This window comes from Pseudomonas sp. GD04058, assembly GCF_029836855.1.
GTDB lineage: Bacteria > Pseudomonadota > Gammaproteobacteria > Pseudomonadales > Pseudomonadaceae > Aquipseudomonas > Aquipseudomonas bharatica.
On sequence record NZ_JAOECN010000005.1, the window covers coordinates 115,344 to 229,648 of the forward strand.

The following is a 114,305-nucleotide window of genomic DNA, read 5'->3' on the forward strand; positions in this document are numbered from 1 at the left end:
AGATTGGTCTGGCGTGCGCGGATGCCATTGATATTGAAGGTGGCGATCTTCAGCGCTTTCATGCGTCGGGGTCCGCCAGCCGGCTGTCCAGCGCATCTTCAAGCGCCCGGGCATGCCCGCTGTTGGCCAAGGCCTTGAGCGCCATGTATTCGTCCCAGTCCACCACCCCGCTGCTGAGCAGTTCCTCGGCGCCTTGCAACAGGCTGGTGTGCCAGGCGTCGGGGGAGTCAAGGCGGTAGCCGTCGTCCATCAGCATGTCGTGCCAGGCCTGGAGTTCCGGGCGATGGGGTTTGTCATTCATGGCGATGTCCTGGTTCGGTATCTGTTGGTTTGAGCCCGGGCGGGCGGCGGGCGTTCAGAAAAAACAAACTTTTCCCGCTGCCGGTGCCTCAACACCCAGGAGGCGGCAAGTCGCCGCCATGACCTGAACAGGAGGAGCTCACTCATGGCTCAGCAACTGCAAGGCAAGAACATCCTGGTAATCACCTCCAACGCCGGGGTCGAACGGGACGAACTGCTCAAGCCGCTCGAAGAGCTGCGTAGCCAGGGCGCGACCCTGGTCCACGGCTCGATCGAGGGCGGTACGGTGCAGACCTTTCTGCACGACACCGAGAAGGACCGCACCGTCGAGTCCGATGCCCGGCTCAAGGACCTGCACGAAGCGGACTTCCACGCCCTGGTGATCCCGGGCGGAACGGTCAATGCCGATACCCTGCGTACCGACGAGGATGCCCGGCGCCTGATCAAGGAATTCAGCCTGGCCGGCAAGGTGGTCGCAGCGATCTGCCATGGCCCCTGGGCCTTGATCGATGCCGGCGTCGCCGAAGGCAAGACGCTGACTTCCTACCCCAGCCTGAAGATCGACCTGGCCAATGCCGGGGCCGAATGGGTCGACAAGGAAGTACAGAAATGCGGGGCCAAGGACTGGACCCTGATCACCTCGCGCAAGCCGGATGACATTCCGGCGTTCAACCGGGCGATCGGTGAGGCGCTGGTGGCCTGAAAACGGTCGGGGCTGCCGCGCAGCCCCGACATTGGATCAATGATCCATCTCGTCCTTGACGATCTTGCCGCTATGCGGGTCGACCTTGAATTCGTACTTCATGCCATCGGCCTTGACCCCCTCGCCTTCCCAATAACCGTCATCGGCTTCGATCTTGGTGATCTGGGTGTAGCCGGCCGCCTTGAGGGTGGTTTGCGCCTGGTCCTGGGTAACTTTCCAGTCCGCGCCGGGCTGGTCGGCGAAGGCCGGCGCGGCCAGGGCGCCGACCAGGGCCAGGCCGGCGAACATCGAGGTCAGTGGTTTCATGGGGCATCTCCTTGTTTTGCATGAAAGGTCTGTGGTGGACCTGCGTGCCGGCGCCGAGGTTCAGCCGGATTCGCCGCAAGCGACGGCACGGCTTACACTGTGCGGCCGTTTTACTCGTCAAACCCAGGGGTTATCCATGGCCAACCACGACATCACCTACATTCCCGACCCGGACCCGGAGTCGATTTCCTCCGATGTGACCGGTTTCAACGGCATCCTGATGTCCACGCAAATCCCCACCCGCGCCGACGGCAGCCTGGAACTGGGCGATATCACCGCGCAAAGCGAATGCACGCTGCAGGCGCTGAAAGTGGCACTGGAAAAGGCCGGCAGTTCGATGGACCGCGTGCTGCACCTGACCATCTACCTCACCGACATGGCCGAACGCGCGGCGTTCAACGAGGTATACCAGCGTTTCTTCAAGCAGCCCTGGCCGGTACGTGCCGCGGTTGGCGTGGCGCAACTGGCGGTTGAAGGAATGAAGGTGGAAGTCACGGCAATGGCGGCGAAGGCCTGATTTTCCCTGCCCTTCACAAACCCTGTGGGAGCTGGCTTGCCAGCGATGAGGCCAGACCAGACAACATCTTTGTCATTGATGCCGCTATCGCTGGCAAGCCAGCTTCCACAGGGGACCCACATTGTCCGTCCCGCCTGGCAGCATTCGGATGCCCCCCGGCCAATTCGCCGCTACAATGCGCGCCTTGACCGTGAAGCAGCCCGAAAAAAACATCATGTCCTTGCCCAAGCATCACCTGGAATTGCTCAGCCCCGCCCGCGATGTCGCCATCGCCCGCGAGGCCATCCTGCATGGCGCCGACGCCGTGTACATCGGCGGCCCGAGCTTCGGCGCGCGGCATAACGCCTGCAACGAAGTCAGCGATATCGCCGAGCTGGTGAAGTTCGCCCGTCGCTATCACGCGCGCATCTTCACCACCATCAACACCATCCTCCACGACAACGAACTGGAGCCGGCGCGCAAGCTGATCCACCAGCTCTACGATGCCGGCGTGGATGCGCTGATCGTCCAGGACCTGGGGGTGATGGAGCTGGATATCCCGCCGATCGAACTGCATGCCAGTACCCAGACCGATATCCGCACCCTGGCCCGGGCAAAGTTCCTCGACCAGGCCGGTTTTTCCCAGCTGGTACTGGCCCGCGAGCTGAACCTCAAGGAAATCCGTGCGATCGCCGACGAAACCGACGCGGCGATCGAGTTCTTCATCCACGGCGCGCTGTGCGTGGCCTTCTCCGGCCAGTGCAATATCTCCCACGCCCAGACCGGGCGCAGCGCCAACCGTGGCGACTGCTCCCAGGCCTGCCGCCTGCCCTACACCCTCAAGGATGAAAAAGGCGGCGTGATCGCCTATGAAAAGCACCTGCTGTCGATGAAGGACAACAACCAGAGCGCCAACCTGCGCGCGCTGGTCGATGCCGGGGTGCGTTCGTTCAAGATCGAAGGCCGCTACAAGGACATGGGCTATGTGAAGAACATCACCGCCTACTACCGCCAGCGCCTCGACGAGATCCTCGAGGAGCGCCCGGACCTGGCCCGCGCCTCCAGCGGCCGTACCGCGCATTTCTTCGTGCCGGATCCGGACAAGACCTTCCACCGCGGCAGCACTGACTATTTCGTCAGCGAACGCAAGATCGATATCGGTGCCTTCGACTCGCCGACCTTCACCGGCCTGCTGGTGGGCAATGTCGAGAAGGTCGGCAAGCGCGACATGAGCGTGGTCACCCATGAGCCACTGTCCAACGGCGACGGGCTGAACGTGCTGGTCAAGCGCGAGGTGGTGGGCTTCCGCGCCAACATCGCCGAGCTCAAGGGCGAGTTCGAGGAAGACGGCGAGAAGCGCTACCGCTATCGCGTCGAGCCCAACGAGATGCCCGAGGGCCTGCACAAGCTGCGCCCGAACCATCCGCTGAGCCGCAACCTCGACCACAACTGGCAGCAGGCCCTGCTCAAGACCTCGGCCGAACGCCGGGTCGGCCTGTCCTGGGTTGCCCGCCTGCGCGAGGACGCCCTGGAGCTGACCGCCACCAGCGAGGAAGGCGTCAGTGCCAGTGCCCGCCTGGCCGGTCCGTTCGGCGCCGCCAACAAGCCGGAACAAGCCCTGGAACAACTGCACGATCTGCTGGGGCAACTGGGTACCACCCAGTACCACGCCGACGCAGTGGAACTGGATGCGCCGCACGCCTTCTTCATCCCCAACTCGCAGCTCAAGGCCCTGCGCCGCGAAGTGATCGAGGCCCTGACCGAAGCGCGCATCGCCGCCCATCCTCGCGGTGGGCGCAAGGCGGAAACCACGCCGCCACCGGTCTACCCCGAGTCGCACCTGTCGTTCCTGGCCAACGTCTACAACGAAAAGGCCCGGGCGTTCTATCACCGCCATGGTGTCGAACTGATCGATGCCGCGTACGAAGCCCACGAAGAGCCGGGCGAAGTGCCGGTGATGATCACCAAGCACTGCCTGCGCTTCTCGTTCAACCTGTGCCCCAAACAGGCCAAGGGCGTGACCGGCGTGCGCACCAAGGTGGCGCCGATGCAACTGATCCATGGCGATGAAGTGCTGACCCTGAAGTTCGACTGCAAGCCGTGCGAGATGCACGTGATCGGCAAGATGAAGGGCCACATTCTCGACCTGCCGCAGCCGGGCAGTGCCATCGTCGGGCACATCAGCGCCGAAGACCTGATGAAGACCATTCCTCGCGGGCCGCACTGAGGCCCCATGGCATTCGTTTTGCCTTATCACCTCCCATGGTGGGCAGTACTGGCCCCTGTGGGAGCTGGCTTGCCAGCGATAGCAATAGTGAATTCACTACTGCAATCGCTGGCAAGCCAGCTCCCACAGTGATGGGGTTCAGTCACCCATTCCTCCTTGTCTCCCGACCACCAGCCGGTAGCTCTTTGCGCAACCTGTAGGAAATATTGCTATCATCCGTAAGCTTTTTCCTACGCGACTCAGGGCCCGCCTGAGCCCCATGTCAGGGAAAAACCCAGAAAACGGCATTCAACTTTTACCGACACAGGCCGATGCAGGAACGCAGGCCGTGCCAGAGCGGCTCAGGATCAAGTCAAAATTTCGGCGCTTTATTTTCGTTGCTCCAGCAATCGGAAACACCGGCGTAGAAAAAACAAATTATTGACACCGTCATTTTGATATCACACCCTTGCCTCCTTGGAAGACTTTTGATCTGCCCCTTCTGTAGTCCAGATAGCCGTTGGCTGGAAGTACATATATGAGTCAAGCAGACGATATTGGAAATCTGTTCCTACGCTTTGGGGCCAGCGCCGACAGCTACCGGGAAATCAACACCGAGTTCGAGTACCTCGAACCGCTACCCGCCAGGACCGAGCCGGCGCCGCTTGCGCCCGCGGTGGTGAAACCCGCCCTGGTCGAGGTCAAGCGCCTGGCCCTGGCGCCTGCCGCTCCCGTGTCATCCACCCCTGCTCCGGCGCATTCGCCGTCGAGCCTGGAGGCACCGGCCGGGTCTTTGCGCGAGCGTCTGCTGGACATCGCCCGCGAACGCCGCCAAGCCGCCGAAGAGAGCAACCGCCGCGCCCTGGACAAGGCCATGCGGGTGCAACCTGCGTCGCGCCCGAAAGCTCGCGTGCTGGCAGTGGTGTCAGCCAAGGGCGGCGTCGGCAAGACGACATTGACGACTGCACTGGCCAGGCTGCTCAAGCGCCCGGCCGGTCGTACCCTGGTGCTTGACCTCGATCCACAGAATGCCGTGCTCAGCCACTTCGGCCTGCCGCGCAGCACGCCGGGGCTGAACCAGGCACGCCTGCAGGCCCTGGACTGGAGCCAGGTCCGCGTCCCTTGCGACGCCGGGATCGAATGCCTGCCGTTCGGCCCCAGCAATGCCTCGGACCTGCGCGTCTTCGAAAACCTCCTGGCCAGCAACCCCGAGTGGCTGGTCCAGGAGCTGTCCACCCTCGACCTGGGCAAGGACGACCTGCTGCTGATCGACACCGCCACCGGTGCTTCGCCGTGGCTGCACCAGGTGCTGGCCATCGCCGACCAGGTGGTCGCAGTAAGCCTCGCCGACGCAGCCTCGTACCTGGTGCTGGACAAATTGCAGTCGTGGCTCTCGCCACTGCGCCCCGAGCAATGCGCGTTTTTGGTCAATCAGGTCGATACCCGCAGCGCCCTGAGCCTGGACATGAGCGAAGTGCTGCGCCAGCAACTGGGCAGCCAATGCCTGGCCGCCATCCCTTTCGACCCTCAGGTTGGCGAGGCCCTGGCCTTCGAATACGACCTTTTCCAGCAACCGGCCGATAGCCCCGCCTGCCAGGCACTGCGCAACGTTGCCGGCCAGTTGTCCCACCGCCTCGAGCAGATTCGCGAAGAAAACAGCGCCTCATGACCGTCCAACTCACATCGACGCCGGAGTTGCCGACGTCCAGGAGAGCGCGGGCGCTTGCCTGGGTCGCCCGGATGGAACAGCTGCCGTCCCCGCTGAAGCTCGGCCTGAAGATCGCTGCAGCAGTGCTCGGCCTGCTCCTGCTTGCCGCCGTGGTCACCGCGCCCCTGGACCTGGAGCGCCAGTTCGCCTTCGCCGGCCTGTGCCTGGTTTGCCTGCTGGTGCTGCGCAAGGTACCCGGACGCCTGCCAGTGATGGCGATGATCGCCCTGTCGCTGCTGGCGACCCTGCGCTACGTCTATTGGCGCCTGACCGATACCCTCGGCTTCGACAACTGGCTGGACATGTTCTTCGGCTATGGCCTGGTGGCCGCCGAAACCTACGCCCTGATCATCCTCGCCTTCGGCTACATGCAGACCGCCTGGCCACTCAAGCGCAAGCCGAAGCTGCTCGACGTGCCGCCCCAGGAATGGCCGGTGGTGGACGTCTTCGTGCCGACCTACAACGAAGAGCTGAGCATCGTGAAGCTCACCGTACTGGCCGCCCAGGCCATGGACTGGCCGCGGGACAAGCTGCGCATCCATGTGCTCGACGACGGTCGCCGCGAGGAGTTCCGCGAGTTCTCCCGGCAGATCGGGGTCAACTACATCGTTCGCGACAACAACCGCCACGCCAAGGCCGGCAACCTCAACGAAGCGCTGAAGGTCACCGACGGCGAGTTCGTGGCGATCTTCGACGCCGACCACGTGCCGACCCGCTCCTTCCTCCAGGTCACCATGGGCTGGTTCCTCAAGGACCCGAAGCTGTCGCTGCTGCAGACCCCGCACTTCTTCTTTTCTCCCGACCCGTTCGAGAAGAACCTCGACACCTTCCGTTCGGTGCCCAACGAAGGCGAGCTGTTCTACGGCCTGATCCAGGACGGCAACGACCTGTGGAACGCCACCTTCTTCTGCGGCTCGTGCGCCGTGATCCGCCGTACCCACCTGATGGAAGTCGGCGGAGTGGCGGTCGAGACCGTGACCGAGGACGCCCATACCGCCCTCAAGCTCAACCGCAAGGGCTACAACACGGCCTACCTGGCGATCCCCCAGGCGGCGGGCCTGGCCACCGAAAGCCTGTCGCGGCACATCAACCAGCGTATCCGCTGGGCCCGGGGCATGGCGCAGATCTTCCGCACCGACAACCCGTTCATGGGCAAGGGCCTCAATTTCGGCCAGCGGGTCTGCTACGCCAACGCCATGGCGCACTTCTTCTACGGCCTGCCGCGCCTGGTGTTCCTCACCGCGCCGCTGGCCTATCTGATCTTCGGGGCGAAGATCTTCCACGCCTCGGCGCTGATGATCACCGCCTACGTGCTGCCCCATATCATCCACGCCAGCCTGACCAACTCGCGGATCCAGGGCCGCTTCCGCCACTCGTTCTGGAACGAGGTGTACGAGTCGGTGCTGGCCTGGTACATCATGCGCCCGGTGCTGGTGGCCCTGATCAACCCGAAGATCGGCGGCTTCAACGTTACCGACAAGGGCGGGATCATCGAGAAGGACTACTTCGACTGGAAGCTGGCCCGGCCCTATATCGTGCTGCTGACGCTGAACCTGATCGGCATGGTCTGCGGCATCGTCCAGTTGATCGTCGGCGACCCGGACGCGGCGGTGACCATCGTCATCAACCTGGGCTGGACCCTGTACAACGTGATCATGACCAGCGCCGCCGTGGCGGTGGCCAGTGAAAGTCGCCAGGTGCGCACCGAGCCACGGGTGCATGCCGAGCTGCCGGTACGCCTGGCCCTGCCGGACGGCCGCCAGATCGACACCAGCACCCTGGACTTCTCGCAGAGCGGCGTCGGCGTGAAGCTGCCGCGCGACCTTGCCCTGGAGAAGGACATGGAGGTCCAGGTCACCCTGCACCGCGGCGGCCAGGCCTGTGTGCTGCCGGCACGGGTGATGTTCTCGCGCAACGGCATGGCCGGCATGCGCTTCAAGGAACTGAGCCTGCGCCAGCAAAGCGACATGGTCCGCCTGACGTTCTCCCGCGCCGACACCTGGGCCTCGACCTGGGGCGGGGCCAAGGCCGACACCCCGCTGCACGCCCTGCGCGACGTCGGCAAGGTCGGCCTGCGCGGCATGTACGACCTGGGGCAGGCCACCCTGGCGGCGCTGCACCACCGCCGCTATTTCCGCAAGAACCCGACTTCTACCTCCGAACCTGCAGTGGAAACCCAATGACCTTCCAGGCTCCCGACGCCCGCCCCGTGAACCCGTTGCGCCGCCCCGCCCTGCTCGCCTGCGCCCTGCTGCTGGCCGGCGCGGCCCAGGCCGAGGACCTTGCGGCCAGCGCATCGACGCCGGCAGCGCCGGAGGCGGCACTCAGCCCGGCAGGCACCTCGCCCGGCTACCGCATGACGTTCAAGGACCTGGGCAAGGACTACACCATGAGCCTGCGGGGCATCGAGTCCGCCGACACGGTGAACTTCGACATGCGCGCCGACGAGGTGGTCACCGGCGCCCAGCTGACCCTGCAGTACACCTATTCGCCGGCGCTGCTCAGCGACCTGTCGCAGATCAACATCATGGTCAACGACGAAGTCGCCGCCAGCCTGGCGCTGCCCAAGGAAAGCGCCGGCACCCTGCAAAAGCAGACCGTGGACATCCCGCCCTACCTGATCACCGAGTTCAACCGCCTCAGCGTGCAGTTGATCGGCCACTACACCATGCAATGCGAGGATCCTCAGCACTCCAGCCTGTGGGCGAAGGTTGGCCCCGACAGCCAGTTGAGCATCCAGGTGTCCCAGGTCGAATTGCCCAACGACCTGGCCAACCTGCCGCTGCCGCTGTTCGACCGTCGCGATCGCCGCGCCCTGGCCCTGCCGTTCGTGTTCGCCGCGGCGCCCGACAACACCACCCTGGAGGCCGCCGGCGCCGTATCGTCCTGGCTTGGGGCGCTGGCGAGCTACCGTGGCGCGCGCTTCTCGACCCAGGTCCAGGGCCTGCCCGCCAGCGGCAACGGCATCGTCCTGGTCAACAGCAGCGACGCCTCGCACCTGGCCGGCCTCGACCTGCCGGCCGTGGACGGCCCGACCCTGTCCATCGTCGCCAACCCCAACGACCGCTTCGGCAAGCTGCTGGTGATCGCCGGTCGCGACAGTGCCGAGATCAAGCAGGCGGCCACCGCACTGGTGCTCGGCAGTCGCAGCTTCTCCGGGCCGCGCGTGAAGATCGAGGCCGTCGACCTGTTGCCACGCCAGCCGTACGATGCGCCCAACTGGCTGCCCAGCGACCGCCCGGTGCGCCTTGGCGAACTGCTGGAGCCGCGCCTGCTCAACGTCTCCGGCTACGCCCCGGGCATGATCACCGTGCCCCTGCGCCTGCCGCCGGACCTGTTCAACTGGCGTGAAGACGGCGCCCGCCTGGACCTGAAATACCGCTACACGCCACAGCAGACCTCGAACAATTCGTCGCTGATGGTGAGCTTCAACGACCGCTTCATCCGCTCCATGTCCCTGCCGTCGATCCAGAGCATGGGCGCCGGCGAAAGCCTCCTGGCAATGCTGAAGAAGGACGACAGCCTGGTACGCGAGGCGAGCATGCTGCTGCCGCTGGATTCGGTGGCCCTGCAATCGCGCCTGCAGTTCCGCTACCAGTTCGACTACGTCAAGCAAGGCGAATGCGGCGACATCATCATCGACAACATGCGCGGCGCTATCGACCCCGACTCGACCCTTGACCTGAGCGGCTACGACCACTTCATCGCCATGCCCAACCTCGGCGTGTTCAAGGACAGCGGCTTCCCCTTCACACGCATGGCCGACCTGTCGCAAACCGCCGTGATCCTCCCGGACAACGCCGGCCCGGCCGACTGGGACGCCTACCTGACCGTACTCGGGCGCTTCGGCGACTCCACCGGCTACCCCGCGACCGCCGTGCGTGTTGCCCAGGCCGATGACATCGCGCAGTTCGCCGACAAGGACCTGCTGGTGCTGTCTTCGGCGCACAACCAGCCGCTGCTCACGCAATGGGCCGAGCATCTGCCAAGCCGTGCCGAAGACGCCAAGCGCTACGTGGAGTTCTCCGACCTGCCGCTGCGCCTGCGCCAATGGCTCAGCCCCGACCCGGCCGCCAACCTGCGCAAGGCCCGCGGCGCCCTGACCTTCAGCGGCGAAGACAGCGCATCCTACGTCAGCGGTTTCGAATCGCCGCTGCAGAAGGGTCGCAGCGTGGTCCTGCTGTCCAGCCCGCGTCCGGACAAGCTCGGCGAAATCACCGACGCACTGATTGGCGGCGAGCACTACACCCAGGCCCTGCAAGGCAGCCTGGCGGTGATCAAGGGCAAGAACATCCAGTCGCTGGTGGCCGAGGAGGACTACTACGTCGGCCACCTGGGCCCGTTCAGGTACATCCAGTGGGTACTGTCTCGGCATGTTCTGCTGCTGTTGGTGCTGACCGTGGCCGGCGTGTCGCTGGTCAGTTGCGCCGCCTACTTCTCGCTGCGGGCCATTGCCCGGCGCCGGCTCAAGGACCAGTAAGCCATGGGCAGCCCTTTGAAAACCCTGCTCGCAACGGCGCTCGCGGCCTGCCTGCTGCCGGCCGGCGCACAGGCCGCGGAGCAGTGCGGCGTCAGCGAATGGCCGTTGTGGCATAGCTTCGTCGAGCATTTCATCCAGCCCGACGGCCGGGTGCTGGACGCCAGTACCCCGCAGTTGCACAGCTCGTCCGAAGGCCAGTCCTACGGCATGTTCTTCGCCCTGGTGGCGAATGACCGCGATGCCTTCGACAAGCTGTGGGCATGGGCGAAAAACAACCTGGCCGGCAGCGACATCGGCGCCAACCTGCCTGGCTGGTGGTGGGGCAAGGACGACAAGGGCCAGTGGCGCCTGCTCGACAGCAACTCGGCCTCCGACGCCGACCTGTGGTTCGCCTACGCCTTGAGCGAAGCGGCGCGCCTGTGGAAGGACGAACGCTATAGCGAAGACGCCAGGCTGTTGCTGGCCAATATCAAGGCCAGGGAAGTCGCCGACCTGCCCGGCCTGGGCAAGATGCTCCTGCCCGGCCCGTTCGGCTTCGCCCAACCCGATCATCTCTGGCACCTCAACCCGAGCTACCTGCCGGTACCGGTGCTGCGCCGCCTGGCCGGGGTCGATCCACAAGGGCCGTGGAACGAAATCGCCCGCAGCACCGGCAGCCTGATGCAGCGCGCCGCCCGGCACGGCTTCGTCGCCGACTGGGTCGGCTATCGCGGTACCGGGCCCACCTCCGGGCTGTTCATCATCGACCCGCTCAAGGGCGACCTGGGCAGCTATGACGCAATCCGCACCTACCTCTGGGCGGGGCTGACGCCCAACAGCGATCCCCTGGCCAAACCGATCCTCGACAGCCTCGACGGCATGTCGCGGATCGTCGCCACCCAGGGCACGCCGCCGGAGAAGGTCGAGGTGCACGCCAACAGCACTAGCAATGCCGGAAATTTCGGTTTCTCCGCCGCCCTGCTGCCCTACCTCAAGGCCCGCCAGCAACCCTGGCTGGAGCAAGGGCAACGGGCCCGTGTCGATGCCGAACTGGCCCAAAGCCTTACCCCGCAGGCCGTGCAGGCCAGCCAACCACCCTATTACTCAGTGGTCCTCAGCCTGTTCGCCCTCGGCTACATGGATGAGCACTACCGCTTCCTCGCCGACGGGAAGCTGCAACCTCTTTGGGAGACTTCATGCGCTCGCGCCGCCAAACCCTAGCCGTCGGCCTGCTTGCCGCACTGTCCTGCTCCGCCGCCCACGCCGAACTCAGCGCCAACGGCAAGGCCCTGCTCGAACAGGGCCAGTACTGGCAGGCGCGCAAGGACAAGGCACGGGCCTCCGAGGCCTGGCGCAAGCTGCTGCTGATCGACCCGCAGCAATCCGATGCCATCTACAACCTCGGCCTGATCGAGCTGGACAGCGATCGCCCGGCCAACGCCAAGCGTTATCTTGAGCAATTGCAGGCGGCCCATCCCGGCTCGCAACAGGCCCTGCTGCTGGACCAGGAAATCCGCCTGCACGGTGCCGCCACCGGCGAGCACCTGAACCAGGCGCGTATCGCGGTGGAGTCCGGCGAAGCGGAAAAAGCCGTGGAAACCTACCGTGGACTGTTCGGCGGCCAACCGCCCCAGGGGGACCTGGCCCTCGAATACTACGGCACCCTCGGCTACACCAAGGGCGGTTTGCAGGAGGCCCGGCAAGGGCTGGAGCGCCTGATCGCGCAGGGCGGCGACAATCGCCGGGCCAGGCTGATCCTGGCCAAGCTGTTGCTCGGCAACGAGAGCACCCGCGCCGACGGCCTGCGCCGCCTGGCCTCGTTCCGCGATGATCCGGTGATCGGCAGCCAGGCCGTGGAAGCCTGGCGCCAGGGGCTGTCGTGGCTGGGCGGGAGCAAGGCCGATATGGCCTTGTTCGAGGAATACCTGAAGGCGTATCCGGACGACGAGGAAATCCGCGAGCAGATGCGTACCGGCCAGCGTCGGGCGCAGTCTGGCTATCAGCAGAATCCCCATCTGGCCCGGGGCTTCAAGGCCCTCGAAAGCGAAGACCTGACAGCCGCCGAGCAGTCGTTCCAGGCGCGCCTGCGCGAAGCGCCACAGGACGCCGATGCCCTCGGCGGCCTCGGTCTGGTGCGCCAGCGCCAGGGTCGCCTGGCAGACGCCGATGCCCTGCTGCGCCAGGCGATCAAGCAAGGCAATGCCAGCCGCTGGCAGAGCGCACTGCTCGCCAACCAGTACTGGGTGCTGCTGGACCAGGCCGCACAGGCGCGTGACGCCGGCAGTCCGGACAAGGCCCGGGAATTGCTGCAACGGGCCATCGCCAGCAATCCGCGGGAAATCCAGGGCCATCTCAACCTGGCCGACCTGCAGGCGTCACAGGGCCAGTTCCAACTGGCCGAGACCACCTACCGCCATGCCCTGAGCCTGGATGCCGGCCAGGCCGACGCCCTCGCCGGCCTGATCGCCATCCTGGCGCAGAACGGCAAGCTGGCCGAAGCACAGCGCCTGATCGACAACCTCGGCGATGCCCAGCGCCAACGCGTGGACATGAGCAGGCTACGCGCCGCCATCGCCGTCGGCCAGGCCAAGGACGCCGAGGCCCGTGGCGATCTGGCCGCTGCGCGCCAGGCCCTGGAGGACGCGGTACGCAACGACCCGCAGAACCCCTGGACGCGCTCGGATCTGGCCGAGATCTACCTAAAGACCGACGCCGCGAACAAGGCCCGGCAGACCATGGACGAACTGGTCCAGGCCAACCCGGGCAAGCCCGAGGCACTGTATGCCGGTGCGCTGTTCGCCAGCCGCCAGGAACAGTGGGCCAAGGCCCGTCAGTTGCTCGAACGCATCCCCGCCAGCCAGCGCAGCAAGGCGATGAACAACCTCGCCGAGGAAGTCGAACTGCGCCAGTTGGCCGCCCAGGCGCAAACCCTGGCCAAACAGGGCAAGCGCAGCCAGGCCCTGAACCTGCTGCAACGGGCCGAGAATGGCGTCAGCGCCAGCCCCGACCTGTATGCCGCCCTCGCCGCGGCCTATATCGAGATCGGCTATAGCGACCGCGCCGTGTCCATGCTGCGCAATGCCATCGCCCAGAGCAGCAAGCCGACGCCGGCCCTGCGCATCGCCTATGCCGGCGCCCTGCTCAAGAGCGGCGACGACATGCAGGTCAGCCAGATGCTGCGCGAACTGCGCAGCCTGCCGCTGACCCGCGCCGAGCAGCGCAGCTACGACGACCTGCTGTTCCAGTACACCGTGCGCCAGGCCGACCTGCTGCGCGAGAAAGGCGACCTGGTCGCCGCCTACGACACCCTGGCCCCGGCCCTGGCCCAGCGTCCGGACGATGCCCAGGCGGTGTCCTCGCTGGCGCGCATGTACCTGGATAACCGCAATCCGCAGAAAGCGGTGGACCTCTACCAGCCCTTGCTTGCCGCGCAGCCGGACAACGCCGACGTGCAAATGGGCGCAGCCCTGGCCTACCAGCAGAACGGCCAGACCGCCCAGGCGGAGCGGGCCATCGAACGTGGCCTGGAACTGGCCCCGGAAAACCCGCAGGTGCTGAGCACGGCAGCGGCCTGGTACCGCAGCCGCGGCAAGCTGGCCAAGGCCCAGGCGCTTTATGCCCAGGCCCTGGCCTTGCAGGGCCCGAAGGAGGAGCTGATCGACAACCCGTTCGGCCAGGCCATCGCTGCCAATCCCTTCGTCGGGCAACCGGGCCAGCGCAAGGCCTCGCGCCTGGGCGATATCGCCCTCAACGAGATTCCCGAGCCGGCCAAGGTGCAAACCAGGAACCGCGCCAGCGAACCGGTGCCCTTCGACGAGCCCGTGCTGCTGGCCAGCCGTGATGCCGAGCCGCTGCAACGCCGCGCTACCCGGCCGGTGGACGAGCCGGAGCACGACGAGGTCGAAGCGGATCCGCGCGCGGCCATCGAGACCGAACTGGCCAGCCTGCGCGAGCAGCGCAGCCCGCAGCTCAGGCAAGGCGTGACCTTCCGTAACAACAACGGCGAGTCGGGCCTGAGCAAGATCACCGACATCCAGGCGCCGCTGGAAATCAGCTTCCCGGTCAGCGATGACCGCATGGCCGTGCGGGTGACCCCGGTGTCGCTGAACGCCGGCGGCTTCCACTCCGCAAGCAACAGCGCCCTGCGCTTCGGTGGTTTCGAGGCGGGCCAGGCGCTGGACATGGACACCTTGCTGCAAGGTTCGCCCGGTTCGCAGAAGGACGCCGGCGTCGGGCTGGCCCTGGCCTATGAAATGCCGGCGCTGGGTATCAAGACCGATCTCGGCAGCACCCCCATAGGTTTCCGCGAGACCAACCTGGTCGGCGGCATCAGCCTCGACCGGCCGTTCGCCGAAAACAGCAACTTCCGCTACAACCTCAACCTGTCGCGACGGGCCATGGTCGACAGCCTGGTGTCATTCGCCGGGGCCAAGGACGAGCGCAGCGGCGTGGAATGGGGCGGCGTCACCGCCACCGGCCTGCGCGGCCAGCTCAGCTACGACAACCAGCGCTGGGGCAGCTATGCCTATGCCGGCTGGGCCAACCTCGACGGCAAGAACGTCGAGGACAACCAGCGTATCGAACTGGGCAGCGGCATCTACTGGTACCTGGTCAACAACGAAGACGCCCGCCTCACCGGCGGCCTGGGCCTGTCGGCGAGCAGCTACGAGAACAACCAGAGCTTCTTCACCTATGGCCACGGCGGCTATTTCAGCCCGCAGAACTTCTTCTCCATTGGCCTGCCGGTGAGCTGGGCCCAGCGCGGCCCGGACTGGTCCTACCAGATCCAGGGATCGGTCGGCCTGCAGCATATCGAGCAGGACGGCGCGCCCTACTACACCGACAAGAACGCCCAGGCGACCCTGGAAAGCCTCGCTGCGGTGTACCAGGCCAACAACCCCGGCAGCCTGGTCACCACCCGCTACGAATCGCAGAGCAAGACCGGCATCGGCTATTCCCTCGGCGCCAGCGGCGAATACCGCCTCGGCGACGGTTTCTTCTTCGGCGGTGCGCTGGGCGTGGACAACGCCCGCGATTATCGCCAGTTCACCGGTGGCCTGTACCTGCGCTACCTGTTCGAGGACGGCGGCGGGGCCATGCCCCTGCCGGTCAGTCCTTACCGTTCCCCCTATTCGAATTGAGCCAAAGGAGATCCATACATGGCTGCTTCCCTGCTTGCCGGCCTGACCATCCTGATGATCGGCGACAGCCACCTGGCCACGCCCAACTACCTGATGCAGGACCTGCACGACAACCTGGTCAACCAGGGCGCGCAGGTGCATACCCTGGGCGTGTGCGGTTCCAAGGCCGGTGACTGGACCGGCACCGTGGTCGGCGAATGCGGCGGTGCCGAACGGCGCAACAAGGACAAGGCGGTGGTTCTGGGCAACAAGGCCACCACCCAACCGGTGGGCCAATTGGTCGCTGCCGACAAGGCCAACCTGATCGTGGTCGTGATGGGCGATACCATGGCCGACTACACCAAGCCGGCCTTCCCCAAGGTCTGGGCCTGGCAGCAGACCAAGCAACTGACCAAGGCCATCGCCGAGACCGGCGCCAAATGCGTCTGGGTCGGCCCGGGCTGGGGAACCGAAGGCGGCAAGTACAAGAAGACCTTCGCCCGCGTCGAGATGACCTCGAAGTTCCTCGCGGCCAACGTTGCCCCTTGCGACTACATCGACTCCCTGACCTTCGCCAAGCAGGGTCAATGGGCGACCACCGACGGCCAGCACTACACGCCGATGGGCTACACCAGCTGGAGCAAGGCGATCACCGACGCGATGCTGAAAACCCCGGCGGTACAAGGGGCGAAGAAATGAGCCTGCGCACCCTGCTCGCCCTGGCCCTGGCCCTGCCCCTGGCGCTGGCGGCCGCTGCGGCCAACGCCGAAGTCGCGCTGTACCCCACCGGCCCTGGCGAAGACTCGGCCTTCCTGCGCTTCGTCAACGTCGCGCCCGGCGCGCTGAAGATGCAGGCCGGCGGCTCCAGCGCCAGCCTCGACCTGGATGACGCGAACAAGGTCTCCAGCTACCTGCCGGTGCCGGCCAACAAGGCCATCAAGGGCACCCTCAGCCGCGGCGGCCAGAGCGCGCCGCTGGACCTGCAGGTGGCGCCGGGCGAGTTCGCCACGGTGTTCGCCTTCGATAACGGCGGCAAGATCAGCCAGCGCGTGGTCCGCGAACAACCGGACGACTTCAACGGCCTCAAGGCCTCGCTGGCCTTCATCAGCCTCGACGCCACCTGCCAGGGCGCCAGCCTGCGTCCGGCCGGGCGCAACGCCGACCTGTTCAAGGATGCCGCCGATGGCAGCGTGCAGCGTCGCTCGATCAACCCGGTGAAGCTTTCGGTGCAACTGGTCTGCGCCAATGCCAACGTCGGCGAGCCGCTGGACCTGGGCGAGCTCAAGGCCGGCGAGCGCTACAGCGTGATGCTGCTGCCGGGCGCCAATGGCCCGCAGTTGCTCAACGCCACCGATACCCTGGCCAACTGACAGGACGTCCGCCGCACCATGGTTTTCGCCTCGCTCGAGTTCCTGACCCTTTTCCTGCCGCTGTTCATGCTGGTCTACGCCCTGAGCCCGGCGCGGGGACGCAACCTGGTGCTGCTGCTCGGTAGCTGGTTCTTCTATGGCTGGTTGAGCCCGCTGTTCCTGCTGCTGCACGTGGTGCTGACAGTGATCGCCTGGGCCGGCGGCCTGGCGGTGGACCGCAGCCGCGAGGATGGCCGCGGTCGGGTGCGCCTGCTGGCGGCGCTGATCGTGCTCAACACCCTGGTGCTGTGCTGGTACAAGTACGCCAATATCGTCGCCGCCACCTTCAACGAGCTGATCAGCCATTACGGCTACCTGCCCATGGAGTGGCAGCGCGTGGCCCTGCCGGCGGGGCTGTCGTTCATCGTCCTGCAGGCGATCTCCTACCTGGTCGATGTGCACCGTCACACCGTGCCGGTGGAACGCAGCCTGGTGAATTTCGCCACCTATATCTCGATGTTCGGCCACTCCATCGCAGGCCCCATCATTCGCTATGACTGGGTGCGCCGCGAGCTGGAGCAGCGTTACTTCAACTGGCAGAACTTCTCCCTCGGCGCACGGCGCTTCATGATTGGCATGTGCATGAAGGTGCTGGTGGCCGATACCCTGTCGCCGCTGGTGGACGTGGCCTTCCATCTGGACAACCCGTCGTTCCTCGACGCCTGGCTGGGCTGCCTGGCCTACTCGCTGCAACTGTTCTTCGACTTCGCCGGCTACAGCGCCATGGCCATCGGCCTGGGCCTGATGCTCGGCTTTCACTTCCCGGAAAACTTCAACCGGCCTTATCTGGCCAGCAGCATCCAGGACTTCTGGCGGCGCTGGCACCTGTCGCTGTCCAGTTGGCTGCGCGACTACCTGTACATCGCCCTGGGCGGCAACCGCTTCGGCACCTGGAACACCTACCGCAACCTGTTCCTGACGATGGCCATCGCCGGCCTCTGGCACGGCGGCGACAGCTGGAACTACCTGCTCTGGGGTGCGGCCCACGGCGTGGCCTTGTGCATCGACCGGGCCTGGAGCCGCTCCAGCCTGCCAGCGATTCCCAGGGTGCTGTCCCATACCCTGACCCTGCTGTTCGTCTGCCTGGCCTGGACCCTGTTCCGCGCTCCGGACTTCGCCACCGCCATGGACATGTACGCCGGGCAGTTCGGCCTGCACGCCTTCGCCCTCGGTGAAGCGCTGTCGGCCACGGTGCGGCCGGTGGATGGCCTGGCGGCGGCGCTCGGGGTATTTTGCGTGATCGCGCCGCTGTACCAGGCACGGCTCGAACGTTCCTTCGGCCATAGCGCGCTGTATGCGGTGCTGGCTGCCCTCTGGCCCGTGGCCGGTTTCCTGCTGGCGTTCTCCCTGATCGCCAGTCGCGATGCCGTGCCCTTCCTGTACTTCCAGTTCTGATGACGACCAAGACCCCGCCGCCAAGCACCGCACCGACGCCCCCGAGCGCCATCGCCCTGCGCACCAGCCCGCTGGCCGGTGCCGTCCTCGCCGCTTTCCTCGCCGCCGGGCTGTTGTCCTGTGGCTGGCTGCTGGCGAGCGGCAAGCTGCAATTGCTGCCGGGCAAGGCACTGTCCAACGACGCGGTACTGGAGGGCGAAATCACCCACCGCATTGCCAAGGAGCTGGCCAAGGCACCACTGCCGGAGCATGCCGCGCAGCTCGAACGCGCTGCCAGCTGGCTGACCCTGGGCGATACCGGGCCGCGGGTGCGCGAGGGTTGTCCGCAGTGGCTGTTCATCAGTGACGAGTTGAAGATCAACCGGCATGCAGCGGACAACGCCAAGGCCAAGGCGGCGGCCGTGATTGCCCTGCGTGACCGGTTAAAGAAACAGGGCATCCAGCTACTGGTCAGCGTGGTCCCGGACAAGAGCCGGATTGCCGCCAGCCAACTGTGCGAACTGCGGCGTCCGGCCAGCCTCGAGCCACGGGTGCGTGACTGGACCGCCAGCCTTCAGGCAGCGGGCGTCGATGTGCTGGACCTCACCCCTGCCCTGCAACCGCTGGGCGCCGAGGCGTTCCTGCGCCTCGATACCCATTGGAGCGAAGCCGGCGCCCATGCGGCGGCGGTGGCGATTGCCGGGAAACTCGCCGGCATGGGTTTCACGGCCACACCGACGCGCAGTTTCGAAATAGTCCAGCAGCCTGCATCGCCACGTCCGGGGGACCTGGTGCGGCTGGCCGGGCTCGACTGGTTGCCGGTGCACCTGCAACCGGCTGAAGAAGTGGTGATGGCCTCGACCATCAACGAGCAGGTGCCGGAGGCGGCAGGTGACGGCGACAGCCTCGACGACCTGTTCGGCGACGCCAACCTGCCCAACCTGGCACTGATCGGCACGTCCTTCTCGCGCAACTCGAACTTCGCCGGGTTCCTGCAACAGGCGCTCAAGGCGCCGATCGGCAATTTCGCCAAGGATGGTGGGGAATTCTCCGGGGCGGCCAAGGCCTATTTCGCCAGCCCGGCGTTCTCCCAGACCCCGCCGCAACTGATGGTCTGGGAGATTCCGGAGCGGGATGTGCAGACCTCAGATGATGGTGACCTCGGCCTGAAGTGATCGCCCCCGCCTGGATGTCGCTAGTGGCTCACGCAGAGGGGTTTTCCGCCAGAAGTGCAGGCGTTGCATGCAGCCGTTTCGGCAGCGATAGCCTCGGCGCTATAGGGGGGGAAACTTGGGGTAAAGCCTATGATTGCGTATCCTTTCGAGTCGGTGCCAAGTAGCTCATTCATCTTGGGACAGCGACTTCCGTCGTAACAGTAGCCCCCATTGATGAAGATGTTATTGAGAGCTACCCCATTATCCCTGAGGCTTTTCATGCAGATTTCAGAGCGAGTTGCAGCGTGGATCGGATAGCTAGAGACCATTGCGGTAGCAATCATGCCGCATATGGCAACGCTAATGAGCGCTTTCATCGTCGAGTTCCTCTCATCTATCGTCCCGGATGAACAGGCTGGGCCACGGCAACAGGCAAAGCCCGAGCTGGACGACTTGATTGAAGAGCGCAGCGAATGCAGGCGCAACTGACAGAAATATCAGTTCCGCCGAGTGGTTGAGAGCAATCCTGAAGGGCAATCATCGAGCAGATGCTGGTGTTGTCAGTTCCGGCCTCATCGCTGGCAAGCCAGCTCCCACAGGGTCCGCGGTGCATGCAATCCCTGTGGGAGCTGGCTTGCCAGCGATGAGGCCAGTGGTACCAACATCACTCGCGTAGACCACACCCCGGATCCGCAGCCGGCCCATCCAGGTACTCCCGGCTCCATTGCTCCAGCGGCAACGGCGGTTGCTGCTGGAAGATCCGCGTCATGATCCGCTTCAGCGCGTCGGGGTTGCGCATCGAATCCCCCCCCGCCCCCGGCCACGATACTGGCGTCTGCACCTGCCATTGCCCCTCCCCATCGCAAGTCGCCATGCGGAAGCGGAAGGTGTAGTTGCCCGGAATGCCCATGCGCAGGTCGCTGACCACCAATGCATCACCGACCACGTCATAGCGCAGCCAGTCGCCGGTGAACCAGCGCAGGCGCTCGTACAAGGGCGAGCCTTCCAGCACCCTGGCCGCTTCCAGATTGAGTGGCTGGCGCTGCCATTCCGGCGGGTCGTCGTCGAACAGGCTGCTGACGCCCTCGTAGTAGTCGCCCTCCGGCGTCTTCGCCACAACCCGCCATAGCAGCGTGTTGAACGGCATCGGCAGCGCACGCAGTTGGGTGACATCGATGTCCCGGGCGCGCAGGGCGGCATGGAAACGCTGTTCGGCAATGTTCTTCGAGAGCAGGCCGAAGCCCAGGTAAACCGTGCTCAGCAACAGCAGTACGCCGAGCACCTGGGCGGCGCGTCCGCTGAAGCCCTTGAACGCGGCATAGATCACCCCGAACAACAGCGGCAACGTATACAGCGGATCGATGATGAACACCGCCGCCCAGCTTTGCGGCGTGGGCTGCAACGGCCAGAACAGTTGCGTGCCGTAGACGGTGAAGGCATCCAGCAACGGATGGGTGACCAGCACCAGCCACAGGCCGAGGAACAGCCGCGGCCCGCTGTAGCCGGTATCGGGACGGCGGCGTACCAGCAGCAGGACCAGCCAGGTCAGCAGCAGGGCCAGGCCGGTGAGAACGAACAGGGAATGGGAAAAACCGCGGTGGAAGGTCATGCTCGACACGGGGTCGGCGTAGCGGATGGCGACATCGAGGTCCGGCAGGGTTGCCAGCAGCGCACCGTAGAGCAACGATCGCCGCCCTTGTACCTTACCCAGCACCGCGCCCTGGATGGCGCCACCCAGAACTGCTTGGGTCAATGAATCCAATGGCTTTTTCCTTGAGCAAGGGACAAAGGACAGATGCTAGCTCAGTGACAGGCAGGAAAGCATCCTGTCCGGAGACTTGGGTGTACTTCAGGGCCTCATCGCTGGCAAGCCAGCTCCCACAGGTTCAGTGGTGCACGCGGTCCCTGTGGGAGCTGGCTTGCCAGCGATAGGGCCAGTTCAGGCCAAACATGTCCATCAGGTGTCATATAAAGCTACGAAAAGCGCGTAATTTCCGACTTTCTTGTAGGCAATTTCCCAAGCATACTCCCGCGCGCTTTCAGCCGTTGCGCACTTCGGAATCTGCGCCTAGTCTCCGCCGGTCGTTGCATATACAGCGACCAGCTTTGACAGGCTGCGACACATTCAGAAGACGCACGTGGTCCGTTATGGCGGCTGTACGTGTGGGCACCTTCGGGTGCGCCAGGTTTGCGTCTTCAGTGTCCTGGTCTGTCAACCCGCGTACAGCTGCCACCTCATTCGTTTGACAGCGAGGAGGTGGTGGTAACGGATGAACACACTGGAGACAGAAATGAAAAAACTGGTACCTGATCCACCCTCCGCGGCATACCCTCGCCTCACCACCGTCCACACCCACTTCGCCACCTGCCAGAACCACCACCCGCCCCTCTTTGCCGTCTGCGATGGCGTCGATATCGGCGATGCCCTCGAACATCTGGCGATTGCCTTGAAGTCGGCGGCGGAAACCAATGCCCAGATGTGCGACCTGGCGGACCGCAAATATGGTGATCTGCTGTGGGGTACGCAGCAGTCGCTGGAGATCTCGCAGGCGTTGGTGGCTTCGTTGTTGAAGGCGGTCAAGCGGCAGGGCCTGGAACAGTTCTAATACCTGGCGCGGACCCTGTGGGAGCGGGTTTACCCGCTCCCACAGGGTCCGCGTCGTGCTTTGGAACTGTTCTATTTACCTTTCAGCTTCAGCCAGGATTGATGCAGGTCGATCGCCCAGCCATCGATGACCTGGCGGACATCGTCCGGGCGCAGTACGGTCTTGTCGTTTTCCAGTTCCTTGCCAGTGCCCTTGCGCACCACCTGGGCCACGACCTTCTGGTTGCCGCCGTCGAGGAATGCTGCCTCGGTGGCGATTTCGGCCTGCCGGTCGCGGCTGCCGGCAGCCGTGCTCGCGGCCGCCACCACCAGGGCGATGGGAATCACTTCATAGGGCTTGAGCCCTTCCACATCACTGCTCACCGCTGTGATCGCCGGACGCACCACGATCACACCCGGCCCGGGCTTGCTCGCCAACGGCAAGGATTTACCCAGCTCGCGCTTGAGCGCCTGGTCGTAGTAGTCGGTGATGCCCTTGAGGGTAGTTGCCGGAATCTGCGCGGTCGGCGCCGGCTTCGGATAGAACTGGCTCGGCTCGATATACACGCTGGTGTAGGCCTTGCTGTCCAGTTGCGGGTCGATCCAGCGCATCACCGGCGCGCCGGACGGTGATTTCGCTTCCTTCAGGCGGCTGTAGTCTTTGAGAAAGCCCGAGTAATCCTCCGGCTTGCTGAGGTTGCTGGCGCAACCGGCAAGCAGCAACGAGCTCAGGCCAATCGCTAGTGCGACTTTCATAAGTGCTCCCCACTACGGAAATCCATGGAAAAAACCCGCTGGCACCACGCCAGCGGGTTTAGGTATAGCCCAGCTTCTGCGGCTTGCCCCGGGAAAACCGGGGCAGATCCGCAAAACATGCGCAGCGTCAGCTTTTCGGGCTGACCATGGCCTCCACGGTGCTGTCCAGGCTATCGGCCGCCTTGCTCGCCCGCCCTGCCCCGGCCACCTGCCGCGCCTGCGGACGGGCCGCATCGGCGAGGATCACCTGGGCGGCCTTTTCCGCCGCGACGTAGATCGAGGTGACGATGAAGAAGCCTGGGATCTTCGGGAAGATCGAGGCGTCCACCACCCGCAGGTTGCTGGTTCCGCGCACCCGGAAGGCGCTGTCGAGTACCGCCATCGGGTCATTGGCGGCACCGATCGGGCAGGTGCAGGAGGCGTGGTGGCCCCAGGCCTGGTTCATCACGTACTCCTTCAATTGCTCGTCGGTCTGCACCGCATCGCCTGGCAGCTCTTCCTCGGCTATGAGCCTGGCCTCCTTCAATGGCTTGGCCAGGTTGCGCACGAACTTGATGCCCTCGACCACCGACTGCAAATCTTCGCCCTTGGTGTCGTTACCCTCCTCGAAATAGCGAAAGTTGATCATCGGCGTCTGCGCCGGGTCCTTCGAGCGCAGGGTGACGTAGCCGGCGGTGTTGTTGGTGTGCGCCTTGAGCACCGCCCAGGTCAGGTAGTTGAGCTTTTCCACGATCAGCTTCGAATAACCCGGGAAGTACCCGCGGAACAGCGCCAGCAGCGAAAAGCAGAACAGGTCCGGCAGCGGCCGTTGCTTGAGCGACTTCTTGATCACCGCCAGCACCGCGCCGTTGGTGGAGTACACCCCGATCTTGCCCTTGGCCCACTCCTCGTACTGCGGGTCGCCTTTCTCGTAGCGCGCGCCTTCGAGGACTTCCCAGTTCTCGAAGTTCATGCGATTGACCACCCCCACTTCGTAGCGGTCCTGCAGGTTGCGCCCGACCCCGGGCAGCTCGACCCGCACCGGCACGCCCACCGATTCCAGCACCTCGCGCGGGCCGATGCCGGACAGCATGAGCAGCTGCGGGGTGTTGAAGGCACCACCGGCGAGAATCACCTCGCGGCTGGCCCGGACCTGGCGCAACTCGCCGCTCGAGGTCGGGTTGCGCGGCAAGGTGCAAGCCTGGTACATCCGCGAGCCCTTGATGTACTCCACGCCATAGGCGCGTTGCTCATCGTCCAGCAGCACCCTGGTGACCAGCGCATCCAGCTCGATGTGCAGGTTATCGGGGAAGCGCTGCTGCACGTCGAGCAGGCGCTCGCGGGTGCCCATGCGGTGGTGCTTGTGGGTAGCGAGCGGCGGGTAGCGCAGGCCGATCGCCTCGTCCTTGACCAGGCGCCAGTCGTTGGGGTCGCCAACACCCTGCAACTGCCAACCGATGCGCTTGAGCGGCTCGGCCAGGGTCTCGAAGGCCTGCTTGGCCGACTTGACGATGGAGCGCACCAGCGAGAAATCGTCGATCACCGCTTCGGGCACCGCCTTCTCCGTGTGCAGCCAGCCCTTGAAGCCATGCCGCGACGGATTGAAGCCGAACCACGAGAGAAACCGCTGGAACGGCCGGTGGTGACAGTTCTCCAGGCGCTGGAAATGCTCGCGCATGGCGCTGGCCTTCCAGGACGCATCGCCGGTGATCCGGGCGATATGGTCCCAGTCCTGGTTATGCGGGTAGACGGTGATCATCGCGTTGTGCGCAGTGCAGCCGCCGAGGCAGCTGGCACGCGGGTACAGCACACCATCGACGGTTTCGCCTTCGTAGCTGCGGGTGAACTTGGGGTCCTGCAACTGGCGTGCGTCGCTGCTGTAGTGGCGCACGAAAAAGTCCCAGCGCATGGCGTTGTTCTCGGTGGAGCGCGGATGGAACGCCGGCACCTGGTACTGCTCCGGCAGGCCCGTGTCGTCGCCCTTGGCCACCGGATCGCTGCCCGACTCCAGAACCAGCACGCGCCGGCCCTCCTCGGCCAGGCGCGCGGCCAGGGTGCCGCCGCCGGCGCCGGAGCCGACCACTATGTATTCGTATTCAGTCTGGTCAGTCATGACAGCGGCCTCAGAAGGTTTTCAGCAGGGAGATCAACGCGCGCTTGTCGTCGTCGCTAAGCGGCTGCTCGTCCTTGTCCTGGAGGAATTTCGTGCCGAAGTAATGGCCCTTGTCGACCACGTAGTCCGGGCACTTGCTCACTTCCAGCAGCGGCTTGACCAGGCGCTTGAAGACCTTGCGCGCTTCCTCGTCGCTGGCGCCCGGCGGCAGTTGCTTGAGGTCGTGCTTGATCTTCACCAGCAGGTCGAGCACCTGGTCACGTTTCTCCAGGTCGATGTTGGACAGCAGGCTCACTGGCGTACCCTGCGGGATAGGTCCGATCTGGATGCCGTCGTCGCCGAACAGCCACGGCAGCCAGCGGGTCAGCACGCCTTGCAGGTCCTGCAGGAACTTCGGCAGGTAGCCGCTGCTCACGCGCAGGTAGCTGGTTTCAGTGGTGGTATCGATGGTGCCCGGGTGAGTCAGGCCGGAACGGGTGACCACCTGGAAGTTGCCCTGGCGTTTTTCCGGCCACAGCAGCATCTCGATGGAGCTGTCGAACGAGGCGATGCGATCATCCACGGTGCCGGTCCACTTGAACGGGCCGAGGGCGTTGTTGAGGAACAACGGCGCCGTCGACCAGACGCTGACCAGCGACGCCGGACGGGTGTAGCCCCGACCGCCACCCGGCATCTCGTATTCCCGCGCCTCGCCGGTGTAGGGGTTCTGCACCAGCATCTTGCCCACCGCCGGCAACTGCTTGTACGACTCGGAAGAGAAGTTGTCCCAGATGTTGTCGGCCAGGGCGTTGGTTGCCAGCGGGCTGCAGGCGTTGGTTTCGAGCAGGGTTACCGGCACGCGCAGTTCGGTGGAGAGGAAGTTGTCGGTGAGGAAGTCATCCTTTTTCACGATGTCGCGCATCGCGCTCTTGAACTCCGGCGTCTTGCTGTAGCTCCAGTAGTCGTTCCAGCACTTGAGGTAGTTGCCGTTGACGCAGCCGTTGTCCGGGAACTTCGCCCAGGCTTTTTCCGGCAGCTTGCTGGAGTGGCAGCGCGCGCAGGTTTCGGCGAAGACTTCCTTGCCCCGCTCCAGTTGCGCCGGCGAGGCTTGCAGATGCTGCTCGCCGCCGGGTGCGCTCTTGAGGTAGTCCGGGGTCGCCGAAGCGAGGAAGAACAGCGCCAGGTCAGGCGTCTGTGCTTCGTTGGCACGCCAGAAGGCCGAGTTCTTGCGGGCGGTCTCGATGGTGAACGGGGTGATCGGCTTGCCACCGATCAACGGCCGGAAGTGCTGCGTCCATTCCTCGCTGAACAGGCCGATATTGACGAACACCCGGTTCAAGGCACCCAGGGCACCCACCGAGTCGGCACCGTCCTTGAGCACCCGCGGGGTGAACACGGTGTCCGGTTTCTTGTAGAACTGCATCAGCGGGCTGTCGGCAGGAATGCCCGGCACCTCGTTGAACTGCTTATTGTTCAGGTCGCCACCCTTGAGGGTCTCCTTGCCCAGGTGCGCGGCCAGCTCGATGCGCGCCTTGAGGTTGTAGACGGCGTTCATGGTCCGCGGGTTGTTGATGTAGTCGGTGGACACCAGCGAGGTATCCAGGGCCCCCGGCCGCGAGGTGTGGAACAACTGGTGCGGGAAGCTGCTGTCGTCCTTCTGCCACATGAAAATGCGATCCACCCAGAAATACTGCGCCCCCGGGTTGGAGTTGAGGTTGGCCCAGGCCGGGCTTTCCGGGTTGGCCGGCGGATTGGTCGGGTTCGGCCCGACGTGGCAGAACCCGCAGGACATGCCGACGCGATACGGCTTCACCAGCTTGCTGTCGTTGTAGTAGCTGGGGTCTTCGTAGTAGCGCTTGGGATCCCAGTGCTTCTGCGCTTTCTCGTCGAAGTCCGGGTTGGGGAACAGGCGCAGGCCGACGATGCCGGTGCCGTAGCCGTAGTAGGAGCCGGTCTCGATGTTCTTACCACGGGCACCGATCTTCACGCCCGGGTACTTGGCTTCGTTCTCGAACGGGTCGGGGGCGCAGGACGGGTCACGGGTATCCAGCCACAGGCCATGGCGGTCTTCGCGCGGGCCTTCGCCCTTGACGTAGCACGGCTCGTTGACCACGCCCAGGTACTGCCAGCGGTTGCTGCGGTTGGCGGCCAGCGACGGATGGTTGGAGATGGTCTTGAGGAAGTCCAGGTTGCCGACGCTGTCACGCGAGAGCTTGTCCCACAGGGCATCGTTGCCGGCGGTCCAGACGATCCAGTTGTTGCGCCCGCGGGCGAAGGCGTCCACCGCCTGCTGCTGGGTAATACCGGGGATGAAGGGCGAGAGGCGGTCCACCAGCAGCGCCGGTTGCTTCGAAACGCCATAGTCCATGTCGGCGAAGTAATCCTCGTCGGCGCCCTTCAGGCTGTCGGCATCACGGCCGACGCACTGGGCTTCGTCAAGGATCTTGCCGGGTTGGTCACCGCAAGGGTTCTTCGGTTTATCGGAACACCCCTGCAACAGCACCAAGGGAAGAAAGAGGCTCAACATCAGCTTCACGGGTGTCATGCGTTTGCTCCTTGCAAAACGTGCAGACCGGTCCCTTCTGTCCTTGAGGAACACGTTATTGCGGCCGGTCCGGTTGGCCGATCTCAACTGAATGCATTGCCCGCCGCGCTCGGTTGGGCGGCAGACCAGTTGGTTACAACTCCTTTACAGCACCTAAAGCATATGCCATTACGTGATGGCATATTGCTTTCATTTGGTTATGAAAACCGGCGGCTTATCGCACCTGCTCATAGGTTTGCGTGCAGGGCTTTTGTGATGGGGTTCACAGTGGTGGCAAGTGGCTATTTCCTTGCTCTACACTCCAGCGCCAAGGGAAGCATCTCCACCCATCGGCGGGACGGCACATGGACAGGCAAGAAACGGTCAGCACCGATCAAGACACCCAATTCAGCGCCGAACAGGCGCGCATCACCGAGCGTCATCGCTTGCTCGGGCTGCCAACCGGCGGCAAGCGCCTGGCCTTGGCCCTGTCCGGGGGTGGCATTCGCAGCGCCACCTTCTGCCTGGGCGTGGTCCAGGCCCTGGCCCGGGCCAAGGCACCTGGCGCGCGGCCGGAAGCGAACGACGACGGCAAGGCCGGCGACCTGGGCAAGCGCCTGTTGCCACGCTTCGACTACCTGTCGACCGTCAGCGGCGGCGGTTACTTCGGCTCGTTTCTTGGCAGCCTGTTCCTTCCAGGACGCCTGCGCGATCGGGAGAACACCGGCGTCATCGGCGCCGGCGAGTCCGCGCCCAGCAACGACGCCAAGCGCCAGGCGGCCCGGCAGGCCTACGAAACCCTCGACTACGAGCCACCGGGACGCATCCACACCGGCGGCGACTATCGCCGCCAGCCGGTTGGCGCGGCGCCGCTGGGCTGGCTACGGGAAAACGGTCGCTACCTCACCCCTGGCGGTGGCGGCGACCTGTTCTATGTGCTCGGCATGTCGCTGCGCAACCTGCTGGCGGTGCACATGGTCATCGGCATGCCGCTGTTGTTCGGCCTGGCTCTGGCAGTGCTGCTGCAGGAAGTGATCAGCCTCAGTCCGTTGTGCTCGCCCATCGGGGCCTTCCTCCCGTTGAGCGCCGCGCAGGTGGTCTGCGGTTCGCTGTGGTGGTTGCCTATCGCGTTGATCGTGTTGGCAATACTGCCGCTGATGCTGGCGTACTGGATGGTTTACCGGCGACAAAACGACGACGATTCGCCCCATCCATTCAACCTTGCTACCGGGCTCTATGCACTTGCGGGCGTGGCGATGATCCTGCTCGGCGCCCGTGCTCCCTGGATCGGTGGAGATTTGCGCGTGCTGATGGTGCTGTTTGGCCTGGTATGCCTGGCTGGCTTGACCTACTGCCTGTTGTTGTGCCGCTACCTCGGTCGTGGACGAGCAAGCCCGGATAAACTCCTGGCCCGACATAATACCGTCGCGACATACCGCGTTCTAATTACACGGCGGCTCGCCACGGCACTTATATTCACCTTGGCCAGCCTGTTCTTTGCACTGGTTCCATGGCTCAGCGATTGGCTGTTCCTTCGCCTGTGGCAAGAACAGGGGCCGCTGATTTCCGGTGGTGCTCTCTTGCCACTATTGATCGCCCTGGTACGCTGGGTTTCCGTGGCCACGGACGACAAGGCCAAGCCAGGCTGGTTGAGCAAGCTGCCGATCAGTGTGATTGCTGGCGCTGCAGGTGTACTCATTCTCATGCTGGTGTCCCTGTTCTGGGGACTTCTAGTGCAATACGTGCGCTATACCGGCGACTGGTTTGGCGACATCCATGCCTGGGCACGCCTGCTTGGCCTGACTGTCCTGGCGGGGCTATTCAGCCTGGGATCAGGCAAGTTCATCGGTTTTCTTAACCTGTCGTCCTGGCAGTCGTTCTACCGGGCTCGTTTGGCCCGGGCTTACCTGGGTGCCTCAAACGGCCTGCGATTTTCCGGCAAGACGCGCAAACAGCGCCGCCGCCTGCTAAGCGTCGCCGAGACGCTGCCCGGAGACGACGTGAGCATCGAGGATTACTACAGCAATACTTCCTGTGCCCCGGTGCATTTGATCAACGTGACCTTGAACCAGACCGTAGACCCGGCCGAGCAGCTCGTTCAGCGCGATCGCAAGGGAAAACCCTTATGCCTTGCCCCATCCGGACGCTACGGCGACGCCAGCGTCAGCTACATTCTCGACGGTGAGCCACGGCAGCGCGCCACACAACCGCCTTGCGGGGAAATCTTCCAAAAGCTCAGCCTGGCCCACTGGGTCGCCACATCCGGTGCAGCGTTCTCTACCGGTCTGGGCCGCGCTACAGCTCTCGGTACATCCCTGGCCTTCGGCCTGGCGAATGTGCGCCTGGGCACCTGGTGGCCGGCGGACTTCCTGCAGAACGGTGAAAAGGACAGCGGCCTGCGTACTCCCCGCGATACCCTGCGCGAGCGCACCCTGACCACCCAGCATTACCTGTTCTATGAAATCACCGCGCACTTCCACGGCTTGAACCGCGACTTCCAGTACCTCTCCGACGGCGGTCACTTCGAGAACACCGCCTGCTACGAGCTGATCCGCGAAGGCCGCAAGATCGACCTGATCGTGATGTGCGACTGCGGCGCCGACCCGACCTACCAGTTCGATGACCTGGCCAACCTGATCCGCCTCGCACGGATCGACCAGGCGCTGGAAATCAGCGAGGACCCAGGCATCTTCGAGGTCGAGGAACTGGCCCCGTACTTCGGACGGATCCAGGACTTCAAACTGGACAGCGAACAGCGCAAGCAGGCGGACTACCGGCGCTGCGCCATTCTCCTGAACGTGCACAACAAGCAGCAGCAACTGACCTCGCGCATCCTGCTGATCAAGCCGAACCTGATCGCGGGCCTGCCGGTGGACCTGCTCAACTACGCCAGCGAACACCCGACCTTCCCCAACGAAAGCACGGCCAACCAGTTCTTCGACGAGGCGCAGTTCGAGGGGTATCGGCAGCTAGGCTTGCAGATCGGCCGGCGCTTGTTCGGCGACGGGAAGGAGGAATCGAAGGTGGCGGACGCGTTGTGGAAGTACCTGGAGTATTAGGTGGCTGATCGGGCGCTATCGCTGGCAAGCCAGCTCCCACAGGGTGGGAGCTGGCTTGTCGGACCGCCGCACCGCAGCGATGAGGCCGGATCAGGCAACAACCGAATAGGCAATTGCCGAAAGGGTAACCAACCCCACCGCCACCACGAACACGTTCGACGCCTTACCCGAGTACTGGCGCAACGACGGCACCTTGTTGATCGCGTACATCGGCATCAGGAACAGCAGGCAGGCGATCACCGGTCCGCCGAGGGACTCGATGATCCCGAGAATGCTCGGGTTGAGCGTGGCGACGATCCAGCAGGTCAGGACCATGAACAGCGCCGTTACCCGCTCCAGGCTCTTGGCCGACAGCGAGCAACCACGACCGCGCAGGCTTTTTACGATCAGCCCCTGGAAGCCTTCGCTGGCACCGACGTAATGGCCGAGGAAGGACTTGGTGATGGCCACCAGCGCAATCAGCGGCGCAACGAAGGCGATCACCGGTGTCTGGAAATGGTTGGCCAGGTACGACAGGATCGAAATGTTCTGCGCCTTGGCCGCCGCCAGGTCGGCCGGGGACAGGGCCAGCACGCAACTGAAGCAGAAGAACATCACCGTCAGCACCATCATCAGGTGCGAGGCCGCCAGTATGCGCCCGCTCTTGTACTCGGCACGCTCGCCATACTGGCGCTTCTGCGCCACGGCAAAGGCCGAGATGATCGGCGAGTGGTTGAAGGCGAACACCATGACCGGAATCGCCAGCCATAGTGTCTTAAGCAGCAGCCCGGCGTTCATGCCTTCGCCGGCCTGGGCGAAGAATGCGCCGTTCCAGTAGGGAATCAGCCCCAGGGCAAGCAATAGCAGCGCGGCGACGAAGGGGTACACCAGCACGCTCATGACCCGCACGATGATGCCCTGCCCACAGCGCACCACGATCATCAGGCCGCAGATCAGCAGCAACGACAGCAACGCCCGGGGCGGTGCGGTGACGTGCAACTGGTGTTCGAGGAAATTGCCCAGGGTGTTGGTCAGCGCCACGCTGTACACCAGCAGGATCGGGAAGATGGCGAAGAAATACAGCAAGGTGATCAGTTTGCCGGCACCGGCGCCGAAATGCTCTTCCACCACTTCGGTGATGTCTTCGTTGCCGCCCTTGCGCCCGGACAGGACGAAACGGGTCAGGCCGCGATGGGCGAAGAAGGTCATGGGGAATGCCAGCAGCGCCAGGATCAGCAACGGCCAGAAACCGCCAACCCCGGCGTTGATCGGCAGGAACAGCACCCCGGCACCGATGGCGGTGCCGTACAGGCCCAGGGCCCAGGTGGTGTCGTGGCGGCTCCAGCCGCTGGAAATGGCAGGCGCAGCGGCGTCGCCACGCAATGAAGTGGTGCTGTTTACATCAGTCATCGATATCGCCTTGTAATTATTTTTGATAACCACCGTCGCCTGTGCCGGACGCCGGTCTTAACACTCGACAAAAGCGACGGCCAGGCCGCCGCGGGAGGTCTCCTTGTAGTTTTCATGCATGTCGGCGCCGGTATCGCGCATGGTGCGGATGACCCGGTCCAGGGAAATGAAATGCTCGCCATTGCCACGCAGGGCCATCTGCACGGCATTGATCGCCTTGACCGCGGCGATCGCATTGCGCTCGATGCACGGCACCTGGACCAGGCCGCCGACCGGATCGCAGGTCAGTCCAAGGTTGTGCTCCAGGGCGATTTCCGCCGCGTTTTCCAACTGTTCCGGGGTAGCGCCCAGGACATCGGCCAGGCCGGCGGCGGCCATGGCGCAGGCCGACCCGACCTCGCCCTGGCAACCGACCTCGGCGCCGGAAATGGAAGCGTTCTTCTTGCACAGGATGCCCACCGAGGCGGCCGCCAGGAGGAAGTCGACCACGTCGTCGTCACGGGCTTCGGGGCTGAACTTCATGTAGTAATGCAGCACCGCCGGGATGATCCCCGCCGCCCCATTGGTCGGCGCCGTGACCATGCGTCCGCCGGCGGCGTTTTCCTCGTTGACCGCCAGGGCGAACAGGTTGACCCACTCCATGGCGCTGAGCGTCGAGCCGATCACGTTGGGCTTGCCCAGCTCCTGCAGGCTGCGGTGCAGCCTGGCCGCGCGGCGCTTGACCTTGAGGCCGCCAGGCAGGATGCCTTCATTGCTCAGGCCGTTGGCGACGCACTCGCGCATTACCGCCCAGAGCTGCAGGAGCCCGGCGCGTACCTCGCTTTCCTCGCGCCAGGCCAGCTCGTTGGCCATCATCAACTGGCTGACCCGCAAGCCGTGGCGCTTGCACAGGGCGAGCAGTTCTTCGGCGCTGGAAAATTCGTAAGGCAGTTCGACCTGCGGACCGGCAGGGCCCGCGCCGATTTCCGCCGCCTCGACGATGAAACCGCCGCCCACCGAGTAGTAGGTTTGCTGCAGGAGCAGGCCGTTGTCGCCGCAGGCTTCCAGGGTCATGGCGTTGGGGTGGTATGGCAGGCTCTCGTCGAGCAGCAGCAGGTCGCGCTGGCTATCGAAGGCGATCGCCCGGCTGCCGCCCAGCACCAGCACGCCGGTGCTTTGCAGCTGTTCGATCCGCGGGCCGATGCAGTGCGGATCGATCCGGTCCGGCCATTCGCCCATCAGGCCCAGCAGGCAGGCGCGGTCGGTAGCGTGACCGACCCCGGTCGCCGACAACGACCCGTACAGGCGCACTTCGACACGGGTCACCGTTTCCAGCAGCCCCTGTGCGCGCAGTGCTTCGACGAAGGTCGCAGCGGCGCGCATCGGGCCTACCGTATGGGAACTGGACGGACCGATGCCGATTTTGAACAGATCGAAAACACTGATAGCCATGCTAATGCCTGCCTGCCCGAAAGCGGTGAACCCTTTCGGTGCACGGTAAAAAAATTGAGGGGTGTCGCCAAGTTGGGCGATACTGCCCTGCGAATTTTCCTACTACCAACGAAACTTTCTAACCGAGGCTTTAGCAGGACTAAACGATGCGGCGATCGATGAATGGCCAGATGTATGTCTGGCTGCATGTGTTTTCCTGCGCGGCGCGGCACCTGTCGTTTACCCGTTGCGCCGAGGAACTGCATATCACCCCCGGTGCGGTGAGCCAGCAGATCCGTCAGCTGGAAGAGCGCCTGGGCTTTCGCCTGTTCCTGCGCCGGGCCCGGGGCGTGGAACTGAGCGCCGAAGGCCAGCGCCTGGCCGTGACCGTACACGAGGCCTACGGCAGCATCGAAGCCGAGCTCCTGCGCCTGGATGCCGGGGAGATCCGCGGCACCCTGCGTTTGCGCTCGATTCCCTCGTTCCTGGCCAAATGGCTGACCCCGCGGTTGCCACGCCTGCAACAGCGCTTCCCGGACATCCAGTTGCGCCTGGTAGCCGAGGACAGCAACCAGGCCTTGCACGAAGGGGACTTCGACCTGGCCATCGACCTCAACGACGGCAGCTACCCGGGGATGTACTCGACGCCGTTGCTGGACGAGGAAATCTTCCCGGTCTGCTCCCCCGCCCTGCTCCGCGGCCGCCCGCCGCTGCACGGGCCGAACGACCTGGTGCACTACCCGCTGCTGCACGACATCACCGCCTGGCGCGGCAGTTCCGAGTATGCGGAGTGGGAGTTCTACCTCGAAGCGATCGGCGCCGGAGGGCTGGATGTGCGGCGCGGGCATACCTTCAACCGCAACCACCTGACCATCGAAGCGGCGATCGCCGGGATCGGCGTGGCGATTGCCCGGCGTACGTTGCTTAACGACGAGCTGGAACGGGGGACCCTGATCGTGCCGTTCGGAGCACCGGTACCTAATCACAAGCGTTACGTGCTGTTGTACAGCGCCGGGACCCTGGCGCATCCGAGTGCTCGGGCGGTGCATGACTGGCTGGTGGAAGAGGCCCGGGCCTTTGGCTGAACGCAAAACCCTGTGGGAGCGGGTTCACCCGCGATGCGGTAGTGACTTCACCATAGCAATCGCGGGTGAACCCGCTCCCACAAGATACGCGTATGCCAGTCAAAAGATTTGCGCGAATGCGGGTGAGGTTTTTTTACTGTCGCGCGTCATCTTGCACGTCTAGTTACAAGGCCCGTCCCACACGCAAGGAATTCCCGATGACAGCCAACACCGAACGCGCCAGCCTGCGCTCGCAGCGCCTGAACCAGATCACCCATGCGCCGCATAGCGAGCTGGACGCGCTGGTGAAGTCCCACGCACCTTTCGAAACCCGTGAAAACTTCGCCCGCTTCGTCGTTGCCCAGTACCTGTTCCAGAACGAACTCAAGGCGCTCTACACCGACCCGCGGCTGATCGCCATAGTCCCCGACCTGGCCCAGCGCTGCCGCGCCGAACAGGCCCGCCTCGACCTGGCCGACCTGGACACGCAAGTGCCCGCCGACTACCCGGGCGCGCTGCGCAACCCGGGCATCGCCCAGGCCATGGGCTGGATCTTCGTCTCCGAAGGTTCCAAGCTCGGCGCCGCGTTCCTGATCAAGCGCGCCGTGGCCCTGGAACTGAACGAAAACTTCGGCGCCCGCCACCTGGGCGAGCCGGCCGGTGGCCGTGCCGAGGGCTGGAAGCAGTTCTGCCGCATCCTCGACAGCCTGGAACTGAGCGCCGAGGAAGAAGCCGCCGCCGAACAGGGCGCGGTCGCCGCTTTCGAGCGCTTCACCGCGCTGCTCAAGCATGCCTACGCCACTGCGCCTAAAGCCGAACTGGCCTGATCATGCTCCGGCCGTCATCATGACGGCCGGATTTCCCCGTGCAGTCGACAAACCCCATGACCCGACCCTCTTCCTCGAAGCTTTCCCGCGTGCTCTATGGCCTGCTGGCCTACGTGAGCCTGGGCATCGGCCTGGTGGCGATCGTCGTGCCCGGCCTGCCGACCACCGAATTCATCCTCTTCGCCGCCTGGGCCGCGACCCGCAGCTCGCCGCGCCTCAGCGCCTGGCTGGAAAACCACCGGTTGTTCGGGCCGATCCTGCACAACTGGCGCAATGGCAAGGTGATCCAGCGCCGGGCCAAGGTCAGCGCCACGCTCAGCATGCTGCTATGCGCCACCCTGATGCTGGTGTTTCTTGAGCACCACTGGCCGGTATGGCTGGCGATCGGCGGCATGACCCTGGGCAACCTGTGGATCTGGTCGCGCCCCGAAGCCCTCCCCGCCACCGCCGCCAAGCCGAGCGGTATTTGACCTGCGTGCGCTGATTAACTTCACTTGTCTCCTTCGACCCCAGGAGGACAACGATGCTGAACATGCTCGGCGCCATCGCCCATGACCTCGACCTGCCACGCCCGCAGGACGGCGCGGTGCGTTTTTCCACGCCCGGCAGCCTGCCGTCGGCCTTCGCCGTGACCGAGATGGCCGGGGTCAGCGTCGCTGCCGCCGGGTTGGCCGTGGCGGCACTGATCGAGCAGCAGGCCGGCGAATGCCGCCAGGTCCAGGTGGACAGGCGCCTGGCGGCCATGTGGTTCGAGTCGAGCCTGCGCCCGCAAGGCTGGGAGTTGCCACCCAAGTGGGATGCCATCGCCGGCGATTACCAGACCCGCGACGGCTGGATCCGCCTGCACACCAACGCCGCGCACCATCGCCTGATCGCCGAAGCCGTGCTCGGCCCCGCCACCGATCGCCAGGCCATGGCCCGGCGGGTACTGGCCTGGTCGGCCCAGGAACTGGAACAGGCCATCGTCGAAAGCGGTGGCTGCGCAGCGCAGATGCTCGGTTGGCAGCAGTGGTCGGATCATCCCCAGGGCCGGGCGGTAAATGCCGAGCCGCTGATCCGCCGCCAACGGGTGGACGCCGACGGCTCGCGCAACTGGTCGGGCAACACCGAGCGCCCGCTGGCCGGCGTGCGGGTACTGGACCTTACCCGGATTCTCGCCGGCCCGATTGCCACCCGCCTGCTTGCCGGTTTCGGCGCAGAAGTGCTGCGCATCGACCCGCCGGACTGGGACGAGCCTGCGGTGGTCGCCGAAGTCACCCTCGGCAAGCGCTGCGCCCGCCTCGACCTGCGCAATTTCGACGACCGCAAGATCTTCGAGCGCCTGCTGGCCCAGGCCGACATCCTCGTCCACGGCTACCGCGCCGACGCTCTCGAGCGCCTGGGTTATGGCGACGAGCAGCGCCGGCTACTCAATCCTGCACTGGTGGATGTCAGCCTCAATGCCTACGGCTGGAGCGGCCCGTGGCAGTTGCGCCGCGGCTTCGACAGCCTGGTGCAGATGAGCACGGGTATCGCCCATGCTGGCATGCGCTGGCAGCAAGCCAGCCGGCCGGTGCCCTTGCCGGTGCAGGCGCTGGATCATGCGACCGGCTACCTGATGGCGGCGGCTGCCGTGCGCGGCCTGGCGCAGCGCCTGGCCACGGGGCAAGGGACAATGGCACGGTTGTCCCTGGCCAGGACAGCGAAATGGCTGGTGGAACAAGGCACCATGCCGGACGACCTGCCTCTCGCCGCAGAGACCACGGCGGACCTGGGACTGTGGCGGGAGCACACACCCTGGGGGCCGGCGCAGAGGCTGCAACCGCCGTTGCAGGTGGTGGGCGCGGCGTTGCATTGGGAGCGAGGGGCTTCGGAACTGGGGTCGGCCGAGGCTTGTTGGTAGCTCATCCCGGCCTCATCGCTGGCAAGCCAGCTCCCACAGTGTGGGAGCTGGCTTGTCGGACCGCCGCACCGCAGCGATGAGGCCCGAAAGAACACCCTCACTCCCGACTCCCGATCACCGTGTCCACCGGCACCACCACCTGCCCCAGATCGATCCGCTTGAACACCGGACTCGCGCCCAACCGCGCATTGAACCGTGTGTTGAAACTGAACTCGTCCTCCGTCGCCACGCTTAATGGCCGCCCGTAGGCCGCCTGCACCTCGGCCGCGTCATAGCCGAGCAATTGCAGCAGGGTCGGGAACAGGTTGTAGTGACTCGAGCGGTCGCGGTTCTGCGCCAGATGCGCCGACCAGTCCGGCGCCTTGACGTGCTCGCCCTGGATCACCACCAGCGGCACCAGCCCTTCCTCCATGACCGGATCACTGTCGCAGTGGGTGTTCAGCCCCGGATTGCCGCGCTCATGCAAGTCCTGCCCGTGGTCCGAGGTGTAGAGCAGCACCGCCTGGTCGAGATCGGCCTGGGCCAGCAGGCGTTTGAAGAACTCACCGACATTCCACGCCAGGGTGTTGCGGTAGGCATTACGGTACAACACCCAGTCCTGCGGGTTGCCGGCGAAGCCATCGCGGCGCCCGGTATCGGCAATATCGGCGTATTGACCGCGGGGCAAGGCCGGACGCCAGAGCAGGAAGTCGTCCGGGTATTTGTCGTGCACCGGAAAATGCGCCCCGACCTTGTTGACCAGGATCAGTTGCGGCCGGCCGTCGCCGAGCAGCTCCGCCAATTGTTGCTCGACCGCCATGTCACGCTGCAGCACCGGCGTGTCGTCGAACTGGATGAAGCGATCGATATCGCGCTTTTCGGTTTCGCTCATCAGGTTCTGCAGGTTGCCGCCGGTGCGCTGGGCGTCGATGTAGACGGTCTGCATGCCGGCCTGGTGGGCGTATTGCCAGATCGACGGCTGGGTCGAGTTGATTCGCAGGTAATCGGCGCGGGTGCCGCCGTAGCGCAGGGTGACATTAGTGTCGGCGCTGCAGTTGGCGATGGAGGCGGCGTAGCCGAAGTTGAAGATCTTCAGCCCCGGGTGCGGCTGGGTCAGCGGCGTTGGCACGCCATGGGCGGTGTTGAGGTCGAGGTAATTGCCGGACACGCTTTCGTCGATCAGCAGCACGATGTCCCGGGCCATGGGCGGACCGCTGCGCGCCAGGCTCACCGGCTGGCGCGCCCCGACGTGGTCGTGCAGGGTTTCGTAGGCCAGCAGGTTGAGATAGGCCAGCGGCGTGTACATCACCGGCAACCCGCGCGCGCCCTCTCCGGCACGGACGAACAGGATCGCTGTGAGCAGCAACAGGCCGAACAGCGGTGCCGCCCACGTTAGCCCACGGGGCACGCGTGGTCGTGCACCGGGACGCAGGCCGACACCGAACAGCAGCAAGAGGCCCCGGGCCAGCGCCAGGACGATCGCGTCCTGGTACTGCACCAGCGCTTCCTGGATGAAACCGCCGGAATAGACCATCGAGATGAACGCGCTGTAGGTCAGGTAGCTGGCGGTGATCCGGGTGTAGGCATCGAAGAACACCGCGCTGGCGAAGAACACCAAGGCCAGCAACCAGCGCAGTGCGTCCTGGCGGATCTGCGCGGCCAGCCATAACCCCAGCGCCAGCGCTACGAACACCCCCGCATAGAGCACCAGCGCCGGGCTCATGCCCAAGGCCTGCAGGCGCTCAAGCACGGCATCGTGAAAACAGGCCAGGTAACCCAGCAACAGCAAGCCCTTGAGATATGCGCGCATGGAATGAATCCGCCTTCGCCAAACCGGGTTTTTTCGAAAGGTAGCCAGCCAGCGAAGGACTTTCCAGCTATCGACTGCCAAATAAATGGCGATTTTTTGGCGCCGAAAAATAGGGACTAACACTAAGGAAAGCATCGCCAACGGCTTACCCCGTAACCCCTGAAAGCCTTTCATGGCGCGGCTTTCGACCGTTTATCGAGAAACTGACCGATGACGCTGCAGCACCTTTTTGACGCAAAGGCGCGGATTGAAAGGGATTGATGGCAAAACGACCCTTGCATCAGGCGACGTAAGTTAAGCGAAATATGCCATTCCCTTGACACTTTTTCCGCAGCCTGCGCTATACCCAACACACATCGCTGTTACATCCCCATTACGTCATGCGAGGCCGCCGGAATGGACGTGAGTGTGTTCGGTACGGGTTACGTGGGTCTGGTCCAGGCAGCCGCCCTGGCGGATGTCGGCCATCGGGTGCTGTGCGTGGATGTCGATAGCCACAAGATCAGCCAGCTTCGCCAGGGCGTGCCGCCGATCCATGAGCCCGGGCTGTCGGCCCTGCTCGAGGACAATATCCGCGACGGCCGCCTGCTGTTCAGCACCCAGGCCAGCGATGCGGTAAACCATGGTGAACTGATCTTCATCGCCGTCGGCACACCGCCCGACGAGGACGGTTCCGCCGATCTCTCCCATGTGCTCGGCGTCACCCGGCAGATCACCGAACTGATGGACAGCGACCGTACCCTGATCATCAAGTCCACGGTGCCGGTGGGCACCGCCGACCAGGTGGCGCAACTGGCCCGCGAACAACTCGATCGCCTCGGCAAGCTGGGCCTGAAGGTGCGGGTGGTGTCCAACCCGGAATTCCTCAAGGAGGGCAGCGCCCTCGCCGACTGCCTGCGCCCCGACCGGATCATCGTCGGCACCTGCGACGCCGATGCCCAGGACCAGCTCACCGAACTCTACGCGCCGTTCTGCCGCAACCATGAAAAGCTGATGTTCATGGACAACCGCAGCGCCGAGCTGACCAAGTACGCCGCCAACGCCATGCTCGCCACGCGCATCAGCTTCATGAACGAGCTGGCCAACCTCACCGAGCGCCTTGGTGCCGATATCGAGGCAGTACGCAAGGGCATCGGCTCCGATCCGCGCATCGGCTATCACTTCATCTACCCCGGCTGCGGCTTCGGCGGCTCGTGCTTCCCCAAGGACCTGCGCGCCCTGCTGCACACCGCCGAGCACAACGGCATGCCGCTGCGCCTGCTGCAGAGCGTCAGCGAGATCAACGACAGCCAGCGGCAGATCCTCTTCGCCAAGCTCAAGCAGCATTTTCCCGGGAGCCTGGCCGGTAGGTCGGTGGCGCTCTGGGGGCTGGCCTTCAAGCCCAATACCGACGACATGCGCGAGGCGCCCAGCCGCTACCTGATGGAAGCGCTATGGGCCGAAGGCGCGACGGTGCATGCCTTCGACCCGGAAGCCATGGCCGAATGCCGGCGCCTTTACGGCTACCGCAAGGACCTGCACCTCTGCGCGACCCGCGACGATACCCTGGAAGACGCCGATGCCCTGGTGATCTGCACCGAATGGAAAAACTTTCGCGTGGTGGACTTCACCCTGCTGGCGAGAAAGCTGCGCCAGCGCCTGATCATCGACGGCCGCAACCTGTACAACCCCGACCAGGTCGCCACCTTTGGCCTGGACTATTGCGGCATCGGCCTGCGCCATGTCGTGCCCGAGGTTCCGGCGCCATGAAAGTCCTGGTGACCGGCGCTGCCGGCTTCATCGGTGCCCATTGCGCGCTGCGCCTGCTGCGCGATGGCCACCAGGTGATCGGCCTGGACAATTTCAATGCCTATTACAACCCGGCGTTGAAGGTGGCCCGGGTCGACTGGGTACGCCAGCAGGCCGGGGACTTCGCCCCGCGTATCCTCGACCTCAACGATGCCGAGGGCCTGGAGCGCCTGTTCGCCAGCGAGAAACCCGAGATCGTCGTGCACCTGGCCGCCCAGGCCGGGGTGCGCTATTCCCTGGACAATCCCCGGGCCTACCTGGACAGCAATATCGCCGGCTTCCTCAATATCCTCGAATGCTGCCGCCGCCATCCGGTGCAACACCTGCTGTTCGCCTCGTCCAGTTCGGTATACGGCGCCAACCGCCGGGTGCCCTATTCGGTACGTGACGGCGTCGATCATCCGTTGTCGCTGTATGCCGCGAGCAAGAAGGCCAACGAGGCCATGGCCCACTGCTACAGCCACCTGTTCGGCATCGCCGCAACCGGCCTGCGCTTCTTTACCGTGTACGGCCCCTGGGGCCGGCCCGACATGTCGCCGATCCAGTTCGCCAGCGCCATCCATGAGGGCCGACCGCTGCGCCTGTTCAACCACGGCCGGCACCAGCGCGACTTCACCTGCATCGACGACATCGTCGAAAGCCTGGTGCGCCTGATACCCCTGGCGCCGACGGCCAATCCGGACTGGGATGCCCTGCATCCGGACCCGGCCAGCAGCCACGCGCCCTGGCGCCTGTACAACATTGGCGGGCAGCGCCCGGTGGCCCTGCTCGACTACGTCGCGCTGCTGGAGAAGCACCTGGGGCGCAAAGCGCACATCGAGCTGCTGCCGCTGCAACCGGGCGATGTGCTCGACACCTGCGCCGACGCCAGCGACCTCGCCGCCGCCACCGGCTACAGCCCGCTGATCTCCCTGGATGAAGGGCTCGGGCGCTTCGCCGCCTGGTTCCTCGACCACTACCTGCCGCTGCTTGGGACGCCAGCGCAGATCCACCGGGCCACGCCCGCAGAGCAACGGAGGTCGTCATGACCGGACAACCGCAAAGCGCCCAGGTACAGGCGCTGCAAGAAGACAAACGGATGGACCCCAAGCACCGCATGCGCATCGATTCGGCGGTGCACAAGCAGGGCCGTGGCTGGTTCACCGGGCGCATCGGCGGCCGGCCCTGGACCCTGTCGCGGACCAACCGCTGTGTCGCCGCCGTCGGTGCGGTGCTCCTGATCATCCTTCTGGCGCCGCTGCTGCTGGTACTCGCGGTGCTGGTCAAGGCCAGCGGCCCGGGCCCGGTGTTCTTCGTGCAACGGCGCACCGGTTACCGTGGGCGCTGCTTCGGCATGTACAAGTTCCGCACCATGGTCGCCGAGGCCGAGGCGTTGAAAGAATCCCTGAGGCACCTGAACAAGCACGGTGCCCACTCCATCGACTTCAAGATCGACGATGACCCGCGGGTAACCCGGATCGGCCGCTGGCTCCGGCGCAGCAGCCTCGACGAGTTGCCCAACCTGTTCAACGTAGTGCGCGGCGAGATGCGTCTGGTAGGCCCCCGACCTACCTCGTTCAACGCCTACCGCTACAAGGACAGCCACCTCGCCCGCCTGAGCATCTACCCCGGCATGACCGGACTCTGGCAGATCTCCGGGCGCAGCGACATCGACTTCGACCAGCGGGTCGAGCTTGACCTCAGCTACATCGCCGAACAGAGCCTGAGCCTGGACCTGAAGATCCTGCTCAAGACTCCCTTCAAAGTCTTCACTGGCCACGGAGCAAGTTGAGATGGACGGTTCTACTTCAAGAAGCATGAGTATCGCGACCCCAAGCGAAACCAACCTGACCTCCACCGTGCTCGACCAGAATCGACGCCTGCTGTTGCTCACCGCCGCCAACAGCGGTGCCGGCACCAGCACCAGCGCCCTGGCCGTCGCCAAGCAATTGGCGCAGATGAGCGGTGGCACGGTGTTGCTGATCGATGCCAGCAACGCTCCCGACAACCTCAGCCAGCAACTGGGCCTGGGCAAGCTGCGCGGCTTGCGCGACCTGCTGTTCGACGACCAGACCCCGCCGCTGCCCCAGGACTGCATCGTGCGCCTGTCCGACCAGAGCTTCGACCTGCTGCCCTGCGGGCTGCACAAGCGCGGCGGGGCACGGCTCGATCCGGAAATGCTGCGCGTGCTGCTGCGCAGGCTGGCCAACGACTACCGCTTCGTGGTGATCGACGGCGAGGCGGTCTACGCCGGGGCCGACAGCCTGGTGCTGGGGCCGCTGGTGGACGGGGTGATCCTGGTCATCGACGCCGACGACACCCGCCGCGAAGTGGCCCAGGCCGCCAGCCAGCGCCTGGTCCAGGCCGGGGCGCTGCTGATCGGCAGCGTCTTCAACCGGCGCCGGTACTACATGCCCAAGTGGCTCTACAACAACCTTTGAGCCGACCGTGCGAGGGACAACGACATGAACACTCCCCTGATCGCCCTGTTCGCCCTGGTCCCGCTGCTGGCGGCCTGCAGCAGTAACCAGGAAATGCACCAGATGCCGGTGCAGATCATGACCGCTCCGGCCGCCGGCGCCCAAGCCACCGAGCTGGAAAGCCAGGAGCAGGTACTGCGGCCGCAGGACGTGCTGGACGTGATCTTCCATATCGCCACCAGCGGCACCGATGCCTACCGCATCCAGCCCGGCGACACCATCGGGCTCAACTTCCTTTCCGCCAGTTCGCTGAACGGCAACCAACTGGTGCTGCCCGACGGCCGTATCGAGCTGCCGGCGGCCAACACCTCGGTACAGGTCGCCGGGCTCACCTCGGACCAGGCCCGCGCCGCGATCCAGCAGGCCTACCGCAACAAGAGCCTGTTCCAGCCCAACCGCGACCAGTTGACCGTGCAGGTGATCAGCCCGCTGACCAACGAGCAAAACCTGAAGAACGCCCTGAACCACCCGGCCACCGGCCTGAGCCGGGAAATCACGGTGAACAGCGACGGCCGCGCGAACTTCCCCGAAGTCGGCTCGGTGGCCCTGCAGGGCATGACCGTGAGCCAGCTGGAGGCCTACCTGAACGAGCGCTACGCCAAGCTGCCAGGAAAGATGAGCGTGGACGTCATGCTCAAGTCCACGGCGGTGAACGAGATCTACGTGCTGGGTGAAGTCGGCGCACCGGGGGCTTATCCGATCCGCCGCCCGGTCTCGGTGCTCGAGGCCCTGACCCTGGCCCGCGGCCCCAGCATCAAGGCCCGCCTGGACTCGGTGATGATCATGCGGCGCAAGGGCAACCAGGTGACGGCGGTGCCCTACAACATCGACCAGGCCCTGGACGCCAGCGCCCAGCAGGTCGCCTACCTGCAACCGGACGACATGCTCTACGTGCCCAAGACCAAGCTCGCCAGCGCCGGCGAACTGGCCCGGCAACTGGCCGACGTCGTGCTGTTCCAGGGCTTCGGCATGAGCTTCAGCTACCGCCTCGACAACAAAGGCAGCGATAACTGACCCCGGGAGTATCGCGACATGAATCCCAAAGAGAATTACCTGCACGAGTTCTTCCGCATCTTCTTCGCCAACCGCCAGTGGGTGAAGCGCATCTTCCTGGCCTTTGCGGTGATCGCCCTGCTGTTGCCGCTGGTTCTGCGCCAGAGCTTCGATATCGGCGCCGAGGTGATCGTCCAGTCGAAGAAACTGTCGCAGAGCGACACCAACACCGCCCTGGCCCAGGAAACCGACAAGTTCATCCCGCCGTCGCTGGCCGACATGGAGACCGAGAGCAATATCCTGCGCTCGCCGACCCTGATCCGCCAGACCATCAGCCAGCTGCGCAGCGAAGGCAAGTACAGTGCGGAGCCCGGCATGCTGGAACGCTGGGTGCTGGCTCCGCTGCACGCCCGGGTCATCGACCCGATGCGCACCGCCCTCGGCCTGCGCGTGCAGGCGGCCGGCGACAGCGAGCTGGATGCCCTGACCGACCAGGCGGTGAAAAACCTCAAGGTCGATACCCTGCCCGGCTCCAACGTGATCTCGGTGAACTACAGCTTCGCCGACCCGGCCCAGGGCACCGCCTTTGTCGCCCGCCTGCTGGACAACTACCTGAAGAACCGCCAGGACCTGCAATCCAACGAGCTGCCGGAGTCCTTCTATGAACAGAAGAAACTCCAGTACCAGACCCGCCTCGATGACCTGGAAAGCAAGCGCCTTGGCTTGCTGGAGGCCAACGGTTCGTCCGATCCGAAGGAGGAAATCACCTTCCGCCTGAACGCGATCAACACCGAGGAGCAGGACCTCAACCAGTACCGTGACCGCCTGCTGCAAAGCCAGCGCTGGCTCGACTACCTGAAGTCGGCCCTGGCCAGCGCCAGCTCGGCCAAGATGAGCGACTACGCCTTCCCGTTCACCTTCACCACCACGGTGGACAACATCGCCTTCGAGGATCGCGAGATCAAGCAACTGGGCGAGCAACTGACCACCCAGGTATCGCGCTACGGCAATGACACGGCGATCTTCCAGCCCGGCAGCGAGCCCATGCAACTGCAGCGCGAGCAGATCAGCCGCACCCGCCAGCAATTCCTCAAGGTGGTGTCCAACCGCATCAGCGAGCGCGAGAAGGACCTGACCGTGGTCCAGGAAGTGATCGCGCAGAAAACCGCGCGCATCGGCGAACTGAAAGGCCGCATCCACCAGTTGCAGGAAACCCAGAGCAAGGCGCGCCAGCTCGACACCGAGATCGATGCCCTGCACAAGGCCTTCTTCACCTACACCCAGCGCTATGAAGAAAGCCGCGGCCAGGGCCAGCTGGACAACCTGTCCAACGCACGCATCCTCAGCGCGCCCTACCAGCCCACCGAAGCCGCCTTCCCCAGGCCGCTGCTGATCGTGCCGTTCGGCATGCTCACCGGGCTGCTGTTCGCGATCGCCCTGGTGTATGTCCGCGAGTTCTTCGACCACCGCTTCAAACATCCGGCACAGATCGGCCAGGAGCTGAACCTGCCGGTGCTGCTGGTGATCAACGACCAGACTCCGGAGCTGCCCAACCCGCACCGGCAATGGTCGCTGCCGCGGCTGTGGCACTGGGTGCGCAATTGAACGCCGCAGCCCCGCGCCAGCCGATCATCCACCTGCTCAACAGCGGTGGGTTCTACGGCGCCGAGCGCATGCTGCTGGACCACTGCCTGGCCACGCCAGGGCAGCATCGGGTGCTGTTTCTCGAAGCACCGGATGAATTGCTGGCGCGCTTTCGCCGCGCCGGGGTGGACTGCCAGCGCTGCACCGGGGTGGCGGAGCTGCTCGGCGAAATCGGCCGTGAGCGGCGGGCGAAACCACTGCTCAACGCCCACAACTTCCGCGGCCTGCTGTTCGGTTGCCTGGCCGCGCTGCTGTGGGGCGTGCCGCTGCTGGCCACCCAGCATGGCTTCACCCCGCGCAATCGCAAGCAGCGCCTGTACACCTGGCTGACCCTGCGCCTGTGCCGTTCGCCGCTGGTGAGCAAGGTGGTGTGCGTGGCCGAAAGCATCGCCCGGATCCTGCGTGACGCCGGGGTTGCCAGCAGCAAGATCCGGGTGATCCCCAACGGCCTGCCGGACACCGCGCAGCCACTGCGCCATGCGCCTCATCACGGTCAATGGCTGGCCGGCTACGTGGGGCGCCTGAGCAGCGAAAAAGGTCCCGACCTGTTCCTCGATACCCTGATCCCGCTGTGCCGGCGCTATCCGCACTTGCACGCGGTGATGCTCGGCGACGGCCCCGAGCTGCCAGCCCTGCGCGCACGGATCGCCGCCGCCGGGCTGGGCGAGCGCATTCTGCTGCCCGGCTTCCAGCAGGACATGCGCCCGTGGATGGGCCGGCTCGACGCCCTGGTGATCAGCTCGCGCACCGAGGGCACGCCGATGATCCTGCTCGAAGCCATGCAGGACGGGGTTCCGGTGGTGGCCTTCGGCGTCGGCGGGATCCCCGATGTGATCGAACACGGGCGCAGCGGCCTGCTGGCCCGGCCGCTGGCCGTGGACGAGCTGGCCGCGCAACTGGCCGCGCTGATCGACGACCCGGCCCAGGCCGGCGAACTGATCGCCCAGGCCCGGCGCACCCAGCGCGAGCGCTATCACCTGCCCACCCTGGCCCAGCGCTGGGCCCAGGTCTACCTGGGCACCGCAACGGAGGTCCGCGCATGATCCTGCCTCTTTCCCTGATCGGGCTGTTCGGCCTCGCCGCCGTGGCCCTGCTCGTCAGCCCCTGGCCTTACCTGGCGCCGGGCGCGGTGCTGGCCCTGGGCGCGATCCTCGCGCTGTGGCGGCGCCCGGCCTGGGGCCTGCTGGCCATCGTTGCCCTGGTGCCATTCGAAGGCCTGTTCAAGGACAGCGACCTGTCGGCGGCCAAGCTGGTGGGTGCAGCACTGGCCCTGGTGCTGCTGCTGCAACTGGCCAGCGGCAAGCTGGACGGCCTGCGCCTGCGCAGCAACCTGTGGCCCTTGCTGCTGGGTTTCCTCGCCTGCTATGGCTTGAGTTTCTGGCTCAGCGACGACTGGCTGCTGTCGGCGCAGCACCTGCGCGAGTTGCTGATCGGCTTGCTGCTGTTCGTCATGACCCTGCTGGTCGGGCGCGAAGTCAGTTTGCCGGTGCTGGCCCGGCTGGTTTCCCTCAGCGTCGCTACCACCTGCCTGCTGGCCATGTATTCCAGCAAATACCAGGACCAGGGCCGCGCCGCCGGGCTGCTGGACGACCCCAACGTATTCGCCATGCTCATCGCCTTCGCGGTGCCATTGACCATCTGGTTGCTGCTCAATGCACCGCGCCTTGCCGAAAAGGCGCTGTGGCTGGTGTGCGCCGGGCTGCTGCTGGCCGGCATGACCCGCACCGAATCGCGCTCCGGCCTGGTGGTGTTGCTGATCAGCCTGGGCATCGGCCTGTACCACTACCGGGTGCAACTGACGCGGATCCGCCCGCGCCACCTCGGGCTGGTCATGCTGGCCCTGGCCATACTGCTGCCCACGGCGGTGGCGGTGATGCCGGCCAGGTACATCGAGCGCATCCAGTCGCTGAGCGTGCTCAAGTCCGGGGTCAATGCCTACGAGGACGATTCCCTGGGCCGCCGCGCCTCCTATATCGTCGTTGGCAGCCGGATGATCCGCGAGAACCCGGTGTTCGGCTCCGGGCCCGGCACCTTCCCCCTGCATTACGCCCATACCGGCTACGCCAAGGCGTTCTCGGCCAACCGCAAGATCACCGACCTCTATCGCCGTGCGCACAACACCTATCTTGAGCTGTTCAGCGAGGTCGGCATTCCCGGGGCGCTGCTGTTCATCGGCATGATCGCCCTGGCCCTGCGCAATTTCTGGGCAGCCCGCGCTGCCTGGCTGCGCCAGCATGATGTGGCCCGCGCCGACCTGCTCACCCACCTGGCCATGAGCATGCTCTCGATCGGGCTGTTCCTGATGTTCCTCAGCGCGCCGAACCACAAGTACCTGTGGATCATGCTCGCGCTGTCCGCAGTACTGCGGGCCCGGGCCGAGGCGTCCCGCCAGCTGGAGGCGCAGCCATGAGTCGGGTCGCCATCGTCATCCCGATGTTCAACGAAAGCCGGCATATCAGCCGCACCCTCAGGGCCGTGCACGAGGCGGCGCACAGGGCCGAAGCCGTGTGCCGCGTCATCGTGGTCGACAATGGCTCCAGCGACGACAGCCCGCAGATAGCCCGGACCCTGGGTGCCGAGGTATTGAGCCTGCCGGGCTTGAGCATCGGTGCCCTGCGCAACCGGGGTGCGGCCGTGTGCGACAGTGAGTGGCTGGCCTTCCTCGACGCCGATATCGAGGTGCCGGATACCTGGCTCGAGCGGCTTTTCGTGCTCAGCGACGAAGACCGTGGCGATGTCTTCGCCCTCGAGTGCGACACCCCGCGGCAGGCGCCCTGGTTCGCCATCGCCTGGCAGCGCCGGACCTTGCGCAGCAGCGAGCTGCTGCAACCGCGGCAATGGCTGCCCAGTCCCAACCTGCTGATGCCACGGCATTGGTTCGCAAAGGTCGGCGGTTTCAACGAAGGCCTGCGCAGCGGCGAGGACAAGGATCTCACCCTGCGCCTGCACCAGGCCGGCGCGCGCCTGGTGGCGCTGAGCGATCCGGTGGTACTGCATTGGGGTTACGAGGCCAGCTGGAAGGAGTGGCTGGGCAAGGAGATGTGGCGCCAAGGCAGTCATTTGCAATTGCTGCGCAGCCATGGCGCCAGCCTGCGCTTACTGCGCTTCCCGGCCCTGTCCCTGGGCGCCTGGGCGCTGGATGCCATGGCTCTGTCGGCGCTGCTCGACGGCTTTCCGCACCTGGGCCTGCTGCTGGTGCTGCTGGCCAGCCTGCCCGCCCTGGCCCTGAGCCTGCGACAAAGCCTCAGGCAGCGTGACCCGCGCTTGATGGCGCAGCTCTGGGGCCTGCATTTCATTCGCCTGCACCTGGCCGGCATGGCCTTCGTCCTGAGCCTGTTCAACCTCACCGCAAGGAGGCCTGCCCGTGGCTGAATTCATCTTCTGGTCGTGCCTGTTGCTACCGCTGTATGCCTGGCTCGGCTACCCGCTGGTACTGAGCCTGCTCGCGCCCTTTCGCCACCAACCCCAGGCGCGCCCGGCAACCCCGCTGACGGTCAGCGTGGTGATCGCCGCGCATAACGAGCAGCGGCATATCGCGCAGAAGCTGCGCAGCGTGCTAAGCCAGGCAGACGCCAGCGCCAGCCTGCAGATCATCGTCGCCAGCGACGGCTCCAGTGATCGCACCGTCGCCTGTGCGCGCAGCATCGACGACCCGCGCATCCTGGTCCTCGACCTGCCGCGCATTGGCAAGGCCGCCGCCTTGAATATCGCGGTCGAGCGCTGCCAGGGCGATATCCTGGTGTTTACCGATGCCGACAACCAATGGGTCGACGATACCCTCGGTCACTTGCTGCGGCCGTTCGCCATGCCCGGTGTCGGCGGTAGCGCCGGGCAGATGATCATTCCCCGCACGGGCAAGGGCCTGAGCATGGGCGATAGCCTGTATCGGCATTACGAAGGCTGGGTGCGCCGCGTGGAAAACCGCAACGGCTGCATGGTGTCCGCCGACGGTGCCTTGCTGGCGCTGCGCCGCGAGCTGTACGAGGCGATTCCCGAACAGGTCAACGATGACTTCTTTATCAGCACCTGCGCCCCGGCGGCGGGCCAGCGCATCGTCTATGTGCCCGAGGCGCTGGTGCTCGATTGCGGCGTGGACGAGCCCGGCAAGCAGTTCCGACGGCGCCAGCGGGTCACGGTCGGCGGCTTGCGCAGCCTGGCCGCACGCAGCCAGTTGCTCGACCCGACTTGCCACGGCCTGTACGCCATCGCCCTGATCAGCCACAAGCTGCTGCGCCGCCTGGCGCCGCTGCTGCTGGTGCCGCTGTTGCTGAGCAATCTGTGCCTGCTGGATAGCGGCGCCTTCTACTTGTGGACCTGCACCCTGCAGTTGCTCGGCTACGGGATTGCCCTGATCGGCCTGCTGGATGCCGGCAGGCGCCTGCCCAGGCCCTTCCGCCTGGCGGCCTACGTGCTGGTGACCTGTGCCGGGATGAGCGTCGGGCTATGGCAATTCCTGCGCGGCCAGGGCTATCGCCAATGGAACCCCGAGCAGAATCGCTGAGGCCATGACCATGCCGATCAAGACCACGCTCAAGCGCGCCCGGGGCTGGATCTACCTCAACTCCCCGGAAGGCCGCCGCCAATTGCAGAACGCCGGGCTGATCCTGATGCTGCACCGGGTGCTGCCGGACGATCGCGCCGCCACCCTGCCCCATCGCAACGAGCTGTGCGTCGGGCCGCTGGCCTTCGAACGCTTGCTGCGCTGGCTGCGCGGGCATTTCGAATGCCTGCCGCTGCTGGACCTGCTGCAAGGGCCGGGCAATGGCAAGCGTCCGCGGGTGGCGCTGACCTTCGATGACGGCTGGCGCGACAATGCCCTGCACGCCTTCCCGCTGCTGCAGCGCTACGAGATGCCGGCGAGCATCTTCCTGTCCACCGACTACATTGGCAGCCGCCAGCGCTTCTGGTGGGAGAGCCTGGGCGAGACCCTGTGGGGCACCCATGGCGAGCCGGCACGGCACCTGTTGATCGAGAAGCTGCGCCGGGTCGGGCGCCCGCTGCCGGCCGCCTACTTCATGCACGACGCGCCACGGGCCCGCAGCCTGGCCCTGGCGTACTACCTGCACAGCCTGAAAAGCCTGGCGCCAGCGGCCTTGCAGCTATTGACCGACACCTGTCCGGCGGAGTCCCTGCCCCAGGCCCTGAACTGGCAGCAGGTGCGCCAGCTGGAGGATTCCGGGCTGATCCGCTTCGGTCCGCATGGCGCCAGCCACGCCTTGTTGCCGGGGCTGGACGAACATCGCCTGGAGGAAGAAATCAGCCGCAGCCACCGCGCCCTGCGCAACGGCTGTCGCGATCCGCTGCCGGTGTACTACTACCCCAATGGCGACCATGACCTGCGGGTCCGTCAGCGCCTGGCCGCGCACCAGTATCCCTGGGCGCTGGGCACTCGTCCCGGGTTGTGCCTGGGCAGCGAGGATCCCCTGGCCCTGCCGCGTATCGGTGTCAGCCAGCGCAACGCCAGCCGCCCCTCGCTGCTGGCCTGGCGCATCAGCCAGGCAGGCCGGCCATGAACCGTAGCCACTACGTGCGCCATCTGCTGCTGAGCATGGCCACCAAACTGGCGATGATCGCCCTGCGCCTGCTGCGCAATGTGCTCCTGGCGCGCCTGCTCGGTCCTAGCGAGCGCGGCCTGTTCGCCTTGCTCAGCAGCCTGCCGGACCTGATCGCCGCCGCTACCAGTGGCGGGCTGAACAGCGCGATCGGCTACCAGGCGGCCCAGCAACGCGATCCCGGCCTGCTGCTGACCCAGGTGCTGGTCTACGGCTGCCTGCTGGCGGGGTTGCTGACCCTGTTCTGCCTGGGCCTGCTGCGAGGCCTGGGCATCGAACTGGAAGTTACCGAACAGCTGGGTTTACTGGCCTGGCTGCTGTTGCTGGCGGTGCCATTGAGCGTGCTGAAAAGCGGCCTGCTGACCCTGCACAACGCCACCGGAGGCGTGGGCGCCTTCAATGCCCTGCGCCTGACCGAATCGCTGGCGCCATTGCTGCTGTTCCTGGCCTTCTACCTGCTGTGGCCCGAAGCGGCACTACCGGCAGCCCTGGCCAGCTGGTTGCTGGGCCTGGGCCTGGTGACAGTGCTCGGCCTGCTGTGGCTCGGCCGCGGGCGCCGGCTGCGCCTGTGCTGGGACCGCAGCGGCCAGCGCGAGCTGCTGGCCTATAGCGCCAAGAGCCATCCCGACCTGCTGTTCCAGCAGGTGATCCTGCGCTCGGACTACCTGTTCGTCAGCGCCCTGCTCGGCAGCGCCGCCCTCGGCCACTACGCCATGGCCAGCGCCGCCGCCGAATTGCTGCTGATCGTTCCCGAGGCGGTCACTACACCTTTGATGAAGCGCCTGCTGCAACAGGACCCGGGCATGGAGCGCCTGACCCCGCTGGCGCTGCGCCTGACCGCCACGGTGATGCTCGGCGCCTGCCTGGGCATGGCCCTGATCGGCGAATGGCTGATCGTGACCCTGTTCGGTGTCGCCTACCAGCCGGCCTATCCGGCGCTGCTGGCGTTGCTGCCGGGGCTGCTCGGCCTGTGCTACGCCAGCATCCTGCGCCTGGACCTGCTGGGCAAGAACCGTCCCGGCAGCGTGTCGCTGATGATGGGCGCCGGCGCCGCGCTGAACCTGGTCCTGAATGTGCTGCTGATCCCCCGCTACGGCATCGTCGGTGCCGGGCTGGCCTCGTCGGTCGCCTACCTGGCGGTGACCCTGGCGATGCTGGTGCTGTATTGCCGGCTCAGTGGCGTGGCCTGGTGGCGTGTGCTGATCGTGTTGCCGGGTGACCTTGTGCCGCTGTGGCGCAGGCTGCCCGGGAGGCTCACGCAATGAAAGGCCTGGGCGTGCTGATCGCGCTGTGCCTGTGCAGCGCATTGACCCAGGCCGCACAACTGCGCTGGCCGGATATCCGCGATGGTGCGCTGTACCTGACGCCAGGGCGCAACGACACCCTGCGCCTGGACTGGGTCGGCGCCTGGCAGGCCGGGGCCAATCCGGAGCAGGTGTTCCTCCTCGATGGCCAGGGGCGCCTCGCAGCGCAACGCGCCATCGCCGCCAGCGAGGTCCGTGGCCAGCAGCAATGGCCGTTGAGCACCGGGCGTGGCAGCTACCGCCTGGAAATCCCCGGCTATAGCTTCCGCCGCTACCAGCCAGCATTCAGCGACAGCACCCGGGCGCAGTTTGCGCCGGCCAGGGTGCACTTCAGCCTTCAGGTACAAGCCGGAACCCTCTTCTATTTCCGCGTCGGCCCCGGCGAAGCAGCGGTGCTGGCGGGCAAGTACCATGGCGGCGTCAGCGGCCTGCGTGCGGTGCGGCTCGGGGATGGGCAAAGCTGGGACCTGCTGCTGCCCGCTCAGCCGGCCTACTGGCAGTACCAGCAGGTCAGCCTGCCGCGCAGCGCCAGGGCGCAGGTCTGGCGCCTGGAACTGCAAGGCAGCGGCAAGGCGGCTTTCTGGCTGGATGGCACCGCCAACCTGTTCGCACGCCGTCCCGAAGACCTGCAGCCCTTGCAGGAGCAGCCCGGCACTGTCGCTCTGCGCCTGGGCAGCACGCAACTGGGGCCGGCCGCGAAACTGGGGCTGAACCTGCCCTACCTGCTGCCACCACCGTCCAGCCATGCCTTGCTCGACGCCCTAAGGCCCCGGACCGGGGGGTTCTACAGCTTCGTCGATGTACTGGCACGACAGCCTGATTTCGAGACGGGCTTCCGTCGTTTGTATCGCCAGCGCTTCGGCATCGAGGATGACATCACCCTGCTCGCTGCCACCGGACGCCGGGCCGATCTCAAGGATGACGGGGTGAGCCGCCGCGGCCTGCACGCCTGGCTGGCGGCTAGCGTCGCCCTGGGCGGCAGTGGTCGGCATTACATTGCCTTTGCCGACGAGCCCAACCTCAATTACCCGGACTACGCGGATTTCCGCGCTTTTTTCGCCACGCGCCTGCAGCAGGTCGAGGACTATCCAGGGGCGCGTGAAGCGGGCGTGCGCATCGCCCTGCCGGCCAGTTCGCGGCTGGTCAATGGCCCCACTGCCGAGCACAGCGAGCAGCGCCGTGGGCTGGACTGGGCGCGGCGCCTGCTGGAAGAGTTCGGCCCGCGTATCGACGCCCTGGCCTGGCACGAGTGGATGGTGCGTGACCTGCTGGCCACCCGAACCTACCGCGACCAGGTACGCCAGGCCGCGGCGCTGGTCGGCCTGGACCAGCGGGGCCGACCGCGCAAGGCCTTGCTGCTGGACCAGACCAACCTGTCCAGCGGTTCCAGCCTCAGCCTCTACGAGCAGGACGGGCACCTGGGCGCGCTGTGGTGGGCCTCGGTGGCGATCAACGCCAGCGCCGACGGCCTGCTGGACATGCTCAACTGGTTCCAGGCCGCCGACGAGCCGGACTACCCCAAGGGCATGCTGCGGGTCCTTGGCCCGAACCAGTTCGAACTCAAGCCGGTGGGCCTGGCCCAGCAGTTCATCCAGCGCCACTGGCTGGACCAGGTGCTGCATCTGGACAACGACGCCTTCGAGGTAGACGCCCTGGCCATGGCCCGCGGCTCGCGACGCAGCCTGCTGGGGGTGAACAAAAGCGAACGCCTGCAACGGGTGCACTTCGACAGCGGCGCCCGGCAGTGCCCGACACAGACCGAATTGACCTTCTTCGGACCCGACCACCAGCCACGCAAGGCCGAACCGGCCTGCCACGGCGGGCGCATCGGCTTCGAGCTGCCGGGGCAGACGATCTTTGCCCTGGGCTGGAACGCGTCGTGACCTGCACGGCGCCGATCACCCGTCTTGCCCGATCCAGGAGGCAATCATGCGTGTACTGAACCAGCTGCAAAACCATATCAGGCACAAAGGACTGCGCTCGGCCCTGAACACCGCCTTCCGGCACTATGTGTTCTATCACTGGGAACTGCTCTGGATGGAGCGCGACCTGGTCAGCCCGGTACCCCCGCACAACCTCAAGTCGAGCCCGCCGACCCACAGCGAGCTGATCACCCTGCACAACGTGCATGCCTTCGCCCGCTACTTCGGCGACCGCCTGGACACCATGCGCGAGCTGGTGGCCGAGGGACACACCGGGATCGTCCGCCGCGACCCCGAGGGCCATGTGGTGGCCTTTATCTGGGGCAGCCCTAAGGATTATCACGACCACCACTTCTACGGTTGTTGGTTCCCGGTCAAGCCCGGTGAGTTCTTCGAGTTCGGCGGCGAACTGACCCGCGCCTACTGGGGCACCACGCTGTCGGTAGACCTGCAGCTGGACCTGTGGAAGGCCATGAGCAAGCAGGGCTGCGACAAGGTGGTGGACGTCTGCGAAAGCCACAACATCCCGGCGCTGAAGCTGCACATGCGCATGGGTTACCACGAGCAGCACCGGGTGACCCATGTGTATTGCCTGTTCGGGCGCTGGAAATTCTTCCGCCAAAGCCATTACGAAGGCTCGCGCCTGGCCGGGCTGCGCAAGCCGGCCGCTGCCGCTGCTGCCGGAGTGGCCTGAGATGGGCCTGCGCCTGAGCTGGGTGGCCTCGCTGGCGGAGCCGGGGTTTCCTGCCGCGGACTATGAAGCCCTGCGCCAGCGGCTGCCCCGGGCCACACCGTTCAACGGCCTGGCCTGGCTGCGCGCGGCCGAGGCGGCCGTGCAACCGCAGCAGAGCCTGCAGGTGCTGCTGGGCCATGACGGCGAGCGCCTGCGCTTGTGCCTGCCCTTGCTGCGCATGCCGCTGCGCAGCGGCCTGCCGGGGTTGGTGGTAGTGCGCCACCTCGGCTGGCCGTTGAGCGACCGGGTCGGGTTGATGATCGATCTCGACGAGCAGGAAGCGCCGCAGGTGCTGCGCGAGATTCGCCAGCGCCTGCCGCATGCGCTGTTGCAACTCAACGAGCTCACCGCCGGCGAACCGTGGCTGGTGCACTGGAGCAGGCACTGTTCGACCTACGAACGGCGCCGCATATGCAATGTGCCGGTGCACAGGATCAGCCCGGCGGACCGCCAGGAAGTCAGCGGCGACCCACGCTACAAGTTGCGCCGGGCGCGCAAGCGGATCGCTGCCTGTGGCGCGCAGGTGCGTCGGGTGCGGGTGGATGCCGGGAACATCGAGACCTGGCTGCAACGTATCGCAGCGGTCGAGGACGCCAGCTGGAAAGGCGACGACGGCGTCGGCATCTTCAGCTCGGCGTTGTCCAGGGCGTGGATGTTCCAGGCCCTGACAGCCCTCGCCGGGCAGGATGGCGTGCGTTTGGTCGTGCTGGAGCTGGACGGCGAGTGCATCAGCTATCGCCTCGGGCTGCTCGAGCGCGGACGGCTATATGACTACAACCTGGCCTTCCTACCCGCCCATGCCGGGCTGGGCAGTGGCCGGGTGCTGTTGCAGGAATGGATCGACTGGGGGCTAGACGAGGGTTGGCAATGGATCGATGCCTCGCGGGTCAGCCTGGAAAACTCCAGCCATCAGTTGCACGAACGCATGACCGATCAGGTCGAGCACCTGCGCCATGGTTTCTACAGTTGGCGATTGTCCGGCATCTGCCTGGGCCTGGCCCTGCGCATGTGGCGCCGTTGCCAACCCTGGTTGCACCCGGGCAAGGCCCATGGCACCAGCAAGCCTTCCCCTCGCCCAGCCCATTCAGGAGTTACGCAATGTCCCTCCAGGTCATAGTCAACGCTGACGACTTCGGGCTCGACGAGGCGACCAATGCGGTCATCCTGCGGGCCTTCCAGCACGGGATGATCAGCTCGGCCACGGCCATGGCCAACATGCCGGCCTTGCGCAATGCCTGCGCCCTGGCCAGGCAGCAGCCGATGCTGCGCGGCCGGATCGGGCTGCACTTCAACCTCAGCCATGGACGCCCGCTGAGCGAGGCAATCCTTCATGAACCGCTGTTCTGCAACCCGGCCGGCGAATTCGAATTCACCCTGTCGCGCAAGTGCCTGTGGCTGGGGCGGCGGACGCGCCAAGCGATCGAGCAGGAACTGGCGGCGCAATGGCAGCACTGCTTGGGCCTGGGCCTGCTGCCAAGCCATCTGGATTCGCACCAGCACATCCACAATGTCTGGCCCATCGGCGAGATCGTTGCCCGCTTCGCTGCCCGCGAAGGGGTGCCGGTGCGCCTGGCGCGCAACATCGGCAGCAATATCGGAATGGCCAAGCGGGTCTTCAAAAGCCTGTTGAACCGGCGCCTGAAACAGTTGGCCGGAGCCGCCGCGGATCATGTGTGCACGCCGGTGGACCTGCGGGACGGGTGGCTGCCACGCAGCGGCGTGCTGGAGGTAGTGGTGCACCCGAGCGCGCTGGGCAATGCGGATTTCGGGGACGCCTACCTGCCTGCCGGCGAGTCGTTGCTGGACTTGCTGGACGATCGGCTATCGGGGGTGACACGGGTGGGCTACGGGATACTGACCGCGAGCCTTGCCGGGCGCCAGCGCCTCAAGGCTACCCGCTCGGTCTAGTCGTTCGGCACCACCGCTGCGCATACGCAGCGGCTTGCGGGTATCGCACACCTGGCGAGTCCAACAGGTGATTTCTGCTCGCTTAATCGATAGGACGCGCGCGTATGCACCTGAGTAAACAACCGCCACTTGAAATGCACTTGATCCGCCTCTTCTCGCTGCACACACCTTAATTAAAATATTACAAGCCTGTAACCCCTAACATTACAACCCTGCAATTAACAGCGCCGCGCATAATTACAATTACGCAATAAACATCTTCCAAACATTAAGAAAACCCAAGCAAATAAGGGGGCCAGGAAAAATACTACGGACACCTAGGACCTTTCAGTCAACCCAAGGATATTCGCTTATTTGAGGAAACTGGATAAAGTACGAACACAGCGCTGACTACTTTCATACGAGGAAAACACATGAGCCAGACTTTCATGGAAAGCCATCCCAAAACACATTCGCGACCTGTGCTCGTTAAAAGATCCATGCATGAACTGGGTGAACTTTTCATCGAGGCGCTTCCCACGCACATTGCCAACCTCAAGATTCCAGGCCGATCGATAACCGAGCAGACCCGACGACCGCCACTGCCCGCAAGCATCGACAATATCGAAGCTTTGCAGCAGACGATGCATGAGGTCCTTTGCCACCCTATTACGCAGCAAGCGCAACAGCATGCTGAATCGGCATTCCTGTTACTGCTGAGGAAGGATTCGACGGATTCCTCGACACTCAGGTTCTTCAATGGCTGGAACGAAACCCACAAGACGACCAGCCTGGTTTCAGCGAAGGTGATCATGCGCCTGGCTGCCGATGCAGTGTCCATGCCTGCGCATATGCAGGCCAGCCACAACACCGTCATGGCTCATATGCATGAAGTTGCAAAGGATGATTTTGGCCTGGGCCATAAGGGGCATGATGGCATGTATCGCTACCTGACCGCCGTCTTCGGTGCATCGGACTGGCTGGAGGAGCGCTACAGCGTCAGCGAGTGCCTCGCGTTTTCGGAGTTCCTTTACAACACGGGCATCGCTGGGCACAAGGCTGCGATGACGTCGGATGAATACCGTGAGTCGACGATGAAGGCAATGATGGTCTCGATTTCCTCGGAACTATGGAACGGTAGGGAATATAACTTTCTCGCCCAATTCATCGAGCAGAAACTGCTTTGCCTGGACCCGACGCTAAATGCAAATCCCCAGGCGCTGCGCAACGCCAAAGGTTATGTAATGGGACACTCCGGAGAAGTGGAGAACAGGCATGGGTTGCATGCTCTGGCTGCTGCCCAGGCGTTTGCCAGGATGGAGGATATCGATTTCGATATTCCGCAGTTGAAGAAGGTCATGCTGGACTACAACGAGCGCGTCGGAAAAGCCTTCGGAGCGTTGGCCGGCTTCCTGGCCGAGGCCCACGACACCGACGAACGGTCGGAAAAGCAACTCGCCTGACACTCGCAACGGGGGGGCGCAACGGGTTTAACGTTGCGCCCCCGATCACCAGCTGAATGCCGGATCCAAACTGAATGATCGAGTTAGAAACCACGCTGTTGATGCTGGCCGTGTTCGCGTTCTTTGGCGGCCTGATCGACGCTGCCGTCGGTGGCGGCGGCCTGGTCCAGGTCCCTGCCCTGCTGCATGCGTTTCCGCAACAAAGCGTCGCCACGGTCCTGGGTACCAACAAGCTCGCCGTGCTGGCCGGCAATCTCGCGTCGATCTTCAGCTACGCCAAACGCATCCAGATCGTCTGGAAGCTCATGCTGCCGACCATGCTTTCGGCATTCCTGTTCGCCTTCCTCGGCGCCTGGTCGGTGTCGTTGATCCCCAAATCCGTGATGGAGCCGGTGGTGTTCGTCATCCTGGTCGCCATGGCGGTCTATACCTTTGCCAGAAAGGATCTCGGCCAGACCCATGCGAAGCTGGCAATCGGCACACGGCAGGTGATACAGGGCCTGCTGCTGGGCGGCCTGATCGGATTCTACGACGGACTGTTCGGCCCCGGCAGCGGCAGCCTCTTGCTGTTCGCCTTCGTCAAATGCTTCGGCTTCGACTTTCTCAATGCTTCTGCCTCGGCCAAGCTGGTCAACCTCGCCACGTTCACCGCCGCCCTGATGTTTTTCATTCCGTCAGGCAACGTGCTGTGGGCCGTGGGTGGGCTGGTCTGTCTAAGCAACATGGCCGGCTCGCTGACCGGCACTGTTCTCGCGCTGCGTTACGGCAGCGGATTCATCCGGGTGTTCTTCCTGATACTGCTGGTGTTCCTGATAGGCCGGATGGCGCTGTCGATCTTCGGCATAACCGATTGAAACTGCCCGTCATTCCTCGCCGACCTTGGGAAACCGCCGACAGCTCTTGCGCTCCATCATCTGCTTGTCGGTTGGCCGTTCATCGATAAACCGCGCCTGGCCGTCGCTGTGGATTTCCAGGAACCCCCAGCGCAGGTCCTTTTCCGTCTGACCCGGCTTGGGCGGTTCGAACCACCAGACTTCGCGGCTGATCAGTGCCATGTGCACCCCCTTAGGCTGAATATCATCGGTTTCCTGTCACTATAGCCACCGCCCCGTATAACTATGTGCCACCTCCTGTCCGGCAGGACGCGGTGTGCTTGCACTCCTTCAACACGGAGTGCCATCGATGAGCGAAAACACCTCCCCCACCTTTCATGACCTGCATGTCAAGGAGCGCCTGCCGCGCTGGCTGGAGCATCTGACGCCGGAGCAACTGGCCCGGCTGAAACACCTTGAGGATTATTCCAACTGCACCTGGGCCAACAGCGCCTCGCCCGAGCTGCGCCTGGCCCTGGCCAATGCCCAACAGCGCAACCGCGAGGTGACCTTCGCCCTGGCAAGGGCCACCGCCGACCTGCGCAGCATCCCCGAGTTCAGCGGGCCATTGCTGATGCAACAGTTCGGACTGGGTGGCCTGGAACCGAAGAACCTGAAGTTCGTGCGTTTTACCCGCGACTGGAACTGGAAAGCGCTGGCTACCGACCTTAACCACAGGGTCGAGCCGCTGCTGCAGGCCGCCCTGCAGAACTTTGAGAAAGATGCGGAAATGCAACCGGAAAGCGCGGCCATCAACGGCGACTTCAAGGTCGGCTCGTTCAACGGCTATGCTCGCTACAGCTTCGATGCCCTGCCCTTCAGCGCGGCGCAGTTTGCCGCGCAGTGCCATGAGCTGGACCTTGGCCAACGCTACCAGCAGCATCTGGAGCAGGTGTTTAACCGCGAGGAGGTGCGCAGCCTGGGCATCCGCGCCCGCCGCGAGGCCCTGCAACTGGAATTGATCGTCGCGCGCATGCGCGGCCTGGAGGGCGACCATGCCCAGGTCCAGCGCTTGATCGACGGCGCAAGCGACGCCCCGCGTTGCCAGCATTTCAGCCTGTTCGGCGTGGATGTCCTCGACGCCCTGCTGATCCGCCCGGCCCACAGCGAAGCGCTGTTCCTGTACCTGCCCGGCATGCCCCGGGCGCTGACCCATTACCCTAGCCTGGCGGCCTGCCAGCGCGCATTGCTGCGGCAACTCTGCGATCCCGCCCTGCGCCAGCGCTTCTACACCTTCATCCAGCAGGACAAGCTCGAACATTTCGCCAGTGTGTTGCAACGCAACCTTACCGGCCAGACCCTGGCCAGCGACCGCGATCGGCGATGGAGCGCTGCGGCCGACGCTGATCTGCACTGGGAATGCAAGCGTATCGAGGATGATCTTTTCCCGTTCCTTCAGGACCGTCACTACCGTCGCCTGCGCAACGAGGCGCGGCTGCTGGCCGTGCCCAGTGCCGAAGCGGACGAAGCCGCGCGCCAGCGGCGCCTGCATTACTGGGAGTCTGTCGGACTCGACGTGCTGGGCGTCGCAGCGTTTTTCATTCCAGCCGCCGGCACTTTGATGATGCTGGTGTTCGCCGCGCAGGTTCTCGACGAAATCTACGAAGGCGTGGAAGCCTGGGAACAGGGCGACATCGATGGCGCCCTCGAGCACGCCAAGGCGCTGGCCATCGATATCGGCACGGCGGTGGCCACTGGCGTTGCCCTGCATTACGCCGGCAAGCTGCGCTCGAAGCTGGTCGAGGTGCTGCGCCCCGACGGTACGCCACGCCTGTGGAACGGCGATCTCAGACCCTACCGCGTTGATCCGCCTGCCGCTGGCCAACGCAACGGGCTGGGCTTGCTGGAGAGCGCAGGGGAGCATTACCTGCAACTGGATGAAGGTCATTACCGCGTGCAGCGCCATGCCGAAGGCCAGCGCTGGCAGATCCGCCATCCGCACAATCCCAAGGCTGCGAAACCGCTACTTGAACACAACGGCGACGGGGCTTGGCACGGTGCTCATGAGCGCCCCCTTGAATGGCCGCAGGCCACCCTGCTGCGCCGCCTCGGCAGCAAGGTGGCGCAGTACAGCGACGACGAACTGGATATCGCCTGTCGCATCAGCGACACCACCCGGGATGAACTGCTGGACGTCTACCTCGGGCACAGCGCAACGCCACCACGCCTGCTTGCGACCCTGCAACGCCTGCGCGCCGGCCTGCCCGCGCAAGACCCGCTGGAGGCAGTGCTCGAGGGCCTCTACCACCCGGCCCGTTGCCTCCCGGCCAGCGAGCGCCTGGCCTTGCTCAGCCTGCCTGAGCAGGCTGGCTGGCCAGCCGAGTGCACCCTGGAGCTGCGCGCCGGCGATCGATCCGGACCATTGCTGGAGCGGGCCGGCGACCGCTTCGCCAAGGACGTGCGGCTGATCGTCAAAGGTCCTGATGGCTACCGCAGCAACCCCATCGGTCCGGTGCATGCTGACCTGTTCGATGCCATCGACCAGGCGCTCCCCGAACTCGTCAACTCCCCGCGGGCCTTGAAAAATCGCATCGTCGAACAGGCCCTGCTGCAACCCGTGCGCACGCGCAGCTTGATCTGGTCAGGCCACAGCGCTGGCTGGCGCGACGAGGGCCGCCTGCTGGGCGGTTTCGATGCCGCGCCCCGCAGCTTTCACTAGCCCTCGTTCCGAACACCCGTCGATCCGCTGCGGGCGCGCTATTGCCGGCTGTATCCGGCCAGCAATGACGAACAGGCGGGCAATGCGCTGCGCGCCTGGAGCGACGCCGGCAAACAGCCACACCTTGAACTGCGTGCACTTGAACAACAACTGGACTACCTGCGCACCGCCCTGGGTCAGTGGGCTGCGGCCGCACCACGGCGCACCGTGGCGCGGGACACCTTGATCCGCAGTTGGCAACGCAACCAGCTCAACCTGCGCGAATTGGACCTGTCCTCCATCGGCCTGACGGACGAGGACCTCGCCACCCTGCCTCACCTGGCCGGTGCCTTCGGCCACGTCGAAGAACTGCACCTGAGCGGCAACCCACTGCGCTCGATACCCTACCTGTTGACCAGGCAGTTGCCCGGGTTGCGTACACTGTTCGCCAGTGCCATGGAGCTCGAAACGCTACCCGCTGGCCTGCCTCCAACACTGCGAAGCCTGGAGCTGACCGACAACAATATCCTCTGGAGCCCGGCGTGCCAGGAGGCGCTGGCCAGCTACCCGGCCCTGGAGCGCCTGAACCTGTCCGGCAACCCGCTGACCGTTACACCGTACCTGCCCGCCGCGCCGAACCTGATCGAGGCCAACCTGTTCGACTGTTCGCTCTATGAAATGCCCATGCATCTGGAGCGTTTGCCGAACCTGGAGCACCTGGACCTGTCTTCCAATCACATCAGCGTGCTGACTCCGGGGCTGGAGCAACAATTGTCGGCCGAAGCCCAGCGTGCCCTGAGCCTGGAACACAATCCACTGGACGAAGACGCGCTGAACCGCATCGACGTCCATTACCAGGCCACCGGCATCGACCTGCTGGTGGCCGAGGACGACTACACCAGCCTGCTGCTGGACGCCGACGACTCGACCCAGGCCTGCTGGCAACGCCTGGCCCGCATGCTGCCGGTGGAGTACCGCCGCGACCTGCGCGGGGTAGCCGACGAGCCCGCGTACCAGGCCGCGCCGATCACTACCCGGCGGCGCTTCTGGTTCATGTTGCACTGGCTGGAAGGCAGTCCGCTGGCCCGGGCCGCGGCGCAGCGCATCGACGCCAGCAAGCTGCTGCACTACGAGCTGCTCGCCGATCTGCAGCAGCCAGAGCCCTTCGCCACACCGCGCCAGCGCACCGAGCATTACCTGAACGTCGCCGTGGCCGCTGCCCGCAGCCTGGCGGTCGACCAGGCCTTGCTTGTCCGCCTGCCAGGCCTCGGCGCGGAACCTATGGAAGCCCTGCGCGCCCTGACCCTGCAACGCCTGGGCAACGACCCTCAGCTACGTTTGCGAATTGCACCCACCGCGCGTGAGCCGGTGAATCTTGGCGGTGTGCAGCAGCAGGCGCACTTGCTCGATGGCCCGTGGACCAGTGCCCTGCACGACCAATTGCGCCTGATCGACGGCACAACGGCTATGGGACGCGACGCCATCCTTGCCGAACAACCCAACGGCGACCCGGTCCTGCCGTTCTGGACGCGCCATCTGGAACAGCGCTACCACGTGCAGTTCGAACAAGTGCAGGAACAGGCGAACGCCCAGTTGCTGGATGCGGAAAACCTGCTCAGTGAAGGCGAATACCTCAACGAAGCCAACCACCTGCGCCAGCAACTGGAACGCGAACGCCAGCGCCTGCTGGACGACCTGACCCGCAGTATCGCCGACGGCAGCCAGACCCACTGGTAGCACTCAGTACTGCACGCTGGTAAAGCGTTCCCCGGCCAGCCAATGCTCGAAGCGCTGCGCAGGCATTGGCCGGCCGATCAGGTAACCCTGGCCATGATCGCAGCCGGCATTGCGCAGGAATTGATGCTGTTCTTCGGTCTCGATGCCTTCGGCGGTGATGCGGTAGCCGAGGGCATGCCCCAGGTCGATGATCGCCCGGGTAATCGCGACGTCGTTCTCGCCATGGGGCAGGTCCTTGATGAAGGCCCGGTCGATCTTCAGATGATCGATAGGCAAAGCCTTTAGGTAAGCCAGCGACGAATAACCGGTGCCAAAGTCGTCCACTGCCGTGGCAACGCCCAGCGCCTGCAACTGTGCCAGCACCTCGCAGGCACGCTGCTGGCTTTCCATCAGCAGGCTCTCGGTGATTTCCACTTCCAGCAGCTCGGCGCCCAGCCCGTGACGCTCCAGGCAGCGGACAAGGCTTTGCACGTAGTCGCTGCGCTCGATCTGCAAGGCGGCGACATTGATGGCGATCGGACCCGGCAGCAATTCGCGATCACGCCATTGGCGGATCTGCTGGCAGACCATGTCCAGAACCTGCTCGCCCAAGGGAATGATCAAGCCAGTGCGTTCGGCCAGCGGGATGAAATCGCCTGGCGACACCAGGCCCTGCTGCGGGTCGCGCCAGCGCAGCAGGGCTTCGGCGCCTTCGACACGGCCATTGAACAGGTCGATGCGCGGCTGGTACCAGAGCTCGAACTCGCGTTGCTCCAGGGCGCGGCGTAGAGCGCTTTCCATCGCCAGGCGCTGCTGCAGGCGAGCGGTCATGTCAGCGTGGTACAGACGCCAGGCGTTGCGTCCGCCTTCCTTGGCCGCGTACATGGCGGTGTCGGCATGGCGCATCAGGATTTCGGCGCTGAGCCCGTGCTCCGGGCACAACGCGACACCAATGCTGCCGCTGACCAGCGCGGCATTGCCCTTGAGGTCGAAAGGCCGTTGCAGCGCGCGCAACAGGCCATCCACCACCCTGCCCACCTCGTCCGGGCTGCCGGCCCGGGCCAGAATGAACGCGAACTCGTCGCCACCCAGCCGGCACACTGTGTCATTGGCGCCGATCCCGGCCACCAGGCGCTGCGCGGCCTGCCCCAGCAGCAGGTCGCCGAGGTCGTGGCCGAGGCTGTCGTTAACCTGCTTGAAACCGTCGATATCCAGCAACAGCACGGCGCTCTGTATCCGTGGCGCCGCCAGTGCCTCTTCCAGGCGACGCAGGAACAGCACGCGGTTGGGCAGGCCGGTAATGGCGTCGTAGTGGGCCAGGCGCTCAAGTTGTGCCTGGGAATGCTTGAGCTCGGCGTTGCGCTGGTTGATCAGGCGGTTGCTTCGATTCAACTGGGCGACGAAGACACTGAACAGGCCCGTGGCGCACAGGGCGAAGAGGAACAATGGCGAACCGAACAGGCTGATCGACGACCAGCCGCTGCGCGGCATTGCCGCCAGTTGCCAGGTTCCGCCTGGCACATCGACGTTCAAGGTGACCGCCGAATCGGCGAACAGTCGCGCCTCGCCCCAGATCATCGCCCCCGCCGCGCCCGCGCCATCGGCACCGCGCAGCGCCAGGCGGAAGGTGGAATCCTCGACCACGCCGGCGGCCCGCAACAGGCTGTCGATATCCGCCACTACCGAGACGTTGCCCCAGTACAGGCGCACCCCCTTGTGGCCCTTAAGGAACACCGGCCGCCGGTAGATCAGGCCGCGACCGCCCTGGTACAGCTGCACGGGTCCGGCCAGCACCGCATCGCCGCTCTCCCGCGCCCGTTGCACCAGCGGGTATTGTGCAGGCAGCAGGCGGTAGTCGAGCCCGACGATACGTTCATTGTGGTTGGCGTTAAGCGGGTAGACATCGGCGACCACATCGTTGGGTGCCACCGAGATATGGCGGATATAGGACACCGACTCCAGGGCCTGGCGCGCCATGTCGTGAAAATGCGCCGTGGAAATATCGCCATCGGCACTGAGCAATTGGGCGATGCCCTCGGTCTCACCAAAGGCCGAGCGCATCTGCGCCTCCAGGGCGGCACGAATACCCGACAGGCGCACGCTGGCATTGGCGAACTGCTCGCTTTCCTGACGTTGTATATCGAGCCGGCCAAGGGCAACGGAAAGCCCGATGCCGATCACGGCAAAGCCAAGCGGTAGCAGGCGATAGGCGGTGGAGCGCACGCGGGTGGGGAGAACTCGGGTGGTATTGCCCTGGACCAGTATTCTTGTCGTCATACGCCGGCTGCTTGCGTCCGTTTCCCGGGTTATCGGCGATGGCAAAACAATATTGAGGTGCGCTGGCTTTTTTTTGCAGTGCGGCGTTATTCTCGACTGAAACGTTTCACCCATCAAAGAAAAAGAGGTGTCGTGCCATGGATCGTTTGCTGGATTCGCTGTTTCCCACTGCCGAGGAAATCCCCGAGGCCTGGCGCCTGGGGCCACCCCTGGAACAACGCGACTACCTGGTGGAAGGCGAACTGCGCCGCTGGGAAGGCCCGCTGGCCACGGTGCGCAGCCCGGTGTGGCTGAAACAGGACGATGGCAGCGAGCAGCAGGTGATCCTCGGCAGCGCCCCGTTGCTGGATGCCGACACCGCCCTCACCGCTCTGGACGCCGCTGTGCATGCCTACGACAAGGGGCGCGGCGCCTGGCCAACGATGCGCGTGGCCGAGCGCATCCGCCATGTCGAAGGTTTTCTCGGGCGCATGCGCCAGCAACGCGAGGCGGTGGTGAAGCTGCTGATGTGGGAAATCGGCAAGAACCTCAAGGACGCCGAGAAGGAATTCGACCGCACCTGCGATTACATCGTCGATACCATCGGCGCCCTCAAGGAACTGGACCGCCGCTCAAGCCGTTTCGAACTGGAACAGGACACCCTCGGCCAGATCCGTCGCGCACCGCTTGGCGTGGCATTGTGCATGGGCCCCTACAATTACCCGCTCAACGAGACCTTCACCACCCTGATCCCGGCGCTGATCATGGGCAACACCGTGGTGTTCAAGCCGGCCAAGTTCGGCGTGCTGCTGATCCGCCCGTTGCTCGAAGCCTTCCGCGACAGCTTCCCGGCCGGGGTGATCAACGTGATCTACGGCCGTGGCCGCGAAACCGTCAGCGCCCTGATGGCCAGCGGCAAGGTGGACGTGTTCGCCTTCATCGGCACCAACAAGGCCGCCAGCGACCTGAAGAAACTCCACCCTCGCCCGCACCGCCTGCGCGCGGCGCTGGGCCTGGATGCGAAGAACCCCGGCATCGTCCTGCCCGAGGTCGACCTGGACAACGCGGTCAACGAAGCCTTGACCGGCGCCCTGTCGTTCAACGGCCAGCGCTGCACGGCGCTGAAGATCCTGTTCGTCCACGAGCAAGTGGTGCAGGCCTTCCTCGAGAAATTCCAGGCCCGGCTCGCAGCGCTCAAGGCCGGCATGCCATGGACCCCGGGCGTGGGCCTGACCCCGCTGCCCGAACCCGGCAAGATCGACTACCTCAACGGCCTGGTTGCCGATGCCCTGGAGCATGGCGCCAGGGTGCTCAACCCAGGTGGCGGGCAGAGCCGCGGTTCGTTCTTCTACCCCGCGCTGCTGTACCCGGTGAGCCCGGCGATGCGCGTCTACCACGAGGAACAGTTCGGCCCGCTGGTGCCGGTGGTGCCCTACCGCGAACTGCACACGGTGATCGACTATGTGCTGGACTCCGATTTCGGCCAGCAGCTCAGCCTGTTCGGCACCAACTCCAAGGATATCGGCATGCTGGTGGACACCTTCGCCAACCAGGTCGGCCGGATCAATATCAACGCCCAGTGCCAGCGCGGCCCCGACACGTTCCCGTTCAACGGCCGCAAGAACTCCGCCGAAGGCACCCTGTCGGTGCACGACGCGCTGCGGGTATTCTCCATCCGCACCTTGGTGGCCACGCGGTTCCAGGAAGCCAACAAGCAACTGATCAGCGACATCATCCGCAACCGCGAATCGAGCTTCCTGACCACCGACTACATCTTCTGAGCACCGTCCGGCGGGCTTCATGCCCGCCTGTCCTGTGGTCGCACCAACGGATTTGCACTTTTGCCGATCCTGTACAAACATACAGCTCTATGCCCGAATATCGTTTTCGGAACGAGTCCATCGTTTTTGTACAGGAGGAACAGGCAATGGCAGCAAAACCCATCCCCGAGGGGGCGCACAGCATCACCCCCTACCTGGGCATCAAGAATGCCCACCAGGCCATCGATTTCTACAAGGCCGCCTTCGGCGCCGTCGAGATGTTCCGTCTCGAAGGCCCGGACGGCCGCATCGGCCACGCCGAACTGAAGATCGGCGACTCCTCGATCATGCTCGCCGAGCCCTGCGACCAGGCCTCGCTGGTCAGCAGCCAGTCGCAACCGGGGGTCTCCGTCGGGCTGCATCTGTACGTGGAGGACGTCGATGCGCGTTATGCCCGAGCGATCGAGGCAGGCGCCACTCCGGTCAGCCCGGTGCAGGACCAGTTCTATGGTGATCGCAGCGGCACGCTGAAGGATCCGTTCGGCAACCTGTGGTTCGTTTCGACGCACAAGGAGGACCTCAGCCCGGAAGAGATCCGCGCCCGTGCGGCGAAGTTGTTTGGTGGTTAATTTCCTGTTGATTTGATTTATCGTGCGGGACCGCGATGCCCCAATCGCTGGCAAGCCAGCTCCCACAGGTTCAGTGGTGCACGCGGTCCCTGTGGGAGCTGGCTTGCCAGCGATTGGGCCATCAGCATCAGCAAGAATGTGCTGCCTGCCGAAAAGGACCTCCATGCGAATCATCGATAAAAACGCCGCCCTGATCCGCAGCCTCACCCCCGCCGAGGACGACCTGCTGCGCGGTTTCAACCGCGGCACCCTGGAAGGGCCGCGCCTGCTCCAGGCCAACCAGTTGCTGATGAAGATCCGTGGCGCGGGCCACTGGCTGGCCTGCGACTGCAATGCCAGGGCGATGCCGGTGCTCAACGTCACCCTGAACAGCCACACCGGCACGCTGTTCCTCAAGAACAACCCCGGCACCGCCGAACATGCCGCCGATTGCCCGTTCATCAAGGATGAGCGCGAAGCCGGCGACAGCGACACCCAGGACACCCCGCCCGCCGCCTGGCTGGCTCCGGATGCGCCACTGCGCCTGCTCGGAGATTTCCGCCGCGCCGCCACCACGGACGATGCCCCCGGCGTGGCCGGCAGCGGCGACAAGCGTGACCAGCACCGCCTGCTGTCCCTGCTGCTGACCTGGATCGAAGCCAGTGGCCTGAACGTCTATGCCACACATCTGAAGAAGGACCTGACTGCCCAGTTCGCCGAACTGCGCGGGGTCGCCGCTCGCTATCCGCTGATCGAGCGGGTCCCGGCCAGCAACTACCTGGAAACCCGCCTGGACATGAAGCACATGATGATGCTCAAGGCGCGCCTGCGGGATTCCACGGTATTCGGCAACCATCGTCGCCATGGATTGCTGCTCGATTGCGTCAACCAGATCAAGGCGCGCAAGGTCTACAACGAACGCAGCGAAGACGGCTTCGACTTCCAGGGCCATCATCTGCTCTGGGGAGGCAGCCGCACTCCGGGGCCCTTGCTGGCCCTGGTCCTGTATTCACCGACGAGTGCCGGCAGCCATTTCTACGAACTGATCCATGTCGCCAGTGTGCCGGTACTGTCCCGCGGGCACCTGTTTCCGGTGTACCGCGACGAAGAGCGCGAGCCGCTGAAGATGCTGGTATCGCTGATCGACTGGATGGCCAGCAAGGGCGTGCGGGTGACCATGCGCCGGCCGGTGATCGGTGGCCAGGTGATGGACGAACTGGTACTCAGTTCCGACCAGGACCGGGTGCTGTCCATTTCCCTGACCGAAAAACCCATGGGCCCGGAGCCAGAAGTTGAGCATTTCCGGCGCTACGCCGATTTCAAAGGGCTGGATACCTTCCGCAAATACGTGGCGGGGTTCTTCATGCGCGGGCGGGAATAACCCTATAGCCAAGCGCCACTGGTCGCCGCGCCCGGCTGCGTGATCGCACAAATCTCCCCGGGCATCCCCCAATGAAGGGTATCCATGAAAAAAGGGAGTTCGATCATGAAACGTACAGCTTTCGCCGCCCTGCTCTTCACTGCCATGCTTGGCGGGCATGCCATGGCCGATACCGGGCCGACCAACCCCACTTCGCCGGGAGTGGGCTCCGGCGTTCCACCGGAAATGCCGGCGCCAGGCAGCACCGACCCGCGCATCCAGGGCAGTGATCCAGGACGCCAGGGCGGTGCTCCAACCGACGGCACGGATCGCACCCGTCCGCCAACCATCGATGATCGCGGGACCGAGCGCGGCAACGAGCGCAACGGCACGGGAAGCGGTTCCGGTATGGGTGGCTCCGGTACTGGCATGGGTGGCTCGGGGTCAGGTAGTGGTACCGGCATGGGCGGGTCCGGTACAGGTACGGGCACCGGCTCCAGTACCGGCAGCGGTACCGGTTCCGGTGGTGGTCAATAACCTGTCTGTCGATGGTTCATCGCCGGTAGCCGTATCGCCGGCGATGGCCCTTTGGCATGCTGAAATATTCTGAGAAAATCTTTCTTCGGTATGGTCTAACCTCCATCAGCCAGCATCCGCCCGCTCAAAGGAGGTGACTAACCATGGCCGCGGCTATCGCCCCCCGTCCACAGACACTTGAAATCGCTTATCTCAGGGATACCTTCCTGGGCGTATTGACCCGTAGCGAAGAGTGCCAGGTGCAGCTCGAAGCCCTGAACATCGGCGGCAAGCCCGGCGTGCAGTTGCAGATCACACCGCCAGTGCCTGACCGCCTGGAACGGGCCCACACCCTGGTCTTTACCTGGCGCGGCCATCAATGCCGGGGCATCGTACAGTCGACACGACAATGCCAGGACGGCAGCCTGCAACTGCGACTGGAACTCCAGTAAGGCTCACCGGCCAGTCAGCAGACGGGACACGCTTGCATGCTCGCGCTGCTGGCGGACCCGGCTGACCAACTCGGCCAGCGCCCTGCCATTGGGCAACTCGCTTAACTGGACATCACGCACGGTCAGCGCCGGACGCCCGGCATCGGCGGGAAAATGCAAGGTCAGCGACATCCCGTCGCTACAGCTCACTTGGCAATGATCAGGCAGGAACGCCCCTTCGATCAGTTGGCGCAATTCCAGATCGCACACTCCATGCATAGGCATGATAAAGATCCTCCTCAGACCAGGATGGCCGTCCAAGTCAGAACCTGCCGTGCGCCGGCGTCCAATGGAAAAAAGCCATGTGCAAGCGCTTGCGCCATTGATGCCGGGCATCACCTCATGCGGTCGGATCTTGTACGTCCTGTGCGTGGGAGGGGCCCGCGACCACGTCGGTTCAACGGCGTGTCGCGGGCAGCGGACGAAAGGTCAGGCCCGGCTCATCTGGCCAAAGCGGCCGGCGTGGAAGTCCTCGAAGGCCTGGACGATTTCCGCCTCGCTGTTCATCACGAACGGGCCGTAGCCGACGATGGGTTCATCCAGCGGCTCGCCGCTCAACCAGAGCAGCATGGCATCGCTGTCGGCCTCGATGAGCACCTGGTCACCGTCGCGTTCGAACAGCACCAGCTCTGCGGCGCCGACGCTTTTTTCCGCATTGACCCGGACCGTGCCGCGCAGCACGACCAGGGCAGCATTGCGCCCTTGCGCGCCTGACAAGCGCAGCGATTTGCCTGCCTTCAGTTGCACGTCCAGGACGTCCATTGGCGTGAAGGTCCGTGCCGGGCCTTCATGGCCAAGGTACTCGCCGGCAATGACCCGCAGGCTGCCCGCCTCATCCGCCAGGGCAACCCGTGGGATGTCTGCGTCCAGCAGCGTTTGGTAGCCCGCCGGTGCCGATTTGTCGCGGGCCGGCAGGTTGACCCAGAGCTGGACCATTTCCAGCATGCCGCCGCTCCTGGCGAACGATGGCGCATGGAACTCCTCGTGGATGATCCCCCCGGCGGCGGTCATCCATTGCACGTCACCCGGGCCGATGAAGCCGCCGGCACCGCTGGAGTCGCGATGCTCGAGTTCGCCCTGGTAGACGATGGTCACCGTCTCGAAACCTCGATGGGGATGTTCGCCCACGCCACGCCGAGCGCTGGTCGGTGAGAAATGCTGCGGCCCGGCATAATCCAGCAGCAGGAACGGGCTGATATGCCGCGCCAGGTTGTCGTAGCTGAACAGACTGCGCACCGGAAAACCGTCGCCGACCCAATGGGCGGGTGGTGCCTGGTACACACCTTGGATCTTTTTCATGAGAAACCTCCTCGTTGCATGGACAACACCATACCCATGCAACCAAAGAGGCGGTAGAGGGCAAAAAGCGCTTTCACTGTTCCACTGATGGAACGATCACGCAGTCCGGAACTGTGGCTCGGCTGCCGCCTGCACAAGCCAGGCTTCGATGCGGTGCGCGCTGTCGTGAGGGTCTTCCTGCATGAAGCAGTGCCCGCCGGCTACCTTTTGCGGCACCACGTTCGGGTTGAGGCGGGCCCAGCGCGCCAGGGACAGAGGGACGAAGGGATAGGTCTGCTCGCCGTAAAGCACCAGGGTCGGCGTCTGCACACGAGACAGCGACGCCCACATGCGTTTCGGAAAGGAACTGAAGATTTCCACTTCGCGACTCGGTCGGCAACGCAGCACCACGCCCGCACCGCACTCGCCGATGGCATGGGTGACGTACGCCTGCAAAGCCGCTTCGCTCCAGCCCTTGAAGATACCGCGGCCTTGTAGCGAATCATGCGCCGCCTGGCGATCGGGCCAGTAGCTGCGGCGGGTCGCGGCCTTGCGTGCCAGGCCGTGGCGACGATGCATGCCAAACAAGCTGGCCACCCCCATTACCCCGATCATCGAGCGGCTGAACACCACCGGATCGAGCAGCACGGCACGCTGGAACAGCCGCGGTTGCAGCTCCAGCATGAGCCCGGTGAGCACCCCGCCAAAACTGTGGCCAACGGCGAAGCAAGGCACGTCCCCATACTCCCCGCGACCGGCATCGAAGGCTTCCAGCGCCAGTTCGGCACTGCGGTTCCAGCCCACGAAGGGCCCGCCGTGATCACTGTCGCCATGGCCCTGCACGTCGCTCAGCCACAGGTCGAAATGCACCGCCAGCAATTCCAGCAGCGGCTGGTAGGCCAGGCAGCAGAAGCCGTTGCCATGGATGAAATGCAGCAGCGGCTTGCCGCTGGCCGGCGAACGCCAGCCGCGCAGGGTGAAGCGTTCGGCGCAATCATGCGCCCAGGGGATCAGTTCCATCGGGGCTCGCAGCGGGATTCAGGAAAAACCCGATTTTACAAACACCAGCGGATACAGCGAAAGCACCAGCAGCGTCGCCATCAGCAGGTTAAACAGCCGAAGCCGGCGGGGATCCTGCAAGAACCGCCGCAAGGCGCTGCCGAACATGACCCAGACACACACCGACGGCAGGTTGACCAAGCAGAACACCAGGGCGATGACGATGACGTTGACCAGGTAGCCCTGGGCCGGCGTATAGGTGGTGATCGCGCCGACCGCCATCACCCAGGCCTTGGGGTTGACCCACTGGAACGCGGCAGCACCGAAGAAGCCCAGGGGCTTGCGGCTTTGCGGCGAGGCCGCCGACATCGGACCGGACGTGGCAATCTTCCAGGCCAGGTACAGCAAGTAGGCCGCCCCGACATAACGCAGCACTGTATAGATCACCGGATAGACCTTGAACACCTCGCCCAGGCCCAGCCCCACCGCCATCACCATGACCATGAAACCGATGCTCACACCCAGCGCGTGCGGGACGCTGCGACGCACGCCGAAGTTCACCCCTGAAGCCATCAGCATGGTGTTGTTCGGACCGGGTGTGATGGACGAAACGAAAGCGAACAGCACGAAGGCTGACAGCAGGTTCAGGGAGGTGAGCAGCATGGCGGTCGATCCTGGTTGTTGTGGGATCCACCCTACAGTGCATGGGCGAACGCAGACCGATACAGCCATGCAGAATTAATCAGGTACACCACAGTGTTAAGCGCCTGCACCGGTTTCCAGCCCGCGGGCGGCCTCTACAACGTCGTTGTTCTGGACTACGATGTCGCCACCCTTTTCCTACGGGACTTCTCCATGCCTCTGAACATCCGCCCTGCCCGCCCCGAAGACGCTGCACAGATCCTCGCCTTCATCACCGAACTTGCCGACTACGAACGCGCCCGCCATGAGGTGGTCGCCACCGTCGAGCACATCCAGCGCAGCCTGTTCGCCGCCGACAGCAGCGCCAGGGCGCTGATCTGCGAACGCGACGGCCAGGCGATCGGCTTCGCCGTGTATTTCTTCAGCTACTCGACCTGGCTGGGGCAAAACGGCCTGTACCTGGAAGACCTCTACGTCACGCCGGAGGCCCGCGGCACGGGCGCAGGCAAATTGCTCCTGCGGCACCTGGCGCGACTGGCCTGCGACAATGACTGCGGCCGCTTCGAGTGGAGCGTGCTGGACTGGAACCAACCGGCCATCGACTTCTACAAATCCATCGGCGCCGAGCCCCAGGACGAATGGGTGCGCTACCGCATGGACGGCGAAACCCTGCGCGCCTTCGCCAGGGGCTGATGGCGCGACCACAAGGGAGTGCACCGGGATAACCACACATGGCCGTGAAAGCTAACACCCAGACCTTTACCATCCTCGCCCAGGACCCGGCGGTGCAGCGTGCGCCCGGGCAGCCGCTGTTCGCCCGGGTTTCCGTGCCCCTGGAACGGCTGGCCGACGGGCCCACCGGCTACCGGGTCAAGGTGGTCGATTTCGATGCCGAAGCCGATCGCCTGTACCTGCCGCATCACTACCAACAAGCACCGGACGACAAGGCGATCGATCCCTTCGACCCGCCGGATGCCAGCCTGCTCGGGCGTCCGGATTTCCATTGCCAGCAGGTCTATGCGGTGATCATGCGCACCCTGGCGCGCTTCGAACTGGCCCTGGGGCGACGCGTGGCCTGGGGCTTCGACGGCCATCAGCTGCATGTGGTGCCCCATGCCTTCGTCGAGGCCAACGCCTTCTACTCCCGTGAAGACCGCGCCCTGTTCTTCGGTTACTTCCAGGATGACCAGCAGGACTGGGTGTTCACCTGCCTGTCCCACGACATCGTCGCCCACGAGACCACCCACGCCATACTCGACGGCCTGCGCGCCGGCTTCATGCGTGCCTCGGGCCCGGACCAGGCGGCTTTCCACGAGGGCTTCGCCGATGTGATCGCGCTGCTTTCGGTGTTCTCCCTGCGCGAGGTGGTCGAGTTCGCCCTGACCTGCCATCGCGGCTTGCCGATCCAGCGGCAAGGCAGTGTCCGCCTAGTCGACGGCGCTTCGCTGCAGATCGATGCGCTGGCCGATACCCTGCTGTTCGGCCTTGGCGAGCAGTTCGGCCAGGCCATCAGCGGCCTGCGCGCCAACCCCCTGCGCCGCTCGGTGCAACTACGTCCTTCCACCGCCTGGCTGGAGAGCGCCGAGTACGACGAGCCTCACGCCCGCGGCGAAATCTTTTCCGCCGCCATGCTGCGCTGCATGCTGGAACTGTGGGTGGCGCGCTGCCAGGACCTCGGCACCTTCGGCGATAACCTGTACAACCTCGACGCGGTCATCGACGAGGGCGCCAAGGCCGCAGACCAGTTGCTGACCATCGCCATTCGCGCCCTCGACTATTCACCGCCACTGGACCTGGAGTTCGGCGACTACCTCGCCGCGCTGCTGACGGTCGACACGCAAGTGGCACCGGACGATTCACGCTTTAGCTATCGACAGATCATCCGCGACACCTTCGCTGCCTATGGCATCCAGCCTCCGGCCGGACGCACCGACGCGGATGGCTGCTGGCTGACGTTCGCCGACAACGACAAGGTGCGCTATCAGAACAGCCATTTCGACTCGATGCTGCGCGACTCCGAGGAAGTGTTTCGGTTTCTCTGGGAAAACCGCGAAGTGCTACAGATCGACGAGCGCGCCTACACCGAAGTGGTCTCGGTGCGCCCCAGCCTGCGCTTCGGACCGGATGGCTTCATCCTGCGCGAGACCGTTTGCGAATTCACCAGCCGGGTCAACCTGTTCGGCGCCGAGTTCACCTCGGTGTTCAAGGAGCCGCGACCCGAGTGGCTGAAATCCACCACGCCATTCACCGTGTATGGCGCCGGCACCTTGATCTTCGACCAGTACGGACGGATCAAGTACTGCATCCAGCGTCCGCTGACCGACGCCCGCTGGCAGGTACGTCGCCTGGAATGGCTGTACGGACCGGGCAGCGATGCCGTGGAGCCCGGCTCCGCCGCCGACCTCACCCGCATCCACCGCGCCCGGGCCATGCAAGTGCCCTCGGAGACCCGTCCATGAGCCCGATCCGCCTGCACCTGTTCGCCTACCAGGTCGGTTTCGGCGACTGCTTCCTGCTGCGCTTCGTCTACCCGGACGGCACTCGCCGCCATCTGTTGATCGACTTCGGCACCGTCGGCATGCCCGCCGGTGTCGACAAGGCCGCGCAAATGCTGCTTATCGCCAACGATATCGCGGACAAGTGCGCCGGCAAGCTCGACGCCCTGGTCGCCACCCACCGGCATGCCGACCATATCAGCGGGTTCGACCCGCTCAAGAAGGGCAACGGTCCCGGCAGCATCATTGCCCGGTTGAACCCCGATGTGGTGCTGCAACCCTGGACGGAACAGCCGGACCTGGCCGAAAACGCCACTGCCCCGCTGGCCGCAGGCCATGCCCAGGCCCTGGCCGGGATGAACGAAGTGGCGCGCCAGTTGAAAGCGCGGCTGGATACCGGGCCCAAGGGACTGGCGCCGGAGCTGAACCGGCGCCTGGGCTTTCTTGGCGAGAACAACATCGCCAACAAGGGCGCGGTGAAGAACCTGATCGCCATGGGCACCCGCCCAGGCGCCCGGGCGGTCTACGCCCATTTCGGCAGCGATGACCCGCTGAGCGATGTGCTACCGGGAATCCGCACCCGGGTGCTCGGCCCGCCCACCGTGGAGCAAAGCGCCGAGGTCCGCCGGGAACGACGCAGCGATCCGGAGTACTGGCTGCGCGCACCCTTGCTGTTCGCCCGCAAGAGCAGCGCTGGCAGCACGGCCTCGCCCTTCCCCGACGCCCCGGGGATACGCGGTAGCAAGTTGCCGCAGAGTGCCCGCTGGATTGCCGGAAGGGTGCGTGAGGCCAGGGGTGCGCAGTGGTTGTCCATCGTCACTGCGCTGGACAAGGCGATGAACAACACCAGCCTGATCCTGCTGTTCGAGGCCGGCGGCAAGAAACTGCTGTTTCCCGGCGACGCGCAGATCGAGAACTGGCGCTATGCCCTCAACCAGCCGGAGATCGCTGAACTGCTGAAGTCGGTCGACCTGTACAAGGTCGGCCACCATGGCAGCCTCAATGCCACCCCCAAGACCTTGTGGAACGGCTTCAGCAAGAAAGGTGAAGCGCAAACTGCCGGGCGCCTGACCAGCGTGCTGTCCACCCTGCCCGGCCAATACGGCGGCAAAAGCGCAGGCGCCAACACCGAAGTGCCGCGGGTGCCGCTGCTCAACGAACTGGCCAAGGACTCCGACCTGCATGACACCCACAGGCTGGCAGCGGACGCGCTGTATGACGAAGTGATCCTCGAACTCTGAGTGTCACTCCCGCACCGCATAGCGCTGCGCCAGTACCGCGCACACCATCAGCTGGATCTGGTGGAACAGCATCAGCGGCAGGATCAGCGTCCCCACTGCGCCACCGGCGAACAGCAGCTGCGCCATCGGTACGCCGGTGGCCATGCTTTTCTTCGAGCCGGCAAACAGGAGGGTGATGCGGTCTTCCAGGCTGAACCCGAGCCAGCGCCCCAGGCTGCGGGTAGACCACAGCACCAGGGCGAGCAGCAGGCAGCAGACCAGGGCCAGGCCGAGCAGCTTCGAGGGTGGCACCGATCGCCACAGCCCGCTGACCACCGCATCGCTGAAGGCGGTATAGACCACCAGCAGGATCGAACCCTGGTCCACCGACTTCAGCCAGCCGCTATTGCGCGCCACCCAGGCACCGAGCCACGGACGGGCCAGTTGCCCTGCCACGAAGGGCACCAGCAGTTGCAGGATGATCGCCCACACCGCCTGCAGGTTAGAGCCGCTATCGCCCTCCACACCCATCAGCAGCATCACCAGCAGGGGCGTCAGCACTATGCCCAGCAGGCTCGAGCCCGCCGCACTGCAAATCGCCGCCGGCACGTTGCCCCGGGCCAGCGAAGTAAAGGCGATCGCCGACTGCACCGTGGCCGGCAATGCGCACAGATACAGCACGCCGAGGTACAGGGCATCGCCCACCAACGGCAGGATCAGCGGCTTCAACAACAGCCCGAACAACGGGAACATGACGAAGGTGCAGGCGAACACCAGCAGGTGCAGGCGCCAATGTCCCGCCCCGGCGAGCACCGCCTCGCGCGAGAGCTTGGCGCCGTGCAGGAAGAACAGCAGGCCGATAGCCAGATGGGTCAGGGTTTCGAAGACTGCCGCTGCGTTACCGGAGGCCGGCAGCCAGGTAGCGATGGCGATCACTGCGAGCAAGGCCAGGGTGAAGTTGTCGAAGAGCAACCGCAGGTGTTTCATCGGGTGTTTTCCACGGGTTGTTGTGAGGTGCGCAAGACGATAGGGTGTTCGCCACGTTCCGGCTAACGCCAGAAACCCGGTAATGTCGTCGAATGGACAACATCGTGCACTTGAATGAACTCGCCAGCCTGCCCCGCCCGCTCTACGGGCAGCGCGACAGCTTGCCGAACATTGCCCTGGACTACCGGCATCGGCATGCCTGGGGCCAGCTTTCCCATGCCCTGCACGGCGTATTGCAGGTGCATACCGATAACGCCCGGCTGGTGGTGCCGCCGCACCGCGCGGTGTGGATTCCGCCCGGTTCGATGCATCGGGTCGAAAGCACAGCCGATGCCTGCATCCGCAGCCTCTATATCGATGCGGCGCAGTCGCCATGGCCGGGCCAGGAGTGCCGGGTGATAGCCGTCGATCCGTTGCTGCGCGAGCTGATCCGCGCATTCGGCGAGTTGCCGGTCGAGTACGACCAGGAGGCCGCCGATGGACGCCTGGCGCAGGTCCTGCTGGACCGCCTGTGCCTGGCCGAACAGCTTGACCTGGTCCTGCCCCAGCCCCGCGACCCGCGCTTGCGCGCCCTGTGCCGCCAGGCCACGGCACGGCCCTGGGCGGATATCCGGCTGGGCGAGGCCAGCCGCAAGGCCGGCGTCAGCGAAAAGACCTTCAGCCGACTGTTTCTCAAGGAAACCGGGATGACCTTCCGGACCTGGCGCCAGCGCATGCGCCTGGTCAGCGCCCTGCCGGCACTGGAGCGCGGCGAACGGGTCACCGACGTGGCGCTGGCCTGCGGCTATGAATCGCTGTCGGCATTCAGTGCGGCATTCGCCAGGCTGTTCGGCTTGTCTCCCGGCGAACTGGCCCGGGGCGGCAGCATGACGCAGGCCTGAATGAGAAGCGCTTGCTATGCTGGCGCAGCGATTTTCCCGTCACTACAACAAGGAATCGACCTTTGAAAGCTGCCTGCGTACTGCTTCTGGGCCTTTTGCCCCTCATGGCCAACGCCGCGCAAGTCGGCGAGCGCCTTGCGCCCTTCACCCTGAACGACCAGCATGACCAGGCGTTCACCCTCGACGCCAGCACCCGGGTGTTGCTGGCCGCCAGCGACATGGACGGCGCGAAGCTGGTCAAGGCCGCGCTGGCCGACCGGCCCAAGGGCTGGCTGGAAGCGCGCCACACGGTGTTCGTCGCCGATATCCAGGGCATGCCAGCGCTGATCGGCAAGCTTTTCGCCATACCGAAGATGCGCGACTACAGCTACCGCGTGGTGCTCGATCGCGAAGGCCAGGTGGTTCCGCAGTACGGAGTGCCCGCGGGCCAGGTGCAATGGCTGCAACTGGAAGACGGCAAGCTGGTGTCGAAGCGTTCGTTCAGCGATGCCGAGGCCCTGGGCAAGGCCCTTGCCGAGCTGCCGCAAGGCTGAGCTTCACGCCTCCAGACCGCGGTCTACGAACCAGGTCAGCGGCAAGGTCAACATCAGGGTCGCCGCCAGTACCATCAAGGCCAGCGGCATCCCGCCAAGATCCCCCAGGCGCCCGAAAACGATGGGCGCCAGTGCCCCGCCACCGATGGTCCCGGTATAGAACAGGGCAAAGGCCTGCTCGCGCTGCCCCGGCGCAGCCAGTTCCGGAACCACACCGTAGAGCACCGACGAGGTGCCGTTAAGGACCAACCCCAGCAGCGGCAGCAGGATCATCAAGGCATTCAAGGGCAGGTACACCGCAGCGACGATCAGTGCAGCGGTCAACGACTCGCTGAACCACACGGTTTTCAACAGCCCGACCCGTGCACCCAGGTAGCCGCAGATCAACTTGCCGAAAGCGCCGCCGATAAACAGCAGCGTCAGGGCCAGGCCGATACCGGCGGTACCGGCACCCTTGTCGCTGATCAGGAATGGCAGGAAGGTGAGGAAGCCCATGCGCACCGCACTGTCGAGAAACCCGGTCGCCAGCAGGGCGCGAAGGCCGCCCGGCGAGCCCTTGCCCTCCCCGAGCCCGGTCTTGCCGGCAGTGGTGGCGGACGGGTCGATATGACGGGGTATCAGCAGGTACATCCCCAGCGCGGCCAACAGGCCCAGGACCCCGGCCAGGGTCACGCTGAGACGCCAGCTCATCACTGTCAGCGACACACCGACCAGTGCCGGAACCAGGGTCTTGCCGATATCACCGGCGAAGTTGTAATGCGATAGCGCCTGCTTCACCTGGCGCCCCGGCACATGGGTATCGGTAACCAGGGAAGAGGCCAACGGATGCTGGGTGCTGGCACCCAGGCCACCCAGCACCAGCGCCGCCAGCAAGGCCGCCAGCCCGCCAGCCTGACCGGCCAGCAGATAGGCCATGCCCACCAGGGCAGTGCCGCCGATGAGCAGGGCCCGCCGTCCGAAGCGCCTGGCCGCGCGGCTGGCGAGTAATTGAAATCCGGCCATGGTTGAGGAGTACGCGCCGCGCATCAGGCCAATCTGCGCGTAGCTGAGCCCGAACTGGGTTTGCCAGATCGGCAGCAGGACGTAGATCAGGTCGGTCAGGCCGTCGTTGACGGCATGGGCACCGCACGCCGCCAGCAGGGCCCGGCGGCGCGGGGAAGCGGTTTGGGTCTGGCCTGAAACAGTGGCCGGGCAGGCGTCGGACATGACTTGAGATCCACTGCTAACTGGATCCAATCATTAAAACAGTAACAAAATATTAACGCGACCCCTGTTTTTCGGGCCGCTTTCATTAACCCGGAATTTCCGGCTCGACCAGATTGACCAACTGGTTCAGAGATTCCTGCCAGCCCAGGTAGCAGCTTTCCAAGGGGATGAGGTCAGGCAAGCCTGCCTGGACGATATTCACCTCGGTGCCACAAGAGACGCTGTTGAACGTGATGGTGACGGTGATTTCCCCTGGCAGGCCGGGATCGTCGAAGCGATCGGTATAGCGGATGCGTTCGTTCACCAGCAATTCCTGGTATTCACCACCGAAGGCGTGGCGCTGGCCGCTGGAAAAATTGCTGAACGACATCCTGTAGGTGCCGCCGACCCGTGCATCGAGATGATCGACCTTGCAGGTAAAGCCATGGGGCGGTAGCCACTTGGCCATGGCGTCGGCATCGAGGAAAGCACGGTAGACCCGCTCGACGGGGGCCTTGAAGACACGGTGCAGGCGCACGGCATTGTTGCTCATGGACGCTATCCTTTGGTTTATCCGGGCAAGGCTATCAGTGAAGCCCAGCCCCGCGACAACGTCCAGCCGTGCACCTGCCCCGGGCCAGTCAGCGCTCGCTTTCGAAGCGGTCGCTGACCAGGATCGCCAGCGCCAGCTCTTCATCGCTGGCCTGCAGGCCAGGGTTTTCCTGGCGTACACGCTGCAACACGGCTTCCAGGTAGGCGCCGCGGATCGCGCCGCCGCTGGCTACGAAGCTGGACGCCTCGTCCCGGGCCGGGATGATGCGCTTGTCGTCCTTGAAGGTGGAATACAGCGAGGCCGAGACGCCGGCCGAGGTGGCGACATCACCTGCGTCCACGCGGGCCAGCGCCGAACCAACAGGCAGGCAAAGCAACAATGAAGAGACGAGCAAAATACGCCGCATGACGAAGTCCTCCGGTCTACCTGAACGGAATTGTCAGGTATTACCCAGTCTAGGATTCATTTCCCCGGGTCGGAGTTCCCTAGCGGGTTCTGCTAGGGTGTCGGTTTTTCCGCCGCGGACCCCTCGCCAATGCGCTTCCCTACCCTCCTCCTGCTGTGTACCTGCCCGCTGCTTGCCGTGGCAGACCCTGCCTTCGACAGTCAGGTACGCAGTGCCGCCGAACGCGTCATGCGCGACAACGGCGTTGCCGGCCTGGCGATCGCCATCAGCGACCATGGAAAACAGTACTTCTACGAGTTCGGCGTGGCCGACAAGGCCACGGGGCAAGCGGTCAGCCGCGACACCCTGTTCGAGCTGGGCTCGATCAGCAAGACCTTCACCGCCACCCTCGCCGCCCGGGCGCAGATCGACAAGCGCCTGTCGCTGCACGCCAGCGCCGCCGAATACCTGCCGGAGCTGGCGGGCACTGCGTTCGGCAGGCTGAGCCTGATCAACCTGGCCACCCACCGCAACGGCGGCATGCCCCTGCAGCTACCGGAGGGAATCTCCAACCAGGCGCAGTTGTTCGACTGGCTCAGGCACTGGCAACCCGAGCATGCAGCGGATGGCTGGCGGGCCTATGCCAACCCGGGGATCGGCATGCTCGGGGTGATCACCGCACGGCAACTGGGCACCTCGTTCGTCAGCGCCATGCAGGAGCAACTGCTGCCGGAGCTCGGCCTCGATCACACCTACCTCCGGGTCCCGGCCAGTCAGCAGGCGCTCTATGCCCGCGGCTATGACAAGAATGACGCTCCCGTGCGGGTCAACCCCGGGGTGCTGGCCGACGAAGCCTACGGCGTTAAAAGCAGCAGCCGCGACATGCTGCGCTACGTCGAGGCCCATCTGGGCCTGGTGCAACTGGCCGCACCGCTGAAGCGGGCGCTGGACGACACCCGCCGCGGCTACTACAAACGCGGCGCGATGACCCAGGACCTGATCTGGGAACACTACGATTACCCCCTCGCGTTGCAGACCTTGCTCGATGGCAATGACAACCGCTATGCGCTGGCCGGCAGCCCCGTAAACGCGATCAATCCACCGTTGGCACCACAGTCGAAAGCCTGGGTGAACAAGACCGGGGCCACCAACGGTTTTGGCGCCTATGTGGCGTTCGTGCCGGAGCAGCAACGCGCAGTGGTGTTGCTGGCCAACCGCAATTATCCGAACGGGGAGCGGGTGAAACTGGCCTGGCGGTTGTTCGAGTTGCTGGATGAGCAGCGGTAGACCTAAGGGCTTGCGCCTTGGCTTGCAGATTTGCAGGAGAATTCGCACAGCAATTCCGGTAGGCTCTGGCTTTTCCCAACAGGAGTACTTCCCCATGGCCCGAGCCACTGCCCGCCACATCCTCGTCAGCAGCGAAGACAAGTGCAACGAACTGAAGGCACAGATCGAAGCCGGCGCGGACTTCGCAGAAGTCGCCAAAGCCAACTCCACCTGCCCGTCCAGCCGCCAGGGCGGCGACCTGGGCTCCTTCGGTCCGGGCCAGATGGTCAAGGAATTCGATACCGTGGTGTTCAGCGCGCCGATCAACGTGGTGCAGGGTCCGGTGAAAACCCAGTTCGGCTACCACCTGCTGGAAGTGACCAGCCGCCAGGACTGATCGGTCTTGATTGGCAAGGCCTCCCTGGCCTTCGGGGGCTGCCTCGCAGCCCTTCTGGGGTTCAACGCCCAGGCCGCCCCCACCCACGCCCTTACCGTCTACGGCGAGGCGCCGCGCTATCCGCAGCACTTCAACCATTTCCAGTACACCAACCCGGACGCTCCGAAGGGCGGCAGCCTGCGCCGCTCGGCCATCGAGATCGGCCAGTTCGACCATATCCTGCCGTATATCGACAAGGGCATCGGCGTCAGCGAGATCGACGGCTGGCTTTACTCGCCCCTGGCCGTGCGCTCACTGGACGAGCCCTACACCGTTTACGGCCTGGTCGCCCGGCGCATGGAGCGGGCCGACGATGGCCTGTGGCTGCGCTTCTACCTTGATCCGAAGGCCCGTTTCGCCGATGGCAAGCCCATCCGTGCCGAAGACGTGCGCTTCACCTACGACCTGCTGCTGCGCGAAGGCAACCTAAAATACCGCACCCAGTTCGCCGATGTCGCCGATGTGGTGGTCGAGTCGCCGACCCAGGTGCGCTTCGACTTCAAGACCAGCCAGAACCGCACCCTGCCCCTGGACCTCGCGTCGCTGCCGGTGCTGCCGGAACACTGGTGGCGCGGTCGCGATTTCGCCAACGGCGGCGGCTTCGAGGCACCGCTGGGAAGCGGCCCGTACAAGGTCGGGCGGATCGACAATGGCCGCAGCATCACCTTCGAGCGCGACCGCGACTGGTGGGGCAAGGACCTGCCGGTCAACCGCGGGCGCTACAACTTCGACCAGTTGCGCATCGAATACTTCGGCGATACCGACGTGGCGCGGCAAGTCCTGCGCGGTGGCGGCTACGACTACAACCGCGAGTTTTCCGCCACCGGCTACACCATCGGCTACGCCGGGCCGGCCCTGGATGATGGACGCCTGCAACGCGCCCACCTGGCCAGGGAAGCGCCGCAGAACGCCCAGGGCTATGTGTTCAACCTGCAGCGCCCGATGTTCCAGGACCGCCGCGTACGCCAGGCCATCGCCCTGCTCTGGGACTTCGAATGGAGCAACCGGCGGATGATGCGCGACATGTACATCCGCCAGCAAAGCTACTTCGCCAACAGCCCGCTGGCCGCCCGCGAACTGCCGGATGCCGAGGAACTGAAGATCCTCGAACCGCTGCGCGGGCAGGTTCCCGACGAGGTGTTCACCCGGGTCTTCGAGGCACCGCGTACCGACGGTTCGGGAATCATCCGCGACAAGCAACTGCAGGCCCTGGCGCTGCTGGGCGAAGCCGGCTGGCACCCGGACGGCGATCGCCTGGTGAATGCCGCTGGCGAGCCGCTGAGCTTTACCTTTCTCAACGGCCAGAACGGCATGGAGCGCCTGCTGCTGCCATGGAAGCGCACCCTGGCGCAGATCGGCATCGACATGCAGATCCGCCGCGTGGATTCGGCGCAGTACGTCAACCGCCTGATGGCGCGGGACTACGACATGATCGTCACCGGCTATCCGGTCAGCCCCTCGCCGGGGCTGGAGCTGTACAGCTATTTCGGCTCTGCCGCGGCCAAGGACCCGGGCTCCAACAACTTCATGGTCCTGCAGAGCCCGGTGGTGGACCAGCTGATCGATGGCCTGGTGCGTGCCGACACCCAGGCCGGCATGCAGCGCCATGCCCACGCGCTGGACCGGGTGCTGCAATGGAACTACTACTGGATCCCCAACTATTACCCGCCGGGTACCTCCAGCGTATGGTGGAACCGCTTCGGCCTGCCGAAGGTCGCTGCGGCCAATGACCCGGCGCTGGACACCTGGTGGGAAGTCAGCCCGACCGCGCTGACCAACGAGCAGATGGCGCAGCGCACGGGAGGCCAGCCATGACCGCGTATATCCTGCGGCGTCTGCTGCTGGTCATCCCGACGCTGCTGGTGATCCTGCTGGTCAACTTCGTCATCGTCCAGGCCGCTCCCGGCGGGCCGGTGGAGCAGGCCGTGGCGCGGCTGCAGGGCATTGGCGCCGGCGCACCGGGCGGCGCCTCGGTGCAACTGGACTCACGCGCCAGCCGCGGCCTCGACCCGGCCTTGCTGGAGACCATCAAGAAACAGTACGGCTTCGACAAGTCGGCGCCGGAACGCTTGTGGTTGATGCTTTGCAGCTACGCCCGGCTGGACTTTGGCAACAGCTTCTTCCGGGGAGCCAAGGTCACCGACCTGATCCTCGACAAGATGCCGGTGACCCTGTCCCTTGGCTTCTGGGCGACCCTGATCACCTACCTGGTATCGATCCCCCTCGGTATTCGCAAGGCCGTGCGCCATGGCAGCGCATTCGATGCCTGGAGCAGCAGCCTGATCGTGATTGGCTATGCCCTGCCCGCCTTCCTTTTCGCCCTGCTGCTGATCGTGCTGTTCGCCGGTGGCACTTCGCTGAACTGGTTCCCGGTGCGCGGGCTGGTTTCGGAGAACTTCGCCGAACTGAGCCTGGTGGGTAAGGTCGCCGACTATTTCTGGCACTTGGTGCTGCCGGTGGGTGCCCTGGTGATCGGAGGTTTCGCCACCCTGACCCTGCTGACCAAGAATGCCTTCCTCAACGAGATCACGCGCCAGTACGTGATCACCGCCAAGGCCAAGGGCCTCACCGAGCGCCGGGTGCTCTACGGCCATGTGTTCCGCAACGCCATCCTGCTGGTGGTGGCCGGGCTGCCGCAGGCGCTGATTACCGTATTCTTCGCAGGCTCGCTGATGATCGAGGTGATCTTTTCCCTCGATGGCCTGGGACGCATGAGCTATGACGCCGCGGTGAGCCGCGACTATCCGGTGGTGTTCGGCACCCTGTTCATCTTTACCCTGTTCGGCTTGCTGATCCGCCTGGTCGGCGACCTCTGCTACACCCTGGTCGATCCGCGCATCGACTTCGCCACGAGGGCGCACTGATGTTCTGCCTGTCGCCCATCGCCCAGCGTCGCTGGCAGCGTTTTCGCAGGAACCGCCGCGGCTGGTTCTCGCTCTGGGCGTTCGCCGCCCTGCTCACCCTGAGCCTGGGCGCCGAGCTGATCGCCAATGACAAGCCGCTGCTGCTCAAGTACGAAGGCGGCCTGTATTTCCCGGCGTTCAAGCGCTACACCGAGCAGCAGTTCGGCGGCCAGTTGCCCTTCCAGCCGGACTATCGCAGCCAGTACGTGCGCCAGCTGATCGAGGGCAACGGCGGCTGGATGCTGTTCCCGCCGATCCCGTTCAGCGCCGATACGCCGAACTACGACCTGCAGGTGCCGGCCCCGAGCCCGCCCTCGGCCAGCAACTGGCTGGGCACCGACGACCAGGCGCGGGATGTGCTGGCCCGGGTGATCTATGGCACGCGCGTGTCGATCCTGTTCGCCGTGGCCCTGACCCTGATCTCCACGCTGATCGGCGTAACCGCCGGGGCACTGCAGGGCTACCACGGCGGTTGGGTCGACCTGCTCGGGCAGCGCCTGCTGGAGGTATGGTCCGGCTTGCCGGTGCTCTACCTGCTGATCATCCTCAGCGGCTTCGTCGAGCCGGATTTCTGGTGGCTGCTGGGAATCATGGCGCTGTTTTCCTGGCTGGCCCTGGTGGACGTGGTGCGCGCCGAGTTCCTGCGCGGGCGCAATCTCGAGTACGTCCAGGCCGCCCGCGCCATGGGCCTGCCGGACCGCCTGGTGATCATCCGGCATATCCTGCCCAACGCGATGAACGCCACCCTCACCTACCTGCCGTTCATCCTCACCGGCGCAATCTCGACCCTGACCGCCCTGGACTTCCTCGGCTTCGGCATGCCTGCTGGCAGTGCCTCGCTGGGTGAGCTGGTCAACCAGGGCAAGCAGAACCTGCAGGCGCCCTGGCTGGGCTTCACCGCATTCTTCGCCCTGGCCCTGATCCTGACCCTGCTGGTGTTCGTCGGCGACGCCTTGCGCGAAGCCTTCGACCCACGGGCCTGAGCACTATTCACGGAATGACCATGCACGACGAAAGCCTCAAGGACTACCAGCGGGTGCGCCGCCTGGCAATCAAATCGCTGTTCGAGATCATCGAGCAATCCAGCGAAGGCACGGTGATCGTCGATCGCGATGCCCGGATCGTCTGGATGAACGAGCGCTATGCCCGGCGTTTCGGCCTGGCCGACGCCAGTGCCGCGATCGGCCAGCCTTGCGAACAGGTCATTCCCGGCAGCCTGATGCGCGAGGTGGTGAACCAGGGGCGGCCTATCCTGCTGGACATGCTCGACACCCCGAAGGAGCCCCTGGTGGTGATGCGCTTGCCGATCCAGGACGCGAGTGGCGAAGTGATCGGCGCCATCGGCTTTGCCTTGTTCGACGAACTGCGCAGCCTGTCGCCGCTGCTCAAGCGCTACGCCAGCATGCAGCAGGAACTGGCCTCGACCCGCTCGTTGCTCAAGGCGCGCCAGGCCAAGTACAGCTTCGCCCAATTCATCGGTACCAGTGCCGCCAGCCTTGAGGTCAAGCGCCGGGCGCGCCGGGCGGCGAGCAGCGATTCGCCGGTCCTGCTGCTGGGCGAGACCGGCACCGGCAAGGAACTGCTCGCCCACGCCATCCACGCGGCCTCGCCGCGGGCACACAAGGCATTCGTCAGCATCAACAGCGCAGCGATCCCGGAAACCCTGCTCGAAGCCGAGTTCTTCGGTACCGCACCGGGTGCCTTTACCGGCGCCGAGCGCAAGGGCCGCGCCGGCAAGCTGCAACTGGCCGAGGGCGGCACGCTGTTCCTCGACGAGATCGGCGACATGCCTTTGCCCTTGCAGAGCAAGCTGCTGCGGGTGTTGCAGGAAAAGGAGTACGAGCCCGTGGGGTCGAACCAGATGCTGCAGAGCGATGTGCGGGTCATCGCCGCCACCTCCCGGGACCTGCAGGCGGCCATGGCGCGCGGCGAATTCCGCGCCGACCTGTATTACCGGCTGAACGTGCTGCCTATCGAGGTGCCGGCGCTGCGCGAGCGGATCGAAGACCTGCCGGCGCTGACCGAGGCGATCCTAGAAGACCTCGGTAGCCGGCACGAGTTGGAGGACGAGGCGCTGGCGCTGCTGGGACGGCATGCCTGGCCGGGGAATATCCGCGAGCTGCGGAATGTGCTGGAACGGGCGACCTTGCTGGCGGACCGGGCGCGGTTGGAGGTCGAGGACATTCGCGGGGCGTTGGGGACCTTGATGCCTCGGGCGGTCGAGGAGACGCCGCCGGTGCCGGGGTATCGCGAGGCTTGCGAGGCGTTCGAGCGGCAACTGTTGCGCGATGCACTGCAGCGCTGTGCCGGCAATGTACCGGAAGCGGCGCGGCAGCTGGGCTTGGGGCGCTCGACCTTGTACAAGAAGCTGGTGGCTTTGGGGATTCAGTCTCAATAAAGAGACTCCTATCTCCAGATTGAGACTCTGTTCTTAACGGCCTCATCGCTGGCAAGCCAGCTCCCACATGCCCCTGTGGGAGCTGGCTTGCCAGCGATGAGGCCCTTGAGCTCGCCAGAAGTCTCCAATCAGAGACAAAATCGGTCAGACAATACAGATAAACAGAATTTACCCTTGTAAATCAGTAACTTAAACACCTGGCACAGTCCCTGCTACCTCCTTGTTTCCAACAAAAACAAGATTCACCAAGGAGACACTCGATGAGTGTGATCATCGCCCTGGCAGCCCTGGCGCTGCTGATGCTGGCTGCCTACCGTGGTTACAGCGTCATTCTGTTTGCCCCCATCGCCGCCCTCGGTGCGGTACTGCTGACCGATCCGTCCGCCGTGGCACCCGCCTTTACCGGGGTGTTCATGGAAAAGATGGTCGGCTTCATCAAGCTCTATTTCCCGGTGTTCCTGCTCGGCGCAGTATTCGGCAAGCTTATCGAGCTGTCGGGCTTTTCCCGCTCCATCGTCGCCGCCGCCATTCGCCTGCTCGGCACCCGCCAGGCGATGCTGGTGATCGTGCTGGTCTGCGCCCTGCTGACCTACGGCGGCGTGTCGCTGTTCGTCGTGGTGTTCGCAGTTTATCCGTTCGCCGCCGAGATGTTCCGCCAGAGCAATATCCCCAAGCGCCTGATTCCCGCGACCATCGCCCTTGGCGCGTTCTCGTTCACCATGGACGCCCTGCCCGGCACCCCGCAGATCCAGAACATCATTCCCAGCACCTTCTTCAATACCAACGCGTGGGCCGCGCCCTGGCTGGGGCTGATCGGCACCCTGTTCGTCTTCTGCGCCGGCATGCTCTACCTGCAACGCCAGCGCAACAAGGCCCTGCGCGCCGGCGAGGGCTACGGCACCGAGTTGCGCAACGAGCCGGAAACCGCCGACGACCTGAAGCTGCCCAATCCGCTGCTGGCCCTGTCGCCGCTGCTGCTGGTAGGGATCATGAACCTGCTGTTCACCCACTGGATTCCCGAGTGGTACGGGAAAAGCCATACCCTGCAGTTGCCGGGCATGACCGCACCGGTACAGACCGATATCGCCAAGCTGACCGCCATCTGGGCCGTGGAAGCGGCGTTGCTGCTGGGCATCCTGCTGGTGCTGGTCAGTGGCTTCAAGGCCATCAAGACCCGCCTGGCCGATGGCACCAAGGCCGCCGTCGGCGGAGCCTTGCTGGCGGCGATGAACACCGCTTCGGAATACGGTTTCGGCGCAGTGATCGCGTCGCTTCCCGGCTTCCTGGTACTGGCCGACGCGCTGCGCGCCATCCCCAACCCGCTTGTCAACGAAGCGATCACCGTGACCCTGCTGGCGGGGATCACAGGCTCCGCATCGGGCGGCATGAGCATCGCCCTGGCCGCCATGTCCGATACCTTCATCAGCGCGGCACATGCGGCGAATATCCCGCTGGAGGTGCTGCACCGGGTGGCCGCCATGGCCAGCGGCGGCATGGACACCCTGCCGCACAACGGCGCGGTGATCACCCTGCTGGCGGTCACCGGCCTGACCCACCGCGAGGCCTACAAGGACATTTTCGGCATTACCCTGATCAAGACCCTGGCGGTGTTCGTCGTGATCGCCACCTTCTATGCCACCGGCATCGTTTGAGGAACCGACCTGTATGAAGCTTTCCGGAAAAACCGCACTGATCACCGGCTCCACCAGCGGCATCGGCCTGGGCATCGCCCGGGTCCTGGCGCAGGCCGGCGCCGATATCCTGCTCAACGGCTTTGGCGACCCGGCGGCGGCCCTGGCGGACATCGGCCGCTTTGGCGGCAAGGTTGCCCATCATCCCGCCGACCTGGGTGACGTAGCCCAGCTCGACGCCTTGTTCGCCCATGCACAGGAGGAATTCGGCGGAATCGATATCCTTGTCAACAATGCCGGGATCCAGCACGTGGCACCGGTGGACGAATTTCCCGTTGAACGCTGGGACGCGATCATCGCCCTGAACCTGTCGGCGGTGTTCCATTGCACGCGCCTTGCCCTGCCGGATATGAAGCAGCGTGGCTGGGGGCGGATCATCAATATCGCCTCGGTGCATGGCCAGGTAGGCTCGGTGGGCAAGGCGGCCTATGTAGCGGCCAAGCACGGGGTCATCGGCCTGACCAAGGTGGTCGGGCTGGAGACGGCCACCAGCGGAGTGACCTGCAACGCCATTTGCCCGGGCTGGGTGCTCACGCCGCTGGTGCAGCAGCAGATCGATGCGCGCATCGCCGAAGGCTCCGACCCACAGCAGGCACAGCATGACTTGCTGGCGGAGAAGCAGCCATCACTGGCGTTCGTCACCCCGGAGCACCTGGGCGAACTGGTGCTGTTCCTGTGCAGCGAGGCCGGCAGCCAGGTGCGTGGAGCGGCGTGGAATGTGGATGGGGGGTGGCTGGCGCAGTAGATTTGTTGGGTTGCTGATGGCCTCATCGCTGGCAAGCCAGCTCCCACAGTGTCCGCGGCGCTGCTGAACCTTGTGGGAGCTGGCTTGCCAGCGATGAGGCCATCAGCAGCACCATAAGGGCTAGACTCAGGACATTGACAGACCCACCAGGAAGAATCCCGCATGAACGATGAGCTCTGGCGCCCGGATGCGGCGCGTATTCAGGCCAGCCGGATGGAAGGTTTCCGGCATGCCATCAATCAGCGCTTCAACCTCGAACTGGCGGACTATGCCGACCTGCATCGATGGAGCATCGACCAGCGCCCGGCCTTCTGGCAGGCGCTGGCCGACGAGTTCCGGATACGCTGGCGCACCCCGCCCGCCAGCGTGCTCGAGGAAGGCCCGCGGATGCCGGATGCGCGCTGGTTCCCCGGCGCTACCCTGAACTTCGCCGAACATTTGCTGCGCCGCCGCGATGACGCTATCGCCCTGGTCTCGGTACGCGAGGACGGCCAGCGGGTGACCCTGAGCCATGCCGAACTGGCCGCCGAAGTCGCGGGTTTGCAAAAAGCCTTCAAGGCTGCCGGTATCGGTGTCGGCGACCGGGTCGCCGCCTGCATGCCCAACACCTGGCAGACCGTGGTCGCCATGCTCGCCGCCAGCAGCCTTGGCGCCATCTGGTCCAGCTCGTCCCCGGAGTTCGGCACCCAGGGTATCGTCGAACGTTTCGGCCAGATCGAACCGAAGCTGCTACTAGTCTGCGCCGGCTATCAATATGCGGGCAAATCCCTGTCCCAGGTAGACAAGATCAATGAAGTCCTGGCCGCCTTGCCCGGCCTGGAGCACCTGCTGGTAGTGCCCTACAGCGCCACCGATATCCGCCTTGATGCGTTCGTCACCGGGGCGCGCACCAGCCTGTGGGACGACTTCTACCAACGCGGCGGCGAGCCTGAATTCGTCGCCCTGCCTTTCGATCATCCGCTGTACATCCTCTATTCCAGCGGTACCACCGGCGTGCCCAAGTGCATCGTCCACAGCGCCGGCGGCGTGCTGGTGCAACACCTCAAGGAACACGGCCTGCACAACGACCTGCAAGCCGACGACTGCCTGTTCTACTACACCACCTGCGGCTGGATGATGTGGAACTGGCTGGTCAGCGGCCTGGCCTTGGGCGCGACGCTAGTGCTGTATGACGGCTCGCCTTTCCATCCCGGCCCCGAACGCCTGCTGGACCTGATCGACGCCGAAGGCATCAGTGTCTTCGGCACCAGTGCCAAGTACCTGGCAGCACTGGAGCAGGCCGGCCTGCGGCCACGGCACAGCCATCGCCTGGAGCGCCTGCGCCTGTTGCTGTCCACCGGCTCGCCGCTGTCACCGCATAGCTACGACTACGTGTACCGCGAGCTGAAAAGCGACCTGTGCCTGGCCTCGATGTCCGGCGGCACCGATATCGTTTCCTGCTTCGTCCTTGGCAACCCGACCCTGCCGGTACGTCGCGGCGTGATCCAGTGCAAGGGCCTGGGCATGGCTGTCGAAGTGTGGAACGACCAGGGCCGGCCGGTGCTCGACGAAAAAGGCGAACTGGTCTGTACCCGGCATTTCCCGGCGATACCCCTGGGTTTCTGGCACGACCCGGATGGCGAACGCTTCAAGGCGGCCTATTTCAGCCAGTTTCCCGGTGTCTGGTGCCAAGGCGACTATGCCGAAGAGTTCGCCGACGGCGGCCTGGCGATCCACGGACGCTCGGATGCGGTGCTCAACCCCGGTGGCGTGCGCATCGGCACGGCGGAAATCTACCGCCAGGTAGAAAAGATCGAGCAGGTACTGGATAGCGTCGCCATCGGCCAGCAATGGCAGCATGACGTGCGCGTGGTGCTGTTCGTGCGCCTGGCCGACGGCCTGAGCCTGGACGACACCCTGCAAGCGCGGATCCGCAAGGTTATCCGCGACAACACCAGTGCCCGCCACGTCCCGGCGGTAATCGTCCAGGTAGCGGACATTCCGCGCACCATCAGCGGCAAGATCGTCGAACTGGCGGTGCGCAACGTTGTGCACGGCTTGCCGGTGAAAAACACCGACGCCTTGGCCAATCCGCAGGCGCTGGAGCATTTTCGCGACCGCATCGAGCTGCGCGATCAGGCATAATCGCCGGTTTTTACCCGCAACCCCGAGGCACCCGCATCATGAAAGCACAGGCCCGTCACATCCTGGTCAAGACCGCCGAAGAGGCCGAGCAGCTCAAGCAGCGCATTGCCAAGGGCGAGGCCTTCGACGTACTGGCGAAGAAATACTCCACCTGCCCTTCAGGCAAGCGCGGTGGAGACCTGGGCGAAATCCGCCCGGGGCAGATGGTCGGGTCGATCGACCAGGTGATCTTCAAGAAACCGCTGCGCACGGTGCATGGGCCGATCAAGAGCAAGTTCGGCTATCACCTGGTGCAGACGTTCTATCGGGATTGATGAGTTGTGTCGTTGCTGAGGGCCTCATCGCTGGCAAGGGCAGCTCAGAACCCTGTGGGAGCTGGCTTGCCAGCGATGAGGCCCTCAAGAACACCCCATAATCTAGCCGGCATCGCGCAATGGCTGCTTGTCCAGCAACTGGCAACGCAATTTGCTCACCAGGCTGGCGATCGCCCGGCTACTGTCGAGCTGCTCCGCCCGGATACCGGCGACCTGCAAATCAGGCTGCGGCGAGCCGCGATTGAATAACTGCACGGTCAGCGACTGATCCGCTGCCAGCGTGCAGCGGCAGCGAACCGGCAAGAAACTCTTCTCGATGATATCGCGCAGTTCCAGCGTAGATAGCATGTCCATGACTCCCGGGCAGTTGAGGGACCGCAGCTCCATGCTTGCGGCGCGTTGTGAATCCTAGGCCAAGTGCCCGGCCCCCGTCAGATCTTTTCCCGATAAGCCGTACGGTTTTTTACGTCGACCTAGCATTTTTGCCAGTTGTCCGGACATGCAATGCCCTGTATCGCTATGACATCGTCCAGCGGGCGCTGGATCGAGGCAGTACTTAGCCGTTGATCTTCCATGGAGAAACAACGTATGCGTACACCTCTGTTGCTGACCCTCAGTGCTCTTTCGGCAATTCTCCCCACCAGCCAGGCCAACGCAGCCTGAGCGTTCTTGCTCATGCCCGCCGTGCCGCCAGCAACCCCAGCCCCGCGCAACCCAGCAGCCCTGCACTCAGCCGATTGAACAACCGCCGCGGCCCCGGCTGGTTGAACCAGCGTTGCAGATAAGCCCCCAGCCAGGCGTAGATGGCGATTGCAAACCATTCCAGCAACAGGAACATCACGCCCAGCCAGAGAAACTGCTGGCTCACCGGGACAGCGCTGTTCATCGACACGAACTGGGGCAGGAATGCGGTAAAGATCAGAATGGCTTTCGGATTGCCCGCCGCCACGAAAAACTCCTGCCGCGCCAGCTTCAGCACCCCGCCCCTGCGCTCGACGACCACCCCGCCCTCACCCACCGGCGCGCGCCAGAGCTGCCAGGCGATGTAGAACAGGTAGAACGCACCCAGCACCTTGATCGCCAGGAACAGGTATTCACTGGTGTGCAGTACCACCGCTAGCCCCAGGGCAGCGAGCAGGATCATGCCGGCGAAAGCGAACAAGCGGCCAATCCCGGCGGCACAGGCGGTACGCAAGCCGTAGCGGCTGGCGTTGTTGAGGGACAACAGGTTGTTCGGCCCCGGGGCCATGTTGAGGGCGAAGCAGGCAGGGATGAACAGTGCAAGGGTGGACAGGTCCATGGCGGGCTCCTTGGGCAAGGAGGCCAGAGTGAGTGGCGGTGGTAGATGGCGTCAAGCTGGCGAGCCACAAGATTCCGATTCGACGTGGGCCTTGTGGGAGCGGGTTTACCCGCGATTACGATGGTGGGTTCACTAACGTAATCGCGGGTAAACCCGCTCCCACAGGGTACGCGTATTCTCCGTGCGACAAGAGTGAGCGCACTCCCACAGGTCTTGCGGTGCTTTACCAGTCGTGGCTATACCCCACCGCCAACACCGTTCCCGGCGCTGGCAGGTGGCTGGTGTTGGTGCTGCTGCGCATCAATTGGCTGTACTGCGGGTAATAGTCGCGGTTGAACAGGTTCTGGATACCCAGGCTGACCTTGTCGTTGGCCGTGACCTGGTACTGGCTGACCAGGTCCACCGTGGCATAGCCATCCACCTTGCGCCGGCCAAAGCTGGCCACGCCATCCAGGCGGTAGTCGTGGCCATCGAACCAGGTCAGTTGCGCGCGATGGCTCCAGTCTTCGTCCGGCGTGTATTGCAGGTAGCCGGTGACCTTGAGCGGCGGGATGCGGTAGCCGGTCATGTCCTGCCAATCACCGTTGTCCGGTTTCTCACGGCCTTTCAGCCAACTGACGGTGCCGCCTGCGCCCCAGCGCTCGTCGTCGGTCAGCCAGTCGGCGCTGCCTTCGATGCCGTAGATGCGCTCCTGGGTACGGGTCAGGATCAGGCCGTTGTTGAAGCTCTGCACGTCGCCCAGCTTCGAGGTGGTGTAGAACACCGCCAGGCTGGCCAGGGTCTGCTCGCCGATGGCACCGCGCCAGCCCAGTTCATAGTTGTTGGTCTTGACCGGCTCCAGGTTCGACGAATCGATATCGAAACCGCGCCGGGCATTGCGCACCTGTACGCCGATATCCGGCAACTGGAAGCCCTGGCTGAAGGCCGCGTACAGCTCCTGCCCGCTGACGGGCGACCAGGTCAGGCTGATATTGGAAAGCACGGCGTCGTAGTTGATCTCGCCGCCGGCCACGGTCGCCGGCGACGCCGCGGTGGATTCCGACAGCGGCACGAAGTCGTCGTAGCGGGCAGTGGCGTACTCGTAGCGCACCCCGCCTTCCATCGACCACTGCTCGTTGAAGCGATGCTGCAACTGGGCAAAGCCGCCGAGGCTGCGGGTGGTCAGGTCGGGCATATAGGTGAGCCGGCCGATCTTGTCGTAGACCCGGCCACCGCTGGCGTCGTACTGGCGCGGGTCGAAGATGTCGATCGGCATGTCACTGCGTTCCTGGTTGAAATCCGCACCCCAGAGCAGTTCGGTGGCGCCTGCCTGGCCCAGCGGGGTGCGCAGGGTCACGCGACTGCCGAAGACTTCGCTGTTCTGCATCACCTGGTCGACGTTACGCCCGCGGGTCGCCACACCCCTGGCATCGAACGGCGTGAAGCGGGTGAAATAGTCGCGGTAGTAGAGCTGCGCGTTGAGCGTGCCACCGAGCACATCGGCATGGGCGTATTCGAGGTTGACCAGGGTGTTCTTGATCTGGTTCTGCTCGTCCAGCGACAGCCCCGACAGCGCCTGGGCCGGTACCGATCCGGGCGGCAGGCGGGCCACGCTGGGGTCGGAGGTGAAGTCGCTGTCCTGATCGGCGTTGTAGTGGCTGGCGGCGAGCTGGATGCGCTGCTCGTCGTCGATGCGCAGGCCGAGCTTGCCGCCGATGTTCCAGGTGTTGGAGTCGAACAGGTCGCCCTGGCTCGGTTCAGGTGCGATGCGCTGGCCGTTGGCGTCATAGGAGGCACCGATATGCCGGGCACCGAAGTCCAGCGCGTAATCCACCTGGCCCTCGGAACCGGAGACATGCTGCTGCAATTGACCGCCAAGGCCGTCGCTGCCCAGGCGGGTCAGCGGCGACTCGGCCCGCAGGCTGGTTTGCGCGCGATTCTCGCCCCCCGCAGGACGAGTGGTGATGGAAATGATCCCGCCGGTGGCGCCGGCGCCGTAGATCGCGCTGCTGCCGCGGATCACTTCGACCCGCTCGATCAGCGCCGGATCGATATTGGCCAGGTTGCGCGAGGAGTCGCGGTTGGTATTGAGGGGCACGCCGTCCACCAGCACCAGCATGGTCCGCCCACGCAGGGTCTGGCCGTAGTCGGTGATGGTGCGGCTGGAATCGGCCATTCCCGGGACGCTTTTGGCAAGCACCGTGGCCAGGCTGTCGGAGCCTTCGCGCAATTGTTCGAGCTGCTCGCGCTCAATCACGCTGACCTGGCGCGCCTGCGGTACCAGGCTGCTGCTGGTGCGCGACGAGGTGATTTCCAGGCTGGAGAGCTCCATGACCGCGGATGCGGGGGCCGCAACGCTGGCCGCGCCGGGCACCACCACGAAGGTCCGCTCGCCCTGCGCCTGCACGCTCAATCCGCTACTGCCCAGCAGCCGCTCCAGGGCCTGTTCCAGGGTATAGCTGCCTTTCAGGGCCGGGGCCTGCTTGCCGCTGGTGACATCGCTGGCAAAAAGGATCTGCGCCCCGGCCTGGCGGGCCAGGGTGTTCAGGGATTGCTCCAGCGCTGCGGCAGGAACATCGAACGCCTGCGGCGCCGAGCCGGCCAGGGCGAACGAACTGGTCAACAGGCCGGCGGCCAGCAACGACAGGGACAACGGGGACTGACTCACGCAAGGCTCTCCATGAAGTGAAAAGGGTTATGGAGATAGCCGCCAGCCGCCGCACCCAACCCTACCTCGCGCTGAAAATTATTTTTTCCCGCGTGGGCTGATCAGCACCGAGCCGTCGGCGCCCTTGCCCAGCTTTACCGGCAGGATGCTCGGCAGCAATGCCAGCAAGCGCTCGACATGGGCGCTGTCGAACACGCCGGACACCGGCAGCGTGGCGAGACGAGCGTCCTGCAGGCGCACAGGTTTGTCCTGGTAGCGGCCGATGATATCGAGCACTTCGCCCAGCGGGGTGCGCTGGAAAACCAGTTGCCCGCCTTGCCAGGCGCCAACCGCGTTGGCATCGACAGCGACCAGGGCACCGAGACCTGCGTTGCTTGCGCGCACCTGCTGACCCGGCAGCAGATCGCGTTCGGCGCCGCCTGCAGCGACCGCGACGCGGCCCTCGGCGACGCTGACACGTACTTCGCTTGCGTGGCGATCGACATTGAAGCGCGTCCCGACCACCCGGACGCTGGCCTGGCCAGCATCGACCAGCCAGGGCCGGTATATCCGCGGCGCCACCTCGAACAGCGCCTGGCCACGTTGCAGTTCACTACGCCGGCTGAACAGGTGCCAACTGACCGCAAGTTCGCTGGCAGCGTCGAGGGTGACGACGGTGCCATCGGCCAGGTTCAGGGTCTGCCGCTCGCCGACCCGCGTCAGGTAGTGCTCGCTGCGATAGGCCGGGTCCAGCCACGCCAGGGTCGCCAGTACCGCCAGCGACAACAGGCCGGCGCTGAGGATACGGGTGCGCTTGTTGCGCGGCTTGGGTTCGGGCATGGGGAAGCGCTGCTTGAGTTCTTCGCGCAGGCGGGCAATGACCTGGTCTTCCTCGGCAAACTTGTCGGGACGGCTGTTGCGTTCGCTCATGCCAGGTACTCACGGCACGCAGCCATGCCAAGGCGCAGGTGCTTTTCCACGGTTTTCAGGGAAATGCCCAGGCGCTCGGCGACTTCGGCCTGGGGCAGTTCGTGGAGCTTGTGCATGACGAAGACCATCTGGCAGCGCGGTGGCAGGCTTTCGATGGCCCGGACAAGGCGGTCGAGGGTCTGACTGGCGTCGAGCTGGCGTTCCTGGCTGGGGATCTGCGCCTCCATCTCCGGCAATTCGGCAACGGTGACGAGCCAGCGCTGGCGGCGGCGCTCGCCACGGTAGCGGCCAACGGCATTGTCGTGGGCGATCTTGCGCAGCAGCGCAAGCGGGCTGCGTATGCCTTGCTTTTCCTGCTTTTCCAGCAGTTGCACGCAGACATCGTGGACCACCTCGCGGGCGAAACCCCGCTCGCCGAAGCGACGGCGGATGTGCTCCACCAGTTCGTCGTAATGACGGACCAGCGTGGACAACAGCGTGGGTTGCGGGGGATCGGCCTGCACGGTGCTCTGCCTGGGGAAGGGATGCCGGGGCCGGAGTGTAAATGAGAATGCATTTTATTTGAAACAGGTTTTTCAGGCTGACCTTCAGGGCCTCATCCCCGGCAACGCGTAAGCACCGCCAAACCCTGTGGGAGTCCGCCCAGCCTTTTCAGGCTGCGCTGTCGCGTGAAGAACAGTTCCAAAGCACGATGCATACCCTGTGGGGCTTGCCAGCGATAGGGCCATCACGCCTTGAGCCAGGGCGCAACCGGCTCGAACCGCCCCTCGATCCACTGTTTGAACGCCAGCACCGTCGCCGCCGGAAAACGCGCCGAGGGCCGTACCAGGTATACCCCGCCAGTCGGGTCCAGTTGCCATTGCGGCAACACCTGTACCAGCCGCCCCGCCGCCAGGTCACGGCTCATCAGCCATTCCCCCGCGCCGAGGATCCCGGCGCCGCTGCGGGCGGCAGCGAGTAGCGATTCGCTGTCATTGGCCGTGAGGTTGCCCTTGGGCGTCACCGTGCATTGCTCGCTGCCCGCATACAGCCGCCACTGCGGAAAGGAAGCCAGGCCGCTGAAACGCAGACAGTTGTGCTCGCCGAGGTCCTGCGGTCGCCGGGGCGTGCCGCGGCGCTGCAGGTACTCCGGCGACGCGCAGAGAATCCGCCGGTGATCGCAGAGTTTTCGGGCGATCAGGCGGTTGTCTTCCAGCTCACCGATGCGAATGGCGACGTCGAAGCCCTCCTCGATGATGTCCACCAGGCGTTCGCTGTAGTCGGCGACGATGGACACCTGCGGCCAGGCCTCGAGAAACTCCGGCAGCATGGGCCCGATGCACAGGCGCCCCATGGCTGCCGGCAGGGCCAGGCGCAATACCCCGCGCACCTCGGCGGCACCGGAAATGGCCTGTTGCTCGGCTTCGGCGATCATGCCGAGGGCGGCGCGCAGGCGCTGTTCGAGTTTTTCGCCGGTCGGCGTGACCCGCACCTGGCGGGTCGAGCGCTCGATCAGGCGCACGCCGAGGCGCTTTTCCATCGCCGCCACGCGCTTGGAGATCACCGAGGGATGGCGCTCCAGCAGGCGCCCGGCGCCAACGAAGGAACCTTGCGCGGCAACGGCAAGGAACGCGGCGATTTCATCGCTGTGCGGATTGTCCAGCAAATCGAGGTTCATGGCGTGAGAATGATCGCTCCCGAGGATCGTCCGGATTCCAGGTCGGCGTGGGCCTGGGCGGCATCGGCCAGCCGATGGCGGGCCCAGATGCGCGGGCTGATGATACCCGCCTCGAGAGCAGCCAGCACGTCGGCGGCGCGGGCCTGGTATTCCTCGGCCGTGGCGGTATGGGCGGCCAGCGAAGGCCGGGTGATGAACAGCGAGCCCTTGCCGTTGAGGGTGGCCATTTCCACCGGCGCCGGAGCACCGCTGGACGCGCCGAAGGAGACCATCAGGCCGCGCGGGCGCAGGCTGTCGAGGGAGGCGTCGAAGGAGAGACGGCCTATCGGGTCGTAGACTACGTCCACCTTGCGCCCGTGGGTGATGCGCGCGACGTCGGTAGCCAGGGTTTGCGGGTCGAAAACCAAAACCTCATCGCAACCGAGGGCATGGGCCTTGTCGACGCTGGCCGGGCGCGAAACCACGCCGATCACCCGGGCGCCCAGAGCCTTGGCCCAAGGCGCCATGAGCGAACCCAGCCCACCGGCGACGCCGTAGAGCAACAGCGTGGTTCCCGGTCCTACGGCATAGGTGGAGGTAAGCAGGTACTGGGCGGTGATGCCTTTGAACAGCACGGCTGCGGCATCTTCGAAGCTGACCGAATCCGGAAGTTTGACCAGGCGTTCGGCAGGAAACAGCCGGGCGCTGGCGTAGCCGCCCAAGGGACCGGTGGCGTAGGCGACCCGATCGCCTACCGCGACATTGTCCACCCCTGCCCCGACCCGCACGACCCGGCCCGCGCCCTCCAGGCCGAGCCCGCCCGGCAGCGGCACGGGTACCACACCCTTGCGCTGGGTGACATCCAGATAGTTGACGCCGATGGCCTCCTGCTCCAGCCATACCTCGCCGGGACCTGGCGCCGACTCCGCCACTTCATGCAGTTCAAGAACATCCGGGGCACCGGGCTGGCTGAAACGTATTGCGCGAGGCATTGCTGTTCTCCTTGCCTGTCCAGGCAACTATTGTCGATGGCCGGAGTATGAAAACTGCCTCATCGGGCAACAAGACCGTGTAGTTGCACTTCATTACTGCATGATTTGCAGTGATCTAGCACTAGGAAGCGGGCTAGGCAGGCATCAGGGTCGCCAGGTCCAGCAAAGTGAAATGGCCCTTGGACCAGCCACCGGTATCGATATGCCAGACATTGCCCAGCACCTTCACGTCCGGCACCGGCGTATGCCCGACCAGCAGCGCGCGCAGATCATCGACGCCGCGGGTGTTCTCTTCCTTCAAGCGCAGCCGCGACCATTGGCAGACCTCGCGGATCTTCTCCGGAACCGCGGATTGCTCGAGCAAGGGCAGCAGATCGCGCCAGCGCACCAGCGGGCAATCGGCGTGCAATAGACCGACCGGGCCCAGCGCCGTGTCTACCTCAAGGGCCAGGGGCAGTTGTTCGAAGGCTTCGACAAAGCGCAGTTGCTCGGCTTCCTCGAGATCGAGAAACCAGCCGCCACCCGCAGCGAGGTACAGGCGGTAGTCCAGCCACTCGCCACGCACGTGGGAAATCGCCAGGGCTTCGTGATTGCCCTGCACCGCGTAAAACCACGGCTGCGCCAGCCAGTCGAGGGCTTCTTCGCACTCCGGGCCGCGGTCCACCAGGTCGCCGACGCTGAACAGGCGGTCCCGTAGCGGGTCGAACGCCACCCGCTCCAGCGCCTCGCGCAAACGGGAAAAATGCCCATGGACATCGCCGACTGCCAGATCGCGCCCTTCAAGGTTGCGGCTTAGTCGAATCACCCTGCTCATATCACCACTCCGGTTCCATGGCGCTGCTACACTAAAATCGCTTACAGGAGGAACGAGTCATGTCCGACAAAGACATTCAAACCCTGCTCACCCTCATCAACCATCGCCAGGAGCGCCTGGCAAGCGCCTGCAAGGACATCGCCGACTGGATCGACAGCCAGGGCGACCTGCCCGCCGCAGGCAGGATCCGCGAGAGCCTGCGGGCGGTGGAAGCGGATGAAGTGCTGGTGAAACGTACCCTCACCACCCTCTCCCTCGACAGGCCGCTACCACGCTTCCGCCATTAAGCCGGGCGCCGGGGATCAATCGTCCAAGTGATCTTCGTGATCCTCGTCGTCCAGCACATCCAGGCCATACTCCTCGTCTTCATCGACGTCATCGAACATCGGGTCGGCGTATGCCTCGCCTTCCTCGTGGTCGTGGAATTCGTGATCGAGCAGGTGGTCGTGTTCCGGCTCATGGAGTTCGTCTTCATCATGCATGGGGCTGTTTCCGGGGTGTTGGATCATGGCGATCAAAGCGCCTGGCGCATCTGCACCAGGGCGACACGGCGACCGTCCTGGTCCTGGCGCTCCTCGATGCCGAAGGGTACGAAGCCAAGCTTCGGGTATAGCAACAGGCCGGCAGTGTTGTGATTGAAGCAGGACACCTTCATTTCACGGGCCTGATGACGGCTGCGTGCAACCTCCATCATTTGCCCGACCAGGTAGCGCGCCACGCCACGGCCCCGGGCAGCAGGCGCCACCAGCACATTGCCCAGCGAGCAGGTACCGCCCTGCTCCCACTGGTAGAAGTTGGCGAACGCCAGCACCTCGTCCCCCTCGACCACCACACTGGAATCGCTGCGCTGGGCGATCGCCGTGGCCAATTGCCCGGAGGTCAGTGGCCAGGTAGCTCTGGGGAAGAAGAAGAATGCCTCCTCGGCAGACTGGGCAAAACCACAGATGATCGGGATGTCGCTGGCCTGGACAGGCCGGAAATGCAGGGGCACGGTCGTTTTTCTCGGCAGATCGGTCGTCCAGTTAACTACAGGGTGCAGGCACTGTAAACGATGCTGGCATTTTTCACCTTGAGCGCTCTATTCCGACTGCCACGAGGTTAAAGTAAGCCCTTGCGCGAAAGGCCCATGGAAGGGATATGCAAGACAAGTACGAAATCCACTATGTAAAGAACGGCCTGAAGAAAGTCGTGGTGACCAACCACAGCGGCATGAACTGGCTGGAAGCCTGGAAGACCGCCTTGCTGATCGACGGTACCTGCGTGGGGGCGACCGTGGGCTTGCGCTGCATCGACGAAGCGATGGCCACGGCCGGGGCAAGCGGGATCAGCAAGGTGCGCTGGAACAAGGCAAGCCATATCGTCTCGTGGAGCGAGCGTGCCAGGCTCGACGAAGGCCGGTTGCTGGTCAAGCAGATCGAATGACCGTCCTTGAAACCGAGGCCAGCCGGCGATTGCGAACGGTCACGCAACACCGTCATGCAACTCCCCTGCAAGCTGTGCGACAATGCGCGCCAAAATCCGGCCCTACCCCCGCCTTCACCTCCTCGACAGCCCGGTCCTGACGTGCCTCCGGCGCACGGCGGACGAATGCGTCTGCCCCGGGCTGCAAGGCGTCACCCCAGTTACTGATAGGTAAGCACTTTGATTTCAACAGCCAATATCACCATGCAGTTTGGCGCCAAACCGCTGTTCGAGAACGTTTCCGTCAAGTTCAATAACGGCAATCGCTACGGCCTGATCGGCGCCAATGGCTGCGGCAAGTCCACCTTCATGAAGATCCTCGGCGGCGATCTGGAGCCAAGCGCTGGCCAGGTCATGCTCGAACCCAACACCCGGCTCGGCAAGCTGCGCCAGGACCAGTTCGCCTACGAGCAGTTCACCGTGATCGACACCGTGATCATGGGCCACGAAGAGCTGTGGAAGGTCAAGGCCGAGCGCGACCGCATCTATTCGCTGCCGGAGATGACCGAGGAAGACGGCATGGCCGTCGCCGAGCTGGAAACCGAGTTCGCCGAGATGGACGGCTACACCGCCGAATCCCGCGCCGGTGAGCTGCTGCTGGGCCTGGGTATCCCGCTGGAACAGCATTTCGGACCGATGAGCGAAGTCGCACCCGGCTGGAAACTCCGTGTGCTGCTGGCCCAGGCGCTGTTCTCCGATCCGGAAGTGCTGCTGCTGGACGAGCCGACCAACCACCTGGATATCAACACCATCCGCTGGCTGGAAAACATCCTCACGGCGCGCAACAGCACCATGATCATCATTTCCCACGACCGTCACTTCCTCAACTCGGTCTGCACCCACATGGCCGACCTGGACTATGGCGAGCTGCGCCTGTTCCCGGGCAACTACGACGAGTACATGACCGCCGCGACCCAGTCCCGCGAGCAGTTGCTGGCCGACAACGCCAAGAAAAAGGCGCAGATCGCCGAACTGCAGACCTTCGTCAGCCGGTTCTCGGCCAACGCCTCGAAAGCCAAGCAGGCCACGTCCCGCGCCAAGCAGATCGACAAGATCCAGCTGGCCGAGGTCAAACCGTCGAGCCGGGTCAGCCCGTTCATCCGCTTCGAACAGACCAAGAAGCTGCACCGCCAGGCCGTGACCCTGGAGAAAGTCTCCAAGGGCTTCGAAGACAAGCAACTGTTCAAGAACTTCAGCTTCACCGTCGAAGCCGGCGAGCGCGTTGCGGTAATCGGCCCGAACGGTATCGGCAAGACCACCCTGCTGCGCATGCTGGTAGGCGAAATGGCGCCGGACGCCGGCAGCGTGAAATGGACCGAAAGTGCCGAAGTCGGCTACTACGCCCAGGACCACGCCCACGACTTCGAGGACGACGTCAGCCTGTTCGACTGGATGGGCCAGTGGACCCAGGGCGAACAGGTGATCCGCGGTACCCTCGGGCGCATGCTGTTCTCCAACGACGAGATCCTCAAGTCGGTGAAGGTTATTTCCGGTGGTGAGCAAGGCCGCATGCTGTTCGGCAAGCTGATCCTGCAAAAGCCCAACGTGCTGGTGATGGACGAGCCGACCAACCACCTGGACATGGAATCCATCGAGGCGCTCAACCTGGCCCTGGAAAACTACCCGGGCACGCTGATCTTCGTCAGCCACGACCGCGAGTTCGTGTCGTCGCTCGCCACCCGCATCATCGAGCTGAGCCCGGATGGTGTGGTGGACTTCAGCGGCACCTACGACGACTACCTGCGCAGCCAGGGCGTCGTGGTCTGATAAACCCATGGGGCCGCTTTGCGGCCCCAACGCCAAGTCCCACATACCGGGACGTGAGCAACAATTGATCGATTAATTCGTTAGCCTGCTTTCTTTTATTTCCGCACGCAGCCATGATGCAAGACTTCAACCGCTTGCCTGCGAACGAAACCCCATGCCTGCCGCACCCTCCGCTTCGCCCTCGTCGCTGTCCATCACCCTGCGCATTCTCTCGATCGTCTTCTACACCTTCATAGCCTTTATCTGCATCGGCCTGCCGATCGCGGTATTGCCCGGCCATGTCCACGATGTGCTCGGCTACAGCGCCGTGGTAGCCGGGCTGGTCATCGGTATTCAATACCTGTCCACCCTGCTCAGCCGGCCCATGGCCGGGCGCCTGGCGGACAGCCTGGGGACGCGGCGGTCCATCGCCTACGGCCTGATCGGCATTGCCCTGGCCGGCCTGCTGACCTGGGCTTCGGCACTGGTGCTCAGCCTGCCGCTGGTGAGCCTGATGCTGTTGCTGGTGGGTCGGGTGCTGCTGGGGGTGGCTCAGGGGCTGATCGGCGTCGGCACCCTGAGCTGGGGCATCGGCCAGGTCGGCGCCGAGCACACGGCACGGGTGATCAGCTGGAACGGCATCGCCTCCTACGGTGCCATTGCCATCGGCGCACCGGTCGGGGTGTTCCTCGCCGGCGAGAGCGGTTTCTGGAGCATCGGCCTGGCATTGACCGTGCTGGCCCTGATCGCCTTGCTGGTGATCCGCAGCCAGCCTTCGCTGCCGGTCGTGCGTGGCGAGCGCCTGCCGTTCTGGGCCGCCTTCGGCCGTGTCGCACCGTGCGGCCTGGCCCTGACCCTGGCGTCGATCGGCTACGGCACCCTGACTACCTTCGTCACCCTCTTCTATCTGGAGCGCGGCTGGAGCGGCGCGGCCTGGTGCCTCAGCGCGTTTGGCGTGTGCTTCATCTGCGCGCGGTTGCTGTTCGTCAACGCGGTTAACCAATGGGGTGGCTACCGCGTGGCTATCGCCTGCATGACCGTCGAGACCCTGGGCCTTGCGCTGCTCTGGCTGGCCCCCTCGCCGGTACTGGCCCTGGTTGGCGCCGGCCTGACCGGCTTCGGCCTGTCGTTGGTGTATCCGGCCTTGGGGGTAGAGGCGATCCGGCAAGTGCCGACCACCAGTCGCGGCGCCGGGCTTGGCGCCTACGCAGTGTTCTTCGACCTGGCCCTGGCGATCGCCGGACCGGTGATGGGATTCGTCGCCGCCCATTTGGGCTATGCCTGGATCTTCTGCGTGGCGGCGCTGCTCTCTCTGTTCGGCGTAGCGCTGGTGACGCTGCTGTTGCGCCGCTCAGTTACCGGCGGTATGTAGGCCGGCGCGAGCGGAAACGCCCAGGGCCTTGTTGAAGAAGTGCGAGGCCTCCGACTGCAGCGACAGGTGGATGCCAAGGCGATCGACACCTTCGGCATCGGTGCACAGGGCGGGCATCCGCGCCCGCTGCACCTCATCGCAAGGTGACATGAAGACGAAATGCCCCGCGCCTTCCAGGCGGCGGTAGTTGGGCGTCACCGGCAGCTTGCGCGCCAGGGCCTCGGCGTTCTTGTCCACCGCCAGCAACTGGTCATGATCGCCACTGTAGATCAGCGAAGGCACCTTGACGTCCGCCAGCGCCTGGCGCCCGAAGCTCAGGCTCAGCGGGGCCATCAACAGCAATGCGCGAATCCGCGGGTCGGCTTCGGGGAGCAGGTCGTCGCGATCGGCGATCAGCTCACCCTGCCGGGTGCAGGCGTCGGCATCCTGCGGACGCTCCTGGCAGTAACGCCGCAGGCGCTGCAGGTCGGGTCGTGCTCCGGAAAGGATCAAGGCGGTCTCGGCGCCGGCCGAATAGCCGATCATGCCCACCTGGTCGGGGCTGACCTCGGAAGCCAGCAGTGGATCGTCGAGGGCGGCAGTGATCGCCGCGCTGATCTGCAAAGGACGGCCATAGAGATTGCTCAAGGTGCCGAGACGGCTGTGGTCCTTGTTGTTATCGCCGGGATGCACCGCAGCGACCACCACGAAGCCGCGCCGCGCCAGGGCACTGGCCAGGTCATGCAGGGCCATCGGCGTGCCGGTATTGCCGTGGGACAGCGCCAGCAGCGGGAAGCGCCCCATCACCACCGGCCCCTCGGCCGCCACGTTGAGCCGATAGCCGTCGATACGCCGTACATGGGGCTGGCCGCTGGAGGGATAGAACGCCAGCACCTGCATTGGCTGGCCGTCCAGCGGATCGGGCACCGTCATGCGATGCAGGCCGACGCTCCAGTGCTGCGCCGGTTCGGCCTGCACCAGCAGGCTGCACCCAAGCAGCGAAAGCACCAGCAACGTCCGCAGAACCTGCATTTTCGTTTCACCTTGATCCAAACGGCGATGGCCCGCTCCATGCCAAGCATAGAGCGGGCCAAAACACAGCGCATGAAAGCTGGATGAAACTCCTGACAGCAGGATCAGGCGGCAGCGAACAGCTCGTTGGCAATCTGTGCCTGGGCCGCCTGGATTGCGCTGTTGCGCGGCTCCTCGCCATAGGCCAGGCCGTGGGCGCGGACGAACTCGACATCGGTGATGCCGATGAAGCCGAGGAGCACTTTGAGGAATTCTTCATGGCCGACACCGGTAGGCTGGCCAACATGCAGGCCACCGGCAGTGGACACCACGATCACCTTTTTGTTACCGCACAGCCCTTCAGGGCCGGCTTCGGTATAGCGGAAGGTCTTGCCGGCGACGGCGATGCGGTCGATCCAGGCTTTCAGCTGGCTGGGGATGCTGAAGTTGTACATCGGCGCACCGATCACCACGGCGTCGGCATCCAGGAACTCCTGCAGGGTATCGGCGCTCAGCTTGGCCTCATGGGCCAGGGCGGCGTCACGGGCTTCTTCCGGGGTACCGGCGGCCAGCAGGGTTGCCGAAGAGAAGTGGCTGATGGCGTCGGCAGCGAGGTCGCGGTAGATCACCTCGACACCCGGCTCGGCGGCCTGCCAGGCGTGGACCACTTGCTGGCTCAGCTGGCGCGAAGCCGAGTTGTCGCCGAGGATGCTGGAATCGATATGCAAGAGCTTCATGGGATTCTCCCTGATGTGAGGACCGCGGGTCAGCGGTGACGATGGAGTGAATCCTACCGGCATGATCAATGAGTGATAAGATGGCGAATTCGCGCCAGTTCGTCCCACCAATGGAACAATCATGCAAGACCTCAATGACCTGTTCTACTTCGCCCGCGTTGTCGAAGCCGGTGGCTTCGCCGCCGCCGGTCGCCAGTTGGGCATTCCCAAGTCGCGCCTGTCGCGGCGCATTGCCGAGTTGGAAGAACGCCTCGGCACCCGACTACTGCAACGCACCACCCGCCAGCTCAAGCTGACTGCCGTGGGCGAGCGCTACCTGCGGCACTGCCAGGCCATGCTGCTTGAGGCCGAAATGGCCGAAGAGGCGGTGGCCAGCATGACCAGCGAACCTCGTGGACGCTTACGGGTATCGAGCCCGGTCGGCCTGGCCCATGCCTTCCTGCCGGAGGTCATCACGCGCTTTCTGGCCTTATATCCGCAGGTGCAACTGGAGATGGTCCTGGTCAATCGCCGCGTCGATCTGATCAACGAAGGCATCGACGTTGCGCTGCGCGTGCGTGATGTCGGGGACGAAGACCCCGCCCTGGTCACCCGCCGCCTCAACCGGGCGCAGATGCAACTGGTGGCGTCACCGGAGTTCGCCCGCGCGCACCCGCTCGGGCACCCGTCCGAGCTGGCCGGGCTTCCCGTCCTGGGCGCAGTGGAGGCCGATCGCCTGGTGCACCTGCGCCTGCTCGATGGCAACGGCAAGCGCGAAGAACTGGCCCTGGAAGCGCGCCTGGCCATCGACGACTTCGTCGTGCGCAAGGCCGCCGCCCTGGCCGGCCTTGGTTTCACCGCCCTGCCCCTGCTGCACTGCGAGCAAGAGCTGGCCCGAGGCGAACTGGTCAATCTGCTGCCGGACTGGTCGATGCCCAGCGGGTTCCTGCAGGCGGTCTACCCTCATCGACGCGGTGTGCTGCCAGCGGTGCGAGCCTGGATCGACCATCTGGTGGAGTCCTTCGAGGAATGTGGAGAGCGTTATGTCTGAGCGGCAGCTGAACGAAGAACAGGTTGCAGCCTTCTGCCTGGGCTTGCCGGGTGCCCGGGAAGACTACAAATGGGGCGGCGTGCGGGTGTTCTCCGTCGCCGGGAACAAGATGTTCGCAGTGATGGACCTGGCGGGAGCGGGATTGTCGTTCAAGGTCGACAAGGACCTGTTCGTGGGTTACGTGGATCTGCCCGGGGTCAGGCCGGCGCCGTATCTCGCACGGGCGCACTGGATCAGTGTGGCCTGGCCTTATGCCTTGGGTAGGGAAGCACTGGAGGATCTGTTGACTCGCTCGCACCAGTTGGTGGTGAGCAAACTGCCGAAGGCGCTGCGGGCTGGGCTTGCGCGGGACCTGTAGGAGCGTGGCTTGCGTCGCCCCGGCTCAGAAAATGTGCTTCCACTGCCCGAGAAACAGCCAGTCCACCCAAATGGCCTGGTGGATCAGCACAATCATCCAGAACACCAACTGGTAGGAAAGCTTGCGCGTCTTGTGCCGCCAGGCCTGCTGCCCGACCAGCGCCCCTGGCCATCCGCCGAGAAACTCGAGCAGATGCAGGACCTTCTCCGGGATCCGCTGCCCCTGCGCCAGTGCCTGGCGCTTGTCATGCCAGTAGAGCCCGGCACAGACCAGGCTCATCAGCAGATAGGCCAGCACCGGCAGCCAGAACTGCCCCGCCAGCCCGACCTTGAGTGCTCCGCCCACGGGCAGCAGGCAGAGCACCACGAAGGCGACCAGTTTCAGGCGCGGGTAATGCATCACCCCTGGGCCACCGACCAATCGACCCAGCCGAATACCCAGGTCGCCAGGATCAGCAGGCCAAAGCCGATGCGATACCAGGCGAACGCCGCGTAACTGTGGCTGGCGATGAATTTGAGCAGGCCGCGCACGGCGATCATGGCGAAGATGAACGAGACCACGAAACCGATGGCGAAGACCATGAAGTCATCCGGCTGGAACAGGTGCCGGTATTTGTAGCCCGAATACACGGCGGCGCCGACCATGGTTGGCATGGCCAGGAAGAACGAGAACTCGGTGGCGGCCTTGCGCGACAGGCCGAACAGCAGGCCGCCGATGATGGTCGAGCCGGAACGGGAGGTTCCCGGAATCATCGCCAGGCACTGGGCGCAGCCGATCTTCAGGGCGTCGGTCCAGCGCATGTCGTCGACTTCCTGGACGCGGATCACATGCTCGCGGCGCTCGGCCCAGAGCATGATTACCCCGCCCACCACCAGTGCCACGGCCACGGTGATCGGGTTGAACAGGTAATGGTGGATCAAATCGGCAAAGGCGACGCCGAGGATCACCGCCGGGAAGAAGGCGATCAGCAGGTTGGCGGTAAAGCGCTGGGCCTGGCGCTGCCTCGGCAAGCCAACCACCACGTCGAGTATCTTGCGCCGGAATTCCCATACCACTGCCAGGATCGCCCCGAGTTGGATGATGATGTTGAAGGCCATGGCCCGTTCACCACCGAAGTCGATCAGGTCGGCCACGACGATCTGGTGGCCGGTGCTGGAGATCGGCAAAAACTCTGTAAGTCCCTCGACGATGCCGAGAATCACTGCCTGCATGGCGGTCCAAAAATCCATCATTCCCCCGTGAGGCGATGCTCGCGGCATGCCCCTTTGTAGTATTCGTTGCTTGGTTTAGAGACCCAGACTCGCTGAGCGCCGCAGAAAAAAGCCGGCGTACCCTTCAGTTTTGGCCCGCAAAGGCCGAGATCCTATCAGACCCGTCGGACAAACGCTGCCCGGTCGTACGCAACGGAGCCTGCCGAATCAACGACTTATCCATTGGTCGAGTAGGTAGAAGCGGCAAAGCGTGCTTGGATGCTCGTGACAATAACAAGAACTCGAGGCCACTTTTATGAAGACTTTACGCGGTATGTCGATCAGCCGGCGCCTGTGGCTCATCCTGGTGCTGGCCGTAGCGATGCTGGTGACCCTCGGCTTGCTCATGCTCAACCAGATCCACACCGACCTGTACAAGGCCAAGGCCGAGAAAACCCGCCATGTGGTGGAAACTGCCGCCGGTATCCTGGCCTATTACCAAGGCCTGGAAAGCGCCGGTACCCTCAGCCGCGAAGCTGCCCAGCAACAGGCCATGAATGCCGTGCGCGGGTTGCGCTACGACCAGAACGACTACTTCTGGATCAATGACCTGGGCCCCAGGATGATCATGCACCCGACCAATCCGAAGCTCGAGGGCCAGGACCTGTCGGCGGTTCGCGATCCGGACGGCTTCGCCCTGTTCAACGAGATGGTAGCGCTGGCCAAGGCCAAGGGCGCCGGCAGCATCGATTACCGCTGGCCCAAGCCCGGCGCCAGCGAGCCGGTGGAAAAAACCTCCTATATCCAGCTGTTCCAGCCCTGGGGCTGGGTCATCGGCTCGGGCATCTATATCGACGACATGCAGGCCGAGTTCTACCGCCAACTACGCGACGCCTCGCTGGTCGGAATCGGCATTGCAGTGATCCTCGCCCTGCTGGTGATCATGATTGCCCGCAGCATTGTCCGGCCCCTGCGCGAAGCCGAGGACGCCATGGCCACCATCGCCAGTGGCGAAGCCGACCTGACCCGCCGGCTCGACACCCACGGCAACGACGAAATCACCCGCCTCGGCCAGCATTTCAACGCCTTTACCGGGCAACTGCAGCAGGTGGTCAGCCGCCTGCGCGAGGCCGCCCATGAACTGGACGGCTCCGCCGGTGCCGTCGGCAGTACCGCCGAGCAGACCCGCCAGTGCAGCGAACAGCAATCGCAGCAGATGGAACAGGTAGCCACGGCAATCAATGAAGTCAGCTATGCGGTGCAGGATGTCGCCAAGCATGCCGAACAGGCCTCCGGCGAGACCAGCGCCGCCCAGGATTGCGCTCGCCAGGGCCAACAGAGTATCCAGGGCAGCCTGCGCAAGATCGACGAACTCTCGGCCACCATCGACGAAGCGGTCCAGGTCATCCAGGCCCTGGCCGGGCAGAGCACGCGGATCGGCAGCGTACTGGAGGTGATCCGCTCCATCGCCGAGCAGACCAACCTGCTGGCGCTCAACGCCGCCATCGAGGCGGCCCGGGCCGGGGAACAGGGACGCGGCTTCGCCGTGGTCGCCGACGAAGTGCGCCTGCTGGCCCAGCGCACCCAGCAGTCCACCGCCGAGATCCAGGCGATGATCGAACACCTGCAAGGCCAGTCGGAAGCAGCGGTCAAGGCCATCGACGCCAGCAGCCAGGTTTCCCGCGAGACCGTCGCGCAAGCCAGTGAAGCCGGGGCCAGCCTCGATGCCATCAGCCAGGCGCTGCATAACCTCACCGCACTCAATGCCTCGATCGCCAGCGCTACCCTGCAGCAATCCCATGTGGTGGAAGACATCAACCGCAGCGTCACCGAAACCGCAGGGCTGTCCCGCGAGACCACCCTCGCCGCCCAGCACTCGAGCGAGTCGGGGCGTGCGCTGAATCGGCTGAGTGCGCATCTAGAGAATGTGCTGGGGCAGTTCCGGGTGTGAAAAAAACCGCCGCTACCTTACCGGGGTAGCGGCGGTTCCTGGTCTCAGCGGATCATTTCGGATTGCAATCGGCGGCTTCGTATTGCTGGAAGGTCAGCTCGTTTGGCCGGATCGACTCGATGTTCCATTCGCGCTTGTCCCTGTGGTTTTTCATCAGGCAAGTGGTCTGCAGGCGCATCGAGCGGTCCTTGTCACCCCAGTATTCTGCGCCACGCTTATCAGCTGCCAGGGCCTTCTGCTTGACCTCGGCCATCAGCTTATCGGTCTGGTCCGGACCGATCTGACGCCCGCAGTCGGTGGGAATAACCTCCAGCGACATAATGGTTCGGTCGCCATACTCAGCGAACTTGCGGGGCACCCACCTTACCGAACTGATGTACTGCGAGCATTGCTTCGAACCATTGGGCCCCCAGCCACCGGCATTAGACCCGGCACTTCCTGTGTTGGCGCCCCCTGGCGCGACGGAATTGCACCGGTCGATCAGCGACTGCTCATGCGAGACCTCCGGACGGATCGGTTCGAGGTTGTATTCCTTCTTGAACCGAACCGGAAGACCATTCTCCTCCAGGACCAGATGGCAAACATACTGACGACGCAAGGTACCGTCCTGGTTGTTCCACTTGGCTACTCCGCCTGGTTCAGCGGTAGCTTTCTTTTTCAATTCGGCGAAGGCTGCCTCGGTCTGGTCCGGACCGATCTCGCGACCGCAGGCAGAGGGCGTGACCGACACAGACTCGACGAAGGCGTTGAAGCCCGGATCCCAGCGGGTTATCCAGAAGACCGAGTCGAAGTAGCGCGAGCATTGCTTCGGATCCCCCCCGGTCCCCCAACCACCGGCAGCCAGCTCAGCGGCATTGGTGTCGGGCACAGGAACCGGAGCGGGAGTGGGTTGCGGTGAGGCCTTGCAAGAAAAAGTGGCCTTGTCGTTCTTGCTCTCGGGGTAATGAATCTCCAGCACCGGCACGTCGATGCCGGTCTGTTCCTTGTATTCCCGGGCATTCTTTTCTGCGTCCTCGCGCCCTTCGGCAGCGCTGTAGAAGAAGAACCAGACAGGCGGCTTGTTATCCGGGGAATTGTTGAAGCGGACCTCGGTGTAGGAACCGAACGCGGTATCCTGGTCGGGGAGACGCTCGAAGCCCCGGCGAGCTTCGAGGAACTGCCGGAAAGCATCGGTGCTTTCGAGGTTGTCCATGGTCCTGAAATCAAAAATGCAGGAGTTTCCACCAATCAGCTCGACCTGGTTGTACAGGTGCGGCAAGGCATAGACCTTTGGCCAGCCATCACCCGTCACTCCTTGAGCCTTGCAGCTTGTTTCGGCTTGTGCAGTCTTCAGATTGTCGCCACAACCTTGGCTGTTTCGCTCGTTGGCCCACTGATCCACGGGGAGGCCACAAGCCAGGTAAACCGGAGTGCTCCCAGCGCGCACGAGAGGTGGGGGCGTGATCGCATAGCCGTCGTTGTAATTGGTCCAGTTGTCCTTGAATACCGTTACATCCCTGTACTTGATGTCATCGCGCAGGTAGGTCGCTGACTGGGTACCCTGTTCCTGCGCCTTGGGACTTGCCTGCCAAACGTAAAAATCCCC

At 64.7% G+C, this 114,305-nt stretch carries 101 protein-coding genes (2 of these 101 cut by a window edge); 66 read left to right on the forward strand and 35 right to left on the reverse strand.

Annotated elements, in window-relative coordinates; translation table 11 throughout:
- Positions 1-62, reverse strand: the start of a protein-coding gene (gene xth, locus N7650_RS06455; protein ID WP_279897491.1) for an exodeoxyribonuclease III. 727 nt of this gene lie to the left of the window's left edge; only the first 62 of its 789 coding nucleotides appear in the window; the start codon lies at positions 60-62; the stop codon falls past the left edge of the window.
- Complete coding sequence (locus tag N7650_RS06460; RefSeq protein ID WP_064304561.1) at positions 59-301, reverse strand: hypothetical protein; 243 nt, start codon at positions 299-301, stop codon at positions 59-61. Before N7650_RS06460 ends, xth begins: the two co-directional genes overlap by 4 nt.
- Positions 302-445: 144 nt before the next feature.
- Between N7650_RS06460 and N7650_RS06465 the strand changes: the two genes are divergently transcribed.
- Entirely contained in the window at positions 446-1,003 is a 558-nt protein-coding gene (locus N7650_RS06465; protein WP_279897493.1) for a type 1 glutamine amidotransferase, read from the forward strand.
- 36 nt (positions 1,004-1,039) lie between these two features.
- Here N7650_RS06465 and N7650_RS06470 read toward each other — a convergent pair whose 3' ends face one another.
- The gene (locus tag N7650_RS06470) at positions 1,040-1,309 is read right to left on the reverse strand and encodes a PepSY domain-containing protein (protein ID WP_064304563.1); all 270 of its coding nucleotides are present in this window, start codon (positions 1,307-1,309) and stop codon (positions 1,040-1,042) included.
- A 136-nt stretch (positions 1,310-1,445) separates the two neighbouring features.
- On the opposite strand from N7650_RS06470, the gene N7650_RS06475 reads away from it, so the two are divergent.
- From N7650_RS06475 to N7650_RS06530, 12 genes are all read left to right on the forward strand, one after another.
- Positions 1,446-1,826: a RidA family protein gene (locus N7650_RS06475; protein WP_064304564.1), complete on the forward strand. Its 381-nt coding sequence runs from the start codon at positions 1,446-1,448 to the stop codon at positions 1,824-1,826.
- 214 nt (positions 1,827-2,040) lie between these two features.
- Positions 2,041-4,032 (forward strand): U32 family peptidase, encoded by a 1,992-nt coding sequence (locus tag N7650_RS06480; protein WP_279897496.1) that lies wholly within the window; start codon positions 2,041-2,043, stop codon positions 4,030-4,032.
- A gap of 259 nt (positions 4,033-4,291) precedes the next feature.
- On the forward strand, positions 4,292-4,456 hold the full coding sequence (locus N7650_RS06485) for a hypothetical protein (protein WP_279897498.1): 165 nt from the start codon (positions 4,292-4,294) through the stop codon (positions 4,454-4,456).
- Positions 4,457-4,549: 93 nt separating this feature from the next.
- A complete protein-coding gene (bcsQ, locus tag N7650_RS06490) occupies positions 4,550-5,680 on the forward strand; it encodes a cellulose biosynthesis protein BcsQ (RefSeq protein WP_279897499.1) in 1,131 nt (376 codons plus the stop codon).
- Positions 5,677-7,902, forward strand: coding sequence for a UDP-forming cellulose synthase catalytic subunit (gene bcsA, locus N7650_RS06495; RefSeq protein ID WP_279897500.1), 2,226 nt, complete (start codon positions 5,677-5,679; stop codon positions 7,900-7,902). Before bcsQ ends, bcsA begins: the two co-directional genes overlap by 4 nt.
- Positions 7,899-10,199, forward strand: a complete 2,301-nt coding sequence (gene bcsB / locus N7650_RS06500; protein WP_279897501.1) for a cellulose biosynthesis cyclic di-GMP-binding regulatory protein BcsB — start codon at positions 7,899-7,901, stop codon at positions 10,197-10,199. The genes bcsA and bcsB overlap by 4 nt, the downstream gene beginning before the upstream one ends.
- A 3-nt stretch (positions 10,200-10,202) precedes the next feature.
- Positions 10,203-11,399 carry a cellulose synthase complex periplasmic endoglucanase BcsZ gene (gene bcsZ / locus N7650_RS06505; RefSeq protein WP_279897502.1) on the forward strand — a complete coding sequence of 399 codons (1,197 nt, stop codon included), beginning with the start codon at positions 10,203-10,205 and terminating at the stop codon, positions 11,397-11,399.
- On the forward strand, positions 11,375-15,319 hold the full coding sequence (locus N7650_RS06510; protein ID WP_279897504.1) for a cellulose biosynthesis protein BcsC: 3,945 nt from the start codon (positions 11,375-11,377) through the stop codon (positions 15,317-15,319). Before bcsZ ends, N7650_RS06510 begins: the two co-directional genes overlap by 25 nt.
- An 18-nt stretch (positions 15,320-15,337) precedes the next feature.
- A complete protein-coding gene (locus N7650_RS06515) occupies positions 15,338-15,997 on the forward strand; it encodes an SGNH/GDSL hydrolase family protein (RefSeq protein WP_279897505.1) in 660 nt (219 codons plus the stop codon).
- Positions 15,994-16,668, forward strand: a complete 675-nt coding sequence (locus tag N7650_RS06520; protein ID WP_279897506.1) for an alginate O-acetyltransferase AlgF — start codon at positions 15,994-15,996, stop codon at positions 16,666-16,668. Before N7650_RS06515 ends, N7650_RS06520 begins: the two co-directional genes overlap by 4 nt.
- Before the next feature lie 18 nt (positions 16,669-16,686).
- On the forward strand, positions 16,687-18,102 hold the full coding sequence (locus N7650_RS06525) for an MBOAT family O-acyltransferase (protein ID WP_279897507.1): 1,416 nt from the start codon (positions 16,687-16,689) through the stop codon (positions 18,100-18,102).
- Positions 18,102-19,256 (forward strand): cell division protein FtsQ, encoded by a 1,155-nt coding sequence (locus N7650_RS06530; protein WP_279897508.1) that lies wholly within the window; start codon positions 18,102-18,104, stop codon positions 19,254-19,256. The genes N7650_RS06525 and N7650_RS06530 overlap by 1 nt, the downstream gene beginning before the upstream one ends.
- 643 nt (positions 19,257-19,899) lie before the next feature.
- Here the strand turns inward: N7650_RS06530 and N7650_RS06535 are convergent.
- Positions 19,900-20,997, reverse strand: a complete 1,098-nt coding sequence (locus tag N7650_RS06535) for a metal-dependent hydrolase (protein WP_279897510.1) — start codon at positions 20,995-20,997, stop codon at positions 19,900-19,902.
- A gap of 508 nt (positions 20,998-21,505) precedes the next feature.
- On the opposite strand from N7650_RS06535, the gene N7650_RS06540 reads away from it, so the two are divergent.
- On the forward strand, positions 21,506-21,841 hold the full coding sequence (locus N7650_RS06540) for a hypothetical protein (RefSeq protein WP_279897512.1): 336 nt from the start codon (positions 21,506-21,508) through the stop codon (positions 21,839-21,841).
- 71 nt (positions 21,842-21,912) lie between these two features.
- On the opposite strand, the gene N7650_RS06545 is transcribed toward N7650_RS06540, so the two are convergent.
- The 3 genes from N7650_RS06545 to N7650_RS06555 form a co-directional block, all read right to left on the reverse strand.
- Positions 21,913-22,575, reverse strand: coding sequence for a DUF3313 domain-containing protein (locus N7650_RS06545; protein WP_279897514.1), 663 nt, complete (start codon positions 22,573-22,575; stop codon positions 21,913-21,915).
- Between the two features lie 127 nt (positions 22,576-22,702).
- Positions 22,703-24,667 carry a GMC oxidoreductase gene (locus N7650_RS06550; protein ID WP_279897515.1) on the reverse strand — a complete coding sequence of 655 codons (1,965 nt, stop codon included), beginning with the start codon at positions 24,665-24,667 and terminating at the stop codon, positions 22,703-22,705.
- A gap of 10 nt (positions 24,668-24,677) precedes the next feature.
- Positions 24,678-27,191 carry a hypothetical protein gene (locus N7650_RS06555; RefSeq protein ID WP_279897516.1) on the reverse strand — a complete coding sequence of 838 codons (2,514 nt, stop codon included), beginning with the start codon at positions 27,189-27,191 and terminating at the stop codon, positions 24,678-24,680.
- A gap of 344 nt (positions 27,192-27,535) precedes the next feature.
- On the opposite strand from N7650_RS06555, the gene N7650_RS06560 reads away from it, so the two are divergent.
- Complete coding sequence (locus N7650_RS06560) at positions 27,536-30,229, forward strand: hypothetical protein (RefSeq protein WP_279897518.1); 2,694 nt, start codon at positions 27,536-27,538, stop codon at positions 30,227-30,229.
- 90 nt (positions 30,230-30,319) lie between these two features.
- Here the strand turns inward: N7650_RS06560 and N7650_RS06565 are convergent, their stop codons facing one another.
- Together N7650_RS06565 and N7650_RS06570 are read right to left on the reverse strand one after the other, a co-directional pair.
- Positions 30,320-31,618: a serine/threonine transporter gene (locus tag N7650_RS06565; RefSeq protein ID WP_279897519.1), complete on the reverse strand. Its 1,299-nt coding sequence runs from the start codon at positions 31,616-31,618 to the stop codon at positions 30,320-30,322.
- A 57-nt stretch (positions 31,619-31,675) separates the two neighbouring features.
- Complete coding sequence (locus N7650_RS06570) at positions 31,676-33,049, reverse strand: L-serine ammonia-lyase (protein ID WP_279897520.1); 1,374 nt, start codon at positions 33,047-33,049, stop codon at positions 31,676-31,678.
- Between the two features lie 146 nt (positions 33,050-33,195).
- On the opposite strand from N7650_RS06570, the gene N7650_RS06575 reads away from it, so the two are divergent.
- The 4 genes from N7650_RS06575 to N7650_RS06590 all read left to right on the forward strand — a co-directional run bounded on the left by N7650_RS06575 (position 33,196) and on the right by N7650_RS06590 (position 36,801).
- Positions 33,196-34,113, forward strand: a complete 918-nt coding sequence (locus tag N7650_RS06575) for a LysR substrate-binding domain-containing protein (protein ID WP_064304581.1) — start codon at positions 33,196-33,198, stop codon at positions 34,111-34,113.
- A gap of 197 nt (positions 34,114-34,310) precedes the next feature.
- Positions 34,311-34,919, forward strand: a complete 609-nt coding sequence (locus tag N7650_RS06580) for a biliverdin-producing heme oxygenase (protein ID WP_279897523.1) — start codon at positions 34,311-34,313, stop codon at positions 34,917-34,919.
- Positions 34,920-34,975: 56 nt separating this feature from the next.
- The gene (locus N7650_RS06585; RefSeq protein WP_279897524.1) at positions 34,976-35,389 is read left to right on the forward strand and encodes a YbaN family protein; all 414 of its coding nucleotides are present in this window, start codon (positions 34,976-34,978) and stop codon (positions 35,387-35,389) included.
- A 53-nt stretch (positions 35,390-35,442) separates the two neighbouring features.
- Positions 35,443-36,801 (forward strand): CoA transferase, encoded by a 1,359-nt coding sequence (locus tag N7650_RS06590; protein WP_279897526.1) that lies wholly within the window; start codon positions 35,443-35,445, stop codon positions 36,799-36,801.
- A gap of 97 nt (positions 36,802-36,898) precedes the next feature.
- Here the strand turns inward: N7650_RS06590 and N7650_RS06595 are convergent, their stop codons facing one another.
- The gene (locus tag N7650_RS06595) at positions 36,899-38,590 is read right to left on the reverse strand and encodes a sulfatase-like hydrolase/transferase (RefSeq protein ID WP_279897528.1); all 1,692 of its coding nucleotides are present in this window, start codon (positions 38,588-38,590) and stop codon (positions 36,899-36,901) included.
- Positions 38,591-38,986: 396 nt separating this feature from the next.
- On the opposite strand from N7650_RS06595, the gene N7650_RS06600 reads away from it, so the two are divergent.
- The 18 genes from N7650_RS06600 (at position 38,987) to N7650_RS06685 (ending at position 59,189) form a co-directional block, all read left to right on the forward strand.
- A complete protein-coding gene (locus tag N7650_RS06600) occupies positions 38,987-40,339 on the forward strand; it encodes a UDP-glucose/GDP-mannose dehydrogenase family protein (RefSeq protein ID WP_064304586.1) in 1,353 nt (450 codons plus the stop codon).
- Positions 40,336-41,406 (forward strand): NAD-dependent epimerase, encoded by a 1,071-nt coding sequence (locus N7650_RS06605; protein WP_279897530.1) that lies wholly within the window; start codon positions 40,336-40,338, stop codon positions 41,404-41,406. Before N7650_RS06600 ends, N7650_RS06605 begins: the two co-directional genes overlap by 4 nt.
- Positions 41,403-42,149, forward strand: coding sequence for a sugar transferase (locus tag N7650_RS06610; RefSeq protein WP_279897531.1), 747 nt, complete (start codon positions 41,403-41,405; stop codon positions 42,147-42,149). Before N7650_RS06605 ends, N7650_RS06610 begins: the two co-directional genes overlap by 4 nt.
- Before the next feature lies 1 nt (position 42,150).
- Complete coding sequence (locus N7650_RS06615; RefSeq protein ID WP_279897532.1) at positions 42,151-42,798, forward strand: CpsD/CapB family tyrosine-protein kinase; 648 nt, start codon at positions 42,151-42,153, stop codon at positions 42,796-42,798.
- Positions 42,799-42,822: 24 nt separating this feature from the next.
- Positions 42,823-43,851: a polysaccharide biosynthesis/export family protein gene (locus tag N7650_RS06620; RefSeq protein WP_279897533.1), complete on the forward strand. Its 1,029-nt coding sequence runs from the start codon at positions 42,823-42,825 to the stop codon at positions 43,849-43,851.
- Between the two features lie 18 nt (positions 43,852-43,869).
- A complete protein-coding gene (locus N7650_RS06625; RefSeq protein WP_279897534.1) occupies positions 43,870-45,435 on the forward strand; it encodes a lipopolysaccharide biosynthesis protein in 1,566 nt (521 codons plus the stop codon).
- On the forward strand, positions 45,396-46,517 hold the full coding sequence (locus N7650_RS06630; protein ID WP_279897535.1) for a glycosyltransferase family 4 protein: 1,122 nt from the start codon (positions 45,396-45,398) through the stop codon (positions 46,515-46,517). The genes N7650_RS06625 and N7650_RS06630 overlap by 40 nt, the downstream gene beginning before the upstream one ends.
- A complete protein-coding gene (locus tag N7650_RS06635) occupies positions 46,514-47,884 on the forward strand; it encodes an O-antigen ligase family protein (protein ID WP_279897536.1) in 1,371 nt (456 codons plus the stop codon). Before N7650_RS06630 ends, N7650_RS06635 begins: the two co-directional genes overlap by 4 nt.
- Positions 47,881-48,846 carry a glycosyltransferase gene (locus tag N7650_RS06640; RefSeq protein WP_279897537.1) on the forward strand — a complete coding sequence of 322 codons (966 nt, stop codon included), beginning with the start codon at positions 47,881-47,883 and terminating at the stop codon, positions 48,844-48,846. Before N7650_RS06635 ends, N7650_RS06640 begins: the two co-directional genes overlap by 4 nt.
- Positions 48,839-49,975, forward strand: coding sequence for a glycosyltransferase (locus tag N7650_RS06645; RefSeq protein WP_279897538.1), 1,137 nt, complete (start codon positions 48,839-48,841; stop codon positions 49,973-49,975). Before N7650_RS06640 ends, N7650_RS06645 begins: the two co-directional genes overlap by 8 nt.
- A gap of 10 nt (positions 49,976-49,985) precedes the next feature.
- Positions 49,986-50,987, forward strand: coding sequence for a polysaccharide deacetylase family protein (locus N7650_RS06650; RefSeq protein ID WP_279897633.1), 1,002 nt, complete (start codon positions 49,986-49,988; stop codon positions 50,985-50,987).
- On the forward strand, positions 50,984-52,291 hold the full coding sequence (locus tag N7650_RS06655) for an oligosaccharide flippase family protein (RefSeq protein WP_279897539.1): 1,308 nt from the start codon (positions 50,984-50,986) through the stop codon (positions 52,289-52,291). The genes N7650_RS06650 and N7650_RS06655 overlap by 4 nt, the downstream gene beginning before the upstream one ends.
- Positions 52,288-54,213, forward strand: coding sequence for a hypothetical protein (locus tag N7650_RS06660; protein ID WP_279897540.1), 1,926 nt, complete (start codon positions 52,288-52,290; stop codon positions 54,211-54,213). Before N7650_RS06655 ends, N7650_RS06660 begins: the two co-directional genes overlap by 4 nt.
- A gap of 46 nt (positions 54,214-54,259) precedes the next feature.
- Complete coding sequence (locus N7650_RS06665) at positions 54,260-54,946, forward strand: N-acetyltransferase (RefSeq protein WP_279897541.1); 687 nt, start codon at positions 54,260-54,262, stop codon at positions 54,944-54,946.
- Position 54,947: 1 nt separating this feature from the next.
- Positions 54,948-56,102, forward strand: a complete 1,155-nt coding sequence (locus N7650_RS06670) for a GNAT family N-acetyltransferase (protein ID WP_279897542.1) — start codon at positions 54,948-54,950, stop codon at positions 56,100-56,102.
- The gene (locus N7650_RS06675; RefSeq protein ID WP_279897543.1) at positions 56,084-56,893 is read left to right on the forward strand and encodes a ChbG/HpnK family deacetylase; all 810 of its coding nucleotides are present in this window, start codon (positions 56,084-56,086) and stop codon (positions 56,891-56,893) included. Before N7650_RS06670 ends, N7650_RS06675 begins: the two co-directional genes overlap by 19 nt.
- A 413-nt stretch (positions 56,894-57,306) precedes the next feature.
- Positions 57,307-58,335, forward strand: coding sequence for a hypothetical protein (locus tag N7650_RS06680; RefSeq protein WP_279897545.1), 1,029 nt, complete (start codon positions 57,307-57,309; stop codon positions 58,333-58,335).
- Between the two features lie 101 nt (positions 58,336-58,436).
- Positions 58,437-59,189 carry a TSUP family transporter gene (locus tag N7650_RS06685; protein WP_279897546.1) on the forward strand — a complete coding sequence of 251 codons (753 nt, stop codon included), beginning with the start codon at positions 58,437-58,439 and terminating at the stop codon, positions 59,187-59,189.
- A gap of 9 nt (positions 59,190-59,198) precedes the next feature.
- Here the strand turns inward: N7650_RS06685 and N7650_RS06690 are convergent, their stop codons facing one another.
- On the reverse strand, positions 59,199-59,390 hold the full coding sequence (locus tag N7650_RS06690) for a hypothetical protein (RefSeq protein ID WP_279897547.1): 192 nt from the start codon (positions 59,388-59,390) through the stop codon (positions 59,199-59,201).
- A 127-nt stretch (positions 59,391-59,517) separates the two neighbouring features.
- Between N7650_RS06690 and N7650_RS06695 the strand changes: the two genes are divergently transcribed.
- A complete protein-coding gene (locus tag N7650_RS06695) occupies positions 59,518-61,866 on the forward strand; it encodes a DUF6543 domain-containing protein (protein WP_279897548.1) in 2,349 nt (782 codons plus the stop codon).
- A gap of 207 nt (positions 61,867-62,073) precedes the next feature.
- Positions 62,074-63,582 carry a hypothetical protein gene (locus N7650_RS06700; RefSeq protein WP_279897549.1) on the forward strand — a complete coding sequence of 503 codons (1,509 nt, stop codon included), beginning with the start codon at positions 62,074-62,076 and terminating at the stop codon, positions 63,580-63,582.
- 3 nt (positions 63,583-63,585) lie between these two features.
- Here the strand turns inward: N7650_RS06700 and N7650_RS06705 are convergent, their stop codons facing one another.
- Entirely contained in the window at positions 63,586-65,838 is a 2,253-nt protein-coding gene (locus N7650_RS06705; protein WP_279897551.1) for an EAL domain-containing protein, read from the reverse strand.
- Between the two features lie 137 nt (positions 65,839-65,975).
- On the opposite strand from N7650_RS06705, the gene N7650_RS06710 reads away from it, so the two are divergent.
- From N7650_RS06710 to N7650_RS06730, 5 genes are all read left to right on the forward strand, one after another.
- Positions 65,976-67,598: an NADP-dependent glyceraldehyde-3-phosphate dehydrogenase gene (locus N7650_RS06710; RefSeq protein WP_279897552.1), complete on the forward strand. Its 1,623-nt coding sequence runs from the start codon at positions 65,976-65,978 to the stop codon at positions 67,596-67,598.
- Between the two features lie 146 nt (positions 67,599-67,744).
- A complete protein-coding gene (locus tag N7650_RS06715) occupies positions 67,745-68,206 on the forward strand; it encodes a VOC family protein (RefSeq protein ID WP_009397019.1) in 462 nt (153 codons plus the stop codon).
- A 163-nt stretch (positions 68,207-68,369) separates the two neighbouring features.
- Entirely contained in the window at positions 68,370-69,566 is a 1,197-nt protein-coding gene (locus N7650_RS06720; RefSeq protein WP_279897554.1) for a hypothetical protein, read from the forward strand.
- Between the two features lie 105 nt (positions 69,567-69,671).
- Positions 69,672-70,082, forward strand: a complete 411-nt coding sequence (locus tag N7650_RS06725; RefSeq protein WP_009397017.1) for a hypothetical protein — start codon at positions 69,672-69,674, stop codon at positions 70,080-70,082.
- A 143-nt stretch (positions 70,083-70,225) separates the two neighbouring features.
- On the forward strand, positions 70,226-70,513 hold the full coding sequence (locus N7650_RS06730; RefSeq protein WP_009397016.1) for a hypothetical protein: 288 nt from the start codon (positions 70,226-70,228) through the stop codon (positions 70,511-70,513).
- A 3-nt stretch (positions 70,514-70,516) separates the two neighbouring features.
- Here N7650_RS06730 and N7650_RS06735 read toward each other — a convergent pair whose 3' ends face one another.
- From N7650_RS06735 to N7650_RS06750, 4 genes are all read right to left on the reverse strand, one after another.
- Positions 70,517-70,777 carry a DUF1652 domain-containing protein gene (locus N7650_RS06735; protein WP_279897557.1) on the reverse strand — a complete coding sequence of 87 codons (261 nt, stop codon included), beginning with the start codon at positions 70,775-70,777 and terminating at the stop codon, positions 70,517-70,519.
- Positions 70,778-70,981: 204 nt separating this feature from the next.
- A complete protein-coding gene (locus N7650_RS06740) occupies positions 70,982-71,851 on the reverse strand; it encodes a pirin family protein (RefSeq protein WP_279897558.1) in 870 nt (289 codons plus the stop codon).
- A 96-nt stretch (positions 71,852-71,947) separates the two neighbouring features.
- The gene (locus N7650_RS06745) at positions 71,948-72,850 is read right to left on the reverse strand and encodes an alpha/beta hydrolase (RefSeq protein ID WP_279897559.1); all 903 of its coding nucleotides are present in this window, start codon (positions 72,848-72,850) and stop codon (positions 71,948-71,950) included.
- Between the two features lie 18 nt (positions 72,851-72,868).
- On the reverse strand, positions 72,869-73,492 hold the full coding sequence (locus tag N7650_RS06750; protein ID WP_279897560.1) for a LysE family translocator: 624 nt from the start codon (positions 73,490-73,492) through the stop codon (positions 72,869-72,871).
- Between the two features lie 192 nt (positions 73,493-73,684).
- Between N7650_RS06750 and N7650_RS06755 the strand changes: the two genes are divergently transcribed.
- Genes N7650_RS06755 through N7650_RS06765 form a run of 3 tightly spaced genes read left to right on the forward strand, consistent with a single transcriptional unit; the run spans position 73,685 to position 77,207 of the window.
- On the forward strand, positions 73,685-74,164 hold the full coding sequence (locus tag N7650_RS06755) for a GNAT family N-acetyltransferase (RefSeq protein WP_279897562.1): 480 nt from the start codon (positions 73,685-73,687) through the stop codon (positions 74,162-74,164).
- A 38-nt stretch (positions 74,165-74,202) separates the two neighbouring features.
- Positions 74,203-75,930 carry a hypothetical protein gene (locus N7650_RS06760; protein ID WP_279897563.1) on the forward strand — a complete coding sequence of 576 codons (1,728 nt, stop codon included), beginning with the start codon at positions 74,203-74,205 and terminating at the stop codon, positions 75,928-75,930.
- Complete coding sequence (locus N7650_RS06765; protein WP_279897564.1) at positions 75,927-77,207, forward strand: MBL fold metallo-hydrolase; 1,281 nt, start codon at positions 75,927-75,929, stop codon at positions 77,205-77,207. The genes N7650_RS06760 and N7650_RS06765 overlap by 4 nt, the downstream gene beginning before the upstream one ends.
- Positions 77,208-77,210: 3 nt before the next feature.
- On the opposite strand, the gene N7650_RS06770 is transcribed toward N7650_RS06765, so the two are convergent.
- Positions 77,211-78,173: a bile acid:sodium symporter gene (locus tag N7650_RS06770; RefSeq protein ID WP_279897565.1), complete on the reverse strand. Its 963-nt coding sequence runs from the start codon at positions 78,171-78,173 to the stop codon at positions 77,211-77,213.
- Positions 78,174-78,265: 92 nt separating this feature from the next.
- On the opposite strand from N7650_RS06770, the gene N7650_RS06775 reads away from it, so the two are divergent.
- Together N7650_RS06775 and N7650_RS06780 are read left to right on the forward strand one after the other, a co-directional pair.
- Positions 78,266-79,054: a helix-turn-helix transcriptional regulator gene (locus N7650_RS06775; RefSeq protein WP_064304614.1), complete on the forward strand. Its 789-nt coding sequence runs from the start codon at positions 78,266-78,268 to the stop codon at positions 79,052-79,054.
- 62 nt (positions 79,055-79,116) lie between these two features.
- Positions 79,117-79,587 (forward strand): hypothetical protein, encoded by a 471-nt coding sequence (locus N7650_RS06780; protein ID WP_009396999.1) that lies wholly within the window; start codon positions 79,117-79,119, stop codon positions 79,585-79,587.
- Positions 79,588-79,590: 3 nt separating this feature from the next.
- Here the strand turns inward: N7650_RS06780 and N7650_RS06785 are convergent, their stop codons facing one another.
- The 3 genes from N7650_RS06785 to N7650_RS06795 all read right to left on the reverse strand — a co-directional run bounded on the left by N7650_RS06785 (position 79,591) and on the right by N7650_RS06795 (position 81,731).
- Positions 79,591-80,793, reverse strand: a complete 1,203-nt coding sequence (locus tag N7650_RS06785; RefSeq protein WP_279897569.1) for an MFS transporter — start codon at positions 80,791-80,793, stop codon at positions 79,591-79,593.
- An 85-nt stretch (positions 80,794-80,878) separates the two neighbouring features.
- Positions 80,879-81,325 carry an SRPBCC family protein gene (locus tag N7650_RS06790; protein WP_279897571.1) on the reverse strand — a complete coding sequence of 149 codons (447 nt, stop codon included), beginning with the start codon at positions 81,323-81,325 and terminating at the stop codon, positions 80,879-80,881.
- 88 nt (positions 81,326-81,413) lie between these two features.
- Positions 81,414-81,731: a DUF2388 domain-containing protein gene (locus N7650_RS06795; RefSeq protein WP_279897572.1), complete on the reverse strand. Its 318-nt coding sequence runs from the start codon at positions 81,729-81,731 to the stop codon at positions 81,414-81,416.
- A gap of 129 nt (positions 81,732-81,860) precedes the next feature.
- Here N7650_RS06795 and ampC point away from each other — a divergent pair, with 129 nt between their 5' ends.
- The 10 genes from ampC (at position 81,861) to N7650_RS06845 (ending at position 93,587) form a co-directional block, all read left to right on the forward strand.
- The gene (gene ampC, locus N7650_RS06800) at positions 81,861-82,997 is read left to right on the forward strand and encodes a class C beta-lactamase (protein WP_279897574.1); all 1,137 of its coding nucleotides are present in this window, start codon (positions 81,861-81,863) and stop codon (positions 82,995-82,997) included.
- Positions 82,998-83,091: 94 nt separating this feature from the next.
- Positions 83,092-83,373 carry a peptidylprolyl isomerase gene (locus N7650_RS06805; protein WP_064304619.1) on the forward strand — a complete coding sequence of 94 codons (282 nt, stop codon included), beginning with the start codon at positions 83,092-83,094 and terminating at the stop codon, positions 83,371-83,373.
- Positions 83,374-83,379: 6 nt separating this feature from the next.
- Entirely contained in the window at positions 83,380-85,227 is a 1,848-nt protein-coding gene (locus N7650_RS06810) for an extracellular solute-binding protein (RefSeq protein ID WP_279897575.1), read from the forward strand.
- Entirely contained in the window at positions 85,224-86,276 is a 1,053-nt protein-coding gene (gene yejB / locus N7650_RS06815) for a microcin C ABC transporter permease YejB (protein WP_064304620.1), read from the forward strand. The genes N7650_RS06810 and yejB overlap by 4 nt, the downstream gene beginning before the upstream one ends.
- Complete coding sequence (locus tag N7650_RS06820) at positions 86,276-87,298, forward strand: ABC transporter permease (RefSeq protein WP_279897577.1); 1,023 nt, start codon at positions 86,276-86,278, stop codon at positions 87,296-87,298. Before yejB ends, N7650_RS06820 begins: the two co-directional genes overlap by 1 nt.
- A gap of 20 nt (positions 87,299-87,318) precedes the next feature.
- Positions 87,319-88,713, forward strand: coding sequence for a sigma 54-interacting transcriptional regulator (locus N7650_RS06825; protein ID WP_279897578.1), 1,395 nt, complete (start codon positions 87,319-87,321; stop codon positions 88,711-88,713).
- 260 nt (positions 88,714-88,973) lie between these two features.
- A complete protein-coding gene (locus N7650_RS06830; RefSeq protein WP_009396984.1) occupies positions 88,974-90,365 on the forward strand; it encodes a GntP family permease in 1,392 nt (463 codons plus the stop codon).
- 13 nt (positions 90,366-90,378) lie between these two features.
- Complete coding sequence (gene hbdH / locus N7650_RS06835) at positions 90,379-91,149, forward strand: 3-hydroxybutyrate dehydrogenase (protein ID WP_279897580.1); 771 nt, start codon at positions 90,379-90,381, stop codon at positions 91,147-91,149.
- A 162-nt stretch (positions 91,150-91,311) separates the two neighbouring features.
- On the forward strand, positions 91,312-93,273 hold the full coding sequence (locus N7650_RS06840) for an acetoacetate--CoA ligase (RefSeq protein WP_279897582.1): 1,962 nt from the start codon (positions 91,312-91,314) through the stop codon (positions 93,271-93,273).
- Between the two features lie 38 nt (positions 93,274-93,311).
- Positions 93,312-93,587, forward strand: coding sequence for a peptidylprolyl isomerase (locus N7650_RS06845; RefSeq protein ID WP_009396980.1), 276 nt, complete (start codon positions 93,312-93,314; stop codon positions 93,585-93,587).
- Between the two features lie 102 nt (positions 93,588-93,689).
- On the opposite strand, the gene N7650_RS06850 is transcribed toward N7650_RS06845, so the two are convergent.
- The 8 genes from N7650_RS06850 to N7650_RS06885 form a co-directional block, all read right to left on the reverse strand.
- Positions 93,690-93,941: a DUF1652 domain-containing protein gene (locus N7650_RS06850; protein WP_279897634.1), complete on the reverse strand. Its 252-nt coding sequence runs from the start codon at positions 93,939-93,941 to the stop codon at positions 93,690-93,692.
- Between the two features lie 319 nt (positions 93,942-94,260).
- The gene (locus N7650_RS06855) at positions 94,261-94,887 is read right to left on the reverse strand and encodes a LysE family translocator (protein WP_279897584.1); all 627 of its coding nucleotides are present in this window, start codon (positions 94,885-94,887) and stop codon (positions 94,261-94,263) included.
- A 223-nt stretch (positions 94,888-95,110) separates the two neighbouring features.
- Positions 95,111-97,504 carry a TonB-dependent receptor gene (locus tag N7650_RS06860; RefSeq protein ID WP_279897636.1) on the reverse strand — a complete coding sequence of 798 codons (2,394 nt, stop codon included), beginning with the start codon at positions 97,502-97,504 and terminating at the stop codon, positions 95,111-95,113.
- A gap of 108 nt (positions 97,505-97,612) precedes the next feature.
- The gene (locus N7650_RS06865; RefSeq protein WP_279897585.1) at positions 97,613-98,443 is read right to left on the reverse strand and encodes a FecR domain-containing protein; all 831 of its coding nucleotides are present in this window, start codon (positions 98,441-98,443) and stop codon (positions 97,613-97,615) included.
- On the reverse strand, positions 98,440-98,946 hold the full coding sequence (locus N7650_RS06870) for an RNA polymerase sigma factor (RefSeq protein WP_279897587.1): 507 nt from the start codon (positions 98,944-98,946) through the stop codon (positions 98,440-98,442). Before N7650_RS06870 ends, N7650_RS06865 begins: the two co-directional genes overlap by 4 nt.
- Before the next feature lie 224 nt (positions 98,947-99,170).
- Positions 99,171-100,100 carry a LysR family transcriptional regulator gene (locus N7650_RS06875; RefSeq protein ID WP_279897589.1) on the reverse strand — a complete coding sequence of 310 codons (930 nt, stop codon included), beginning with the start codon at positions 100,098-100,100 and terminating at the stop codon, positions 99,171-99,173.
- Complete coding sequence (locus tag N7650_RS06880; RefSeq protein ID WP_279897591.1) at positions 100,097-101,071, reverse strand: quinone oxidoreductase; 975 nt, start codon at positions 101,069-101,071, stop codon at positions 100,097-100,099. The genes N7650_RS06875 and N7650_RS06880 overlap by 4 nt, the downstream gene beginning before the upstream one ends.
- Positions 101,072-101,204: 133 nt before the next feature.
- Positions 101,205-101,885, reverse strand: a complete 681-nt coding sequence (locus N7650_RS06885) for a metallophosphoesterase (protein ID WP_279897592.1) — start codon at positions 101,883-101,885, stop codon at positions 101,205-101,207.
- Positions 101,886-101,944: 59 nt separating this feature from the next.
- Between N7650_RS06885 and N7650_RS06890 the strand changes: the two genes are divergently transcribed.
- Complete coding sequence (locus tag N7650_RS06890) at positions 101,945-102,172, forward strand: hypothetical protein (RefSeq protein WP_064304635.1); 228 nt, start codon at positions 101,945-101,947, stop codon at positions 102,170-102,172.
- A gap of 15 nt (positions 102,173-102,187) precedes the next feature.
- Here N7650_RS06890 and N7650_RS06895 read toward each other — a convergent pair whose 3' ends face one another.
- Both N7650_RS06895 and N7650_RS06900 read right to left on the reverse strand, forming a co-directional pair.
- Positions 102,188-102,367, reverse strand: a complete 180-nt coding sequence (locus N7650_RS06895; RefSeq protein ID WP_279897594.1) for a hypothetical protein — start codon at positions 102,365-102,367, stop codon at positions 102,188-102,190.
- Between the two features lie 32 nt (positions 102,368-102,399).
- Positions 102,400-102,876: an N-acetyltransferase gene (locus N7650_RS06900; protein WP_279897595.1), complete on the reverse strand. Its 477-nt coding sequence runs from the start codon at positions 102,874-102,876 to the stop codon at positions 102,400-102,402.
- A gap of 146 nt (positions 102,877-103,022) precedes the next feature.
- Here N7650_RS06900 and N7650_RS06905 point away from each other — a divergent pair, with 146 nt between their 5' ends.
- The 3 genes from N7650_RS06905 to N7650_RS06915 all read left to right on the forward strand — a co-directional run bounded on the left by N7650_RS06905 (position 103,023) and on the right by N7650_RS06915 (position 106,464).
- Positions 103,023-103,307, forward strand: coding sequence for a hypothetical protein (locus tag N7650_RS06905; RefSeq protein WP_279897597.1), 285 nt, complete (start codon positions 103,023-103,025; stop codon positions 103,305-103,307).
- A gap of 219 nt (positions 103,308-103,526) precedes the next feature.
- A complete protein-coding gene (locus N7650_RS06910; RefSeq protein ID WP_009394839.1) occupies positions 103,527-105,113 on the forward strand; it encodes an ABC-F family ATPase in 1,587 nt (528 codons plus the stop codon).
- 154 nt (positions 105,114-105,267) lie between these two features.
- Complete coding sequence (locus tag N7650_RS06915) at positions 105,268-106,464, forward strand: MFS transporter (protein ID WP_009394838.1); 1,197 nt, start codon at positions 105,268-105,270, stop codon at positions 106,462-106,464.
- On the opposite strand, the gene N7650_RS06920 is transcribed toward N7650_RS06915, so the two are convergent.
- Together N7650_RS06920 and N7650_RS06925 are read right to left on the reverse strand one after the other, a co-directional pair.
- Entirely contained in the window at positions 106,444-107,475 is a 1,032-nt protein-coding gene (locus N7650_RS06920) for a hypothetical protein (RefSeq protein ID WP_009394837.1), read from the reverse strand. The two genes, N7650_RS06915 and N7650_RS06920, sit on opposite strands and share 21 nt — an antisense overlap.
- Positions 107,476-107,579: 104 nt before the next feature.
- Positions 107,580-108,191: an FMN-dependent NADH-azoreductase gene (locus N7650_RS06925; protein ID WP_279897599.1), complete on the reverse strand. Its 612-nt coding sequence runs from the start codon at positions 108,189-108,191 to the stop codon at positions 107,580-107,582.
- A gap of 121 nt (positions 108,192-108,312) precedes the next feature.
- Here N7650_RS06925 and N7650_RS06930 point away from each other — a divergent pair, with 121 nt between their 5' ends.
- Both N7650_RS06930 and N7650_RS06935 read left to right on the forward strand, forming a co-directional pair.
- Positions 108,313-109,221 (forward strand): LysR substrate-binding domain-containing protein, encoded by a 909-nt coding sequence (locus N7650_RS06930; RefSeq protein WP_279897600.1) that lies wholly within the window; start codon positions 108,313-108,315, stop codon positions 109,219-109,221.
- Positions 109,214-109,579: an MmcQ/YjbR family DNA-binding protein gene (locus N7650_RS06935; protein WP_279897601.1), complete on the forward strand. Its 366-nt coding sequence runs from the start codon at positions 109,214-109,216 to the stop codon at positions 109,577-109,579. The genes N7650_RS06930 and N7650_RS06935 overlap by 8 nt, the downstream gene beginning before the upstream one ends.
- Positions 109,580-109,603: 24 nt before the next feature.
- Here the strand turns inward: N7650_RS06935 and N7650_RS06940 are convergent, their stop codons facing one another.
- Both N7650_RS06940 and N7650_RS06945 read right to left on the reverse strand, forming a co-directional pair.
- Positions 109,604-109,978, reverse strand: a complete 375-nt coding sequence (locus N7650_RS06940; protein WP_279897603.1) for a DUF1294 domain-containing protein — start codon at positions 109,976-109,978, stop codon at positions 109,604-109,606.
- A complete protein-coding gene (locus N7650_RS06945) occupies positions 109,978-110,808 on the reverse strand; it encodes an undecaprenyl-diphosphate phosphatase (RefSeq protein WP_279897604.1) in 831 nt (276 codons plus the stop codon). Before N7650_RS06945 ends, N7650_RS06940 begins: the two co-directional genes overlap by 1 nt.
- 277 nt (positions 110,809-111,085) lie before the next feature.
- On the opposite strand from N7650_RS06945, the gene N7650_RS06950 reads away from it, so the two are divergent.
- Positions 111,086-112,720, forward strand: a complete 1,635-nt coding sequence (locus N7650_RS06950; RefSeq protein WP_279897605.1) for a methyl-accepting chemotaxis protein — start codon at positions 111,086-111,088, stop codon at positions 112,718-112,720.
- Between the two features lie 52 nt (positions 112,721-112,772).
- Here the strand turns inward: N7650_RS06950 and N7650_RS06955 are convergent, their stop codons facing one another.
- Positions 112,773-114,305, reverse strand: partial view of a DUF2599 domain-containing protein gene (locus N7650_RS06955; protein ID WP_279897606.1) — the 3' portion only. The gene runs 231 nt beyond the window's last position; the window shows 1,533 of its 1,764 coding nt (coding positions 232-1,764); its start codon lies off the right edge, out of view — the gene reads right to left on this strand; it ends in the stop codon at positions 112,773-112,775.

What these genes read in the sequence shown, in the direction of transcription:
- N7650_RS06460 (WP_064304561.1), bottom strand. Translation starts at nt 301, where the DNA reads ATGAATGACAAACCCCATCGCCCGGAACTCCAGGCCTGGCACGACATG.
- N7650_RS06465 (WP_279897493.1), top strand. Translation starts at nt 446, where the DNA reads ATGGCTCAGCAACTGCAAGGCAAGAACATCCTGGTAATCACCTCCAAC.
- N7650_RS06470 (WP_064304563.1), bottom strand. Translation starts at nt 1,309, where the DNA reads ATGAAACCACTGACCTCGATGTTCGCCGGCCTGGCCCTGGTCGGCGCC.
- N7650_RS06475 (WP_064304564.1), top strand. Translation starts at nt 1,446, where the DNA reads ATGGCCAACCACGACATCACCTACATTCCCGACCCGGACCCGGAGTCG.
- N7650_RS06480 (WP_279897496.1), top strand. Translation starts at nt 2,041, where the DNA reads ATGTCCTTGCCCAAGCATCACCTGGAATTGCTCAGCCCCGCCCGCGAT.
- N7650_RS06485 (WP_279897498.1), top strand. Translation starts at nt 4,292, where the DNA reads ATGTCAGGGAAAAACCCAGAAAACGGCATTCAACTTTTACCGACACAG.
- bcsQ (WP_279897499.1), top strand. Translation starts at nt 4,550, where the DNA reads ATGAGTCAAGCAGACGATATTGGAAATCTGTTCCTACGCTTTGGGGCC.
- bcsA (WP_279897500.1), top strand. Translation starts at nt 5,677, where the DNA reads ATGACCGTCCAACTCACATCGACGCCGGAGTTGCCGACGTCCAGGAGA.
- bcsB (WP_279897501.1), top strand. Translation starts at nt 7,899, where the DNA reads ATGACCTTCCAGGCTCCCGACGCCCGCCCCGTGAACCCGTTGCGCCGC.
- bcsZ (WP_279897502.1), top strand. Translation starts at nt 10,203, where the DNA reads ATGGGCAGCCCTTTGAAAACCCTGCTCGCAACGGCGCTCGCGGCCTGC.
- N7650_RS06510 (WP_279897504.1), top strand. Translation starts at nt 11,375, where the DNA reads ATGCGCTCGCGCCGCCAAACCCTAGCCGTCGGCCTGCTTGCCGCACTG.
- N7650_RS06515 (WP_279897505.1), top strand. Translation starts at nt 15,338, where the DNA reads ATGGCTGCTTCCCTGCTTGCCGGCCTGACCATCCTGATGATCGGCGAC.
- N7650_RS06520 (WP_279897506.1), top strand. Translation starts at nt 15,994, where the DNA reads ATGAGCCTGCGCACCCTGCTCGCCCTGGCCCTGGCCCTGCCCCTGGCG.
- N7650_RS06525 (WP_279897507.1), top strand. Translation starts at nt 16,687, where the DNA reads ATGGTTTTCGCCTCGCTCGAGTTCCTGACCCTTTTCCTGCCGCTGTTC.
- N7650_RS06530 (WP_279897508.1), top strand. Translation starts at nt 18,102, where the DNA reads ATGACGACCAAGACCCCGCCGCCAAGCACCGCACCGACGCCCCCGAGC.
- N7650_RS06540 (WP_279897512.1), top strand. Translation starts at nt 21,506, where the DNA reads ATGAACACACTGGAGACAGAAATGAAAAAACTGGTACCTGATCCACCC.
- N7650_RS06545 (WP_279897514.1), bottom strand. Translation starts at nt 22,575, where the DNA reads ATGAAAGTCGCACTAGCGATTGGCCTGAGCTCGTTGCTGCTTGCCGGT.
- N7650_RS06550 (WP_279897515.1), bottom strand. Translation starts at nt 24,667, where the DNA reads ATGACTGACCAGACTGAATACGAATACATAGTGGTCGGCTCCGGCGCC.
- N7650_RS06555 (WP_279897516.1), bottom strand. Translation starts at nt 27,191, where the DNA reads ATGACACCCGTGAAGCTGATGTTGAGCCTCTTTCTTCCCTTGGTGCTG.
- N7650_RS06560 (WP_279897518.1), top strand. Translation starts at nt 27,536, where the DNA reads ATGGACAGGCAAGAAACGGTCAGCACCGATCAAGACACCCAATTCAGC.
- N7650_RS06565 (WP_279897519.1), bottom strand. Translation starts at nt 31,618, where the DNA reads ATGACTGATGTAAACAGCACCACTTCATTGCGTGGCGACGCCGCTGCG.
- N7650_RS06570 (WP_279897520.1), bottom strand. Translation starts at nt 33,049, where the DNA reads ATGGCTATCAGTGTTTTCGATCTGTTCAAAATCGGCATCGGTCCGTCC.
- N7650_RS06575 (WP_064304581.1), top strand. Translation starts at nt 33,196, where the DNA reads ATGCGGCGATCGATGAATGGCCAGATGTATGTCTGGCTGCATGTGTTT.
- N7650_RS06580 (WP_279897523.1), top strand. Translation starts at nt 34,311, where the DNA reads ATGACAGCCAACACCGAACGCGCCAGCCTGCGCTCGCAGCGCCTGAAC.
- N7650_RS06585 (WP_279897524.1), top strand. Translation starts at nt 34,976, where the DNA reads ATGACCCGACCCTCTTCCTCGAAGCTTTCCCGCGTGCTCTATGGCCTG.
- N7650_RS06590 (WP_279897526.1), top strand. Translation starts at nt 35,443, where the DNA reads ATGCTGAACATGCTCGGCGCCATCGCCCATGACCTCGACCTGCCACGC.
- N7650_RS06595 (WP_279897528.1), bottom strand. Translation starts at nt 38,590, where the DNA reads ATGCGCGCATATCTCAAGGGCTTGCTGTTGCTGGGTTACCTGGCCTGT.
- N7650_RS06600 (WP_064304586.1), top strand. Translation starts at nt 38,987, where the DNA reads ATGGACGTGAGTGTGTTCGGTACGGGTTACGTGGGTCTGGTCCAGGCA.
- N7650_RS06605 (WP_279897530.1), top strand. Translation starts at nt 40,336, where the DNA reads ATGAAAGTCCTGGTGACCGGCGCTGCCGGCTTCATCGGTGCCCATTGC.
- N7650_RS06610 (WP_279897531.1), top strand. Translation starts at nt 41,403, where the DNA reads ATGACCGGACAACCGCAAAGCGCCCAGGTACAGGCGCTGCAAGAAGAC.
- N7650_RS06615 (WP_279897532.1), top strand. Translation starts at nt 42,151, where the DNA reads ATGGACGGTTCTACTTCAAGAAGCATGAGTATCGCGACCCCAAGCGAA.
- N7650_RS06620 (WP_279897533.1), top strand. Translation starts at nt 42,823, where the DNA reads ATGAACACTCCCCTGATCGCCCTGTTCGCCCTGGTCCCGCTGCTGGCG.
- N7650_RS06625 (WP_279897534.1), top strand. Translation starts at nt 43,870, where the DNA reads ATGAATCCCAAAGAGAATTACCTGCACGAGTTCTTCCGCATCTTCTTC.
- N7650_RS06630 (WP_279897535.1), top strand. Translation starts at nt 45,396, where the DNA reads ATGGTCGCTGCCGCGGCTGTGGCACTGGGTGCGCAATTGAACGCCGCA.
- N7650_RS06635 (WP_279897536.1), top strand. Translation starts at nt 46,514, where the DNA reads ATGATCCTGCCTCTTTCCCTGATCGGGCTGTTCGGCCTCGCCGCCGTG.
- N7650_RS06640 (WP_279897537.1), top strand. Translation starts at nt 47,881, where the DNA reads ATGAGTCGGGTCGCCATCGTCATCCCGATGTTCAACGAAAGCCGGCAT.
- N7650_RS06650 (WP_279897633.1), top strand. Translation starts at nt 49,986, where the DNA reads ATGCCGATCAAGACCACGCTCAAGCGCGCCCGGGGCTGGATCTACCTC.
- N7650_RS06655 (WP_279897539.1), top strand. Translation starts at nt 50,984, where the DNA reads ATGAACCGTAGCCACTACGTGCGCCATCTGCTGCTGAGCATGGCCACC.
- N7650_RS06660 (WP_279897540.1), top strand. Translation starts at nt 52,288, where the DNA reads ATGAAAGGCCTGGGCGTGCTGATCGCGCTGTGCCTGTGCAGCGCATTG.
- N7650_RS06665 (WP_279897541.1), top strand. Translation starts at nt 54,260, where the DNA reads ATGCGTGTACTGAACCAGCTGCAAAACCATATCAGGCACAAAGGACTG.
- N7650_RS06670 (WP_279897542.1), top strand. Translation starts at nt 54,948, where the DNA reads ATGGGCCTGCGCCTGAGCTGGGTGGCCTCGCTGGCGGAGCCGGGGTTT.
- N7650_RS06675 (WP_279897543.1), top strand. Translation starts at nt 56,084, where the DNA reads ATGTCCCTCCAGGTCATAGTCAACGCTGACGACTTCGGGCTCGACGAG.
- N7650_RS06680 (WP_279897545.1), top strand. Translation starts at nt 57,307, where the DNA reads ATGAGCCAGACTTTCATGGAAAGCCATCCCAAAACACATTCGCGACCT.
- N7650_RS06685 (WP_279897546.1), top strand. Translation starts at nt 58,437, where the DNA reads ATGCTGGCCGTGTTCGCGTTCTTTGGCGGCCTGATCGACGCTGCCGTC.
- N7650_RS06690 (WP_279897547.1), bottom strand. Translation starts at nt 59,390, where the DNA reads ATGGCACTGATCAGCCGCGAAGTCTGGTGGTTCGAACCGCCCAAGCCG.
- N7650_RS06695 (WP_279897548.1), top strand. Translation starts at nt 59,518, where the DNA reads ATGAGCGAAAACACCTCCCCCACCTTTCATGACCTGCATGTCAAGGAG.
- N7650_RS06705 (WP_279897551.1), bottom strand. Translation starts at nt 65,838, where the DNA reads ATGACGACAAGAATACTGGTCCAGGGCAATACCACCCGAGTTCTCCCC.
- N7650_RS06710 (WP_279897552.1), top strand. Translation starts at nt 65,976, where the DNA reads ATGGATCGTTTGCTGGATTCGCTGTTTCCCACTGCCGAGGAAATCCCC.
- N7650_RS06715 (WP_009397019.1), top strand. Translation starts at nt 67,745, where the DNA reads ATGGCAGCAAAACCCATCCCCGAGGGGGCGCACAGCATCACCCCCTAC.
- N7650_RS06720 (WP_279897554.1), top strand. Translation starts at nt 68,370, where the DNA reads ATGCGAATCATCGATAAAAACGCCGCCCTGATCCGCAGCCTCACCCCC.
- N7650_RS06725 (WP_009397017.1), top strand. Translation starts at nt 69,672, where the DNA reads ATGAAACGTACAGCTTTCGCCGCCCTGCTCTTCACTGCCATGCTTGGC.
- N7650_RS06730 (WP_009397016.1), top strand. Translation starts at nt 70,226, where the DNA reads ATGGCCGCGGCTATCGCCCCCCGTCCACAGACACTTGAAATCGCTTAT.
- N7650_RS06735 (WP_279897557.1), bottom strand. Translation starts at nt 70,777, where the DNA reads ATGCCTATGCATGGAGTGTGCGATCTGGAATTGCGCCAACTGATCGAA.
- N7650_RS06740 (WP_279897558.1), bottom strand. Translation starts at nt 71,851, where the DNA reads ATGAAAAAGATCCAAGGTGTGTACCAGGCACCACCCGCCCATTGGGTC.
- N7650_RS06745 (WP_279897559.1), bottom strand. Translation starts at nt 72,850, where the DNA reads ATGGAACTGATCCCCTGGGCGCATGATTGCGCCGAACGCTTCACCCTG.
- N7650_RS06750 (WP_279897560.1), bottom strand. Translation starts at nt 73,492, where the DNA reads ATGCTGCTCACCTCCCTGAACCTGCTGTCAGCCTTCGTGCTGTTCGCT.
- N7650_RS06755 (WP_279897562.1), top strand. Translation starts at nt 73,685, where the DNA reads ATGCCTCTGAACATCCGCCCTGCCCGCCCCGAAGACGCTGCACAGATC.
- N7650_RS06760 (WP_279897563.1), top strand. Translation starts at nt 74,203, where the DNA reads ATGGCCGTGAAAGCTAACACCCAGACCTTTACCATCCTCGCCCAGGAC.
- N7650_RS06765 (WP_279897564.1), top strand. Translation starts at nt 75,927, where the DNA reads ATGAGCCCGATCCGCCTGCACCTGTTCGCCTACCAGGTCGGTTTCGGC.
- N7650_RS06770 (WP_279897565.1), bottom strand. Translation starts at nt 78,173, where the DNA reads ATGAAACACCTGCGGTTGCTCTTCGACAACTTCACCCTGGCCTTGCTC.
- N7650_RS06775 (WP_064304614.1), top strand. Translation starts at nt 78,266, where the DNA reads ATGGACAACATCGTGCACTTGAATGAACTCGCCAGCCTGCCCCGCCCG.
- N7650_RS06785 (WP_279897569.1), bottom strand. Translation starts at nt 80,793, where the DNA reads ATGTCCGACGCCTGCCCGGCCACTGTTTCAGGCCAGACCCAAACCGCT.
- N7650_RS06790 (WP_279897571.1), bottom strand. Translation starts at nt 81,325, where the DNA reads ATGAGCAACAATGCCGTGCGCCTGCACCGTGTCTTCAAGGCCCCCGTC.
- N7650_RS06795 (WP_279897572.1), bottom strand. Translation starts at nt 81,731, where the DNA reads ATGCGGCGTATTTTGCTCGTCTCTTCATTGTTGCTTTGCCTGCCTGTT.
- ampC (WP_279897574.1), top strand. Translation starts at nt 81,861, where the DNA reads ATGCGCTTCCCTACCCTCCTCCTGCTGTGTACCTGCCCGCTGCTTGCC.
- N7650_RS06805 (WP_064304619.1), top strand. Translation starts at nt 83,092, where the DNA reads ATGGCCCGAGCCACTGCCCGCCACATCCTCGTCAGCAGCGAAGACAAG.
- yejB (WP_064304620.1), top strand. Translation starts at nt 85,224, where the DNA reads ATGACCGCGTATATCCTGCGGCGTCTGCTGCTGGTCATCCCGACGCTG.
- N7650_RS06820 (WP_279897577.1), top strand. Translation starts at nt 86,276, where the DNA reads ATGTTCTGCCTGTCGCCCATCGCCCAGCGTCGCTGGCAGCGTTTTCGC.
- N7650_RS06825 (WP_279897578.1), top strand. Translation starts at nt 87,319, where the DNA reads ATGCACGACGAAAGCCTCAAGGACTACCAGCGGGTGCGCCGCCTGGCA.
- N7650_RS06830 (WP_009396984.1), top strand. Translation starts at nt 88,974, where the DNA reads ATGAGTGTGATCATCGCCCTGGCAGCCCTGGCGCTGCTGATGCTGGCT.
- hbdH (WP_279897580.1), top strand. Translation starts at nt 90,379, where the DNA reads ATGAAGCTTTCCGGAAAAACCGCACTGATCACCGGCTCCACCAGCGGC.
- N7650_RS06840 (WP_279897582.1), top strand. Translation starts at nt 91,312, where the DNA reads ATGAACGATGAGCTCTGGCGCCCGGATGCGGCGCGTATTCAGGCCAGC.
- N7650_RS06845 (WP_009396980.1), top strand. Translation starts at nt 93,312, where the DNA reads ATGAAAGCACAGGCCCGTCACATCCTGGTCAAGACCGCCGAAGAGGCC.
- N7650_RS06850 (WP_279897634.1), bottom strand. Translation starts at nt 93,941, where the DNA reads ATGGACATGCTATCTACGCTGGAACTGCGCGATATCATCGAGAAGAGT.
- N7650_RS06855 (WP_279897584.1), bottom strand. Translation starts at nt 94,887, where the DNA reads ATGGACCTGTCCACCCTTGCACTGTTCATCCCTGCCTGCTTCGCCCTC.
- N7650_RS06865 (WP_279897585.1), bottom strand. Translation starts at nt 98,443, where the DNA reads ATGAGCGAACGCAACAGCCGTCCCGACAAGTTTGCCGAGGAAGACCAG.
- N7650_RS06875 (WP_279897589.1), bottom strand. Translation starts at nt 100,100, where the DNA reads ATGAACCTCGATTTGCTGGACAATCCGCACAGCGATGAAATCGCCGCG.
- N7650_RS06880 (WP_279897591.1), bottom strand. Translation starts at nt 101,071, where the DNA reads ATGCCTCGCGCAATACGTTTCAGCCAGCCCGGTGCCCCGGATGTTCTT.
- N7650_RS06885 (WP_279897592.1), bottom strand. Translation starts at nt 101,885, where the DNA reads ATGAGCAGGGTGATTCGACTAAGCCGCAACCTTGAAGGGCGCGATCTG.
- N7650_RS06890 (WP_064304635.1), top strand. Translation starts at nt 101,945, where the DNA reads ATGTCCGACAAAGACATTCAAACCCTGCTCACCCTCATCAACCATCGC.
- N7650_RS06895 (WP_279897594.1), bottom strand. Translation starts at nt 102,367, where the DNA reads ATGCATGATGAAGACGAACTCCATGAGCCGGAACACGACCACCTGCTC.
- N7650_RS06905 (WP_279897597.1), top strand. Translation starts at nt 103,023, where the DNA reads ATGCAAGACAAGTACGAAATCCACTATGTAAAGAACGGCCTGAAGAAA.
- N7650_RS06915 (WP_009394838.1), top strand. Translation starts at nt 105,268, where the DNA reads ATGCCTGCCGCACCCTCCGCTTCGCCCTCGTCGCTGTCCATCACCCTG.
- N7650_RS06920 (WP_009394837.1), bottom strand. Translation starts at nt 107,475, where the DNA reads ATGCAGGTTCTGCGGACGTTGCTGGTGCTTTCGCTGCTTGGGTGCAGC.
- N7650_RS06925 (WP_279897599.1), bottom strand. Translation starts at nt 108,191, where the DNA reads ATGAAGCTCTTGCATATCGATTCCAGCATCCTCGGCGACAACTCGGCT.
- N7650_RS06930 (WP_279897600.1), top strand. Translation starts at nt 108,313, where the DNA reads ATGCAAGACCTCAATGACCTGTTCTACTTCGCCCGCGTTGTCGAAGCC.
- N7650_RS06935 (WP_279897601.1), top strand. Translation starts at nt 109,214, where the DNA reads ATGTCTGAGCGGCAGCTGAACGAAGAACAGGTTGCAGCCTTCTGCCTG.
- N7650_RS06940 (WP_279897603.1), bottom strand. Translation starts at nt 109,978, where the DNA reads ATGCATTACCCGCGCCTGAAACTGGTCGCCTTCGTGGTGCTCTGCCTG.
- N7650_RS06945 (WP_279897604.1), bottom strand. Translation starts at nt 110,808, where the DNA reads ATGGATTTTTGGACCGCCATGCAGGCAGTGATTCTCGGCATCGTCGAG.
- N7650_RS06950 (WP_279897605.1), top strand. Translation starts at nt 111,086, where the DNA reads ATGAAGACTTTACGCGGTATGTCGATCAGCCGGCGCCTGTGGCTCATC.